Source organism: Mesorhizobium sp. LNHC221B00, assembly GCF_000502935.1.
GTDB classification, from domain to species: Bacteria; Pseudomonadota; Alphaproteobacteria; order Rhizobiales; family Rhizobiaceae; genus Mesorhizobium; species Mesorhizobium opportunistum.
Window position 1 is genome coordinate 277,485 of the sequence record NZ_AYWR01000002.1, and the last position, 90,794, is coordinate 368,278.

Below are 90,794 nucleotides of genomic sequence, written 5' to 3' on the forward strand. Positions count from 1 at the left end.
ACACGGCCCGACTTGTAGACATTGTCGCTGGCTTCCTCGAGCTCGGAGACATCGGTCTTCTGCACTCCGGCAAGGATTTCCTGCTCGCGCAGCGGAATGCCGAGTTTCTCGTAGACCTTCAGGAGTTCGGGATCGACGTCGCTGAGCGACGACGGGCCGGGCGTGCTCTTGGGCGCCGCGTAGTAGTAGATGTCCTGGAAATCGATCTTGGGATAGTTGACGCGCGCCCAGGTCGGCTCTTCCAGCGTCAGCCAGCGCCGATAGGCTTCCAGGCGCCACTCCAGCATCCAGGACGGTTCGTCCTTCTTGGCCGAAATGAAACGGATAATGTCTTCGCTCAGCCCCTTGGGAGCCTTGTCGACAGCGATCTCGGTCTGGAATCCATATTTGTATTGGTCGACGTCGATCTTTCGGACCCGATCGATCGTGTCCTGCACAGCAGGCATATGCGTTCTCCATCCACGCCGGGGTCAAGGCCCGACAGTTTTCAAACTATGGCACCGCCGAAATGAACGCCAAAGAAGCGCTCGCGGCAGCGTAAGTTCCATATAGTGCGTCTCGACCGGAAATTCACCCGGCCAGCATGAAACGCACGGCTCTACCAGGTCAAAAAGACCCAAAAACATTTTAGTCAAGCATCGGATTTTCCCGAAAACCGCTACGCACTTTTCGGTCCGATGCTCCCAACCGCTACGCGGCTTCTTCCCTGTCCGCCTTTTCCCTGGCGGCCTGCCTTGCAGCGATGCCCGCCAGAGCGGTCCTGAACAGCTCGATATCCTCGGCGGCCGTCGCCGAACCGATCGACACGCGCAAGGCGCCAAGACCGTCACCATAACCCATGGCTTTCAGCACATGGCTCGGCCCGACCTTGCCCGACGAACAGGCGGAGCCCGCCGACAGCGCCACGCCGGCAAGATCGAAGGCGATCTGCGCGGTTTCGGCCTTGATGCCGGGAATAGCGAAGAATGTCGTGTTGGCAAGCCTTGGCGCGCCGGTTCCAAAAATTTCCGCCTCGGGCACCAGGGTTTTCACAATGGCCTCGATCTCGTCGCGGCGCTTGCGCACCGTATCGATCGCCTGCAGCCCGTTCAGGGCCTCACGCGCGGCAACGCCAAAACCGGCAATGGCGGCGAGGTTCTCCGTGCCGCCGCGATGGCCCTTTTCCTGGCCGCCGCCATTGACCAGGGGCTTGGGCATCATCAGGTCCGCGGCGGCGACAATGGCGCCGACACCCTTGGGGCCGCCGAGCTTGTGCGAAGACAGAATCAAATAATCGGCGTAACCCGCTGACATATCGATCGAAACGCGGCCCGCGGCCTGGACCGCGTCAACCACCAGGACGCCTCCCGCCGCCTTGACGATTTCGGCGATGCGATCGATCGGCTGGATGACGCCGGTCTCGTTGTTGGCGGCATGGATCGCGACCAGCGGCAGGCCATCGGCCTTGTCGTGACCGCCAAGCGCCGTGGCCAGCGCGCCGAGATCGGCAATGCCGTTGGCCTCGACGCCGATGCGCGTCACCTGCGCCGCGGGAAAGCGCCCGCCATTCAAAAGGCAGGGATGGTCCGCCTCGGAGACGTAGAGCCGGCTCATGCGCACGCTGCCGCGTCCCATCTGCCACTCAGCCGAAAGCAGCGTCGAGGCGGCTTCGGTCGCACCGGAGGTGAACACGACATGTTCGGGCCTGGCATTCACCAGCGCCGCCACCTCACGCCTCNTCGGTCGCACCGGAGGTGAACACGACATGTTCGGGCCTGGCATTCACCAGCGCCGCCACCTCACGCCTCGCGCTCTCGATCAGGCGCCGTGCGGCGCGGCCCTCCGCGTGGACAGATGACGGGTTGGCGGCAACATCAAGTGCCGCGACCATGGCTTCGCGCGCCGCGGCAAGCAGCGGCGCACTGGCATTATAGTCGAGATAGGCGCGTTTTGCGGCCATTTTCGTCCAGTTGGTCCCGTCAGAAGCCATTCGGTTGTCGTATGGCGTTATTTCCTTGAAATTCCAAGGCGAGCCGTCCTATTTACGCGGCTTGCGGCGCGGGTGGCCGGGCTCGACGTCTGGCCACTCAGTTTTGAACAGTTCTAAACTAGCTTCTAGGAAGACGCTCGCCCTGCGTCAAGGCCAGAGGAAGGTTCGTTCCGGGCGCCGCGCATTCGTATTACAAGTGGAGTATTTCATGCCTGAGGTCATTTTCACCGGTCCGGCCGGCCGTCTGGAGGGGCGCTACCAGCCCTCCAAGGAAAAGAGCGCGCCGATTGCCATCGTGTTGCACCCGCATCCGCAGTTCGGCGGCACGATGAACAACAAGATCGTCTACGACCTCTTCTACATGTTCCAGAAGCGCGATTTCACCACGCTGCGCTTCAACTTCCGCGGCATCGGCCGCAGCCAGGGCGAATTCGACCACGGTACCGGCGAGTTGTCGGACGCGGCGGCTGCGCTCGACTGGGTGCAGTCGCTGCATCCGGATTCCAAGAGCTGCTGGGTCGCCGGTTATTCGTTCGGCTCGTGGATCGGCATGCAGCTCCTGATGCGCCGGCCCGAGATCGAAGGCTTCATCTCGATCGCGCCGCAGCCGAACACTTATGACTTCTCGTTCCTGGCGCCCTGCCCGTCATCGGGCCTGATCATCCATGGCGACGCCGACAAGGTGGCGCCGCCGAAGGATGTGCAGGGCCTGGTCGACAAGCTGCACACCCAGAAGGGCATCACCATCACGCAGAAGACCTTGCCCGGCGCCAACCATTTCTTCGCCAACGACGCCGATCTGCTGATCGAGGAATGCTCCGACTATCTCGACCGCCGGCTGGCTGGAGAATTGTCGGATCCGCGGCCGAAGCGGCTGAGATAAGCAGAAGGAAGGCACGAGCGCGGATGTATGAGCCTCCCCAGTTCCAGGAAACGCGGCGCGATGTCCTGCACGGACTGATCCGGGCGCATCCGCTCGGCATGCTGATCTCGAACGGGCCGGACGGCCCGATCGCCAACGCCATTCCGTTCCTGCTCGATGCCCCCTCTGAGCTTAGTGAAAGCCTGCCGCCGAACGGAAGGCTGCGCGCGCATCTGGCCAGGGCCAACCCGCAATGGCGCCTCATCGCAGACAATCCGGCGTCGCCCGTGCTGATCGTCTTCCAGGGCACCGATGCCTATGTGACGCCGTCCTGGTACGAGACCAAGCGCGAGACCGGCAAGGTGGTGCCGACCTGGAACTACGCCATCGTGCAGGTGCGCGGCACCGTCAAGGTGATGGATGACCAGGACTGGCTGGCACGGCAGATCGCCGATCTGACCGCCTCCCAGGAAGGCGTTCGCGAGGCGCCCTGGGCGGTGACGGACGCGCCGGCGCCTTTCATCCAGTCGCAGATCAAAGGCATCATTGGGCTGGAGATCGAGATCGGCGAGATCCACGGCAAGTGGAAGGTCAGCCAGAACCGTCCCGTCGCCGATCGCGTCGGCGTCGCACAGGGACTTGAAAGCGAAGTGGCCAACGCAGCCGACATGGCTCGCTTGGTGCGGTCCTACGGCGGCCTGGACGGCAATTAGTCGCGACTTAGTTCCTCGGAGCAATCAGCCGGAATGACGCTTTACGGACTGGCAAACCGGAGGCTGCCGGGCGGAAAATGAAACCCAGCCTGGCAAAGACCAGCCCGCATGCGAGCGCGAAGGCGCAGCCGAGGCCGAAGCCGGCAACGGTGTCGCTCGGATAGTGCGCGCCGACGAAGACCCTGGTCGAGGCGATGCAGGCCGTGACCACAAGGGCGACGGTCCAGCGTCGTGGAAACAAGAGCAGAAGGACGCCGAACACGGCGCCCATGGTCGTGGCATGGCCGGATGGAAAACCGGCGAAGCGCGCATCGAAGGCAAAAGGATGCAGGGCCAGGACACCAAAATCCTGGAAGTAGAGTGGGCGGGCGCGGCCGATCGCATATTTCAGGACATTGACCAGCAAGCCGGAAAGGCCAACCGAACTCAGCACCAGGAACGACAAGCAGGTCCAGTTGTAGACAAGCATCAACGATCGCCGTGAAAGGCTTCGCCAATCGATCAGATTGGCCGCCACGAGCAAGAGCGCCGATGGGATCAGGTACCAGCCGCCGAGAGCGAACTGGGTCATGAAGTCGGCAAACCTTGCCCCCGACCATTGGCCATGAGCCATCCCTGCCGGTGTGTCGAGGCGAACAAAGGCGGCCGCCGTCAGCAACATCCAAACCACGACCCAAACCGGCCATGCGATGTTGGGGTAACGTGCTGGACGAACGGCAAAGCGCCTTCTCACGATCCGCAACGTGTCGCGAAAATTGTCGAGGGAGCGGCGTCTCATCGCAACAAGCCTGGCGAAAACGGAAGGGCGCGGTTTCACGAGCATTGGGAATTCGACCCTGTCATGGACCAGCCGTCATGGCGCCACACGATAGAGGCCGAGCGACAGTTTGTCTCCCGACGAATAGTTGAGGCCATCGACCTCGGCGACGCGGTTCACGGATTTGCCTTGCACCGACAGCATGCCGTTCAGTTTCTGCTCGTCCTCGGTCGGCGCCAGTCCCAACGCGCAGGCGGGATCGGCCAGCAAATGTTCCGCCACGCCGCCGACATCGGTCAGCACCGTTTTGGTGCCCACCAGGAACACCAGGCTCGGTTCCTGATACCGCGCCGAAGCCAGCACTGTGGTGTCGCAAGGCTTGTTGGCGCTGACCGCCGCCTCGATGGCCGGGCTCAGCCAGATCGGCTTGAGCGACGGCGCGATGACGCCAAACAGCAAGCCATAGGTGATGCCCGCACAGGCGGCGATGGCACCGATGCGGGGCAGCGGCACCTGCAACTGTCGCGAAAAAGCGAGGTAGCCGGCGCCGAGCGCCGCCGCCGCGGCCGGGATGCTCCACCATGAGAATGTGTGCGTGAGGTAGATCGGCGCGCCCACGCAGACCGCCGCCAGGCCGAGGCTGACCACGACCAGGCCAAATGCCGTCGACCACCATAACCAGGTCTGCCAGCGCTTGAGCGGCGCATTGGCATCCTCGGGCTGCAAGGTCAAAAGCCAGCCGATCAGCAGCGCCATGCCAGGATAGGCCGGCAGGACATAGTGCGGCAGCTTGGTCGGGATCAGCTCGAAGACCAGCCAGAACGGGATGTACCAGGCAAGGCAGAAGCGCAGCCTGGGGTCGTCGCGCAATCGATTGAGGGCTTGCAGGCCGGCGCCGACCGCGATCAGGCCGAACGGCCACATGAACAGCGAATAGGTCAGCATATAGAAGCCCGGCGGCAGGCCGTGCGATTCCTCGCCCGACGCAACCTTGCCGAGCATGTCCTTGCCGACGGCCTGCTGCAGGAAGGCGCCATGGCTTTTCCAGGTGATCGCGGTGAGCCAGGGCAGCGCAATCACCACGACAAGCAGCAGGCCGCGTCCGATCCTGAGCTTCGACAGCCAGCGCCCATCGCGCTCGAAGGCAAACAGCACCGCGATGGTCAGCGCCGAAAGCAGCGGCGCGATCGGCCCCTTGATGAGGATCGCAACCCCTTGCGCGATCCAGAAAATCCACCAGAGATGGCCGGCGACCGGTTCGTTGCGGCGCGATGCCAGGTAGATCTGCGCCAGCGCGCCTTGCGCGGCCACGCAGCAGGCCAAAAGCATCGCGTCGGTCTTCGCATCGCGCCCCTCGAAGGCGGTGGCGAAGATCGCGGCCATCACCAGGCCGGCGACGACACCGGCATTCGCTCCGAAAAGATTGGTTCCCGTCCAGGCGATCGCCAGCACCGCAATGGCGATGCCGAGCGTCGACACCGTGCGGTAAACCCAGATCGGGGCTTCAGCGCCCTTGCCGCTCAGCGTCACGGCTGCCGATTGCAGCCAGTAGATGCCGACCGGCTTCTGGTAGCGCGACGCCTCCTGGAAGCGGATGTCGACATAGTCGCCGCTTTCCGCCATCTGCTTGGTCGCCTGGACGAAGCGCGACTCGTCGCGGTCGATCGGCGGCAGTGATGCCAGCCCCGAGGCCGTCATCATCAGGCTGAACAGGAAGAGAAGGATGTAGTTCCTGTTCAATGCCATTTTTGAGCCTCTCCGATCATGTTCTTCACGTATACGGGCTGCTCAATCGACCTTGGTCATCGCCGCCTTGCGCTCATTGGCGATCAGCCAGAGATTTCTGATGTAGATGAACATGCCCATGGCCTGGCCGGCGATGAACACCGGATCCTGGCGCTGGATGGCATAGATCAGAAGCAGGCCGCCGCCGAACAGCGAGAAGAACCAGAACGCCACCGGCACGACGCTGCGCTTGGCTTTTTCCGAGGCGAGCCACTGCACGACGAAGCGCATGGTGAAGAAGAACTGCGCGACGAAGCCGAGCAGGATCCACGCATCGAATTGCTTGATGAAGACCTGGTGAAGCCAGGTCCCCAATTCCTGAAGCACGTTAAACACGCTTGATTTCCTCTACCTTTGGCATTCTGCGGCGCCGGCGGCGCAGCCACCAGACGCCACCAAGATCGAGCGCGCCCTGCAGGCCGCGATCGAAAATGCCGTAATTCGACTTGCCGTGCCGGCGCGAACGGTCGACCACGTCGCAGTGCACGACACGGTACCCCTCCTGGATGACCAGGGCCGGCACGAAGCGATGCGTGCCGTCGAAGAACGGCAGTTTGCGCAGGATGTCGGTATGAACAGCCTTCAGGCCACAGCCGGTATCGCGCGTCTCGTCATGCAGGATGGCGTTCCTCAGCCAATTGGCGAAACGTGACGCCAATTGCTTGACCTTGCTGTCGCGGCGCTTGAGGCGCTGCCCCTGTGCGGCGCCGAAATCGGGGCCGGCCTGCAGCAAGGCGTCGACCAGCACGGGAATGTATTGCGGATCGTTCTGGCCATCGCCATCGATCGTGGCGACGATGCCTCCGCGCGCCGCCCAGGCGCCCGAACGCACCGAAAGGCTCTGGCCGGCGGATTTCCGGTGCCGCAATTCCCGCACCGGGAACGGGCGAAGAGCTGCCTGTTCGGCAAGAACAGCCGCGGTGTCGTCGGTCGAGCCATCATTGACGATGATCAGTTCGAAGTCGCGTCCTACCATCGCCGCCTCGATCTCGTCGATCAGCAACGGCAGGTTTGCCGCCTCGTTCCGGCAGGGAATGACAATGGATATCAATGCGTCCGGCATGTCGCGTCGGGGCTCTGTCGTCGGATATGGCATGTTTTGAATGCCGTACGGTGCCGCTCGAGGTCGTGGGCTGCAAGAACCTTGTGGCGCGGCGCCTCATTACGCCAGCCGAAACGATGAAGCAAGCATGACGGACATCATCCATGCGTGCCACAAAACCGCATCCACCCCCTGCTGATCGCACCCCTTTGGTTGGCGGGCAATCCGACGCAAGATCGGAAACCACTTTTGCTGATCGCGCTTGGATGCTAAACGCGCCCGTTCACATACGGCCGCGCCGGACGGGCGGACGCTTTCGGGAAAGAAACCATGCCTGCCTTCAAATCCGACTTCCTGCGCACGATGAGCGAGCGCGGTTTCATCCATCAGACTTCGGATGATGCCGGCCTCGACAATCTCTTCGCCACGGAAACGGTGACGGCCTATATCGGCTTCGACGCCACCGCCAAGAGCCTTCACGCCGGCTCGCTGATCCAGATCATGATGCTGCACTGGCTGCAGCAGACCGGCCATCGGCCGATCGCGCTGATGGGCGGCGGCACCTCGATGATCGGCGATCCTTCCTTCAAGGACGAGGCGCGCAAGCTTCTGACCCCGCAGGACATCGACGACAATCTCGTCGGCATCCGTCGCAATTTCATGCCTTACCTCAAATTCGGCAGTGGCCCGAATGACGCCATCATGGTCAACAACGCCGACTGGCTGATGGAGATCAACTACGTCAATTTCCTGCGCGATGTCGGTCGTCACTTTTCGGTCAATCGCATGCTGGCGTTCGATTCCGTCAAGCTGCGGCTCGACCGCGAGCAGTCATTGTCCTTCCTCGAATTCAACTACATGATCCTGCAGGCCTACGACTTCGTCGAACTTTACAAGCGGCTCGGCTGCCGGCTGCAGATGGGCGGATCCGACCAGTGGGGCAACATCATCAACGGCATCGATCTCGGTCGTCGCATGGAGGACGCGCAGCTTTATGCGCTGACCACGCCGCTGCTCACCACCTCGTCGGGCGCCAAGATGGGCAAATCCGCCTCGGGCGCGGTCTGGCTCGATGCCAGCATGCTCTCGCCTTACGAGTTCTGGCAGTATTGGCGCAACACCGAGGACGCCGATGTCGGCCGGTTCCTGAAACTCTACACGACGCTGCCGTTGGACGAGGTCGCGCGCCTCGAGCGGCTCGGCGGATCCGAGATCAACGACGCCAAGAAGGTGCTCGCCACGGAGATCACCGCATTGCTACATGGTCGCGCTGCCGCGGAACAGGCCAGCGACACGGCACGCAAGACGTTCGAGGAAGGCGCGCTCGCCGAATCGCTGCCGACCGTCGAGGTTAAGAACGCCAAGCTCGAAGCCGGCGTCGGTATCCTGTCGCTGCTGGTGACCGCCGGGCTGGCGGCGTCGAACGGCGAAGCGCGGCGGCATGTGCAAGGCGGCGCGGTGCGGTTGAACGACCAGCCTGTCAGCGACGAGCGCCGGCTGGTGACGCTTCAGGATCTGAGTCCGGAAAACGTCGTAAAGCTTTCACTCGGCAGGAAAAAACATATTCTGGTGCGGCCTATCTAAGGCCGCTTCACCGGTATTCGAAGATCGACCTGAATATCCCCGGCGCGATCACCGAGAGCGGATTGACGTCGAGCACCGGCTTGTTGGCATTGCCCCTGAGCCTGTAGGTCACGCCAATGAGGCCCCTGTCGCGGCCATTGCCGAGAAGCGCACCGACGATCGGCAGCTCGCCGAAGATGCGGTTGAGGCCGTAGACCGGCATGAAGGTGCCGGTCATGTCCATGTTGTTGTTCTGGTCGTAGAGGATGCCCTGGAAGGTCGTGCCGATGCGCGGCCCCCGCAGCACGCCGTTGGCCAGCTTCAGATAGCCGCTGCCTTTCTCGATCTCGGCATAGCCGCGCTCGAACTTGACCCGCGACGTGTCGAGCTTGCCCTTGACCGCCTGGTCGAGGCTACGGCTGTCGCCGGCCGGGGTGGTCGAGACGATGGAGGCGAGCTTCGGTTCGTTGACGACGAAGAAATTGCTGGTGTCGACCTTGCCCTTCATCGGCCCGTCGCTGGCTCCCGACAGGGCCAGCATGATCGACCCGCCTTCCATGTGCTCGTAGACGTTCAGGAACCTCAATATGGCGCCGGCGTCCGCGGACTGCACGTTGAGCGCGCGCTGGCCGCCACCGGTGGTGTTGCTGATGGTGATGGCGGCGCCAGAACTTGCCGTCGCAGTGACCTTCAGGCCGTTCACCCGCGAGCCGGCCGCGCTGTAGTCGAGCTTCAGGTTGGACAGTTGCTCGTCGTGGAAACCGGTGAGCCGATCGACGTCGGCGCTCACCGAAATGGCGTCGGCGCCAGTGGTCTTGGTGGCGGTGTCGACGTCCGAGGTGAACTGCTTGATCAGCGAGCGGGCATCCAGGGCGTTGCCGCTGACGTTGACAGCATAGCCCTTGCCCGATCGCCTGACGGACACCGCCACGTCGTCGCCCCGATTCAAGGTGACCTTGCTGAACTTTGCCGACGACAGGGCGCCGTTGAGCAGGACAACGTTACCGTCGATGGAGAAGGTCTTGCCGTCGAGCTCAAAGTCGGACAGCGTCGTGGTCTCGCCCGACTTTGTCATGACGAATGTGGCGGTGGCGGGAACCCCTGCCCCCTTACTCCAGCCGGCCCAGGGAATGTCCAGCCTGGCATTGGTCAGGTCGGCCGAGACGTTCTGATTGCCGCTGCCGCTCTTGTCGATCGCGACCTTCACCGTGCCGGCAAGCAGCGGCGTCAGGCCGGGCATGGCGGCGGCACGGATCTTGTCGTCGAGCACCAGGGCGACCTTGCGGCTGCGCGCCGGCCCATCATCGGCCAGCGGCTCGACGAGGTCGAGTTCGGCCGGAATACCGTTCAGCGATGCCTTGGCCGAGATCACCGCCTTTTCGGGATCGACCGTGATCGAGCCGTCGGCATCCGTCACGGTCTGCCCTTCGAACGGCTTGGCCAATGAAAGGCCGGTGTAGTCGAGCGATACGAGCCAGTCGAGTTTGGAGCTGTCGATGCCGGACTGCAGCGGGATATCGGCCTTGACATGGCCGGTGACGCTGCCGGACAGGTCATCCGGCAGAAAGCCGACATGGCGCATGGCATTGATCGGTTCGTAGGAGGCCAGTTCGGCGACGGCCGCCGCGTCGCCGGCAACGTCAATATCGAGCGCGCCGATGACCGGCGGGCGGTTCGCCGCCTTTACTGCCAGCGTGCCGTTGATGGCCGCCACGGTGCGGCCGCTGGGCATGAAGACGGTGCCCGAGGACAGGGCGACGTCGACGTCATTGCCATGGAAGGCGACGACACCGACCGCATCACGTATCGGCGGAATGCGGCCGGCCGTGTCGAAACGCGTCCCTTCGATCTGGAAGCGGCCGAACACTTCGTCGGCGGAAAGCGGCACACCGTTGCCGAGGCGATCGGGCACCACATGGAACTGGAGATTGCCGTCGACGACGCGGCCTCCGAACAGATTGCTCAGCACCCAGAGCCGCGCATTGCGCGCTGAAAACCACGGCCAGAGCTGCTTGACGTGGGAGACCAGCATGTTGTGAATGTTGAAGGCGAGGTTGATCCCGGGCGCCTTGCCTTCGACGAACTCGACGGCGGCGGTCCCCAGCACTTCGCCACTGGTATCGGAACGAAGCGCGATCTGCTCGGCCACCAATTTGTGGCTTTTGGTCTGGTACACGCCGGCTATTCGCGCAAGGAAGCTCAATGCGGGCTCGGGTGACTCCGATGGCGCCAGCGACGAACCGTCGCTGGTCAGATCGTAGCGGTAGGCGGGTTCCTCGCCGGCCGCTCCCGACGCCGGCTTCGGCCCGATGGAGCCGGCGAAATCGAATGTCGACCGGCCGGTCTTGAACAGCATCCTGTCCACCTGGATCTTGTTGCTGCCGGCGACAATCGTCGCATCGACCGCGACGTCCGCCGGCAGCAATCCACGCGCGCCGAGATCGAGCACCGACCCGGTCGACGACACCGCGGCCGTCAGTTGCGACGCATTCGTGCCGGCTCCTTCCGATCCCTTCAGCTTCAACGCGACGGCGCCCAGCTTCCCGGCGCCGGCCGTGGTGTCGGCTGCAGCCGCCAGATCGATGCTCGCGTCCAGCGCCGTCACGCGATGCGCCGCAACATCGCGTGTGGCGGAAGCGGCAACCTTGATCGTCCTGCCGTCGACATCGGCCTGTGACGAAAATTCCATGCCGCCCGGCCCCGACTGAACGACGGTGGCGTCGGCGATCTTGACCAGTTTGATCGATCCGGTATCGGGCAGCACGAATTCGACATTGCTGAGATCGATCCGGCGCATCGAATCTTCCCGCACGGCGTCGAGGGCGCGATGGATGTTGCCGAACACCGCGTCCGACAGTTTCTCGGGATCGACGAGGCCGTCCTCATTGCGCAGCGCGGCGGTCCAGTCGCCGCCGGAGGGCATCGCCGCCATGACGATGCGTGCATCGGAAATCCTGGCGCTGGTCAGCCGCACCTCACCCCACAGCAGCGGCACAAGGCGGACGCCGAAGCGCACACGCCCGGCATCGGCCATGGGTTTGCCGTCGTTCGTCTTCAGGCTGACTTCGCTGACCTGGAGCGCAACGAAACTCGAACTGTCGAGCGTGATGCGAGCGGGTCCGACCGCGACATGGACATCGACGCCGGCGAGTTTCTCGATAGCGGTTTCCGCCTCGACGCGCAGCCGGTCCGCCCCAATGCCGGAAAGACCGACGAGATAGACAGCCGTCGCGACCAGCAGCATGAGCGCGACCATGCCGGCGAACACGCGCGAAAGGATGCGAAAGCCACGTCCAATCCGGGCCTGGCCAAGCGGCGGCACCCGGCACGCGGACGGCAAGGTCCCCAGGTCGGCGATCTCATCCCGCCTGAACCTTATCTTCTCGTGCTGCGGTTGCTCCTGATCCACGCAATCTTCCGTTGTACAAACTCGCTCGTGGACGAATCCCCGGTCGACACTATATCGGTGTGGCTTCGCGCGTAACCTCAAACAAGGGCATCGGTATGGCTGACCTCGTCGTGGGCGATCTTGCGCCGCAATTCGACCTGCCGCGAGACGGCGGCGGCTCGATCAGCCTTGCCGCATCCCTCGGCAAGCCCGTGGTGCTCTATTTCTATCCGCAGGACGACACAACAAGCTGCACGCAAGAGGCGATCAGCTTTTCACAGCTCAAGCCGGAATTCGAGAAGGCCGGAGCGGTGGTGATCGGCCTGTCACCCGACCCCGTCAAGAAACACGACAAGTTCAAGTCGAAATACAGCCTCACCATCGACCTCGCCGCCGACGAGGAGCGCAAGGTGATCGATGCCTACCATCTGTGGGTCGAGAAATCGATGTATGGCCGCAAGTACATGGGCGTCGAACGCGCCACGTTGCTGATTGGCCGCGATGGCCGGATCGCCAGGATTTGGCGCAAGGTCCGGGTGAAGGGCCATGCCGAGGAAGTTCTTGAGGCCGTCCGCGCGCTCTGAGCGCCACGAATGCCGACGGCGACATAGCCTTCATGTCGGCGCACGAAAATCCGGCTGATGCCGAAATCGAGCGTGCTTATTCCTCGGATGTTTCCACCTTCGGCTGCTGTCGCGCCCGCCAGGATTTCGAAACATGGTTCAGATGATCGGCCAGCGCGGCGAGGCGACCGCGCAAGCCGCGCGCGCCGATCACCGATGACAGCCTGACCGATTGCGTGGCGAAGCGCCGCTTGAAATCCTCGCCGCCGCAGAGGAAATCAATTTTGCCAAGGCCACGGTCGCGCGACCATTGGATATAGTCCACCATCAGCACCATACCCGGCGAGGCGCGTTCGTATTCGGGATCGTAAGTGGTGACGAAAGCCATCATGGTGCCGTGCTGTTCGAAATTGATCGAGACGGCGACGATCGTATCGTCGAGCTCCAAGACGAAAATGCGCAACAGCCCGAGCTCGGCCAGCACCGACACAAGCGCGGCGAGAACCGGCGAGCCTTCATCGAACAGGTCCGAGACGCGGCCGTGCCGCACCAGCCACAGCCGCTTCAGCGCCGCGACCCGAGCGAGCACCGGCTCGAGCGGTTCGCCGACATCCATCAGGCGAAAACGCAAAGCCCCGCCTTCTTCCATGAACTTGCGGCCGCGACGGTAGTTCTGCCGGGCCTTTTTGGACAGCGTCTCGAACCAGTCCGCGCCACGCGGCCAGGAACCCTCGACACGGTAGCTGATTTCGCAGCGGTGGTTGCGCCGAAGCGCCTTGCCGTGGCGCGAGGCCGGATCCAGCAGGGCACGGAAACCGGCATCCGGCAGCAGACGATTGAGATAGATGAGGTCGAAGCCGCCCTGGTCGAGAACATACTGCCAGAGCCGGGAGAGTTGTTGCGGGTCGCCGCCGGGGGCAAACAGCGCGTCGCCGTAGTCGCTGTGATCCTTCGCCGCCCATTCGAGAATGCGGATGCCGGAGCGCTTGAAGGTGGCGAGCGCTATCACGCCTTCGAGCCGGTCGCCGTTCCAGGCCAGCCCGATCCTGAGCGTGCGCCGCTCCTGATGGGGGGTGGTGCGCCACCAGGCCGCGATCCAGGCCGGATGCTGGAAGACAAGCCCGCCGGCTCGCTGCCAAAGCGCAGTCCAGGCCGGGGCGATCTCGTCCAAACGCGCCGCCGATGTCACGACTTCGAAGACGAAGCTCCGCGGGATCGTAGGTGCCATGGGAGCGTTCACGGCTGAGCCCTTTGCGATGCCCGCGTTGCCTCCGGCTGTCCGGGACGGACGCGCCGCGCGATATGCCTCCACATTCGCTTCAGCGGCATGACATAGAGGCCGGCAAGCGACTGGTAGTCGCGCACATCCCGATCGACCAGGCCGAACTTGAAATCCTCGTCGGGCTTCGGCACGCACAATGTTCCGAAGAGCCGATCCCAGAACGAGAAGAGCAGCCCGAAATTCTTGTCGTAGTGGCGCGGGTCGGTGCTGTGATGCAGCTGGTGCCAATGAGGACACAGGATCAAATTGTTGAGCGGGCCGAACGAGATCTTGAAATGCGTATGCCTGACGAAATCCATCATCAGGATGTTGCGCATGACGTAGACGTTGACGCCAAAGACCGTCAGTTCGACAAGGTTCAGCGAAATCAGCGACCAGATGCCGAAGCAGATGCCCACCACGATGCCGTCCCAGGCGCGGTTCATCAGTTCGTCGAGCGGGTGGACCCGATCCTTGGTGATACCGACCATCACTTCGGCCGAGTGATGCACTTTGTGCAGTTCCCAGAGCACCGGATAGCGATGCTGGGCGACGTGATAGAGATAATAGGAAATGTCGTAGGCGAGCAGCATGGTGATGGTGAAGATCAGCACCGTTACCGGGCCCGCCGGCCCCTCGATCAGCGGCGGCTGGAACTGGAACAGTGTCGAGAACAGCCAGTTGGTCCCGTAGCCCACCGCCGTGACGAAGACAATTCCGGCGGGCAGCATCAGGAAGGGCATCAGGGCCTTCTTCGTCACCCAGAACAGCAGGTCGGCTCTCGCCGAGGGATGGGTGATGACCTCATGCGGGATGGCGAACTCGAAAAACTCCTTCCAGCTCTTCTCCTCCACCGTGCGCCAATAGGCCACGAGCGCGCTGACCAAAGCGGTCAGCAGCAAAAGCCCGGTCGCCAGCAGACTGGTGCCGGAGAGCTTGTCGAGGACCTTGCCAACCAGATCGCTCAGCATCCCTTGGACCGCCATCTTCAATAGATTCCCAAACCCATCACGCCTTTAGCCGGAAACCGTCAAGTAAATGCAATCAAAGAGAGTTAAGGATTCTTGACCTTAATCGGCGACCGACCCGCTCTTCTGGTTGAAACATGGTGCGCGGCACGGCGCACGATGGCCGCTCCCTTGCAGTTTTGATGCAACCCACTGCCCTCGCCGCGTGTATTCGTTGCCGTGCGATCGATCCGGCAAGCCTTTGTTAACCCTAATAATGTGTAATCAAGCCGTCGTGGTGTCGTAAACGAAAGCTTGGTCCCGTGAACGCAACCGGTCAGTCCGCAGTCTTCGGCAGGCGCAAGGAACCCCACACCGTCATCATTGCCCGGGGTAACGAGATCAGGCACTTCACGATCCGACCCTGGCTCGCGGCATTCATCGGTTCAGCACTCGCCGCCATTGCCGTCGGCTACCTGCTGGCCACGTCCTATCTGGTGCTGCGCGATGACCTGATCGGCGCCACCACCGCGCGCCAGGCGCGCATGCAGCAGGCTTACGAGGACCGTATTTCGGCCCTGCGCGCCCAGGTCGACCGCATCACCAGCCGCCAGCTGCTCGATCAGCAATTGATGGAGACCAAGGTCAGCGAATTGCTTGACCGGCAGACGCAGCTCAGCCAGCGTCATGGCCGCCTCGGCCCGTTGCTCGAACGCGCCGAGAATGACGTCGGAACAGCGCCAGTCGAGGCCCCGGCAGCAGCCGCGAAGCCTGACAAACCCGCCGAGGTGACCGGCAGCATCAGCCAGCCGGCGCCGAATTACGCGGTCGCCAGCCTGAGCGCGGACCTTGGGGCCGCAGACACCAGGCCGTTCTCCTTGTGGTCGACCCGCTCCGATCCGTTGCCAAACGATTCAGCCGCCGATCGCGCCGACAAATTGTTCGTCTCGATCAACCAGTCGCTGAAATCGATCGAGACCGAACAGCTCACCCGCATCAGCGCGCTCGCCGACAATGCCTACAAGAGCGCCGACGCGATCACCCAGGCGCTGCAAGCAGCCGGACTGCCGGTCGACAGCGATTTCGGCAAGGACCAGAGCGATGTTGGCGGACCGCTGATCCCGCTCGACAGCTCGATGATGTTCGACAGCAAGGTCAAGGAACTGGACGAAGCCCTGGATGCGCTCGACCATCTCAAGAAGGAAGCGCGCCAGCTGCCGCTGTCCAACCCCGCACCCGGCCACTCCGTCACCAGCCCGTTCGGCATTCGCACCGACCCCCTCCTCGGCACCGCCGCGCTGCATTCCGGCATGGATTTCAGGGCGCCGATCGGCATGGCGGCAAAGGTCACGGCGCCCGGCGTCGTCACAAAGGCCGGCTGGAACGGCGGCTATGGCCGCATGGTGGAAGTCGACCACGGCAACGGGTTTGCGACCCGCTACGGGCATCTCAGCGAAATCGACGTGACCGTCGGCGAGAAGGTCGATGCCGGCGCCGTCCTCGGCAAGACCGGCAGCAGCGGCCGCTCGACCGGCCCGCATCTGCACTACGAAGTGCGCCACAATGGCGAAGCGATCGATCCGCTACGCTTTCTCACCGTCGGCAAGAAGGTCGCCCAGTTTCTCTGAGGTGCCAGTCCTCGGAGTGAAACCTTATCATCAGTTGATGACAAGCGCGGCCCGCTGCTCTTCGAACGCTGCCCAGGTGTATCGGTCTGGATCCAACACCTCGTTCAGCGCCTTGTACTCTCCAAATCGCCATCCTGGGTAGCAGAGCAGTTCGTCAAACAGGATGACACTGCCCCTGACAAGCCTGTCCTTGCAGAGCGTGAGAATGGCTTTGCAGGGCGTGTAGGTGTCCGTGTCAATATGAATGAAAGCAATTGGACCTTGGTGCTGCTTAAGAAACGTTGGAAGCGTATCTTCAATCCAGCCCTTTATCAGGTTCACATTTTGCCGAACCTTCGGCACAACGCCGTCCCTGTTGAATTGCCGGCCTCTGGCCTGGAAGCCAGTTCCAGTCCAGTTTTCCTGAAGACCTAGGAAAGCATCAAATCCAAAGATTGACCGCGTGTCGCCAGATGACGAAAGTCTACCTGCGAAATGGTTGATGCTTGTCCCGTCAAAAACACCAAATTCCAGCAGAAACCCGGATTTCGCGACTTTCTCGATTGCATAATTTCGTATTTGCTGATGGTCGTCGAAAAGCAGCGCATTTTCCATGTGCGGCGCCGCAAAATCGGCACCCTCGATAACGCAGCGCTCGTGCAATATTTGTGTCATACGCCGTTCTGGAAGCACAACAGCTGATGGCCGGCGCTTTCGCTTGAGACCGTGGCCCTCCAGAAAACTTGTAAGTTTTGACACTATTCGCGCTCCCCCGAATGCGCCCTTTTGAGTGAAGTGGGATGAAAAATCAAGCGGCCATGGACTTGCCTGCTTGGCCCATACTGCACCGGCCCGCCAACATCTGAAGCCTGGATTGCAGCGCCTTCGACAACAACAGGCATGACCAACACCGCCGGAAATCGCGCCACCGTCGGCCATGACCGATCCCTCAGGCGCCTATCGGCGGGCTGATACGCCAGAACCGGTCAGGCAACCGCCGTCCCCGGCTCCTCATTTCTTTTTCGGATCCTCGTCATCGTTGCGGGCTTTCCCCTTGTGGGGCGAACGTAGGTTTTCGAAGCCCATATAGTGGTCGGTATCCGACGTGTTCCATCGGCCGCCCAGATAGATGATTGCAATGGCCGCCGCGAAGACCAGCAAGGCATAGATCGTATTCATATCTTCTATTTAGTGCGCAGGGGACCGGCCGGACACCGGTCGACTTTCTGTCCACGAGTCCCTGTGACAGGCGGCTTGCCCGTTGACAGCACGCCAGTTGTAGGATGATATGTATAACCATACGCACCGCACCCAGACCGGCCGGACAATGACCTTCCACGGCATCTCGCCTGACATTCTCGCTGCCCTGGAGCGTGTCCTGGGGCAAAGCGGCGTGGCTGCCGATCCTGCCAGCATGGCAAAATACCTCGCGGACTGGTCCGGCGATCATCACGGCAGCGCGCTTGCGGTGTTGAAGCCAGCCTCGGTCGCCGAGGTTCAAGCTGCCGTGCGGCTATGCGGCACGCTCGGTCTGGCGATGATCCCGCAGGGCGGCAACACCGGGCTTGTCGCTGGTGCGATCGACATCGGCACGACGCCCGGCGCTGTGGTCATCAGCCTGGAGCGGCTGAACAGGATCCGCTCTGTCGATGCCGACAATTTCACCCTGCAGGCCGACGCCGGCTGCATCCTGCAGCACATCAAGGACGCGGCGGATGACCAGGACTGCCTGTTTCCCCTGGCGCTTGGCGCCCAGGGAAGCTGCCAGATCGGCGGCAATGCCGCCAGCAATGCCGGTGGCGTCAACGTGTTGCGCTACGGAATGGCCCGCGATCTCATCGTCGGCCTGGAAGTGGTGCTGCCGGACGGCGACTTGTGGAGCGGCTTTTCCGGCCTACGCAAGGACAATCGCGGCTACGACCTGAAGCAGCTTTTCATCGGCGCGGAGGGAACGCTCGGCATCATCACCGGCGTCGAGGTCAAGCTTTTTCCAAAACCGGGCCAGACCGAAACGGCATATCTCGGCCTTCCCTCGTTCGAATCGGCGATCGCCCTGTTCAGGCAGGCCCGGCGCGACTGCTCGGACCTGATATCAGCCTTCGAGATCATCGGCTCGGAATGCATGGAGCTTGCGCGCCTGGCCGACCCGACCATCGTCGCGCCGGTAGATGCCCCTGTTCATGTGCTGATCGAGCTGTCGTCGGGCGCTGCCGTCGAACTCCGCTCGCTGCTGGTCGATTTCCTCGCCGGCGTCATGGAAAGGCATCTCGTCGCCGACGCCGTGCTGGCCGAGAGCGGCGCACAGGCCAAGGCATTCTGGGCCATTCGCGAAGGGCTGGTCGAAGGCCAGGCCAGGCGCGGCTATCACGTACGCACCGACCTCTCGGTGCGCATCTCCGACATCCCCACGCTGATCGCCCAGGCCCGCGGGTTTGTGGCGCTGGAGCATCCGGGCTGGATTTCACAGGCCTATGGCCATGCCGGCGACGGCAACATCCATTTCAACGTCCTGCCGCCGCTTGATCTTGCCGAGGCCGACGCCCGCGCCAGGGGCGTCGCCATCACCGCCCGGCTGTACGACATCGTCACCGCACTTGGCGGCTCGGTCAGCGCCGAGCATGGCATCGGGCGCACCCGCCAACGCGTCTACTGGACCGGCATGTCTCCCGTCCATCGCCGTCTGGTCAGCACGCTGAAAAATGCCATCGATCCGGCCGGACTGATGAATCCCGGCTGCCTCTTCCCTGTGACGGAGACCTGTTCATGAAACAACGACTGGCCGCCATCGGCACCGTCGAGGCGCTACCGCGCCGGGTCGCTGCGTTCCTCAGCCGCGAGATCGAGTCCGGCGAACTCAATCCGGGCGCCCTGCTGCCGACGGAGCAGCAGCTTTCCGAAAAATTCGGCGTCAGCCGAAATGTGGTGCGCGAGGCGATCGCGCAATTGCGCGCCGACGGCATGGTGGAGGCACGGCAAGGCATAGGCTCCTTCGTCCTGGCGCCGGAGCAGCGGGCGGCGATCCGCATTGACCGCGAGACGCTGAAGGAGGGGCAGAACATGGAGCGGCTCTTCGAGCTGCGCTGCATCCTCGAGGCCGAATCGGCAGCGCTTGCCGCCGAGCGGCGCGACCAGGAGCATCTCGACGCCATCAAGGCGGCGCTCGACCGCATGAGCGGCGAGGAGCGGTGGGAGGACGGCAGCATCGACGCCGACCTTCTGTTTCATCGCGAAATCGCCCGGGCGACGGGCAACAGCTACATCCACAGCTTCATCTCCTTCGTCTGCGAACAGATCCGGCGCTCGATCTATTACGCACGCCAGACCAACCCCTTACACGATCTGGTGGAAGTCAACGTCGGCGAGCATGTGCGCATCTACGAGGCGCTGGTCGCCGGCGACGCGGCAAAAGCCGAGGCCGCGATGCGCGCGCACATCATCGGCGCGGCCAACCGTGTCGGCGTCAATCTGCCGCTCGTGCGCGGCGAACGTACGGGCGGAGGGAGATGAGCATGGCCGTCGCAAGCATCAGCCGGATTTCCGACGTCTGCCTTCTGGTCGAGGACATCGAGCGGACGGTGACGTTCTATGTCGACAAGCTCGGCTTCCGCCTGCGCCGCCGCGCCGAGGGTTTCGCCGACTTCCATGGCGAGGGCGTGACACTGGCAGCCTGGGAGATCGACCATATCGGCCAGCATGCCGGCGTTTCGAAACTGAGATCGCCACGCCACGCGCACAAGGTCTGCGTCGCCGTCCGGCTCGATACGCCAGACGAGATCGACCGGCTGCATGCCGAGCTGACGGCCAAGGGCGTGCCGTTTTACGGGCCACCCGAAAACTATGTCTGGAATGCGCGCTGCGCCTATTTCACCGACCCGGACGACACGCTCTGGGAACTCTACGCCTGGCTCGACGGCGGCCCGGGCGACTACCACGACGAACAGCCGTAGACGACACCGCGCCAAAGGGAACGGCGCGTAATGAAGAGACGAGACAGTCTTGCAACAGGAGCGAAAAATGAATGGGAACAGACATTACGACATGAACCGCCGCAGCTTCATGAAATCCAGCGTGGCGGCTGTCGCCGCCGCATCGGCCGGGATGCAGCTGGCGCTGACGCCGGGAGCGAAGGCCGCCGCAAAGGTCGTCATCCAGTACGACTGGCTGATGTCCAACGGACAGATCGGCGACATCGCCGCCGTCGCCAACGGCTACTTCAAGGATGCCGGGCTCGAGGTGGAATTCAGCCCAGGCGGCCCGAACGCCTCGACCGTGCCGCCGGTGATATCGGGCGCAGCACAGCTCGGCCAGTTCTCCGAAACGCCGCAGCTGTTTGCAGCGCGCGCCAGCGGCGTGCCGGTGAAGATCATCGCCTGCGGTTTCCGCACCGGCCCCTATGCCTTCACGTCGAAGGCGGCAAACCCGATCCGTGGCATTGCCGACCTCAAGGGCAAGAAGATCGGCATCCAACCGACGGCGCGTTTCGTCATCGACGAGATCCTGGCCAAGAACGGCATGAGCGCGTCCGATGTCACCGTCATCAATGTCGGCTTCGACAAGGGACCGCTGGTGCGCGGCGATGTCGATGCCATCGGCGGCTGGATCACCAACACACAGGCGCTCAGCGTCGTCGGCGACGACCGCATCGATCTTCTGGTGCGCGACCTCGGCCTGAATTCCTACGCCGATGTCTATTTCGCCACCGACGCCGCGATCGAAAAAGATTCGGACACGCTGGCCAAGTTCATCGGCGCGGTCGCCAAGGGCTGGGGCTGGGTGCACGCCAACCCACAGGAGGCAGTGAAGAAAATGGTTGCCGCCTATCCCGAAATGGACCTCGGCTGGGAAGAAAAGACCGTCAACCTCGTGCTGAAGCTCTCCTTCGATGGCGCAACAGCCAAGGACGGCTGGGGCACCTTCGACCCGGCGTCAATCGAGGAGCAATTGGCGCTGCTCGACAAGGTCGGCCAGTTCCCGAATGGCCGGCCCGCGGCCGCCGACGTCCACACCACCAAGATCCTCGAACTTTCGGCTGCCGAGCGGCCGAAGCTCGACGCGCCCGCCGCCTGATGGCGAACGCGATCGAAACCAGCAGGCTGGATGTCGGCTATGGCAGCCGCCAGGCGGCCGTCGAAGTGCTTTCCGGCCTCGACCTCACCGTCGAGGCCGGCTCCTTCCTGTCGATCCTCGGACCGTCCGGCTGCGGCAAGTCGACCTTGCTTCGCGTGGTCGCCGACCTGCTCGATCCGCTCGGCGGCAAGATCAGCGTGCTCGGCGACACGCCGCACGCGGTGCGCTCGCGCCGCGATGTCGGTTTCGTCTTTCAGGATTCGACGCTTCTGCCGTGGCGTACCGTGCGCGAGAATGTGCGTCTGCCGCTTGGCGTCGGGCAAGGCAGCCTGACGCGCAAGATAGAAGACCGCAGCGACGAATTGCTGGAGCTCATGGGGCTTGCCGGCTTCGGTGAGCGTCTGCCGCACCAGCTGTCCGGCGGCCAGCGCCAGCGCGTGGCAATCGCACGCGCCTTGCTTGGTCAGCCCAAGCTGCTGCTGATGGACGAGCCGTTCGGCGCGCTCGACGAGATCACCCGCGACCGCCTCAACGACGAGCTTCTCAATCTGTGGCGGCGCACCGGCACGACGATCCTGTTCGTCACCCATTCGATCGCCGAAGCCGCCTATCTTGGTGAACGGGTGATCGTTCTCGCCGCCAATCCGGGACGGCTGGTCAAGGACCTGGACATGCGGCCGATCAAGCAGGACGGCAACCGCTGCTCGCGCGAAGACCCGGCGATCGTCGCCGCCATGGCCGAACTGCGCACCGCATTGGAGCGCGCATCGTGAGGCCGGCGCCACTCTCTCCGCAATTGGCGATGGCCCTGCCCGTCCTCGGCGCGGCCTCGCTGCTGGTTGCCTGGCAGTATCTTCTGCCCTTCCTCGGCGTTCCGACCTATATCGTGCCGACCCCGACGGCGATCTTCGGAACCTTCCAGAAGAATTTCGCTCTGCTCATGGACAATCTGAGGCCGACGCTGATCGAGGCGCTGGCCGGCTTCGTCATCGGCAACCTCGCCGCCGTGCTGCTCGCCGTCGTTTTCGTGCACAGCCGCATCCTGCAGGCCGCCTATTTCCCGATCGTGCTGTTCTTCAACACCATTCCGATCCTGGCGCTGTCGCCGATCATCATCCTGATCTTCGGGCTCGGCATGACGCCGAAGATCGTCATCGCGGCAGTGATCTGCTTCTTCCCGACGCTGGTGAACATGATTCGCGGCCTGGATTCACCCAGCGACAACGAGCACGAGCTGTTTCGGGTGCTGTCGGCGACGCGCTGGGAGATTTTTTGGGACCTGCGCCTGCCCCGCGCGCTGCCGATGTTGTTTTCCTCGCTCAGGATTGCTTCGGCGACANCGACAGCCGTGATCGGCGCCATCGTCGGCGAATGGATCGGCTCGGACAAGGGCCTCGGCGCGCTCATCATCCAGGCGAGCTTCAACTATCAGTCGGACCGGCTTTACGCGGCAATTGTGTTGTCGTCGTGCCTGTCGATCGCGGTGTTTTGCGTCGTGGTGATGGTCGAGCGCCGCGTCATCAAATACTGAAAAGGCGACCGTTTTGCCGGCTCGTGCAATCCGCACGAGCCGGTCCTTAGACCGCTTCCGTTAGTCTGCATTTTCCGGTTGCTTCGACAGAAAACGGGTCGCCGCCGAAACCAGGGTGGCCGCGCCAACCTTCAAGGCGGCCTCGTCGACGCGGAACCTGGCGTGGTGCAGCGGAAAGACAGATCCGGCTTCCTCGTTGCGGATTCCGAGCCGGAAGTAGACCGAAGGACGTTTCTCGCTGTAGTAGCCAAAGTCGTCCGCAACGGTCCATCCAGGCGTGTTGAGGACGTTGTCGGCGCCGATGCAGGCCTTGCCGCTGGCGACAATCAACTCGGCCATCTCGACATCGTTGACGACGCCCGGTTCACCCCTGTGGATATCGACCTCGACATGCGCCCCATGGCTTGCCGCCATCCCTTCGGCTATCGCGCGGACGCGGCGCCAGACCCGCTCGCGGGTTGCATCGCTGCCGCTGCGGATGGTGCCTTTCAGTGCGACCTTGCCGGCGGACACGTTGTAGGCGTTGCCGCCATTGATGGCCGTCACGGAAATCACCAGGGGGTCGTACGGATCGATCTCGCGCGAGACGATCTTCTGCAATTCCGTCACCAGGGAGCAGGCCACGGCCAGCGCATCGACAGTATGGACCCGCGCCGGTGCCGACGATGTCGACCGCAAGGCCAAAGCCCGCGACGTCACGAATGTCGGCAATTCCCTGCCCGGCCAGTATTTGCCTGAGATAAAGCTGCGTGTTCGCCTCGTGGTTGGACAGCTCCGGATTGCGGTGCAGATGGCGGCGGATCTCGATCATCCGATCGAGCATGCCGGCGTCGATTTCGACCGCGCCGGAAATCGCGCCACCGTCGGCCATGACCGATCCCTCAGGCTTTGACATGGATCTCCCGCGGGAACCTGGTCAGCGTCTCATGGCCGGTTTCGGTGACCAGGATGGTCTCGCTGATCTCGATACCCCAGCCGTCCATCCACATGCCGAGGATGGAATGAACGACGTTGCCGGGCTGAAGCACCGTCTTGTCACCCGGGCGGAGGCTGATCGTGTGTTCGCCCCAATCCGGCGGATAGGCGACGCCGATGGAATAGCCGATGCGCGACTCCTTCTTCAGCCCGTGGCGCTGGATGACCTTGCGCCATGCACCTTCGACCGCTTCGGCCGATGTTCCTGGCCGGACCGCATCGAGCACCGCGTCCATGCCCTCGATCACCGCCCTTGCCGTGTCCGCGACACGCGTCGGCGTCTTGCCAAGCTGCATCGTTCTCGCCAACCCGGCGGCATAGCGGCGGCAGACGCCGGCGAGTTCCAGGGCAATGGTCTCGTTGTCTCCGAACCGCCGGTCGCTCCACATGATGTGCGGGGCCGAGGCGTTCTCGCCGCCGAGGATTGTCGGCGGAAGGGCCGTGATGTCGCCGGCGAAATCCGGGCTGCCGGCGATCTGCGCCGCCTGGATGGAGGCAATCGCATCGCACTCGCGCACACCCGGCGCGATCACCTCGAAGGCCCGCGCCACCGCCGCTTCGGCCAGGGTCGACGCTTTGCGCAAATAGGCGATCTCGGGCGCCGATTTGACCGCACGGATCCAGTTCACCAGGAGATCGGCATCGTGCCATTTTGCATTGGGAAGACCGGCGACGAGCCGTGCATGCGCTTTCGGGGAGAAATAATAGGCTTCGAGTTCGATGCCGATATGCCTGATGCCCCAGCCCTTTGCCACGATCCAGCTGGCGATCCAGTCCATCGGATGGCGATCGACACGCTGGACATGATCTTCCGGGAAGCCGACCACGTTCTCGGGTTTCATCCAGGCCGTGAGAAGACCGCCGGCGGCATCCATGGCGCGCCCGATCCAGACCGGCTCGACGTCTTCCACGGGAACCAGCACCACCTGCGGCGTGTAGAACGACCAACCGTCATAGCCGGTGACATAGTGCTGGTTGGCAACGTCGTTGACGATCAGGAGCTCGAGACCGCGCTTGGCCATCTCGGCGCGGATCTTGCGAAGCCGCTGCTGGTACTCTTCGCGGGCAAACGGCAATTCGATCATCTTTGCTCCATGCTGTGTTGCGTCGCGGTTGCTTGGCCACCATTGAAGCGGTTCTCGCGATTGCGGCAATCGGCCAAGGGCGGCACCTGAACAGGTCCTAAACCCAGCAACGTCCATTCCAGCCCCTTTTTGCCCCCGGACTTTTTGCTGATTTATTTTTGAATTCCATTTGACTGAATAAATCTTTGATGCAAACTTGCGTCCATTGGGAGTGCAAGGCATGGCGTTGCGGGGGACCAATCAGGAATTCGGGCGGCCGTACAACCGGCGCATCGTGCTCGAGTCGATCCGCCGTAACGGCCCCATCGCCCGCGGCGATATCGCCCGGCATGTCGGGCTCACCGTGCAGACCGTATCGACCATCGTCCGCGAGTTGGAGGAACAGGGCTACATCTTGTCCCTGCGAGAGGAACCCAAGGGGCGCGGCCTGCCTCCGGCGACGCTGCGCATCAATCCAGAGGGCGGCTATGCGGTCGGCATCCATTTGACGCCGCTCGGGATAGATGCAGCACTAATCAATCTCAGCGGCGACGTGATCGAGAGTTCGCACCGCGAAGCGGCCAACGCGGCGCCCGATCATGCGTTCGATGAGATCGGCGGCATGGTCCGCGACCTGACGGGGAAGCGGGCCGGCGGCCGTGTCATCGGCATCGGCATGGCGCTTCCCGGACCGTTTGGCGTGGAGGCCATGAGCTTCGTCGGGCCGACGACGATGGCTGGCTGGAAGGACGTGGCGCTGCGCGAGCGGCTGACGGCCGCGACGGGACTGCCGGCGTTCTTCGAAAGCGACATGGCCGCCGCCGCGATGGGCGAACGCCTCTACGGCATCGGGGTCCACCATTCCGAATACTACTATCTCTATTTCGGCGTCGGGCTGGGAAGCGCCATGATGCATGACGGCAGCGTGATGCGCGGCGCCTGGGGAAATGCCGGCGAAATCGGCCACATTCCCGTCGTTCCCGGCGGCGAGCCCTGTCCTTGCGGCAACCGGGGCTGCCTCGAACGCTATCTTTCGCTCGAAGCACGGGGGCGCTGGGCCGGCAACGACGCCGATTGGGTGGCTGAGGTCGGACCGATCTTCCGCAATGCCATCGCCATCATCGAGAACNATCGTGCTCGGCGGGCTGGCGGAGCCGGACTTGCTGCAACGCCTGGCGGGCGCGGCAACGCCGCTGCTCAATTCGGTCTCGGCCCGCGGCGACCGCAAGGCGCCCCGCGTGGTCGTCGCGGGCGGCGGCCAGCAATCCGTGCTGCGCGGCGCCGCCGCCCTTGCCGTTTCAGGGGTGTTGTCGCCGCGCTTCGGGCAGATGTTCACGGCAGAGCGCGAGCGTGGCCGCGATCTCCTGGCGGCCAAGGAGATTGCCGCATGAGTGAACCTCTGCTGGTGCTCGACAACGTCACCAAGAACTATGGCGCGATCGAAGCGCTGAAGGGGATCAGCTTCTCGATCGGCAAGGGCGAGGTCGTGGCCCTGCTCGGCGACAACGGCGCCGGCAAATCGACACTGGTCAAGATCATAGCGGGCGGACTGGAGCCAACCTCGGGCCGCATGCTGTTCGAGGGCAAGGAGTTTCTCGCCAAATCGCCCGCCGAAGCCAAGGCCGCCGGCATCGAGACCGTCTACCAGGACCTGTCGCTGTGCACCAATGTCGACGTGGTGGCCAATTTCTTCATGGGCCGCGAGATCACCCGGAAGGTTCTCGGCATTCCCGTGCTCGACGAGCGCGCCATGGAGGCCGTCGTTGGGAAGGCCCTGGCGAGCGCCGGCACCCGCATTCCGTCTCTGCGCACCAATGTCGAGCACCTATCGGGCGGCCAGAGGCAAGCCATCGAGCTCAACCGGTTCGTGCACTGGGGTGGCAAGCTGGTGCTTCTGGACGAACCGTTCGCCGCCCTTGGCGTCGAGCAGACGCGGCGCGGCCTCGACATGATCCGCCAGGTGGCGAGCCAGGGCATCGGCGTCGTCATCATCACCCACATCATGCAGCAGGCCTTTCAGGTCGCCGACCGGATCGTAGTGATCCGGCAAGGTGTCGTGGCGGACGATGTCGCACGCAACAAAACAAGTCCCGATGCGGTGATCAACATGATCACCGGCGAGACGCTTGCCGGTGCCGGACCGGCGGGCTGAGGGACAAAGAGGGGTCCGGCTTAACAGGGAGCCAACAACATGAAGCGAGTACTTCTTGCTGTCTTCGGTATCCTGGCACTGGCCTTTGCCACGCTCACGCCGGCATTCGCCCAGTCCAAGGGGACCGTCTATTACATGGTGCCGACACTGCTCGACGAGTTCCAGACCGGCTCGGTGAGCGCGCTGGAGCTGTTCCTCAAGCAGGTCGGCTATGAAGTGAAAACGCTGAACGCCGACAACAAGACCGACGCGCAGCAATCGCAGATGAACGATGTCATCGCGCTGAAGCCGGCGGCCATCATCCTGGCCGCGGTCGACTTCAACGCATTGAAACCGTCCATCGAGGCGGCGCGTGCGGCCGGCATCCCGGTGGTCGAGTTCGACCGCCAGATCACCTCGACGCCTTCCGACTTCACATCGGTCGCCGGAACCGTCGAAATCGGCCATGTCGCGGCCGACCAGGCTGAAAAACTGCTGAAAGCCAAGAACGGCTCGGTGAAGGGCAAGGTGCTGCAGGTGCTGGGCGACCCCGGCGATCCCTATACGCTCGATATCCAGAAGGGCTTCGAGGAGAAGATGAAGGCGTTTCCGGACGTCAAGATCATCTCGCTTCCAGCCATGCAGTGGGAGGCCAGCAACGCCGGCACAATCGTCGCCGACCAGATGCTGGCCAACCCCGACATCGACCTGATCTTCAGCCATGCCGCGCACCTGTCGGTCGCCGCCGTCGCCTCGCTCGAGGCCGCCGGCAAGAAACCGGGCGACGTCATGCTGATGAGCTCGAACGGCGCTCCGGTCGGCCTCGACCTGATCCGCAAGGGCTGGCTCAACGTCGAAGTCGAGCAGCCGCTCTACGCACAGGCCGCGGCGGTTGCCATGTTCATGGACAAGGTGGTCAAGAAGGAGGAGATCAAGCCTGGCGACTATGACGTGCTTGGCCTGAAATCGGTCGTCACCAAGGAAAGCTGGGGCCCGAACATCAAGATCCCGGGTGCGGCCATCACCAAGGAAAACGTCGACAACCCGGCCTTCTGGGGCAACCAGAAGCCGCCGACGGACACGGTCAAATCAGTCGAATAGGCATCTCGCCTGAAACGCTCCGGGCCCTCTCGGCCCGGAGCCAATCCTTCGCAATTCCAATCCGCGCGTCGTCCGAAAATCGAACTGATTTTCGGAGGCATGCGCCAGCCGGATCAGCCCATGAACCCCCGCACCCGCCATGCCTTGGAGTTCGTCCTCGACAACCTCGTCTGGTTCATGCTGCTGTTCGTGCTGGTGGTGTTCTCCATCTTCATCCCGAACTATTTCCAGCTCGGCATCTTCGCCAACATCATCGAGGCTTCGAGCGTGCTCGGGGTCATGTCGATCGGCCTGGCGCTGGTCATCATCGCCGGCCACATGGACCTGTCGGTCGAATCCGTCGCCGCGCTCAGCGCCATGGCGGTCGGTATCCTGTTCTGCTCGTCAGGCATTGGCATGGGCGTGCAACTGCATCCGGAATGGCTGATGGTGCCGGTGTCGCTGCTGCTGGCGCTGGCCGTCGGCGGCCTCATCGGCGCCTTCAACGGTTATCTGGTGGTCAAGGTGAAGATGAGCGCCTTCATCATCACGCTGGCGTCCTACATCTGGGTGCGCGGCCTGGTGCTGGTCATTTCGGGCGGCCGCTCGGCGCAGGACCTGGCGCCGGCCATTCGCTGGTTCGGCATCCAACGGCTGGCCGGCCTGCCGCTCACCGCCTGGATCGCCATCGCCTGTTTCGTCGTCTTCTCGCTGATCATGGCCAAGACGCCGTTCGGCCGACACCTGGTGATGATCGGCGGCAACGAGACGGCGACCTTCCGCGCCGGCATCCGGGTCAACCGCAACCTGGTCATCGCCTTCGTGCTCGCCGGCGCCATAGCCGGCCTTGCCGGCTGGCTGCTGGCGATCCGCACCTCGGGCGCCACCGCCAATCTCGGCGTCGGCCTGCTGTTCAACGCCTTTGCCGCGGTTGTCATCGGCGGTGTCAGCCTGAAGGGCGGCGTCGGCACCCTGCCCGGCGTCTATGCCGGCGTGCTTCTGCTCTCGGCCATCAACACGGCGATCAATTTGATGGGGCTGCCCGCCAATTTCACCCAGGTCATCCATGGCCTGCTGGTGTTGGCTGCCGTGCTGCTCGACGCCTTCAAGCAAACCATTCGCCAAAGACTCGCATGACAGGACGATTCGCATGACAGGAAGGCGGGCATGACCGGACGACTGAAAGACAAGGTGGCGCTGATCATCGGCAGCGCGCGCGGCATCGGCAAGGGGATCGCGCAGCGTTTCGCCGAGGAAGGCGCAAGGCTGGTGCTCGCCGATACCGAGGCGGCGGCCGGCCAAGCGACCGCCAGCGAACTCGGCGTGCCCTTCATCCGCACCGATATCTCGCGGATGAGCGACGCCGAGGCCGCGGTGGCTCTGGCGCTGAAGCAGCACGGCCGCCTTGACATCATCGTGCAGAATGCCGGCATCTATCCCTGGCAATTGATCGAGAACACGAGCGCCGACGACTGGGACCGCGTCATGGCCGTCAATCTGCGCGGCACCTTCAATGCCAGCCGCGCCGCACTGGTGCCGATGAAGGCGCAGCATTTTGGCCGCATGCTCTACACCTCCTCCATAACAGGTCCGCACGTGACCAGCCCCGGCCACGGCCACTATTCGGCCAGCAAGGCCGGCATCAACGGCTTCATCCGGGCGGCGGCGCTGGAATTCTCCGGCTACGGCATCACCGTCAACGGCGTCGAGCCCGGCAACATCCTGACCGAAGCCATCCAGCAGCATCGCGGCGCCGCCTACATCAAGAACATGGAGGATTCCATCCCGCTCGGCCGGCTCGGCAGCCCGCGCGACGTCGCCAACGCCTTCCTGTTCCTGGCTTCGGACGACGCCAGCTATATCACCGGCACGACCATCGTCGTCGATGGCGGGCAATTGCTGCCCGAGGGCAATGATTTTCGGATGGTGCCGCCGTGACCCCTCAGGTGCGAAATCGCGCCGACGAGGCGTGAGGAAGCTCGCACCGGTGGCCCGCAACCCCCTGATCGATGAAAAACCCGCCACGGGAGCGACCCGTGACGGGTTTTTGGAGTGGCTACATCCCGGAGGAATCGACCGCTTGTAGGTGTATTGTGAACTGCCTGATCGTATTAGCCTATGGTGCGATCGCGGAAGACAATGGTGCCGCACGCTGCTGTGTGTGAACAGGAGGCCGACATGAGAATTAGGACAACGACCCATAACCATCCCGGCGAAGCTGGCGTCATCCTGCTCAACCAGCTGTCCAAAACCTGATCGTGGCGACTGATATTCGCGACGGCACCACGACGCTGTTCGGGACGGCTACCCTGCAAGTGAACTATGCCGGCTCGTACGATATCCGGGTCGAACTCACGCCAGCGGAACTCACGCAAGTCTACCAGATATTGGTCAAAAACCTGCTTGAGGAAATCCAGGACCTGAAAAGCGCTCAAAATCCTTGACGCTGGCGACCGACCCTCCAGCGGACATATATGCCGGTCAATCTCGTTGCAGTTCGCGCTGCTGACATCGACGCAGCGGTGAAGGGACTATGTGACCGGAATGGTGGGCGATGACGGGCTCGAACCGCCGACATCTTCGGTGTAAACGAAGCGCTCTACCAACTGAGCTAATCGCCCGCTCCGGGCCGGACCTTTAAGCGGTCGGGACCGGCTTCGCAAGGCCAAATGAAAAGGCGATGCCCTGTTCGCGGGCCGGATTTGCCAACAAAACGCCGGCTGTCAAAAAACCTTCTCCAGTTTGCTGTTATGATGGTTTGGTGCGCTTGACACCCGGTGGCGAACCCCTTATCCAGCGCCCCAACGACGAACACGGCTGACACGTGCTCGTCAATGCGCGGGTGTAGCTCAGTTGGTTAGAGTGCCGGCCTGTCACGCCGGAGGTCGCGGGTTCGAGCCCCGTCACTCGCGCCATTTCTCTCAAGGGTTTCAAACTCTTGGCACAGGGAAATGCCGACATGAATTGTCAAGGTCCACTTTCAGAAATGAAGTGTCGAGGCGCGGTCAGTGATCGCTCCCCGTACCAATCGTACACGGCCGACGGTCTTCACAGCCGGCTTCAAAAAACGAACATGCATACGCGACGGTGTGGCAAACGGGAGGCCACTCCAAAATGCTGAAAAGCAGCTCTTGAAACCGTAGAGCCGTGTTTGGTCTTGCGGATCCCGCTTGCGGATTTGCACACTCCATTCATTTCGCAGTCAGCGGAGCTGCACAGATATGCTGCCGAAACGGCATGGAGGACTTACAGTGTCAATCGCACGAAACATTCCTATACGCACGATATTCACGCTCATTTACCTGGGTGCCGTAACGATGGCCGCCACCGCCCTTTTCCCAGCGACCGCGTCGGCCGACCGGCTGCAGCAGTGCGCGCGCGAGGGCGGCATCTGCCGTCTGCCGTACCCTGCCGAGGTGGTGTACGGCGCCCGGGGCCGCACGACCTCGCGTTATATCGAGCGAAACGCAGTGCCCTGTTCAAATCGCGTTTTTGGCGACCCAGCACCAGGCAGGCCAAAGTCGTGTTTCATCGTCATGCGCGACCGGGACCAGTCGGATGACGATTACGACGCGCCGCGCCGCGAGAGCTGGGCGGTCTGTGCCGATGAAGGTGAGTTCTGCGACTTCGATGGCCGCAAAGTGGTCAGGTACGGAGCGCGCGGCCGATTCACGCAGGACGTGTTCCGCAACGGTGTCCAATGCGACAACGATGCATTCGGCGATCCCGCGCCTGATCAGAGAAAGCGCTGCTACATCAAGCAGTAACTGGTCAGACGATCGCCCACGAGACATCCAAGGCGCATCGCGTTGAAGCGGGTTCGTGCGATGCGCTTTGGGTCCTTAGTTTCTATGCATGCCGTTCTACCAAAACCGAGGTCCCAAAACCGAGGTCATTGTTTGGGCATGCATTAGGCAGGAACAGCCTGATGGTTCGGTCGGCCCGCGAACCTCAATTATCTCAACCCTTCGCCAGCAGCGCCTCGACCTCCTGCAGCGTCGGCATCGATGGCGCCGTGCCTGGACGCGTAACGGAAATGCCGGCGACGGCGCAGGCGAAGCGCACAGCCTCCAGCGGCTCCACGCCTCGCGACAGGGCCGCGGCGAAGCCGCCATTGAAGGCGTCCCCTGCTCCCGTGGTTTCGACCACCGGGCCTGCGCTGATGACGGGAACATGCTCCGAGCGATCTTTCGCGTGCAGCAGCGCGCCCTTGTCGCCGAGCGTGACGATGACCGTGCCGACGCCCTTTTCGAGCAATCTGTCCGCGGCGGCCCGCGCTTCATCGACCGAAGAGACCTTCATGCCGGTTAATTCCTCCGTCTCGGTCTCATTGGGCGTGAGATAGTCGCAGAGCGTGTAGATGCGGTCGGGAAGCTTGGCCGCCGGAGCCGGGTTGAGGATGGTCGTCACCCCTGCCCCGCGCGCGATCTCCAATGCCCGCATCGCCGCATCGATCGGCTGTTCGAGCTGGGTGACGAAGACGCCGGCGGCGCGGATCAGGTCCGCGCTGGCCTCGATGTCCGCCGGCGAGATCAGCATGGCGGCGCCCGGGCTGACGATAATGGCGTTGTTGCCGCTTCCCTCCTCGACGAAGATGTAGGCGGCGCCCGTATAGCTGTCCGGCGTGTCGATGACGGCGCTTTTCACACCTGCCTGCGCCCAGGTCTGCTTCGCCATGTCAGCGAAAGGATCAACGCCAAGGCGGCTCAGAAACGTGACGTCGGCGCCGAGCTTACCGGCGGCCACCGCCTGGTTGGACCCCTTGCCGCCAGGTCCGAGCTTGAACGAATTGCCGAGAATCGTCTCGCCCATGCGCGGCTGGCGATCGGCGCGATAGGCGGTGTCGGCAACGAAGACCCCCAATATGACCACAGGCTTCATGACGACCGGCTTGCCCGAGGCCATGCCGCTACTCCGCGTCCGGCGGCACGACGCCCTTGCGGAAGGCAAAGCAGCCATAGAAGCGGCGCTCGCCCGTCTGGATGACGCAATAAGCCTGCTTGGCGCGCTCATAGAAGGCATAGCGCTCGACGGAGATCATCGGCCAGGCCTTGCCCTCGGCTTTGTCGATCTCCTTTTGCACTTCCGTCTGCACCGGCGGGATCTCGTCGGGCTTGCCGACGATTTCCATGCGCGCGGCCGAGTCGTCGACGAACGTATCGAGCGGGTAAAGCGACAGCACCGCCTTGACCACCTCTGCGGCCGGCGCGTCGATGCGCAGGGGCTTGCCATGCACGGTCTGCTTCGCCACCGAAGCGGCCGGAAAATTGGTGTCGGCGATGATCAGGTCATCGCCATGTCCCATCGCCCGCAACGCCTGGAGCACGTCGGCATTGAGCAACGGATGGATCCCTTTGAGCATGATGGTCCTCGTGAAGTCCGTTTGAGATCAGAGACGCCGAGATTTAGAGACGCTTGCCTGTCTCGGCGTCGAACAGGTGGACATGGTCGAGCCTTGGCCGCAGCTTGAGCGTGTCGCCGGGTTTGAAGTCGTGGCGCTCGCGAAACAGCGCCACCATCTCGCCATCGCCGAAGCGCAGGAAAACCAGCGTCTCCGAGCCGGTCGGCTCGACCACCGAAATCTTCGCCGGCACGCCATCGGGATGGATTTCGAGATGTTCCGGTCGTACGCCGTAAACGACGGCCTGACCGTCCTGTACGGCATTGTTGGGGGCGATCGGGAACAGCGTTCCGGCTATGTCGACGCCGCCCTTGCGCACGACCCCCTTGAGCAGGTTCATCGAAGGCGAGCCGATGAAGCCGGCAACGAAGAGGTTCGCCGGCCGGTCGAACAATTCCAGCGGCGCGCCGACCTGCTCGATGCGGCCGTCGCGCATGACGACGATCTTGTCGGCCATGGTCATGGCCTCGATCTGGTCGTGGGTGACGTAGATGGTGGTGGTCTTCAGCCGCTGGTGCAGTTCCTTGATCTCGGTGCGCATCTGCACGCGCAGCTTGGCGTCGAGGTTCGAGAGCGGCTCGTCGAACAGGAACACCTGCGGATTGCGCACGATGGCGCGGCCCATGGCCACGCGCTGGCGCTGCCCGCCCGAGAGCTGCCGTGGGTAGCGTTTCAGATAAGGGTTGAGGTCGAGGATGTCGGCGGCGCGCTTGACCCGCTCGGCGACCACGGCCGGGTCGGTCTTCCGCAGCTTCAAGGCAAAGGCCATGTTCTGCTCCACCGTCTTGTGCGGATAGAGCGCGTAGTTCTGGAACACCATGGCGATGTCGCGCTTGGCCGGCGGCAGGTGATTAACGACGCGGTCGCCGATGGCGATCGTGCCGCCCGAGACGGTCTCCAGCCCGGCCACCATCCTGAGCAGCGTCGACTTGCCGCAACCCGAAGGGCCGACCAGCACCACGAATTGGCCATCGGCGATATCGACGCTGACTTCGTGCAGAACCTTGACGGTTCCGAAGGCCTTGGCCACTTTGCTGATTGCGACTTGAGCCATGTCTCCCCCATCGGCTCCACCAGCCGTAGGCGCAGAAGCTAACCAACGCGACCTGTCAGGGCAAGTCGGTCCCTTATAGATAAAAACCCGATCTCGTTGACACGCCATCGCGTTGCGAGAATAGTGATGGTCGCCAATTCCGAATGCCGGACCTTTGACCCGGAAGACGGAGCTCCAGGCGGACACTGGGTGGGGTCTCAGGTCCCTGTTTTATCGAGGAGAACCGTCGACGTTCCGGCGTCCGAGAGAAGTTGGCATTTCAATCACGGCTGTTGTTCTGGGAGGAATGGTACATGAGAGTCGATCTTTACGAAAAACTGACCCGTGCCGGCGCTACAAGGCGCGACATATTGAAGGGCGCGGCCAGCATGGCGGCTATCGCGGCGGCATCCGGCGCGGGGCTCGGCGCCCTGACGCGCCCTGCTTCCGCGGCAAGCGAGCTGCGCAAGCAAATCCTGCAGATTCCCGGCGTTGGCAAAGGCCAGCCGACCGATGCCGACTTCCAGAAGGTCGGCGAGCTCTGCCTCGAAGCGACCAAGGCCAATGTCAAGGAAGGTGAGTTCGCCGGCGTCGAGCTGACCTTCATGGGCCTCAACAACCAGAACCTGCACAATGTGCTGTTCCGCGGCTTCCTGAAGCCGTGGGAGGCCTATACCGGCGCCAAGATCAGCTGGATCGACCTGGCGCAGGCCGACTACAATGCCCGGCTGCAGCAGTCGATCGCCACCGGCACCGTCGACTTCGACATCATCGAGATGGGCGCGCCGTTCGAAGGCGATGTGTGCGGCAAGGGCCTGACCTCCGAGATGCCCGACTGGGTCAAGACGCAGATCGATTTCGACGATCTCGTCAACTATCTGAAGCCGCCGGTCGGCACCTGGAACGGCAAGCAGTACCGCGTGACCGTCGACGGCGACGCGCACAACTTCAACTACCGCACCGACGTGTTCGCCGATGCCGATCTCGCCAAGGCCTGGAAGGATGGCGGCGGCGAAGGCGAATGGGGCGTGCCGAAGACCTGGCAGCAGGTGCAGGCCGTGACCAAGTTCCTCAAGGGCAAGAAGCTCAAGGACCAGGACGTCTACGGCTATCTCGACGCGCCAAAGCCGTGGGGCGGCTTCGGCTTCTACTTCCTCGGCAGCCGCGCCACCGCCTATGCCAAGCATCCCGACGACAAGGCCTGGCTGTTCGACGCCGACACGATGAAGCCGCGCGTCAACAACCCGGCCTGGGTGCGCGCCATCCAGGACGTCATCGACGCGCTGCCGTCCGAACCCGCCGACCAGATCAACGCCGATCCCAACACCACAGCCTTCCAGCAGTTCCTGGCGGGTACCGGGTCGATGGTCACCTGGTGGGGCGACGTCGGCTCCAACGTCAAGACCAACGATTCCTCGGTCATCGGCGACGTCACCGGCTTCTCGATCTTGCCGGGCTCGGACGACGTCTACAATTCGAAGACCGGCAAGTGGGACAAGCTCGCCAGCGGGCCGAACTACGCGCCGAACTGCGCCTATCTCGGCTGGGGCGTCTATGTCATGGCCCGCGTTGATGCCGACGAGAAGAAGAAGAAGGCGGCATGGTCCGCGGCCGCCCATCTCGGCGGCAAGGACCTGTCGATCTGGACGGCCATGTACCCGTCGGGCTTCCAGCCTTACCGCAACTCGCATTTCGACATTCCCGAGTGGGTGGCGGCCGGCTATGACGAGGCCTTCATCACCTCGTATCTCAAGTCGGAGGGCGACAGCTACAACCACCCGAATGCGGCGATCGAGCCGCGTATCCCCGGCATCTTCCAGTACTATTCCGCCGCCGAGGATATTTTGGCCAACACCTTCGCCGGCAAGATAAAGGCGCAGGAAGGCGCGGACGCCATTGCAGCGGCCTGGGAGAAGCTGACCGACCAGATCGGCCGCGACAACCAGATCAAGCTCTACAAGGCCTCGCTCGGCATGTAGGCTAGCCTATGAACCGTGGTCCGGCGGCAACGCCGGATCACTTTAGACCGGGCTCCGGCTCATCCAGGGGCCTTCCAAACGGGCGAGATTTGTGACCGACCAGACTTCGACCGCAAACCAGTGGCCGGCAGATGCCGGCGCTTACGATCTGATTTCCCCGGCCCGCAAACGGCTTGGCTGGGCGCTGATGGCTGCGGCGACGCTAGGCCTGCTGGCGATCATCGTGCTCGAGATCCTGTACAAGACCGAGGCCGGCACCGTCGGCTTCGAGACCTGGCGCCCGGTCGTCTATGCCTATGTGCTGTGGGGCGTGGCGCTCGGCGTCGGCCAGGTGCTGACGCGCGGCGAGGACGGCCAGCGCGCGCTGTTCCTGCTGCCGGCGCTGCTGTTCACCATCGCCATGGTGATCTTCCCGACGCTGTTCGGTTTCTACATCGCGCTGACGGACTGGAACCTGAGTTCGTTCTCGGGCCGCAAGTTCAACGGGCTCGACAATTTCTGGCAGATGCTGGGCGATCCCTACTACCGCAACGCGCTGTTCAACATGGTGCTCTACGTGCTGGCGGTGCTGGTCGAATATGTCATTGCCTTCGGGCTCGCCCTTCTGCTCAACGCACAGATCCGGGCGCGAAAATTCTTCCGCGTCGTCTTCCTGATGCCGCTGATGCTATCGCCGGTCGCCGTCTCCTGGATGATCGGCAAATCGCTGATGGAGTACCGGTTCGGCCCGGCGGCGACGCTGGCGCGCCATCTCGGCTGGGAAAATCCCGCCTTCTTTTCCGACCCGATCATCGCGCGCATCTCGATCATGCTGCTCGATGCCTGGACCTTCATTCCGTTCATGATGATCATGCTGCTGGCCGGACTGCAGGCCATGTCGCGCGAGGTGCTGGAGGCGGCCCGCGTCGACGGCGCCAATGCGTGGCAGACCTTCTGGCAGGTCACCTTCCCGCTCATGCTGCCGGTTTCGGTGACCGCCGTCATCCTGCGCATCATCTTCAAGCTGAAGCTTGCCGACATCATCATCACCGTGACGTCCGGAGGCCCGGGCGGCGCGACCGATTCCGTCTCCAGCTTCATCTACCGCGAATACCGCGACCGCTCGAATGTCGGCTACGGCACCATGCTGGCGATGGCCTATCTCGTGATCATCGTAGTATTCGTGACCTGGCTGTTGAAGATCGCCAACCGCTTCGTGCGCAACGTGAACTAGAGCGGCCGGATCATGAGCGTTCAGACAACCGAATACACCGTTTCCGAAATCCGCTCTCCGGCGAGCTTCATCACCAGCCGTGTCTTCATCTACGGCGCGCTTGTCTTCTGGGCCTTCATCTGCCTGTTCCCGATCTACTGGACGATAACGACCTCGTTCAAATCGGCGGTCGACGTCACGCAGGGACATCTGATCCCCTTCGTCGATTTCTGGCCGGACTGGAAGGGCTGGCGATCGCTCGGCCTGTCGCCGGATTCGATCTTCCAGACCTCCACCGTGCGCGACGAGTTCTTCAAGCGCTTCATGAACTCGGTCATCACCTCGGTCGGCGCGTCGAGCCTCGCCATTGTCATCGGCAGCCTCGCCGCCTACGGCCTGACGCGCTACCGCTACAAATTCGCCTGGTTCAAGAACGAGGACATCTCCTTCTTCTTCCTGTCGCAGCTGATCCTGCCGCCGGTGGTGCTCGCCCTGCCCTTCCTGGTGCTCTACCGGGAAGTCGGCATGCTCGACACCCGCATCGGGCTGATCCTGCTCTACACGCTGATGGTGCTGCCCATCGTCATCTGGATCATGCGCGACCAGTTCAATTCCATTCCCGTCGAGCTCGAGGAAGCAGCGCTCGTCGACGGGCTGTCGATCTGGGGCGCTTTTTTCCGTATCGTCATGCCGATCGCGCTGCCGGGCATGGTCGCCGCCTTCATCCTGGCGATGGTGCTGTGCTGGAACGAGTATTTCTTCGCCGCGCTTTTGACCTCGACCGATGCCAAGACCATTCCCGTCATGGTGGCGAGCCAGACCGGCTCGCAAGGCATCAACTGGTGGTCGATGGCAGCGCTTGCCACCGCGGCGATTGCGCCGCTGGCGGTCATCGGGATTGCGCTCGAACGCTATCTGATCATGGGCATGACCGCGGGGGCCGTGAAGTAGTGGTTCCCTTCTCCCCTTGCGGGAGAAGGTGGATCGGCGCGCAGCGCCGAGACGGATGAGGGGTGTTCCAGCGGAGTGAGACGTTGNGAAGGTGGATCGGCGCGCAGCGCCGAGACGGATGAGGGGTGTTCCAGCGGAGTGAGACGTTGGTGTTCCCTGGAGCACCCCTCATCCGACCGAGCTTCGCTCGGCCACCTTCTCCCGCAAGGGGAGAAGGAAAGAGCCGCCTAAGCCGACAATATTGCCCGCAGGTGGTCCATAATCATCGCGACACCCGTCTGCCCCAGTTCAGCCGAGGCTTCGGGCGCGCTTGCCGTGTACCAGCCGGTATTGTCGGCGAAATGGGCGGCATCGACAGCTTCCGGACATAAGGCCAGCATCAGCGATGTCTCGCCGATGCCGGCGTGGTCGAACGGGTACTTGCCGTTCATGGCCGCCGGCATCAGCGGATGCACCTGCACCCAGTTGAAGAAGTTTTCACCCTCGGCGTGTCCAGCATAGTAGTCAGCCATCGCTGGAGAGCCCCACCAGCCCTCGCCGCGCTGCTTTTCGAGGAAACGGAAGATCGCCTGACGGCCGGCGGTCTTGAAGGCGAGATCGGTCGGCATGCCGGCGGCGAAATTCTCCGTCTGGTGGTGGACGATGGCGTGGATGTTGCGGAAGCCGATGCGCAGCAGGCCGTAGAACAGCTCTTCCGCGAACGGCGCCAGTCGATTGCCGCCGACCTGCACCGAGCCGGTGCCTTCCGGCGGCGCCACCGCGTAGCTCGCGGCGCCGTAATAGAAGGGCGGCAGGATGACGACCTCCCTCTCCTTCTCGAACAGTTCCAGTGTCTTGACGACGGCCAGCGTGTCCATGCCTACAGCCATGTGCTCGCCATGGTATTCGAGCACGCCAAGCGGCAGCGCGACCGGCCAATTCTCAGCGATCGCCGTGCGGATCTGGTGCGGCAGCATCAGTTCATAGCGCATGATCTATTCCATGTTGGTGTGGCGGGCGCGCATGGCTTCAGGCGACGCACCGGTCAGGGATTTGAGCTTCAGCACCATCACTTCGAACAGCAGGAACAGCGCTCCTTCGAACACCGAGCCCATTGGCAGCACCGATGTCTTCTGCGCGCCCTGATCGTTGGCCATGGTCTGTGCGGGAATGAGCAGCGTGAAATCGGCGCGCTTTGCAGCGCTGCTTTCGGCCTGGGCAGTCAGCAGAAGGTTGGTCGCGCCGGCGGCGTGCGCAACCTGCATCAAAGTCAGCACGGTCGTGGTTTCTCCGGGCCCGGAGCTGGCCAGGAAGACGTCGCCCGGCCCCAGAGGCGGCGTGTTCATGTCGCCGACCACGGAAACCGGCAGGCCGAGATGATAGAGCCGCATGGCAAAGCCCTTGACCTGCAAGGCCTCGCGGCCGCAGCCGTAGACGACGATCTGCCCGGCATCAGCCAGCATCTCGCAGGCGGCATCGATCCGGCTCTCGTCGACGCGCTCCAGCACGCCGCCGAGTTCGGCAAGCGCGGTCTTGAACAGGTTTTCGTTCCGGTCGCTCACGGCAAACCCGCCCTCGAAATCATCCTGCGATTTTCCCACGAACAGCTTGATTTCGTTCATGCTAGCAACCGCGAAAATGCGTGTCCAACGCCGCGCGGCGCTTTTGCCTGATCACAGGCATGATAATGTCATGTCAGACAAATCAACTCACAAATCAATCCGGGACACTGCAGGACATGAAGACACGGCATTTCGACCGCATCGGCAATGGCGGCATCACTTTTACCGAGCTCGGCTTCGGCACCGCGCCGCTCGGCAATCTCTACCGCGCCGTTTCGGACGAGGATGCCAATGCCACGCTCGAAGCGGCCTGGGGGACCGGCTGCCGCTACTACGACACCGCGCCGCTCTACGGGCTTGGCCTGTCGGAAACACGCCTCAACCCGTTCCTGCGCGGCAGGAAGCGCGACGACTATGTGCTGTCGAGCAAGGTCGGCCGCATCATGCGCGCCTGCCCGCCGGAGCAACGCACGGGCATCGGCAAGTTCTTCGATACGCCGTCGCGGCGCGAGGTGTATGATTACAGTTATGACGGCGTCATGCGCTCGTTCGAGGCCTCGCTGGAGCGTCTCGGCGTCGACCGTATCGATATCCTCTTCGTGCACGATGTCGACATCTTCACCCATGGCAGCAAGGAAGCGTCCGACCAGCGCATCGAGGAGTTCATGCGCTCGGGCTATTACGGGCTGCTGTCATTGCGTGACCAAGGCGTGATCAAGGCGTTCGGCGGCGGCATCAATGAATGGCAGGTTGCCCAGACGCTGGCCGAGCGCGGCGATTTCGACCTGTTCCTGCTTGCCGGGCGCTACACGCTGCTGGAACAGGAGGCGCTGACGTCTTTCCTGCCGCTCTGCCAGAAGCGCGGCATCGGCATCGTTCTCGGCGGCCCCTACAATTCCGGCATCTTGGCAACCGGGCCGAAGCCGGGCGCCTACTACAATTACTCCGAGGCCCCCAAGGACATCCTTGAGCGGGTCGCGGGCATCGAGAGCGTCTGCAAGCGCCATGGCGTCAGGCTGATCGAGGCGGCGCTGCAGTTCCCGCTGCTGCATCCGTCGGTCGTCTCGGTGATCCCCGGCGGCCAGCGGCCGAGCGAAGTGGAGAGCAACCGGTCGCTGCTCGACGCCAAGCTGCCCGCGGCCCTGTGGGCCGACCTCAAGAAGGAAGGCCTGATGCGCACCGAGGCGCCGACCGCATAGGCCGGGGCGGCCCTCGCGGTCGACCGCACAAAAACGAAAAGCCGGGCGGGCCCGGCTTTTCTGGTCTCTGAAAAAGAAAAAACGCTTAGTTGACTGCGTCCTTGAGGCCCTTGCCGGCCGAGAACTTCGGCACGGTGCGTGCCGGGATCTTCACTTCGGCGCCGGTCTGAGGGTTGCGGCCGGTCGAAGCCGCACGCTTTGACACGGTGAAATTGCCAAAGCCGACAAGCCGGACATCGCCGCCCTTCTTCAGTTCGCCGGTGATCACGGAAAATACCGCATCGACCGCCGACTGCGCGTCACCCTTCGAAATGCTCGCGGCGTCGGCAACAGCGGACACTAGTTCGTTCTTGTTCATAAAAATTCCCTTCCATGAGAACACCGGAACTAACGACTCATCCGGCAGGAAACGGACTTTAGAAAGAAGCGCTTCCGCAACCAAGTCGAAAAGGCAGGGAAAAACCGAAAAAAGCCCGGAATTCCGGGGTTTTTCACATGAAAAAGCCGGGCGCGAGGCCCGGCTCTTCTGTTTGTGCGCTGCAACTTTAGCAATTACTAATGTGCAAGCGACTTTCCGGCATCGTCGGTGGTGTCCGTCGTTGCCGGCGGATTGACCGGTTCGACCCACTCGATCGGCTCCGGCATACGCACCAGCGCATGGCGCAACACCTCGCCGACCCGCGAGACCGGAATGATTTCCATGCCGTTCTTCACGTTGTCCGGTATATCCGCCAGATCCTTGGCGTTGTCTTCCGGGATCAGCACCTTCTTGATGCCGCCGCGCAGTGCGGCGAGCAGCTTCTCCTTGAGGCCGCCGATCGGCAAGATGCGGCCGCGAAGCGTTATCTCGCCAGTCATCGCCACATCAGCCCGGACCGGAATACCCGTCAGCACCGACACAATGGCAGTCGCCATCGCAGCACCCGCGGACGGGCCGTCCTTCGGCGTGGCGCCTTCCGGCAAGTGGACGTGGATGTCGCGCTTGTCGAACAGCGGCGGCTCGATGCCGAAATCGAGCGCGCGCGAGCGGACATAGGAGGCCGCCGCCGAGATCGATTCCTTCATCACGTCGCGCAGATTGCCGGTCACCGTCATGCGGCCCTTGCCGGGCATCATGACGCCTTCGACCGTCAGCAGCTCGCCGCCGACTTCCGTCCAGGCAAGCCCGGTAACGACGCCGACCTGATCGTCAGCCTCGACCTGGCCGAAGCGGAAGCGCTGGACACCAAGGTAATCGGCGAGGTTCGCCGCCGTAATGGTCACCGTCTTCTTCTTCGTCTTCAGGATCTCGGTCACCGCCTTGCGCCCGAGCTTCATCAGCTCGCGCTCCAGGCTCCTGACGCCCGCTTCGCGGGTGTAGGTCTGGATGATGGCGCGGATCGCGTCCTCGCCGACGGAGAACTCCTTCGGCTGCAGCGCATGATCGCGCACCACCTTCGGCATCAGGTGCCGCTTGGCGATCTCGATCTTCTCGTCCTCGGTATAGCCGGCGATACGGATGATCTCCATGCGGTCCATCAAGGGCGCAGGGATGTTCAGCGTATTGGCCGTCGTCACGAACATCACGCTCGACAGGTCGTACTCGACCTCGAGGTAATGGTCCATAAACGTCGAGTTCTGCTCGGGATCGAGCACCTCGAGCAGCGCCGACGACGGATCGCCCCGGAAGTCCTGGCCCATCTTGTCGATCTCGTCGAGCAGGAAGAGCGGGTTGGACTTCTTCGCCTTCTTCATCGACTGGATGACCTTGCCGGGCATCGAGCCGATATAGGTGCGCCGGTGGCCACGGATCTCGGCTTCGTCACGCACGCCGCCCAGCGCCATGCGGATGAATTCGCGACCGGTCGCCTTGGCGATCGACTTGCCGAGCGAGGTCTTGCCGACGCCGGGAGGGCCGACGAGGCACAGGATCGGCCCCTTCAGCTTCTTTTGGCGGCTTTGCACGGCAAGGTACTCGACGATGCGGTCCTTCACCTTGTCGAGGCCGAAGTGATCGGTATCAAGCACGTTCTGCGCGTAAGCCAAATCCTGCTTGACCTTGGAGTTCTTGCCCCACGGGATCGACAGCAGCCAATCGAGATAGTTGCGCACGACGGTGGATTCCGCCGACATCGGCGACATCGTCCGCAGCTTCTTCAATTCGGCTTCCGCCTTCTCGCGGGCCTCCTTGGAGAGCTTGGTCTTCTTGATGCGCGCCTCGATTTCGGCGGCCTCGTCGCGGCCGTCCTCGCCTTCGCCGAGCTCCTTCTGGATCGCCTTCATCTGCTCGTTGAGGTAGTATTCGCGCTGCGTCTTCTCCATCTGGCGCTTGACGCGCGAGCGGATGCGCTTCTCCACCTGCAGGACGGAGATTTCGGCTTCCATGAAGCCCATCGCCTTTTCCAGCCGCTCCTTGACCGAGAGCGTGGCCAGCATTTCCTGCTTCTCGGGGATCTTGATGGCGAGATGCGAGGCAACGGTGTCGGCGAGCTTGGAATAGTCGTCGATCTGGCTGGCAGCGCCCACCACTTCAGGCGAGATCTTCTTGTTCAGCTTGACGTAGTTCTCGAAGTCGGTGACGACCGAACGCGCCAGCGCCTCGACCTCGACCTCTTCCTCTTCCGGCTCGACCAGCGCCGTGGCGCGGGCCTCGTGGAAGTCGGGACGGTCGGTGAAGGAGACGATTTTCGCGCGCGAGGCGCCCTCGACCAGAACCTTGACGGTGCCGTCGGGCAGCTTCAGCAATTGCAGCACATTGGCGAGCGTGCCGATATCGAAGATGGCATCGGGCTCGGGATCGTCATCGGCGGCATTCATCTGGGTGGCAAGCAGGATCTGCTTTTCCTGCCCCATCACCTCTTCCAGCGCCTTGATCGATTTCTCACGCCCGACAAAGAGCGGAACGATCATGTGCGGGAACACCACGATGTCGCGCAGTGGCAGGACTGCGAAGACGCCGTCGCTGGGAGCCTTGGATATTTTGGCCATTGTCCAACCTTTCATGTCGCGGCCGCTAATTGAGCCAACCGCGAATCTTATATTAACGACCGGGGATCGTTCCGCCTACCACCGTTTGTGACGGGAGTTTTACAGCACAGAAATCGGGCACCTCGGCCTTCTCGTGTTAGGTGGATGCAAGCGGGGCAAAGATCAAGAGTTAACATCGTCCGCAATCCATTCCATTGCAACGGTCGTAGGCCCGTCATAGCAAAACGGCGCCGCAAGGGCGCCGTTCCACAAAAATATGGGCTGAAGTGCCATATCAGGCACTGACATTGCCCTTCTTTTCCTTCTGCTCGGAGTAGATGTAGAGCGGCCGGGCGCTGCCGGTCACCACTTCCTCCGAAATCACCACTTCGCGCACGCCTTCGAGCGCGGGCAGTTCGAACATCGTATCGAGCAGGATCGCTTCCATGATCGAGCGCAGGCCGCGCGCACCGGTCTTGCGCTCGATGGCGCGCTTGGCGATCGCCGACAAGGCGTTCTCGTGGAAGGTCAGGTCGACATTTTCCATCTCGAAAAGCCGCTGATACTGCTTGACCAGAGCGTTCTTCGGCTCGGTCAGGATCTGGATCAGCGCCGGCTCGTCGAGGTCCTCCAGCGTCGCCAGGACCGGCAGGCGGCCGACGAATTCCGGGATCAGGCCGAACTTCAACAGATCCTCCGGCTCGACCAGGCGGAAGACATCGCCGGTGCGCCGATCTTCCGGCGAAGCGACGACGGCGCCGAAGCCGATCGAGGTCTTGCGGCCGCGATCCGAGATGATCTTGTCCAGTCCGGCGAAGGCGCCGCCGCAGATGAACAGGATGTTGGCGGTGTCGACCTGCAGGAATTCCTGCTGCGGGTGCTTCCTGCCGCCCTGCGGCGGCACGGAGGCGACCGTGCCTTCCATGATCTTCAGAAGTGCCTGCTGCACGCCCTCGCCCGACACGTCGCGGGTGATCGAGGGATTGTCGGACTTGCGCGAAATCTTGTCGATCTCGTCGATGTAGACGATACCGCGCTGGGCGCGCTCGACATTGTAGTCGGCCGACTGCAGCAGCTTCAGGATGATGTTCTCGACGTCCTCGCCGACGTAGCCGGCTTCGGTCAGCGTCGTGGCGTCCGCCATGGTGAACGGCACGTCGATGATGCGGGCCAGCGTCTGCGCGAGCAGCGTCTTGCCGCAACCGGTCGGGCCGATCAGCAGGATGTTGGACTTCGCCAGTTCGACATCGTTGTTCTTGCCGGCATGCGCGAGGCGCTTGTAGTGGTTGTGGACTGCCACCGACAGCACGCGCTTGGCGTAGGGCTGGCCGATGACATAATCGTCGAGAACCTTGAGTATCTCCTGCGGTGTCGGCACGCCCTCGCGCGACTTCACCATCGAGGTCTTGTTCTCCTCGCGGATGATGTCCATGCAGAGCTCGACGCATTCATCGCAGATGAAGACCGTCGGGCCAGCAATCAGCTTGCGCACCTCGTGCTGGCTCTTGCCGCAAAACGAGCAATAGAGCGTGTTCTTGGAATCACCGCTGTTGTTGCCGACCTTGCTCATTTTCATGTCCTTTCATGGCCGCCCGCCGATGGTCTGGCTGAAAGGGCGCAACTTCAATCTATCGCGGGAATCCGCCGCCGCCAGTGTCCCGGCTCCCGCAACGTATTCCGTACGAAACACAAATCAGAAAACGTGGCAATGATTCGCAGCTCCCCACGCAAAGCTAAGCCGTCGAAAATCAACATAGCCTTAACGTAGGCAATCCTGACCGTCGAGGGAACAGCCAATTGTGGCCGAAATGACGCAAGACGCGCCAAAAGCGCGTAATGGTGCCATCCAACTGCCAACAAGCCCTTATGCCAGCGCTCCCTCGGCCGCCTCGCGCGACGAAATGACCTTGTCGATGAGGCCGAAGTCCCTGGCCTCGTCGGCGGTCATGAAATGGTCGCGGTCGAGCGTCTTCTCGATCTCTTCGTAGCTCTTGCCGGTGTGCTTGACGTAAACCTCGTTGAGGCGGCGCTTCAGCTTGATGATGTCCTGGGCATGACGCTCGATGTCGGACGCCTGGCCCTGGAAACCGCCGGAGGGCTGGTGAACCATGATGCGGGCGTTCGGCGTGGCGAAGCGCATGTCCTTGTGGCCCGCGGTCAGGAGCAGCGAGCCCATCGAGGCCGCCTGGCCGATGCAGAGCGTCGACACCGCCGGCTTGATGAATTGCATGGTGTCGTAGATCGCCATGCCCGAGGTGACGACACCGCCCGGCGAATTGATATAGAGGTTGATTTCCTTCTTCGGGTTCTCGGCTTCGAGGAACAGGAGCTGCGCGCAGACCAGCGTCGCCATGCCGTCCTCGACCGGACCGGTGATGAAAATGATACGCTCCTTGAGGAGGCGCGAGAAAATGTCGTAGGCGCGCTCGCCGCGATTGGTCTGCTCGACCACCATCGGAACGAGGTTCATGTAGGTTTCGACGGGGTTCTTCATTCGTTGTCTCTTATCTCGCGGTGGGATTCCGGCTCCGGGAAGCTTGGCAAGTGGGCTGGCAAGTCGGGCAGAATCGGTTCTGGATCGTTATTCTGTAAATAGGATGCCGGCTCATCCTTGTGCAAGGCCGACCCGTCCTAGCCATCTGGGTAAGTCGAATCAAGGTTTCCAGCCAAGGATTCGCAGCGGCCGACGCTTCTGCCGCTCTATAACGCACACCCCGGGTCAGCCGGGTAGCAGTTTCTTAACCGCGTCACTTAACGAAATGCGCCGAAACCGCTTTCCTCCGAAGCCGCTTCCCCTACAATCCAACGTTGAACTGTCATTGCGCCGTTCAGCAGGGGGAGTGCCATGCCTGGGAAAATCGCGTGCTTCACCATTGCCGGGCTGACCGTGCTCGGCACGATTTCGCCGACCGCGGCCGGTGGCCGCGCCGTCGAATGCTATGAGCCGGTCCGTTCGCCTGCCGTCTACGACACGGTCTACGAGGACGTGATGGTCAGCCCGCCAGGCCAGCATGTAGACTACGACCCGCCCATCTACGGCACGCGCGAACGCGTGGTGATGACCGTTCCGGCCCAGGTGAGCTACGAGGTCGTGCCCGCCGTCACCCGCACCGTCTACCATACGGTCCAGGTCGATGATGGCGGATATTCCTGGGAATGGCGCGTCATCCATGGCCGCAGGGTGCTGTGCAAGGTCTGGCACAAGGCGCGCTACGAACGCGTCGCCGAGACCGTGGTGGTCCAGCCGGAGCGCACACGGCGCATCGTCATTGCGGCGCAGTATGACCGGATCGCCGAGGAAGTGCTGGTTCGGCCCGAGCAAAGGCGCGTCGTCGATATTCCCGCCTCTTACCAGACCGTCGCAAGGCGCGTTCTGGTGCGCGAAGGGTCGTCAGGCTGGCGGCGCGTGCATATACCAAGGCATTGCCAGGACTAGCGACATAGACGACCCCACGACGGTTGTTGGATTTCAACCGGAAGTGTAGCCTGCGCGCAACGGAAACCTGTTTTGGGCCGAGCAATGCGCGACCTGGAAATTTCCAACCAGGAACTGTCGGATATTGCGGAAGAAGCCTTGGGGCTGGCCAAAAGCTATTGGGCGTCTCTCGAAGGGCGTCGGGCATATCCCTCGACCACCGGCGAGGACACGGCCGAGCTGTTCTCGCGGCCGTGGCTGGAGAACGGTCGTGGTCGGGAAATCCTGCAGGATTTCAAGTCGATAGCGGAGCATGCGCGCCCCGGCACCGGCAGGTTCTTCGGTTACGTCGTTGGCTCGGGCGAACCGATCGGCGCGCTGGGGGAATTGCTGGCCGCCGTGCTCAATCAAAACGTTACGTCATGGCGGTCGGCGCCGGCGGCGACATCGATCGAACGCGCCGTCGTCGGATGGTTGGCCGAGGCCGTCGGCTGCGCCGGATTTACAGGCAGCCTGTGCGGCGGCGGCTCGATGGCTAACCTCATGGCGCTGGCGATGGCGCGGGAAGCGAAGCTGCCCGCCAACGAAACGGGCGTACAGCCATGCGTGGTCTATGCTTCCGAGCAAGTGCACATGTCGATACCAAAAGCCGTCGCATTGCTGGGCATCGGCAGAAAAATCTGCGCCTGATCCCCGTCGACGACAAATTCAAGATGCGGACGGATGCCCTCCAGGCAGCCATAGCCGCCGACCGCGAGGCCGGAAACGTGCCTATCGCCATCGTGGCCACGGTCGGCACCATCGTTTCCGGCGCTATCGATCCCCTCCTTGAAATCGCGGACGTTGCCCGCAGGGAGGCGCTGTGGATGCATGTCGATGGTGCCTATGGCGGGATGGCGGCTCTGGCGGCGCCGGAAAAGTTCCAAGGTCTGTCCTTTGCGGATTCGCTGTCGCTCGACGCGCACAAATGGCTGTATCAACCACTCGATTGCGGCTGCCTGCTCAACCGTCATCCAGACGTCGCGCGCACGACTTTCTCGCATAGCGACGACTATGTCAGGATATTGAGCGAAGATCCCACCGAAGCATTTGCGTTCTTTGAGGAGTCGATCGAGCTGTCCCGACGCTTCCGCGCGCTGAAACTCTGGATGTCGCTCCAGTTTCACGGACGCGGTGCCTATCGCGAAGCCATCAGGCGCGATCTCGACCATGCGCAAATATTGGCGCAAACAATCGCGCTGCACCCAGAGCTGGAGCGGCTTGCGCCCGTGTCGCTGAGTGCGGTCTGTTTCCGTCACCGCTCGAAGGACAATGAAGCAATCCTCCGACGCGTGATCGCGCGCGGCCGGGTGTATCTGTCGAATGCGACGATCAATGGTCAGTTCGTGCTGCGGGCTTGTTTCGTCAATCACCGGACGACTCCGGATGACGTACGGGCCATTGTATCGGAAGTCATTGCCGCCGCCGAAGAGCTCAATCGCTGAGCCGCCGAGACCTTCCGCAGTCGCGCCGGCTGGCTCAACTCATAGGCTATCGGGCGCCAACATACGGTCTGGAATGAGGCTGGCAAGCCGGGCTATGGGTCTGCATGACCAAATCGACGCTACCCTATCTGGCCTTTGATCCAGTCACCCGCCACCTGCGGCTCGACCCGCACGAGCCAGCTTTCTTCCTCAACCCCTACGAGGCCTATGCACACCTACACGGCCTATCGAATGCGTTTTTCTGGGAGGAGTTCGGTTTCTGGTGCTTTGGCGGCTTCGACGACGTCGACCGGCTGCTGCGCGACCGCCGCTTCGGCCGCCAGAGCCCGGCTGGCATTCCCGACAGTCGGGGCGTCGGCCAAGACAGAAGCCATCTCAAGGCTTTCGACGGCATCGAAGCGAACTCCATGCTGGAGCTGGAACCGCCGGTGCACACCCGGCTGCGAACGCTGGTCAATCGCGCCTTCGTCTCGCGCCAGGTCGAACGGCTACGGCCGCGTGTCGAAGCGCTCGCCAATGAGCTGATCGACCGTTTCGATCCGGCCGGCCCGGTCGACCTCTTGCCCGCCTTCGCAGCGCCTTTGCCGATCACCATCATCGCCGAAATGCTCGGCGTGCCTGTCGAGATGGGGCCGCAACTGCTCGACTGGTCACATCAAATGGTCGCCATGTACATCCATGGCCGCACCCGCGAGACCGAGGAAACGGCCAACCGCGCCGCGGGCGAATTTGCCGATTTCCTGCGCGGCTATATCACCGAACGGCGCAAGAACCCGGGTGACGACCTGCTGTCGCTGCTGATCTCGGCGCAGGAAGACGGCCAAAAACTGTCGGAGGACGAGATGGTGTCGTCGGCCATCCTGTTGCTCAACGCCGGCCATGAAGCGACCGTGCATCAGACCGGCAATGCGGTGCGCTCGATCCTGGCGCAACAGGGCGATCCGCGCCGCTTCTTCACCTCTCTGGAAGCAACTGCGGCAACAGTCGAGGAATGCCTGCGCCTCGACGCACCGCTGCACATGTTCACCCGATACGCCTATCAGGAGATCGAAGTGGCGCCAGGCATCGTCGTGCAGCCGGGCCAGACGATCGGGCTCTTGCTCGGCATGGCCAATCACGACCCGCGCGCCTTTGCCGACCCGCAGGACTTCCGGCCGGACCGGGCAGACCAGAAGAACGTGTCCTTCGGCGCCGGCATCCATTTCTGCATCGGCGCGCCGCTCGCCCGGCTCGAATTGCAGGTGTCGCTGAAGACGCTGTTCGACCGCCAACCAAAGCTCCATCTTGCCGAAAGCCCGCGCTTCCGCGACACTTACCACTTCCATGGGCTGGAAACGCTCGCCGTCGGCTTTTGAACGGTCGCGGGCCTGGGGCTGCGCGATGAGACTGTTTTCCAAACTGGCGACGGCGTTCGCATCGGCATTGCTATGCGCATGCCTGGCGCACGCCCAAGCGCAGCAGCCGGAAAACATCCCGCAGGAAAACAGCGATACCATCGCCAGGGCGATGGCGGTTGGCCTACTGCAGCGCCAGACGGGCGCGGCCGTGCCCGCGGATAAGTTCTGGGCCTATGAAGTCGACTTTAATCTCGACGGTCTGTCCGAAATCTACGCCTACGTCGCGGATCCCGCTTGCGATGGCGCCAAATGCGGGCTTTTCCTGTTCGTGCTGGAAGGCGATGGCTACCGAGAGGTTCTCGGCGACATCCCCGGTGCGAGGCTGACGCCTCCAGACAGGGTCGCGCTCGGCGCTTTCAAGCGCAACGGCTTCATCGACCTGCAACTCGACCAGAAGCTGTTTGGCTGGACCGGCGACCGCTACGCTGAAGTCTCGACCTTCCCCGCCACGTCGCTCGACGGCGCCGTCTTCATCGCCGCCTGCCAAAAAAGCAAATCCAGCGAACAGCCGGAAGAAGTTGAGGCCGAGCGGGTTGCCGGTGAATGCCAGTGCCAGTTCAATCGGCTCAAGGCGATCGGTTTCACCCAGGCCGACCTTGACCAATATGCCGCCTCGCTGGGCGAGAATTTCGAGTATCCCAGCGGCGACAAGGAGAAAGCCTGGCAAGCCGTCAGCACGCAGGCAAGCGACACCGCAACCGGCTGCGACGTCGTCAGCGGCAAGAGCCAGTGGCAGCCGGCCTACTTCAACCATGGCGACCAGCCGCAACAGAGGCTCGATTTCAACGACTTCATCGCCGCCTGCCCGGCCCAGGAGTTCATCCTGACCAACCGCAAGGTCGGCTCGCCGGACCGCGCACTCAGCCTCTGCGGCTGTCTGGCGCGGGAAATGCCGACCCAGGGTGTCGCCCAGGAAGGGCTGGACCTGTTGACGCAATATTATCGCGACGAGATTGCCGACGCCGATCTCGAAGCCCAGGACGCCAATTTGCTGACCGCCCACGACAAGGCCTCGGAAGCCTGCCTCGGCCAGTTTCCGGCGAAGTGATCACAGCTTGATCACATACTCCTTGCGTGTCGTTTCAAGCACTTCCCAGCTGCCCTTGAAGCCCGGCCTCAGCACGAAACTGTCGCCTGCCCTGACCGTGCGCGCCTCGCCGCCCTCTTCCGCGATTATCGAGACCCCGGACAGGATGTGGCAGAATTCCCATTCGTCATAGACGATGCGCCACTTGCCGGGGGTGGATTCCCAGACGCCGGCGTAGAGGCCGTCATCCCGCTCCTCGACATTCCAGGTGCGGAATTTTGGATCGCCCGAGATCAGCCGATCCGGCGCCGGTGCGCCGGATTCGGGTTCGACGCTGTCGGTCGATACTGTAAGGTAATGCGCGGACAAGACTTGCCTCCCACAGTGAGTCAGTAGTCAGTAGTGATTAGTGAGTGGTGAGTGGTGAGTGGTGAGTGGTGAGTGGTGAGTGGAAGCGTTCCCGTCGACGCTCGGGTGGCTAGTCACTACTAACTACTGACTACTAACTACTGACTACTGACTACTCACTACTTCAAAAATCAGACCTTGGCGAGCGCCTGTTCCAGGTCGGCGACGATGTCGGTGACATCCTCGATGCCGATGGAAAGCCGCACGGTATCCGGACCGGCACCGGCCTTGACCTTCTGCTCGTCGGAAAGCTGGCGGTGCGTGGTCGACGCCGGGTGGATGACCAGCGACTTGGTGTCGCCGACATTGGCCAGATGCGAGAACAGTTCGAGCGCCTCGACGAACTTGACGCCGGCCTCATAGCCACCCTTGAGACCGAAGGTGAACACGGCGCCGGCGCCAAGCGGCGAATATTTCTTCTGCAGCGCATTGTTCTTGTCGCTGGGAAGACCGGGATAGTTCACCCAGGCGACCTTGGGATGGTTGGACAGCCAGCCGGCGACGGTGACCGCGTTGTCGCAATGGCGCTGCATGCGCAGCGGCAAGGTTTCGAGGCCGGTCAGGATGAGGAACGCGTTGAACGGCGAGATCGCCGGGCCGAGATCGCGCAGGCCGAGCACGCGCGCGGCAATGGCGAAAGCGAAATTGCCGAAGGTCTCGTGCAGCACGAGGCCGCCATATTCGGGGCGCGGTTCCGACAGCATCGGATATTTGCCCGACTTCGACCAGTCGAAGGTGCCGCCATCGACGATGACGCCGCCGATCGAATTGCCATGGCCGCCGATGAACTTGGTCAGCGAATGGACGACGATGTCGGCGCCGTGCTCGATCGGCCGGATCAAGTAGGGCGAGGCCAGCGTGTTGTCGACGATCAGCGGCAGGCCGTGCTTGCGGGCGATTTCGCCGATCTTCTCGATGTCGACGAAGGTGCCGCCAGGATTGGCCAGGCTCTCGATGAAGATCGCCTTGGTCCTGTCGTCGATCTGGCTTTCGAAGGTCGAGACATCATTGGCTTCGGCCCAATGCACCTCCCAGCCAAAATTCTTGAAGGCATGGCCGAACTGGTTGATCGATCCGCCATAGAGCTTATTGGCGGCAACGAAATTGTCGCCCGGCTGCATCAGATTGTGGAACACGATCACCTGCGAGGCGTGGCCGGATGCCACCGCAAGGGCAGCCGTGCCGCCTTCGAGTGCGGCGACGCGCTCTTCGAGCACGGCCTGCGTGGGGTTCATGATGCGGGTGTAGATGTTGCCGAAGGCCTTCAGGCCGAAGAGAGAGGCGGCATGGTCGGCGTCGTCGAAGACGAAGGACGTGGTCTGGTAGATCGGCGTGGCGCGCGCGCCGGTGGCCGGATCGGGCTTGGCGCCGGCATGGACGGCGAGCGTATTGAAACCGGGCGTACGGGTCACGGAAACCTCCCTAAAAAAACCTTCTGAAAATCGCCGGGCATTCTTGGCGAAGCCCGGCACGGAATGCAAAGAAGAAAATACCCTTCGGCGTGGGACCTTCGACCAAGCCGCAGGAAAATGCAGCATTTTCCGGAATAATTTTGCGCCTTAGCCCATAGCCTATTTCTGGCGCACGCCAAAACTCTGGAAGCCCTGGCGCATCAGCGGCTTCTTCGACGACAGGACGCCGGAATTGACCCCGGTCCAGCCGATCTCACCGGAGAGCTTGCCGTACTCGATCTTGGGGCAGCGGTTCATCACCACCTTGATGCCGGCGGCCTCGGCGCGCGCGGCTGCTTCGTCATGGCGCACGCCAAGCTGCATCCAGATCACTTTCGGCAGCGGATCGAGCAGCAACACCTGGTCGACGATGCCGGGCACCGCCGCCGGGGCGCGAAAGATGTCGACCATATCGATCGGCTCCGGAATGTCGGCCAGCCTGGCATAGGTCATGCGGCCAAGGATTTCCTTGCCGGCCTGGCCAGGATTGATCGGAAACACCGAAAACCCCTTGGCCAGCAGGTATTTCAGCACGAAATAGCTTGGCCTGACGTCATTGGCCGAGGCGCCGACCATGGCGATGGTCTTCACCGAATTGAGGATGCCGCCGATGTAGGTGTTGTCGTAGCTATCGTGATTCATGCCTCGTCCTCATACAACGCCTCGGTGAGAAAACCATCCGGGTCATTGCTGAAATCGCGCAGCATGCGGAAATGGTCCGTGTCGCGAAAGTCGGCGAGCTCGAGCCCGAACCGGCTGATGCGGAACAGCCGCGCGCCGGGACAGGCCATCAGCAGCGGCGAGTGGGTCGCCATGATCACTTGCGCGGTGCCCGACTGGTCCATGCGCCGCAGCATCTTGAGCAGTTCGATCTGGCGCGACGGGGAGAGCGCGCTTTCGGGCTCGTCGAGGATATAGATGCCTTGCCTGCGGCAGCGTTCCTCGAAAAAGCGGATGAACCCCTCGCCATGCGACCATGACAGGAAATCCGGCGGCGCCTCGCCCGAATCCAGCGCTGCCTGATCCAGATAGCGGGCGACGGAATAGAAGGATTCGGCGCGGAAGAACCAGCCGGCGGTGACCTTCGGCAGCCAATGGCCACGGAACGTGTTCGCCAGCGCGGCGCCACTCTTGTCGATGGCGCCGGAATGGTCGACCGGCCTGTAGCCCTTGCCACCGCCGGCCTCGTCGTAACCGGCCAGCGCGCCGATCGCCTCGAGCAAGGTGGATTTACCGGTGCCGTTCTCGCCGACGATGATGGTGATCGGCGTGGTGAATTCGAGCTCGAAGGCGCGGCCGCGAAACAGCGGCAGGTTCCACGGGTATTTTTCCCAATCGTTCACGCGCTCGGGATCGAGCAGGACGCGTTTGAGATAGGGGGCCTTGAGCCGCGTCAGCTGCTTGCGGTGGGCCATCAATTGGTCAGCATCGCTGGGGCTGCATCATTCGGGCAGCGAAATCGTGCCGTCTTCCGCGATCGGAAAGGCCGGATTGTGCGCCACTTCCCAGACATGGCCGTCGGCGTCGGCAAAATAGCCGTACCAGCCGCCCCAGAAAGCACTTCCGGCCGGCTTGACGATGCGGCCGCCGGCTTTTTCCGCCATGGCGAGCACTTCGTCGACCTCGGCATCAGAGCGGGTGTTGTAGGCGAGATAGACGGCGGACGGCGCCCCGGTGAAGGAGACGCCGGAATCCTGCTCGGCGCTTTCGCGCGGGAACAGGCCGAGAATGACGCCCCCCATCTGGAAGAAGGCGACGCCTTCGGTGATGCCGGCATGCCGTTTCAAGCCCATCGCCTCGTAAAAGCGCACCGCGCGATCAAGATCGTCGGTCGCGATGGTGATGATGGAGATGCGCGGTTCCATGAGTGCGTCTCCCTTACTCGTCCGTCCATTCCGGCTTGCGCTTGCCGATGAAGGCGCCGATGCCCTCCTGCGCGTCGCGCGCCAGCATGTTCTCGACCATCACGCGGCCGGTATAGGCATAGGCGTCCGCCAGTCCCATCTCGGCCTGTGCGTAAAAGGCTTCCTTGCCCGTCTTCACCACCAAAGATGATTTGGAAGCAATGGTTTGTGCGTATTTGGTGACAATCTGATTCAGGTACTCGCGCGGCACGACGCGGTTGACCAGGCCGAAGTCCTTGGCGGTGGCAGCATCGATCGTCTCACCGGTCAAGAGCATCTCCATCGCCTGCTTGCGCGAGACATTGCGCGACAACGCCACCATCGGCGTCGAGCAGAACAGGCCGATATTGACGCCCGGCGTGCAGAAGGTCGCTTCGTGCGAGGCGATCGCCAGGTCGCAACTGGCGACCAGTTGCAGCCCGGCGGCCGTCGCCAGGCCGTCGACCTCGGCGATGACAGGCAGTGGATGCCGCACGATCGTCTGCATCAACGTAGCGCAAGCGGCAAACGTCTCTTCGAAGAAGGCCTTGCCGCGATCGGCGTCGGCACGCCGCGCGGTCATCTCCTTGAGGTCATGGCCGGCGCAGAACACCTTGCCTGCCGCCGATAGAACGATGACGCGCACGGCCTTGTCGGCCTTGGCGCGTTCGAGTTCCGCCGTCAGCGCCGCCATCACCGCCAGCGACAGGGCGTTGGCGGGCGGGTTGGCCAGCATGAGGCGTAGCACGCCCTTGTCCAGCCGGGTCGCGACCGGCCCCTCGACAGCGGCAGGCTTGATGGCAAGGATTTCGGCCATGGTTGAGGTCTCCGCGATTCCGCTCGGGCTGCCTGAGTATCAGGTACCGGACTATCTAATATCGGATCGGGTTTCGTCCAACACCGATTGCTTGCGCCAGAGGGACGGAGGTGTTGCAAGAAATACCGTCCTGCGCCCATACAGGCTTGGCACAGAACGAGAGCCCGACATGCCCGCCCAGACCAAACTCGAGCCGGTGCTGACCGCAGCACAAGTCAATACGCTGATGGAAACCGAGTTTCCGCAGCTTAACGAAAGAGTCGCGGCCTATGAGGCGATCGACGTTTTCCCGGGCGGCTGCATCGTGCGGCTCAATGCCGGCGAACAGCATTTGCGTCCCGGCGGCACCGTGTCGGGCCCTGCCCTGTTCACGCTGGCCGACATAGGCGGCTATGTCTGCGTGCTCAGCCATGCCGGGCCGGATGCGCTCTCCGTCACCACCAACCTCAACATCAACTTCGTCCGCAAGGCCGGGACAGGACCGATCGATGGCCACTGCCGCATCCTGAAGCTGGGAAAGAGCCTGATGGTGTTCGACATCGACATCGTCGCCGGCGAGGGCGGACACACGATCGCGCACGCGACGGGGACCTATTCGATCCCGCCGAAGCGATCCTGACGATTGAATTCCATTCAATGTGTATATATATGCGCATAGGTGATTTTTGCTCGAGCGAGACAGTCGTAAAATCGTGAAGCGCCTCAAGGAGGAAGGGTTCGAGCTCATTTCACGCGGCTCGCACAACAAATTTCGGAAAGGCGAGATCGTGTTGATTGTTCCGCACCCTGAGAAGGATCTGCCGACAGGTACAGCTCGCGCCATAGCCAAGCAGGCTGGTTGGATCAGGTAAGGGGATCGCAATGAAGAACTATTTCGCACTGGTCGACAAAGATCCGGACAGTGCCTTCGGCATACGCTTCCCTGACATTCCCGGCTGTTTTTCCGCCGCGGATGCAGCGGAAGACATCGTACCCAACGCCGTCGAAGCCTTGCAGTTATGGGCGGAGGACATGCCTGTTCCAGAACCGTCCAGCCACGAAGCGATTGTCGCCCTTCCCAATATCCGCAATGCGCTTGCCGAAGGCGGTTATCTGGTCTCGGTCCCCCTCATCGACAATGATAGCGCAGTCGTCAGGGCGAACGTGACTTTCGAGCGCGGCGTTTTGCGGGCGATCGACGCCGCGGCACGCGAGCGTGGCATTACGCGATCGGCGTTCCTTTCAAGCGCCGCTCGCCGGGAAATCGAAGCAAAGCATTGAGATCGTCCGGGAATCGATCGCAAATCGATGTGGTAAAATAATACCTTTTACACAAGCGCCTGTTTTTGCTTAATTTTTCTTGATATTCGGCTTTTCGATCGCCTTGACGCGCTCCCCACCCTCGCCTATAAGCCGTCACGAAGCAGCGGCCCGCAAAGGCCGCCGTTTTGTTATTGGCGGCGGGCAAGTGCTCATCGCCAATCCAAGCAACAAGAAACGCCTTCTCTATTGTTTTGGGGAAGGTCCAAACCGAGAGCAGAAAACATGACAACCTTTTCGCAGAAGCCTGCGGATGTGGTGAAGAAGTGGATCCTGATCGACGCCGAGGGTCTCGTCGTCGGCCGTCTCGCCACTGTCATCGCCAATCATCTTCGCGGCAAGCACAAGCCGACCTTCACCCCGCATGTCGACGACGGCGACAACGTCATCGTCATCAATGCCGACAAGGTGGTGTTCACCGGCAAGAAGTTCACCGACAAGGTTTATTACTGGCACACCGGCCACCCCGGCGGCATAAAGGAGCGCACCGCGCGCCAGCTGCTCGAGGGCCGTTTCCCCGAGCGTGTCGTCGAGAAGGCCGTTGAGCGCATGGTGCCGCGTGGCCCGCTTGGCCGTCGCCAGATGAAGAACCTGCGCGTTTATGCAGGTGCCGAGCATCCGCATGTCGCCCAGCAGCCAGAAGTCCTCGACGTGGCCAAGCTGAATTCCAAGAACAAGAAGGTCGCATAAGATGGCTGAGCTTTCCTCGCTCGCAGAACTGGGCGCCGCCACCGGCAACACCAATACGCAGGCCGCGGCACCCGTCCACGTCCAGAAGCTCGACAAGTCGGGCCGCGCCTATGCCACCGGCAAGCGCAAGAACGCCATCGCGCGCGTCTGGGTGAAGCCGGGTTCCGGCAAGATCGTCGTCAACGACAAAGAATTCGCGACCTATTTCGCGCGTCCGGTCCTGCAGATGATCCTCAACCAGCCGATCATCGCTTCGAACCGTGCGGGCCAGTACGACATCGTCGCCACTGTCGTCGGCGGCGGCCTCTCCGGCCAGGCCGGTGCTGTGCGTCACGGCATCTCCAAGGCGCTGACCTACTATGAGCCTGCGCTGCGCGCCGTGCTCAAGAAGGGCGGCTTCCTGACCCGCGACAGCCGCGTCGTCGAGCGCAAGAAGTACGGCAAGGCGAAGGCCCGCCGCTCCTTCCAGTTCTCGAAGCGCTAAGCGCTCCGCAGTTTGGACAATCGAAAAGGCCGCCTCCGGGTGGCCTTTTTGTTTGCGGCTCGGCAGTCACCCCACCCGCGCCTGCGGCGCGACCTCCCCATCAAGGGGAGGTAGAAGAGCGCGTGTCGGGATTCGTGACCGTCCAAAAACCTGGCGCCCTACCTCCCCTTGATGGGGAGGTCGGCGCAGAGCGCCGGGTGGGGTGATGGCGCCAGCGTCGGATTTCCTGGTTTTCCTAGTTGATGCTGGCGGTGCTGGCGGCCTCAACCGGCCGTACCTCATCGGAATAAGGCACGCGGTAGCCGTTCGCCGCCAGCCAGCCGATTGCCGCCTTCGGTTCGTCGGTCTGGATGATGGTGGCGCCGCGGTCGGCCCAAAAACCCCAGGCTTCACGCGGCAGGCTGGCCTGCACCGCCAGTTCGTCGCCACGGCCGCCGGCCAGGAAGCCGCCCGGCTTGCCAACGATGGCATAGGTGTCGGCCCAGATGTGCCAGTTGCCGCGCACCGCCGCCGCCCGCATGCGCGTGCTGAACAGCGGCCCGCCGGTCTCGGTAAGGGTCTGCGCGCCTGCCCGCCAGTTGATCAGCTCGATCGCGCGCGGCGCAAAAGCGTGGTCGACCGTCTCGGCGAAACCGGCATCATGCACCGCGTCATCGGCGATGATCGGCATGAACTGGACGCCGCCGATCGCAGCCATGGCGGCCTTTACCGCGGTGATCCTGCCCTGGTTCCACAGGTTCTCCTTGACGATGACCTGATCCGCCATGCCGAGATCGCGGGCCACCGCGATCATGCCCGGCAGGTCGCCGATCTCGAGCTTGTTGTCGAGGTTGATGAGGATCCTGTCCCTGGTCGCCATCAGCATTTCGCGCAGCGTCGAGACCGTCTCGCTGGTGACAGTGCCGGTGCCCTCGACCACCAGCCGGCAGGCCTTCAGTTCGGCCAGCGTGTAGTTGACCACCTCGCCCCTGCAGGTCGTGGTGCGGTCGAGCCAACTGTCATGCATCACGACGAACTCGCCGTCCTTCGAGCGCCTGATGTCGACCTCGACGATCTCGGCGCCCATGGCGATCGAGCCTTCGACAGCCGCGAGTGAATTTTCCGCATAGAGCGTCTTGCCGGCCTGCATGCTGCCGGCGCGATGCGCGGCCACCAGGACGTGGTCGCGCCACTGATTGGCGTGTTCGAAGCGGTCGAGGCTCGCCGGCCAAGGCCTGTCCGCAGGCGGCCGCGAGTGCCGTGGAAAACAGAACGCTCAGCCAGATGGTCCGCATCGAGAATCGCTCCTTGCCGGATCGAGATCCGGATAAGCGATGCCCGTGACATCCAGGTGAACGAAGCCGGCTAGCGGAATGCGTGCTGGCCGGTGCGTCAGAGGCGTTTCGCTCGCCGGCGAAACCATGCCATCGCCGGCATCTCGACGAAGCGCCAGGTGATCCAGGATAGCGCGATGGTGGCAGCGAGCATGAGAACGATCGCGGCTATCCCGACCCAACCGGCACCGAAACCGGTCGCAGGTTGGCCGCGCAGCACGATGTCGCCGACAAGGCCGAGGCCGAGCTTGCGCTCGACGAGCCCGGCGACATTGATCAGCCGCGCCTGGACGAAGATATGGACCATGTAGATCGAGTAGGACAGCGCGCCGAGCGTCAGCATGAACGGCGCCCTCAGCAGAGTTGAAATCCAACCGCCTTCGTGGGCGAACAGAAACAGCGCCAGCGCGAACACCAGTGGTGCCGCGATGCCAAAATCATTGCTGCCCGCCAGCGAGACAAAAAGAACGATGACCGCCACCATGACGATTTCGGCAAGGGTCCAGCTCATCCGTGGGCCGCTGCTGACGAGAACCTGTCGCGCCCCTGCAATGGAATCATGCTGAAACCAGGCCAGCACGGCGCCGAGCGAGAAGCCGTAGAAGCAGCGGATGAAGCCGAAATCATAGGACACATCCATATGATGCGTGGAGAAGCCGAGCAGGAACAGGGGCGCGGTGACGGCCGCGGCAACGAACCATATCCAGGCACGCGCGCCGGCGACGAAGACGACGCCAGCGAACAGGAGATAGGTGAAGAACTCCGCCGAAATGCTCCAGCTTGGTGCATTCCAGGTCAGTCGATCCTCGAAGCCGACACCTTGCAGCAGGAGAAGATTGGCAAGCAGGCTTTTCAGGTCGAACCCGCCGGTGAACGGAGCAGCGCCGGCGCCATGCAGTTGCGGCAGCATCAGCCGCAGCAGTTCGAACCCGGCAAAGGCCGCGAGCATGATGAAATGCAGGGGATAGATGCGGCCGAAACGCACCAGCGCGAAGCGAGCGACCTCATCCGGCTGGCTCAGGCGGTCGGCGTAGCTGCTGGCGATGACGAAGCCGGAAAGGACGAAGAAGAAGTCGACAAAAAGATAGGACGAACCGATGAAACGGCTCTGCGAGATCACCGAAGCGGTCGGGAAGTGAAACAGCGCCACCAGCAGGGCGCAGATGCCACGCCACGAATCGAGAACCAAGAAGCGTTCGCCGGCGATCGTGCCGGCGTGGGTCGACACCACGGCACGGGACGGATTAAGAAACGCTGTTTGCGTCATGATGGTACAAATCCTGTCTTGCCGTGGCACCCGGGTGGCGCCGTTTCGTCTCCCCAAGCTGTGACTGGCATCTTCCGTGCCGGTTCTGTAGTTGTTGCACCCCGATGAAAACCGAGGACCAGTAATGGCGACCAAGACCATCGACCATGCCTTCACAGCCCGCTCCAAAACGGGCGCTGCGTTCGAGCCGACCTATTCCGGCGCGCTGTCGTTCATGCGGCGCAAATACACGAAGAACGTGAAGGGCGCGGACGCGGTCGTGTGGGGCATTCCGTTCGACGCCGCCGTCACCAACCGGCCAGGCGCGCGCTTCGGGCCGCAGGCTATACGCCGTGCCTCGGCGATCCTCGACAACGATCCCCAATACCCGTTTTCGCGCGACCTGTTCGAGCACCTCGCGGTGATCGATTATGGCGATTGCCTGCTCGATTCAGGCAACCACCAGAAGACGCCGGGCACGATCGAGCGCGAAGCGGCCAAGATCCTGAAGTCCGGCGCCTTCTTGCTGACGCTAGGCGGCGACCATTTCGTCACCTGGCCGCTGCTCAAGGCGCATGCCGCAATCCACGGGCCGCTCGCCCTGGTGCAGTTCGACGCGCATCAGGACACCTGGGAGGACGACGGCAAGCGCATCGACCACGGCTCCTTCGTCGGCCGCGCGGTCAAGGAAGGCATCATCGATCCCGACCGGTCGATCCAGATCGGCATCCGCACCCATGCCCCCGACACGTTCGGGATCAAGATTCTCCATGGCCATGAAATCGAGGAGATGCGCGCGTCCGACATCGCCTACGCCATCGTCGACCGCACCGGCGGCAAGAAGACATATCTGACATTCGACATCGACTGCCTTGATCCGGCCTATGCGCCCGGCACCGGCACACCGGTTGCAGGCGGGCCGTCCTCGGCGAAGATCCTATCGACGCTGCGGCAGCTCAACCAGGTCGATATTGTCGGTGCCGATGTCGTGGAGGTTGCGCCGGCCTACGATCACGCCGATATAACGGCGATTGCCGGCTCGATGGTGGCCATGCAGTATCTCGGCCTGCTGGCGGAGCGAAAGGCCCGGCTCGAAGAGCTGAACAACGGCAACCACAACGGTGCCGCGGTGAATCATGGTAACGGCATATAGTCTTGAGATTTCAGGGAATTTGATCAGGCAATGAAACCGAAAATCTTCATCGACGGCGAGCACGGCACCACCGGCCTGCAGATCCGGGCGCTGCTTGCCGAGCGCGGCGACCTCGAGATCATTTCCATTCCCGCCGAGCGCCGCAAGGAAACGGCCGCACGCGCCGAATTCCTCAATGCCGCCGATATCGCGATCCTGTGCCTGCCGGACGACGCGGCGAAGGAAAGTGTCTCGCTGATCATCAATGACACCACCAAGGTCATCGATGCGTCGACCGCGCATCGCGTGGCCGAAGGCTGGGCGTATGGTTTTGCTGAAATGGACAGGGATCAGGCGAAGACGATCGCTTCGGCCAAGCGTATCGCCAACCCCGGCTGCTGGCCGCAGGGACCGATCGCGACGCTGCGGCCGCTGGTCACCGCCGGCCTGCTGCCGGCGGATTTCCCGGTCACCGTTAACGGCATTTCGGGCTATTCGGGCGGCGGGCGTCCGATGATCGAGGATTATGTCACCAAGGGCGAGGATGCTTCGGAGTTCCTGCCCTACGGCCTCACCCTGCAGCACAAGCACGTGCCGGAATTGCGGGCCTATGCGAAGCTGTCGCATGACCCGATCATGCAGCCGGCGGTGGGCAATTTCGCCCAAGGCATGATCACCGTGGTGCCGCTGCAGCTCGGCGGCCTCGACCACGTGCCGAGCGGTGCCGAGCTGCATGCCGCGATTGCCGACCATTTCGCCGCGATCAAGGGTGGCGTGGTCGAGGTGGCGCCTTACGCGCATCTGGAGCGCATGCCGGAAATCGATCCGGAGATTTACAACAGCACCAACCGCATGAAGGTCTACGTCTTTGCCAACGACAAACGCGCGCAGGCACTGCTGCTGGCGGTCTACGACAATCTCGGCAAGGGCGCGTCGGGTGCTGCCGTCCAGAACATGGACCTGATGCTCGGGCTCTAAAGCGCGTCTATGCATGTCGTTCTCTCAAAACCGGGCCACTTTTGAGCGACATGCATTAATGGACGCACCAGCCATCCCGGCGCGCTGGAAGGTCAGCGCGCCAGAACTCATCGCCGAGACGCTTTCGAGCCGCATCTGGAAGGTGCGGCGCGAGGACGGCTCGCCGGCCGTCGTCAAGGCGCTCAAGCCTTTCGACGACGTCGCCGACGAGTTGCGCGGCGAGCACTTCCTTGCCTGGCGGCGCGACGAAGGCGCGGTGCGCCTGCTTGGCCGCGACGGTCACAGCATGCTGCTCGAATTTGCCGGCGAAACACTGCTTTCCAAGGTTCTCGATGAGCAAGGCGACGAAATCGCCACCGAAATCGCCGCCGAGGTGATGGCAAGGCTGCTCTCGCCATCGAAGCACTCCTTCCCGTCCGAGCTTCAGCCGCTCAGGGAGCGGTTCGCCAGCCTTTTCAAGAAAGCCGCAACCGATCGCGCCAACGGCCACGGCAGCCTGTATGTCGAGGCTGGCGAAATTGCCGAACGGCTGTTGTCCAACCCTCACGATGTCAGGCCGCTCCACGGCGACCTGCACCACGAGAACATGCTGCATGGCCCGCGCGGCTGGCTGGCTATCGATCCGAAGGGCGTGCTCGGCGACCCCGGCTTCGACGCCGCCAACATGTTCTACAATCCGCTCGATCGTGATGCACTCTGCCTCGATCCGGAGCGGATCGCGCATATGGCCGAAGTCTTTGCCATGACGCTGAAGCAGACACCCGCAGCGATGCTGGACCACGCCATCGCCTATGGCTGCCTGTCCGCGGCCTGGCATCACGAGGACGACAATGCGGTCGAGGAGAACCGCGAACTGTCGATAGCCGCGGCGATCCGGACGGTGCGAGCCACCTTCTAAGTCCGCGGACGGTAGCGCTAATCGCCTGCCGACGCCGATAAGGCTGCCAAGGCAGCCCCAGAGCCAGTCCACCCCGTCCGCCGCATGCGCCAGGCGGAATTCGACGGCGAGAAGACCTCGCGGTCCAACGAATTCTGGATGTGATCGACCGATCGGCTCGAGATCAGGTCCGGAGCGCAACCTGGTGCGGCAGGGGGTAAGCACCCTTGGTGCCGCGCCAATGCGCGGCGGCAAAGCCCAGCACGATCAGCGCCAAACCCTGGTGCGTCAGCGCCATATGCAGCGGCACCTGCATCAGCAGCGTACCGATGCCGATCGAGGCCTGCACCAATACCAGCACAAACAGCAGCGTCGCGCGGCGCGCATGGGTTGAGCCCGGCAGCCGCCGACGCGTCGCGATCATGTGCCAGAGAGCGACGGCGAAGACCGTGTAGGCACCGAGCCGGTGGACGAACTGCACCGTCTTCGGGCTCTCGAAGAAATTGCGCCATGCCGGCTCGAGGATCAGCAGATCGCCCGGGATTATCCTGCCGTCCATCAGCGGCCAGGTGTTGTAGCTCATGCCGGCGTCGAGGCCGGCGACCAGGCCGCCGAGATAGATCTGGATCAGCGCCAACAGCACGAGGAAGCCGGCCAGGCGCTGCGTCGAGCGATCGGCGGCGGGTTCGGAATGCGGCGCCAATCCACGCGCCACGACCATGGTGGCGGTGAAGATCAGCGCCGCCAGCGTCAGGTGCGTCGCCAGCCTGTACTGGCTCACCGACACGCGGTCGACCAGGCCCGAGGCCACCATCCACCAGCCGATCGCCCCCTGCAAACCACCGAGGAGCAGAATGCCGACCAGCTTAGGCCCGAGGCCGCGCTCGATGCGGCGCGTCGCCCAGAGGGCCAGCAGCGGCACGGCAAAGACCAGGCCGACGCTGCGTGCCAGCAGGCGATGTGCCCATTCCCACCAGAAGATCGACTTGAACGCCTCGATGCTCATCCCCTTGTTGAGCTCGGTGTATTGCGGGATCTGCTGGTAGCGCTGGAATTCCTCTTGCCACTCGGCGTCGTTGAGCGGCGGGATGACGCCATGGATCGGCTGCCATTGCGTGATCGACAGGCCGGACTCGGTAAGGCGGGTGGCGCCGCCGACCAGCACCAGCGCGAACAGAACCAGAAGCACGACATAAAGCCAGCCGCGCAGCAGTGCGCGGTTGTGCAGGTCGCGGTCGCGGGCCACGTACGGCGCGGCGGCTGAAATGGCAGCCATGATCTATTCCCGGCAGGTTGAGGTCGCGGATTGGTGGACCATCGCACCCGTGCTGGCAAGACCGTCCGGCGCGGCACGCCGTCGCGCCATCCGCCGCGGGTTGCGCGTGCCCCGCGTTCGGCTTAAGCGAGTGCAATCAACGAGGCCAAGCCATGCCCATTCGCCTGAAAAAGCTGATCGGAATGTTCCTGCTGGTGGCACTGGTCATCATCTATGCGCTGGTCGCATCGATCTTCGCGGTCGCCCGGCTGTCGGAGTCCGGTGCGCTGGTGCAGTTCCTGTTCTTCCTGCTCAGCGGCCTGCTCTGGGTGCTGCCGGCGATGGGCATCATCAAATGGCTGATGCTGGAGCCGCGGGCCAAGCGCTGAGCTTTGGCCTGGGCTTAGCCAGGCAAACCGTCAGATCGTCACAACCATCTTGCCGGCATTGGCGAGCGGCGTCGTCACGCCCGACAGCATGGTGCGGATGTGGGCGAGGCTCTGGTAGCGGCCGTTGACCGAGAGGCGCGGTAAGGCATGCGGGAAGCCAGCGTGCTCGGCGCGCAGCACGCCGTGGCGGGTCGTCACCGCGGAGGCATAGCCGGCATCACGGGCAAAGCCCACTTCGCGGCAGCCGGCGGCACTGGCATAGCCATAGGGGTAGGCGAAATGACGGGGCTCGGCGCCAAGCTCAGCCCCCAACATGTCCTTCACAGCGCCGATCTCGTGCCGTGCGCCGGCCTCGGAAAGCCGCTTCAGATTGCTGTGATTGATGGTGTGGGCACCGATCGTCACCAGCGGGTGCGCCGCGATGGTGCGGATCTCATCCCAGTTCATCAACGTGCGCCGGCGCGACGCATCCACGTCGATGCCATTTGCACTGGCCAGTTCGCGCAGCACGGTCCGCAAGTCTTCCTCGCGAACTTCGGTGGTGAAGTAGGTGTGCAGCCGGGCGATGGCCTGGTGTTTCCTGGCGGGGGTCTTGCAAGCGATCAGCACCGGGCCGTTCGAGGTCGCCAAGGTCAGGCTGTCGGACGCGTTGACGATGTCCTCGACCACGTCCCACCACAGATCGGCGGTGCCGTCGATCAGCCCCGGCGCGACATAGATGGTGATCGGCGCGCCGTGCTTTTCCAGCACCGGCAGAGCCTCGGTCAAATTGTCCCGGTAGGCGTCGTCGGCGGTGATGGTGGCGAACCGGCCACCCTTGCCGCCTGCCTTGATGCGCTCGATCGCCTCGTCCATCGAAACGAAGGCATAGCCGCCCGCCTTCATGTCGGCGATCATGGCGTCGAGGAAGTTGGGCGAGATGTTGAGGTGCCGGTTGACGCTATCGGGCTTTTCGGGCGTCGCCGTCACGCGGTGCAGCATCAGGATGGCGCCGATGCCGCCGACAAACGGCCTGGCTAGTGGTGCAAGGCCGGTATAGCGGGCGACGTTGAGCGCCAGTTTCCGGATTGCCTCCCCGCCGTCGATCATTCATTCACCTTTTGCGCCTAGGCTGATCCAAGCACAGAATACGCCTGAGCGAACCCCAAATCGGGATCAATACGCCCTAAGGATTGAGGTATGGTTGACGCATCGGCGTCATTTGACGGCAATCGGCTCACGGCGACCGAAGCCTCGCCACGGGCCCTGCCGAAAGATGCCGCGGGGCTGTCGGTCTGGGTTGCCGGCGCCGAAGCGCTCGCGGCCTATGCGGGGTTCTGCCGCTCTGCGCTCTGCGCTCCGGCACAGGGCGCGATATGGATCCTGAACTGGGCCGCGCAGGTCAGGCCCGATCCGATCGTCGCGACGCTCGCTCTCGAAGGCAAACCGGTCCTGGCGCTGGCGCTGGAGGTGACCCGCCGCGGCCCGTGCCGGGTCGCCCGCTTCATGGGCGGCAGGCACGCCAACGGCAATTTTGCCGCCGCCGACCCGCAATGGCTGGCCAGGGCGGATGTCGCGGCCATCCGGACGTTGCTTGCCGCCATTGCCAGGGCGCGCCCCGACATCGATCTCATCGCGCTGGAACGACTGCTGCCCGATCTCGACGGCGTCGCCAATCCATTGGCATCGCTCGATCATTTTGCCAGCCCCAACCTTGCGCTGGCCGTCGATCTCGACGGCGGCTTCGACGCGTTGCTGGCGCGTGCGAGCGGCAAGCGCAAACGCAAGAAGCATCGCTCGCAGACACGCAAGTTCGAGGCCGTCGGCAGCCATCGGCGCATCACGGCCGCCACGCCGGACGAGGTGGACAGGCTGCTCGACGCCTTCTTCGAAATGAAGGAATCCCGCTTCCGCAAGATGGGCATTGCCAACGTCTTCGGCGACGACCACACGCGCGCTTTCTTCCGGGCATTGTTCGGCCAAGCCCTGGCCGAACAAAAACCCTCCTTCGTGCTGCACGGGCTGGAGGTTGCCGGCAGGCTGCGCGCCGTCACCGGATCGAGCTTTTTGGGCAAACGCGTGATCTGTGAGTTCGGAGCGATCTCCGAGGACGATCTCGCTCACACCAGTCCCGGCGACTTCCTGTTCTTCGACAACATCCAGGAAGCCTGCGAGACCGGCTTTGAGGTCTATGATTTCTCCGTCGGCGACGAGCCCTACAAGCGGCTGTGGTGCGATATCGAAACGCGGCATTTCGAGGTGCTGGTCCCGCTGACGCTGAAGGGCCGCGCGCTGGCACAGGGGCTTCGCCAGGGCACGCGACTGAAGGCTTTCGTCAAGAACAGCCCGGTGGTCTGGAAGCTGACCAAGATGCTGCGCCGCAAGGCCGCTGGACAGCCGGCGCCCGCCGCCGTCGAAGACGACAGCTAGGCTTGCCGCGGCTTGCTTCGGAGGGCCTCGACCTCGAAGCATGACGCCGATGCAAGCGACTGGCCAAGACCGGTCATCTCTGCTGAAATCCTTCGACCACAACCTCGCTGCGAAATGAGCATCATGAAGCCGACCATCCGCGCGCTGTCGCTTCAAGAACTGGCGGTCCTCGTCGACTGGGCGGCTGCCGAGGGCTGGAATCCCGGCCTTGAAGATGCCGCGATGTTCAAGGCAGCGGATCCAGAGGGCTTCATCGGTGCCTTTGTCGGAAACGAAATGGCCGCTGCGATCTCGGCTGTGGCCTATGGGCACGATTTCGGTTTCATCGGTCTCTATATCTGCCGTCCGGACATGCGCGGCAAGGGTTACGGCAAGATGGTGTGGACCGCGGGCATGGACCGGCTGGCCGGGCGCACCATCGGGCTCGATGGCGTCGAGGAGCAGCAGGCCAACTACCAGAGCAAGGGATTCACGCCGGTCTACGAAACCATCCGCTACAGCGGGCGCCCCACAGCCGCGTCCATCGGCGCCGAGCGGCCTCGCATGGTGACGGCGCAACTGATGCCCGACATCATCGCCTATGACGCACTTTGCTTTCCCGCATCCCGGAGTTCCTTCCTGCGGCGATGGGTGCAGCCGCCGCACCATGCGCTGGCGGCGATCACACCGGGGGGAATGGCGGGCTACGCGGTGGCGCGATCCTGCCGCAGCGGCTTCAAGATCGGCCCGCTTTTCGCCGACGACATGCAGACCGCGGTCGGATTGCTCGAGGAACTGGCGAGCATATGCGAGGATGGCGACCTGAACATCGACGTACCGGCCACCCAGGTGGATTTCATCGCGGCACTCGGCGCGGCGGGTTTCTCACCGACCTTCACCACCGCTCGCATGTACAAGGGCCCGCCGCCGAAGCTCGACGCCAACAGGATATTCGGCGTGACGACGCTTGAACTCGGATAGTCCGAAGCCTGCCTCCGGACAGCGGTTCCTTCAGGCGGCGGAACGGCGTCCCGGGGTACCCGGCGGTTCGTGGCCGATCGGCGTCACCAGCGTCACATCCGGGTAGCCGTTCTCGATCAGCTTGACCGCGGCCTGCGCCACCTCGTCGTCGGGCTCGAGCATGGACAGGAACACCTCGGTGGCATCGCCGCCCAGACGGCTGATGCCTTGTGCGTCGGCCGGTCCGCATTCGACCACCACCAGATCATAGGCCGTGGTCAGCGACTGCATGATGATCGGCAGCCGGTCGGCGGCGCGCATGGCGCGGACCGGATCGGCGGTGCCGACCGGAATGACGTGGCAGTCGGAATAGAGATCGGCATGGATCACGTCGCTGAACTGCGCCTGCGAAGCGAGCAGATCGGTGATGCCGGGGAAAAGCCCGCTGTCCAGCATTGGCCGCGAGGCGGCGCCCGAGGCGGTGAGGTCTAGCAGCAGGACGCGCAGGCCGGCGTCGGAAACCTCGCGCGCCACCAGGATCGCCGATGCGGCCGCCTCGTCGCCTTCGGGCGAAACGAATATGGCGCGCGCGGCCCCGCTCGCGATCAGCTTTTCAGCCGCCTTCTCGATGTCGATCTCGCCGAGCACCGAGCGCGGCCGCGCCGCCACAACAGGCTCGGGCTCTGGCACGGATTCAGTCTCGGCGACAGGCTCGGCAGCTGGCCGCGCCTCCGGATCCGAGATCGTTTCGGGGGGCCATGGCGTCTCGGCGGCACGGTTGGCGGGCTCGCTGGGGATCAGCGGTTCCAGGCGGCCGGATGGCTCGGAGCGAGCTGTCGCCGGCATCGCCACCTCATCGATCGGCTCGAAACGGGCGCCACTGGCCGGGCGCATGGCGCGGCCCGAAAAGAGTTCCTGCAACAGCGTGAGCACCGCCATCAGCAGCAGCGAGGCCGCGAAGGCCGCGCCGACGATCGGCCCGATCTTGGGGAAATAGGCTTCCGAAGGCACCGAGGCCTTCGAGACGATCCTGGCGTCGACCGGCAGATATTTGCGATCCTGGCGCGAAGCCGCCTCGCGGTAGTTGGTGAGATAAAGTTCGAGCTGCTGGCGCTTGGCCGCCGCATCGCGCTGCAATGCGTCGAGATCGACCTGCTGTTCACCGGCCTGGGCCGACGCCGCCTTCAACGTGTTGACGTCGGCGACAAGCTGGTTCTCACGGGCCTTGGCGGTCTCGGCCTGCATCAACAGGCCCTTCATCACCTTCTGGGCCTCGCTGCGGATCTGTGCGTCGAGATCGGACAGCTGCGATTTCAGCGCGCGAATGCGCGGATGATTGTCGAGCAGCGTCGTCGACAGATCGGCGATGTTGGTGCGCAGTTCGACCTGACGCTCGCGCAGACGCTGGATCAGGTCGGATGACAGAACTTCCGGCACCGCGTCCAGCGAGCCGCCATTCTGCAGCGCCTTGCGCACACCGTCGGCTGTCGCTTCGGCCGCGGCGCGATTGGCGCGCACTTTCGACAGTTCGCTCGACAATTCCGAAAGCTGCTGGGTGGCGAGCACCGAATTGTTGCCGCCCATCAGAAGATCGGACTGCGCGCGATAGGACGCGACCTTCGCCTCGGCATCCTTGACCTGCCGCTGCAGGTCGGCGATCTCCGGCGCCAGGAAGTCGGCGGCGGCGTTGTTCGATTCGAGCTTTGCCGCGCCTTGGCCGGCAATATAGGCGGCGGCAATGTCGTCGGGTATGGCGGCCGCGAGCTTCGAATCCTCCGATGAGAACTCGATGGCGATGATGCGGGTCTTCTCGACGCCATAGACGTTGAGCTTTTCGTGCATTTTCTTGAGCACGCGCTCTTCCGTCGGAATTTCCATCGGATCGCTTTTCAGTCCGACCAGGACCAAAAGGCGGCTCAGCGGCGACATGTCGAGCGCATCGTTGAACTCGGGCAGTTTCTCCAGGCCAAGCTTCTGCGCGACCTGCTTGAGGATTTCGTTGGAGGAAATGATCTGGACTTGGGTGGCGACGCCCTGTTCATCGAGAATCGGCTTGTCGGTGTCGCTGTTGTTGCTGGCCGGCCGCGTGTATACGGATTCGCGCGGCACGATCTCCACCTGCGTCTCCGCCTTATAGTGCCGGGTTGCCAGCGACGCCAAGGCGAAGGCCAGCCCCGTCACCACCAGAACGACAAGCACTGTGCGCAGCCAACGCCTCGCCAGGCTGGCGAAGAGCTGCTTGAGGTCAACATCGACATCTGCGGCCGCGGACTGAACGGACATGCATCCCTACTCCGAAACTGGGTCAGGATGCACCGTAAACAACTATGGTAACTCAGCCGTTAAGACCAAGGTAAGCTCTCGTTAGGACTTGCTGGCGAGCGGCAAGAAAAAAACGATAAAATATCAAAATCCTTGCCGGCGCGGACGGTATCGGCCGGCTCCTTTACCGGCCATTAACCCTAACAGGATGATAACGAGCCTCGATATCAGATGTTTGCTGCGACGCCGCAGCGGCCAGTCGAAGGTACGTGTCCGGTCATGAAAAGCACTGCTTCCCTCTTTCGCGCGCTGCTTGCCGTATCGATGCTTGCCGGCTGCTCCAGCTACCGGCCGACGCCGGCGGCCTTCCATGAGGTCCTCGACCAACCCTATCGTCTCGGCGCCGGCGACCGCGTCCGCGTCACGGTGTTCGAACAGGACGGGCTGACCAACACCTACAGCGTCGACCAGTCCGGCTATCTCTCTTTCCCGCTTGTCGGCGCCATACCTGCCCGTGGCCACACCGCGCAGCAGATGGAAAAGGAGATCGCCGACAAGTTGCGGCAAGGCTATCTTCGCGATCCCGATGTCTCCGTCGAGATCGATCGTTACCGGCCGATCTTCGTCATGGGCGAAGTGGGCGCCGCTGGCCAGTATTCCTACGTGCCCGGCCTGACCGTGCAGAAGGCCATCGCCATTGCCGGAGGCTTCACACCGCGCGCCAACCAGGAGAGCGTCGACATCACCCGCGACATCAACGGCAAGGTGATGACCGGCCGCGTGGTCACCTCGGATCCACTGCTGCCCGGAGATACCGTCTACGTCCGCGAACGACTGTTCTGACTGGCACCACGTGGCGGACAAGCTCAGGATCGTCCACTGCTTTCGTTCACCCGTTGGAGGAATTTTCCGGCATGTGCGCGACCTGACCGAAGCCCAGGTCGCCGCCGGCCATATGGTCGGCATCGTCTGCGATTCGACCACCGGCGGCGAATTCGAGGAGCGCCTGTTCGAGCAGATGAAGGACGTGCTGGCGCTCGGCATCCATCGCACGCCGATGCAGCGCCATGTCGGCCTGGGCGACCTCGCCTCGGCCCGGCGCACCTACAGGATCATCAAGGAATTGAAGCCGAACGTTCTGCACGGGCATGGCGCCAAGGGTGGTGCCTATGCCCGTCTGTTCGGCTCATTGTTGCGGGTATCAAGGTCTCGCGTAGCCCGCCTCTATTCGCCGCATGGCGGCTCTCTCCACTATGACGAGAGCACCGTCACCGGAAAGCTGTTCTTCGCGCTCGAGCGCATCATGGCGCGCTTCACCGATTGCCTGTTGTTCGTCTCCGACTACGAGCGGCTGACCTATCGCAGGAAGGTCGGCGAGCCGCCGATCCCGAACACGCTGGCCTACAATGGACTTCGCGCCACCGAATTCGAACCGGTTGTCCCCAGCGCCGACGCGGCGGACCTGCTCTACATCGGCATGATGCGGGACCTCAAGGGACCCGACATCTTCATCGATGCCCTCGCCCTCGCCGGACCCCGGCTCGGCCGCGCGCTGAGCGCGGTGATGGTGGGCGACGGCGACGACCTGCCGCGCTACCACGCACAGGTGAAGCGTCTCGGTCTTGAAGGCCATGTCCGCTTCCTGCCGCCGATGCCGGCCCGGGAGGCGTTTGTGCTGGCGGCGCTCGTCGTGGTTCCCTCGCGCGCCGAAGCCATGCCCTACATCGTGCTGGAAACGCTTGCCGCGGCAAGACCCATGATCGCTACCTCCGTCGGCGGCATACCGGAGATTTTCGGGTCAAACTCCCCTGCCCTGATCCGACCCGACCCGACCGAACTCGCCGACAAGATGAGCCAGGCGCTGACCGATCTTGCCGCCTACAGCAAGCTGATGCCCGACGATGCCAGCCTCAGGTCGCGCTTCGGAGCCGACGTCATGGCCGCCGAAATCGAGAAGGCCTACTTCGCCGCGCTCGACAAGTAGGCTCAGGCCCTTCCAAAGCCATGCGTTGTTTCAAGGGTTTCTTAGCTCTCTTTTGCTAATCACCCTGGGGAAGCTTGCGGACTGTTCCATGAATGAGATCGACCCCGCGCGCCGCTTTTCACCAGAAGCAGTGCGTAAACTCGACATCCCGGCCGATGGCAATGTGCCCGGCGGCATGAACGACGTTGCCCGGCAGGTCGCCTCGCAGTACCGGCGGGACACGATGTCGCCGATCATGGTCAGCGGTGTCCTGCGCATGGTCGAATTCGGGGTGCTTCTGGTTTCGGGGCTCTGCGTCTATTTCCACTATGTCGGGTTCTTCAACTATCTCGCCTGGCAATATCCGCTGACGATCGCCGCCGCGTCATTCCTGGCCGTGGTGCTGCTCGACGTCACCGACTGCTACCAGGTCGTGTCCCTGATGCGGCCCATCGCCAATTTCGGCCGCATCCTGCTGGTCTGGGCCGGCGCCTTCGCGCTGATGGCCTTGACGGCCTTCGCCATGAAGATGTCGCAGGACTATTCGCGCCTGCTGTTCGGCACGTGGTTCGTCGTCGGCTTCGTCTGCCTCTTCAGCCTCAGGCTGGTGATGTCGCGGCTGATCCGGCGCTGGGCACGCGATGGCCGCATGGAGCGGCGCGCCGTCATCGTCGGTGGCGGCAAGGCGGCGGAAGTCCTGATCCGCTCGGTCGAGAAGCAGCCCTACAACGACATCCGCATCTGCGGCATCTTCGATGACCGCAACGACAAGCGCTCGCCGCCGCTCGTCGCCGGTTATCCCAAACTCGGCACCATTTCCGAGCTGATCGAATTCGCCCGCATCGCGCGCATCGATATGCTGATCGTGTCGCTGCCGCTGACCGCCGAATCGCGCGTGCTGCAGCTTTTGAAGAAACTGTGGGTGCTGCCGGTCGATATCCGCCTGTCCGCGCATTCCAACGCGCTGCAGTTTCGCCCGCGCGCCTACTCCTACATCGGCTCGGTGCCGATGCTCGACATCTTCGACAAGCCGATCAACGACTGGGATTCGGTCGCCAAGCGCGCCTTCGACATCATCTTCAGCCTGATCGGCATCGTCGTGTTCTCGCCCGTGATGCTGGCCACCGCCATCGCCATCAAACTCGACAGCAAGGGGCCGGTGCTGTTTCGTCAGAAGCGGCATGGTTTCAACAACGAGATCATCGAGGTCTACAAGTTCCGCTCGATGTACACGGACCGGTCGGACCCGACCGCCAAGCAGACGGTGACCCGCAACGACCCGCGCGTCACCCGTGTTGGCCGCTTCATCCGCAAGACCTCGATCGACGAATTGCCGCAGTTCTTCAACTCGCTTTTGGGCTCGCTGTCGCTGGTCGGTCCGCGCCCGCATGCGATCGCCGCGCAGTCGCACAACCTTCTCTACAACGAAGTGGTCGACGGCTATTTCGCCCGCCACAAGGTCAAGCCCGGCGTCACCGGCTGGGCGCAGATCAATGGCTGGCGCGGCGAGATGGACACCAACGAGAAGATCCGCATGCGGACCGAATACGACCTTTACTACATCGAGAACTGGTCGCTGCTGTTCGATCTCAGGATCCTTTTCCTTACACCGATCCGCTTGCTCAACACGGAAAACGCCTATTGAGCGCGACCTCCTTCGAGCTGCCGCAGGCCGCCGTCAACGCCAAGCTGATCGCGATGATCTCTTCGGGGGCGGTCGTGCTGGGCATCCTGCTGTCCGGTTTCGTCATCAGCGAACCGGCGCCCTATGAACTCTACATGGCCGGGCTGATCGCCATCTGGGCTCTTTTCGGCCTCAGGATTTCCCGTGCGGCCCTGCCGCTGCTGGTGCTGCTGGTGACGATGAACATCGGCGGCATGATTTCGATGACGCAGATGGCGGATCTCGCCAACACGCCGCTCTACCTTGCCGTGTCCCTGTTCCTCGCCTTCAGCGCGGTGTTCTTCGCCTCGGTGACAGCCACGCAGCCAGGCCTCTATCGGCCGATCTTCATTGCCTATGTGATCTCCGCTGTGATGACCTCGCTGCTCGGCATAGCAGGCTATTTCCATGCCTTCCCCGGCGCCGAGATGTTCACCAAATACGACCGCGCCGCCGGCGCCTTCCAGGACCCGAACGTATTCGGGCCATTCCTGGTGCTGCCCGGCATCTACCTGCTCTATTTGATCCTGACCGGCTCGGTTTCGCGCATGCCGCTGCTGGCGGTGCCGCTGCTGATCATCACCGCCGGCATCTTCTTCTCGTTCTCGCGCGGCGCCTGGGGCATGTTCGCGGTTTCGGCGGTGCTGCTCACCGGCTGCCTGTTCCTGCAGAGCGCCAGCGGCATGTTCCGGCTGCGCGTGGTGATCATGACCGTCGCCGCGCTGTCGCTGCTGACGATCGCCATCATCGTCATCCTGCAGCTGCCCGGGGTGTCGGAAATGTTCTCCAACCGCGCGCACCTCGAACAGAGCTACGACACCGCCCGCCTCGGCCGCTTCGCCCGCTACGCGATCGGTTTCCAGATGGCGATGGAGCATCCGTTCGGCATCGGGCCGCTGGTCTTCGGCACGATCTTCGGCGAGGACACGCACGACATCTGGCTGAAGATGCTGATGGACTATGGCTGGCTCGGCTTCGTGTCGTTCCTGACGCTCGTCCTGTGGACGATCGCCGCCGGGTTCCGCATCCTGCTGCGCGACCGGCCGTGGCAGCCCTATCTCTTGTGCGCCTATGTCGCCTTCATCGGCAATGTCGGGCTTGGCACCTTCATCGACATCGACCACTGGCGCCATATGTACCTGCTGCTCGGCCTGATCTGGGGCGCCATCGCGCTCGAATACCGCCATCAGCGGTTGTTGCGGCCGGTATTGCGCGGCTCACCGACACCTGCGATCGCGGCAACATAATAAACGCCGAATTTCGGTTGACCCGAGCGGGGTTATCACGATACATCGCGACCGGTCCGGAGTGTAGCGCAGCCCGGTAGCGCACTTGACTGGGGGTCAAGGGGTCGTCGGTTCGAATCCGGCCACTCCGACCATTATTTCCTTGCAATCCCTAGTTTTTGTCGAAGGTGCCGGAAGGCGCCTTTCTCCAAACCGACCGATATCGCTTAGCGGAGCCAGACAATGGCTGATGGACAATGCGCCGTATTAGCTAATGCCACCACTCGTCGTTACCCGCCGCAGCTATGCAGTATTGCGAGTGCGACGGAAGCGATAATAGGTAAAAGCTTAAACACCTCTTCACGAGAGAGGTACCACCATGGCCGGCTCGGCTTTTTGGAAGGGCGCACATAAATCTCCATTGAAAAAAATTCATGAAGATCATTCCGGTGCGATTTCTTATGTGTCGCGATTCTCACCCCCCCTTGCAAGAGCACGTCTAACGGATTATTTAGGAATCTGGTTCGTGCGACTTGAAATATTTGCTAAGCAATTGATTTTTCTTAATTAACAACTGATTTTCATCACCCGCTATTCACAGGCTGATGCGGGTTGGATTCAGATTCGTACTAGCCGCTTGTCGAGCACCTACCGTAAACCTTGGAAACGCTACGCAAAAATTGCTTGGCGATCGCACTCCATGGCCATGCATCGAACCGATGGAGGCCTTAAGCATCGCTTGTTTCAGAATTGAATTCGGCGCCTATCCCTGGCAGACATCGACCCACTCGGCACCTGTAAGCTCAACCATCCTCCGCGGCGCAATCCGCACGGCGGCGTTGGTGGCGCCTGCTGCAGGCACAACCTCTTCGAATTCGCGCAGCGACACGTCGCAATAGACCGGCAGCGGCGCCGGCAGGCCGAACGGGCAGACACCGCCGACCGGATGGCTCGTGGCGGCGACGACTTCCTCCGCGTCCAGCATGCGCGGCTTGCCGGCGAACTGATCCTTGAATTTGCGGTTGTCCAGCCTTGCGATGCCGCTGGTCACAACCAGCATGGTGCGGTCGCCGACTCGAAGGCAGATCGTCTTGGCGATCTGCGCCGGCAAGACGCCATGCGCCTGCGCCGCCAGCGTCACGGTCGCCGAACTCGCTTCGGTGACGATGACCTCGATGTCAGGCGCATGAGCGGCGAAGAACGCACGGACGGATTCCAGGCTCATATCGAAAACCCCAGGGTTCAAGGATGCCGCGCACATAAACACGTGCGATTTGCAAGTCGGCAAGCCCGGCCGGCAGTAAAACCCCAACAAGAAACCCGCCAAGGGGCCTTGGCGGGTTTCTCGGGCATGCCTAGCACTGGTTTATGCCAAGGGTCGACCTTGTGCGGCCGGAGTGGTGGCTGCCGAAGCAATGAGAGTGTCCTGAGGAAGCCGAAGCGCGGACGCAATACGACGCAGCTTCGCCGGATCGGCTGCCCTGCCGTTCTCGATGTCCTCGATTTCGTCGACCGACAGGCCGCACGTCAAGGAAAGCTCTTCCAAACTGTATCCGCGGGTTTCCCGCATGGCCTTGAGGGCACTGTAGTCTTGCCCGATCTCACTGGCTAACGGTTCGGAGAGGGCATGGCTTTTTGCATTTTTGGGCATTGGCAACTCCGTTGGCTGAAAGAGTTTGATCAAAATGGGATGTTGCCTGAGACGATGGGAAGATGCCCGCTCGGCGGCGATTTGCCAAGTCCCAAAAAGACCGTCACGCTATCGTGAAGCAGGGGGTCCGCGCGGCGCCCCGGCCACCTCGTCCCGATCAAGTTGCTTTGAACGCCGAAGCGCCTTTTGCTCGGCATTTTGGCCACGCCCATTCGTTGTCCTGGCGTTGCTGGCATGAAAGCCGATCGGCTCCGCCAGCCTTTTCCTGGCCAGTCTTTTCCTGGCCAGCCTTTTTTCCTAGAAGGACATACGCAAATGAAGCTCAAGACATCCCTCCTCGTGCTCGGCACGATTTCCATGCTTTCCGGCGCCGGCGTGGCTGCCGCCCAGGCGGCGGATGCGCTGCGCGTGCGCGGCACGGTCGTCAGTTTCGAGCCGTCGCTGCTCACGGTGAAAACCCGCCAGGGTGAAACCTCGGCGATCAAGCTCAATGCCGGCTGGAAGGTTTCAGGCGTCGCCAGCGCCTCCATGAAGGACATCAAGCAGGGCGACTTCCTCGGCATCGCCTCCGTCTCGAAGGCGGATGGCGGCAGCGGCGCGCTGGAAGTGGTGGTCTTTCCGGCAGCTCTGAAGGGCACCGGCGAGGGTGATCGGCCATGGGACCTGCAGCCGAACAGCCGCATGACCAACGGCACCGTCGCCGACGTCACCGACATCAACGGACGAGCCGTCACGCTGACCTACGACAACGGGCAGACCAAGAAGATCTCGATACCCGACAGCACGCCTGTAGTGACCTTCGCTCCGGCCACGCCGACCGATCTCAAGCCAGGCGCAACGGTCTTCGTCACCGCGCAGCGCGAGGCCAACGGCACACTGAGCTCCAGCCGCGTCGTGGTGGGAAACAAAGGCGTGGTACCGCCGATGTAGTGGAAACCCGCGGCAAAACGCGGCTTTTGGCCTGCGCGGTGAAGACGGTGAAAGCCTGGATTCCCGGAAATAGTCCAGAAACAAGATTCTACAATCGGGAAATACTGACGAAAAAATCAGGGAGCGTAATCGCCATCGCGGCGGTCGGGTTGTCGGCCCGTTTCATACCTGTCCGCGAAAAGAAGGAAACGATCCATGAAGAAGTCCCTCCTCTCCGCCCTCGGGCTTGCAGTCGCACTTGCTTTCACGGTGCCGGTAATCGGTGCAACAAGCGCTGATGCGGCCCCGATGGCAAAGCATCATCGTCACCACCATCATCATCGCCACCACCATCGCTATCACCGTCACCACCACCATCATCACCACCACATGAAGAAGATGGGCAACAAGGCCTAAGTACCGGGATTGCCAATGAGAAGACCGGCCTTGGCTTCCCTGTTCAAGGCTGGTCTTCTCCTGATTCAAGAGGCTCGATTGCGGGCCGTATCGATCCGGCGTTCGCCGGCGACATCGGCGGCTCTGGCGGTTCGACCGATCCGCGTTCCTGCGGCGGCGCCACAAAGGTGCCGTGGCCGACGCACTTCGCGCTCGGCTCGCATGGACGCGCCTCAGCGCCGGCTGAACAGCAGGCTGGCAACCAGGCCGAGCACCACAAGACCGACCGCCGCGGCCGCCGCCGGATGGTCACGGGCCGATTTTTCGATCACCCTGCCCTGCTTGCGGATCGCCGGCATGGCATCGCGCAGGCGTCCGGCCAGATCTGAATAGGTGTCGAGCGCGGCGTCACGACCGTCTTCGTAGTAAGCGCCGCTCCGTTGGGAGACGGCCTTTTTCAACGCCGCCAATTCCCTGGAGAGGGCCGCGACCTGCCTGTCGAGGTCAATGTCCGAGAGGGTCGAGAACGATGCCATGACGTGCTTCCTTCATTTGCAGAAGGAAACGTAACGCCTCACCCGCAGGCGGGTTCCGGTTTGCCCACCGGAGCCTTCGTGCGCCGGTCAGCGCACCTGGTCGAGCAGGCGCTTGCATTCCAGAAGGTCGAACAGCGCCTCCTGCAGCAGCGCGCGGTTGTCGCGCGAGAGTTTCGACGCGTCCGGCTGGACCGGACCTTCCTCATCGCCCTTGCCGAGGCCGAAGAAGCGCCGGCTGGGCTTGACCCTTGGCTGGCCAACCAGTTCATCGTCCCCGCCGCGTGGCTGCGCCGCCGGAGTCAACGGCACCTGGTCCGCCTGCTTGCGTTGCGAGATCGCCTCGACGGCGGCCATGTCGCCATTGCCGATGGCGACCAGGAAATGATTGCCGTTTTCGCGCAGCAGCTTCTGCACGCCTTTGATCGTGTAGCCCTGGTCATAGAGCATGTGACGGATGCCCTTGATCAGTTCGACGTCCTGCGGGCGGTAGTAGCGGCGGCCGCCGCCACGCTTCATCGGCTTGATCTGGTTGAAGCGCGTCTCCCAGAAACGCAGCACATGCTGTGGCAGGTCGAGATCTTCGGCGACCTCGCTGATGGTACGGAAGGCGTCAGGGCTCTTGTCCATGGGCGAAATCCTCACGCTGGAGCGTGATCCGGAACGGTCTTCAGACGGGATCACGCTCAACCAAGAGAAAGCTCATTCCGTTTGCGCGGAATGGATCTTACGCAGAACACCAATCCGGCCATGCTGCCGAATCAGTTCTTATTTCAGCGGTTTGTGAAACAATATTCAAGCCCGGTGTCATGGCGGGGCCGGTTTTCAACCGTACAATGGACGCACCTTGGGAGGCTACTTGCCGCCCTTGGCCTTGCTGTTCTGGTGAGAACGCAGGATGCGGTTCTTCAGCACGTTCGACGACTTGAAGGTCATTACCCGGCGCGGCAGGATCGGCACCTCTTCACCCGTCTTGGGATTGCGCCCGATACGCTCGTTCTTGGAGCGGACATGGAATGTCGCGAATGACGATAATTTCACCGTCTCGCCACGAACGATGGCTTCGCAGATTTCATCCAGCACCGCTTCGACAAGCTCCGCGGATTCAGTCCGCGACAGACCGACCTTTCGGTAGACGGCCTCGGCAAGGTCGGCGCGCGTAAGTGTCTTTCCCCCCATGCGACCGTCCCATCAGTTCAAACATAAAATCGGCACAACAGCCGCAGAGCCTAAGTAATTGATCCGGCAAGGTCAAGGACCGAAACCGGACCGTTTGGCAACTTACCAACGAACCAGAACAGCGCCCCAGGTGAAGCCGCCGCCCATCGCTTCCAGGAGCACGAGGTCACCCTTCTTGATGCGGCCATCGGCAACGGCCACCGACAACGCCAGCGGTACGGAAGCAGCCGAGGTGTTACCGTGCAAATCGACGGTAACCACCACTTTTTGGTCATCTATCCCGAGCTTCCTGGCGGAAGCGTCAATAATTCGTTTATTGGCCTGATGCGGCACGAACCAATCCAGGTCGGCGGCCGTGATGCCGGCGTCCGAGAAGGTCGCCTCGATGACGTCGGTGATCATGCCGACCGCATGCTTGAAGACTTCGCGGCCTTCCATGCGGAGGTGGCCGACCGTTCCCGTGGTCGATGGGCCGCCATCGACAAAAAGCTTGTCCTTGTGCGCCCCGTCGGAGCGCAGGCTGGCCGCCAGAACGCCACGGTCGGCGATCGTGCCGCTGCCCTCCCCGGCTTCCAGAACCAGGGCGCCGGCGCCGTCGCCGAACAGCACGCAGGTTGAGCGATCGCTCCAGTCGAGAATGCGTGAAAAAGTCTCCGAGCCGATCACCAGCACGCGCTTGGCCAGGCCGCCACGGATGTAGAGATCGGCCGTCGTCACCGCATAGACAAAGCCGGAGCACACCGCCTGCATGTCGAAGGCAAAGCCGTGATGCATGCCAAGCCGGTTCTGGATGTCGACCGCGGTGGCAGGGAACGTGTTGTTGGGCGTCGAGGTCGCCAGCACGATCAGGTCGATGTCGTCCGGCGTCAGCCCGGCATCGGCTAGTGCCGCGCGCGCCGCGGCCTCACCCAGGGAAGCCGTCGTCTCGTCGTCGGCCGCGATGTGGCGCTGGCGGATGCCGGTGCGCTGGGCAATCCACTCGTCCGAGGTTTCGACCATGCCTTCGAAATCGGCATTCTTCATGATGCGGTGGGGCAGCGCGGCACCGGTGCCGCGCACGACTGATCTGATCAAAGTTCTTTCCTATTCCTTCGCGTCGATAACGACGTCGGATTTCCTAGATGTCAGGGCATGCGGGTTGCGCGCATGAAACAGGTCCAGGTCGGCCTCGATGCGGTCGAGCAGATTGTTGCGGACCATGTCATAGCCGAGTTCGATCGCGGCGGCGAACCCGTCCGAATCAGCACCGCCATGGCTTTTGACGACGATGCCGTTCAAGCCCAGGAAAACGCCGCCGTTGGAGCGGCCGACATCCATCTTTTCGCGCAGTCGATCGAAGGCGCCCTTGGCGAAGACGTAGCCGATCTTGGCCATCAGGGTACGGCTCATGGCGGCGCGAAGATAGCCTGCAATCTGGCGCGCGGTGCCCTCCGCCGTCTTCAGCGCGATATTGCCGGCGAAGCCTTCCGTCACCACCACGTCGACCGTACCTTTGCCGATATCGTCGCCTTCGACGAAGCCATGATAGTTCATCGAGGCCATGTTGGCCTCGCGCAGCATGCGCCCCGCTTCCTTGACCTCTTCCTGGCCCTTGATCTCTTCCACGCCGACATTGAGCAGGCCAACCGTCGGCCGAGCGATGCCGAAAACGGAGCGCGCCATGCCGGTGCCCAGAATGGCAAAATCAATGAGCTGGTGCGCATCGGCGCCGATGGTGGCGCCAACGTCCAGAACCACGCTCTCGCCGCGCAATGTCGGCCACAATGCCGCGATCGCCGGGCGATCGATAGTGGCCATGGTGCGCAAGCAGAATTTCGACATCGCCATCAGCGCACCGGTGTTGCCGGCGGAGATGCAGGCGTCCGCGGCGCCCGACTTGACCGCTTCGACCGCCTTCCACATCGACGATTTCCAGCGGCCATGGCGCAACGCCTGGCTCGGCTTGTCGTCCATCCTGACCGCGATTTCGCAGTGGATGAACTCGCTGACCTCGGCCAGTTTGGGAAATTTGGCCAGTTCGGCACGCACCAACTCCTCACGCCCGTAGATGACGAAACGGATGTCGGGACGGCGGGTCGCGACCGTCATGAGCGCCGGAATGACCACGGCTGGTCCGTGATCGCCGCCCATGGCATCGATGGAAATCCTGATCACGCGTTATTCATCTCACGGTTATCCGGCAGGTCGCTTTAGTGGTCGCAAAGGTTCGGCGAAAATAGCGGTTTTGGGCTTTCACACAACCGACTTTTCCGTCGCCGTCGCGGTTTTCAGGATTTTCCCAGCAAGGATCGCAGTTTTTGCTGAAATTCGTTCTCCGCCGGTTCGGTATCGCCGCCGGCATCCAGCGCCGCGCCCGACTTGCGCGGATAGGGGTCGATCGCCAGGCCGAAGAACTGTTCGGCGAGAGCCCCGATATCGATGGTGTCGCCGGAAAACGTTTCGGGACTGTCGGGTCCGTCCGCATCGAGCAGTATTTCGCCGCCGCCTTCGAATCCCTGCCGTCCAAGCTTGGAGTCCTCGGGCAGCAACAGTGCCTCGACCGGCTCATCGATATGGGCCTCGACGGGCTCGAGCGTGACGATGCAGGCCTGGGTGATGTCGGCCTCGACGCGGCCGCTGACCTTCACGCCATTGCGCTTCCAGGAGACGACCAGTAGCTCGGCTCGATAGGCTTGGACGGATAGCAGCCCATGCTCCTCGGCGAGCGCGGCGCGCTGCGCCGCGTCGGCCTCTATCACCACGGGCAGCCCCTTATGCGGCAGACGGGCGACATTTGCGAAAAAGGAAACCGGGCTTTGCGGATCGGCATGTTTCATCGATCAACCTCCCTTGCGAGCGGAAAAGCCACCGTGCCGGAAACGATTGATTCGGACGGCTGCGCGGCCAGCTGCCGACGGACATCGGCGACATAGTTGGCCAGTTGCGATGCCCGCGGCCACGTGCCGGCATCGGGCCGGATATTGCGGGCAAGTGCCGCGGTCAGCCCGTCGTGATCGTTTCTCTCCAGCGCATCGTCATAGGCAGCGGTGCGGCCATAATACATCTTGGCCAGTTTCTTCATGCGTTTGGGCACACCGACATCGCCAATGCCCAGTTCGCGCAGCGAATGATCGACGTCGAGGAAGAACTCGTCGATCAGCACCTGCGCGACCTCTTGCGCCGCGCCGCCCTCGCCGCGCAGCCGATGCTGGAACAGGAACATGTGCAGCGAAAGCATCTCGAACCGGCCGAGAGGCGTGTCCGGCACATTCCACTCGGAATAAAATGCAGTCTGCCGCGCCGCCGCCACGATTTGTGCGTAAAGCGCGTCGGTGATGGCGCGGTTGGCGTGGCGTTCGCGGCCAAAAAGGCGCTGGAACATGGGGATGGTCTCCGGGGACCGTTTGTTGAATGGCCTTGTTGCAACGGCAAGCAAGCTGGTTTACCGGTTTTGCGGCCCAGCGCAAGTTGCGGCGATGTAATGGAGAATTGTTGTTGCGCGCGCTGAATTTCAAGTCGACCTTCACTTCCGGGCCCGCCGGCGCGATCTCGCTGCTGCTTGTCGTTTCGGCATTGTCGGCATGCCACACCAACAAGATGATTGGCGATCTCAGTCCGAGCGAGACGCTGACGCAAGGATATGTCTACGACCAGCAGGCGGTCGATTCGGTGCCCGTCGGGTCCAGCCGCGAGCAGGTGCTTCTGGCGCTTGGCACGCCGTCGACCACGGCCACTTTCGACAATGAGGCGTTTTACTACATCTCGCAAACCCGCAAACGCTATGTCGCCTTCGACAAGCCGAGACTGATCGACCAGAAAGTGCTGGCGGTCTATTTCGGCGATGACGGCCGCGTCACCCAGATCGCCAATTACGGCTTGAAGGACGGCAAGGTTTTCGACTTCATCTCCCGCACGACGCCGACTGGCGGCAAGGACCAGAACTTCCTCAGCCAGATCATCAACGGCGCCAGCAAGCTGGCGCCCGGCATTCCCGGCGGCGGTACTCCCTGATCTTCAGATCCTGCCTTTCCTTTTGGGGAGGGCAGCACCATCTCAGGCGACCAAAAGCCCGCGGGAGCGATCCTGCGGGTTTTTGTTTTGGTCAGGAACGGTCTGCCAACAACCGGGCAAGCACCAGACGGCTGGATGGCCCACCCGCACACCCGATCGGCAAACCGTGACACCCGACAGGCTCTCCCAATAAAAATCCGCGGGGATCGCTCCCCGCGGATCTTCTTTTCAAAACGCTGGCCGCTCAGCCGTGCGCGAGCACGGCCAGCAGCAAGAGGGCGACGATGTTGGTGATCTTGATCGCCGGATTGACCGCCGGGCCGGCGGTGTCCTTGTAGGGATCGCCGACGGTATCGCCGGTCACCGAGGCCTTGTGCGCCTCGGAGCCCTTCAGGTGCTTGACGCCGTTCTTGTCGGTGAAACCGTCCTCGAACGACTTCTTGGCGTTGTCCCAGGCGCCGCCGCCTGAAGTCATCGAGATGGCCACGAACAGGCCATTGACGATGACGCCGAGCAGCGAAGCGCCGAGAGCTGCGAAGGCGGACGCCTTCGAACCCGAGATCAGCAGCACGCCGAAATAGACGACGAGCGGCGCCAGCACCGGCAGCAGCGACGGGATGATCATTTCCCGGATCGCCGCCTTGGTCAGGAGATCGACCGCGCGTGCGTAGTTCGGCTTGGAGGTGCCGGCCATGATGCCCGGATCCTCGCGGAACTGCTTGCGCACCTCCTCGACGATGGCGCCCGCCGCGCGGCCGACGGCCGTCATGGCGATGCCGCCGAACAGATACGGGATCAGGCCGCCGAAGATGAGGCCCGCAACCACGTAGGGGTTGGAGAGGTCGAAGGAGATTTCGCCCATGCCCTGGAAGTAAGGATATTTGTCGCCATTGGCGGCAAAGAACTTCAGGTCGTTCGAGTACGCGGCGAACAGCACCAGCGCGCCGAGGCCGGCCGAACCGATGGCATAGCCCTTGGTCACGGCCTTGGTGGTGTTGCCGACCGCGTCGAGCGCGTCGGTGGAGTGGCGCACTTCCTTGGGCAGGCCAGCCATTTCGGCAATGCCGCCGGCATTGTCGGTGACCGGGCCGAAGGCGTCGAGCGCGACGATCATGCCGGCGAGGCCAAGCATGGTGGTGACGGCGATCGCGGTGCCGTAGAGGCCGGCGAGCTGGTAGGTCGAGATGATGCCGCCGACGATGACGATGGCCGGCAGCGCCGTCGATTCCAGCGAGACCGCGAGGCCCTGGATGACGTTGGTACCATGGCCGGTCACCGACGCCTGGGCGATCGAGTTGACCGGGCGCTTGTTGGTGCCGGTGTAGTACTCGGTGATCACCACGATAAGGCCGGTCACCACGAGGCCGATCAGGCCGCAGATGAACAGGTTCTTGCCGGTGATGGTCATGCCGGCGACGGTGCCGACCTCGCCCCAGCCGAGCGTTGCCGAGGTGGCGACGGCGAGGCCGACGATCGACAGCAGGCCGGTGACGATCAGGCCCTTGTAGAGCGCGCCCATGATCGAGCCGTTGGAGCCGAGCTTGACGAAGAAGGTGCCGACGATCGAGGTCAGGATGCAGGCGCCGCAAATGGCGAGCGGATAGAGCATCGCGGCACCCAGGATGGCGGTGCCGCCGAAGAAGATGGCGCCGAGGACCATGGTGGCGACGACCGTCACCGCGTAGGTTTCGAACAGGTCGGCGGCCATGCCGGCGCAGTCGCCGACATTGTCGCCGACATTGTCGGCGATGGTGGCCGGGTTGCGCGGATCATCCTCGGGAATACCGGCTTCGACCTTGCCGACCAGATCGCCGCCGACGTCGGCGCCCTTGGTGAAGATGCCGCCGCCGAGACGGGCGAAGATCGAGATCAGCGACGCGCCGAAACCGAGCGAGACCAGCGAGTCGATGACGATACGGTCGTTGGGCTCAAGGCCCATGAAGTGGGTCAGGATGAGATAGTAGATCGAGACGCCGAGCAGGGCGAGGCCCGCAACCAGCATGCCGGTGATGGCGCCCGACTTGAAAGCGATGTCGAGGCCGGCGGCGAGGCTGTTGGATGCCGCCTGCGCGGTCCGCACATTGGCCCGCACCGAAACGTGCATGCCGATGAAGCCGGCGGCGCCCGACAGCACGGCGCCGATCAGGAAGCCGATCGCGGCGGTGATGGAAAGCAGCCACCAGGCGAGCACGAGCACGACCACGCCGACGATGGCGATGGTTGTGTACTGGCGTGCCAGATAGGCTTGCGCGCCTTCGCGGATGGCGGCGGAGATTTCCTGCATGCGTGCATTGCCCTGATCGGACGCGAGAACCGAACGTGTCGCCCAGATGGCGTAAAGGACAGAAAGCAGACCGCAGGCGATGACGGCGGAAATAATTGTCATTGCCGGATTTTCCTCGATTGATGGCCCAAAAGAACCCCTCCCTGGGCCGTTGAGACAAAGACCGGATCCGCGAACGGAATCCGCCTCTTCGCAGCGGTGTATGCGAAACAGGGTCGCGAACGTCAAGATATTGTTCGTTTTTTGCCCGGCTTTCGCCCAAAAGACAAAAGCCGCGACGGTCCTGCCCGTGCGGTCTTTCATTTAGATCGATTGAAATGACGCAAGGGAATCATTCCGACGAGCCCGCCAGCGCCCACAAGAGCTACTCCGCCTCGCGTCCCATGCGCCGCGCCGCGTAGTGCTCGACGGCCGACAGGCCGTCATAGATCAGCACGGCCAGTGCGGCCACGATCAGGCCGCCCTGCAGGATGAAGGCCAGGTTGTTCGACAACAGGCCGGCAATGATGACCTCCCCCAGCGTCCTGGCGGCCACGGTCGAACCGATGGTGGCCGTGGCCAGGCTGATCACCACCGACAGCCTGATGCCGCCAAGGATGATCGGCGCGCTGAGCGGCAGTTCGACCTTGGTCAGCCGCTGCCAACCAGTCATGCCGGCGCCGCGCGCCGCCTCGACGACGTTGGCTGGGAGCGTTGTCAGCCCGGTGAGCGCATTCTCGAAGATCGGCAGCAACCCGTAGAGAAACAGCGCGATCAGGGTCGGCTTCTCGCCGAAGCCGACCGCCGGCACGGCGAGCGCCAGCACCGCCACCGGGGGAAAGGTCTGGCCGATGTTGACCAGGCTGCGCGACAAGGGCAGGAATTCGGCGCCGGCCGGCCTGGTGACGAGAATAGCCAGGGCCACCGCGACGATGGTCGCCGCGACGGTGGCGATCAGCACGGTGCGCAGATGCAAAAGCGTCAGCGTCAGCAGGCTGCCCTGGTTGTAGATTGCGGGAGCATTGTTTTCGGTCAACGGTTTCAGCAGCGGCTCGAACCAGCCTGGATTGGTAACGAAGGCAACGAGCAGCACCACCAGCGCAAGCCTGAGCAGCAAAGGCAGCCAGGCCTTCATGCCGGCCTCGCCGCGCGCTTGACCAGCCCGTCCACCGTGACGCGGCCGAGCGGCTTGCCGTCGGCGCCTTTCACCGGCAGCGCCGGCCGGCCCGACCAGAGGAGTTCAGCCAGCGCATCGCGCTGGCTGGCATCTCCGGGGATCGCCTCGCCATCGGCGGCGCCCTTCTCGACAGCGTCGCGCACCCGCCCGAGCGACAACAGCCTGAATGGCCGTTCGCTGGCGCCGACCAGGGTCTCGACGAAGCTGCTGGCCGGGTTTGCCAAGATCTCGGCGGGTTTGGCGTATTGCACGAGCTTGCCGGCATCCATGACGGCGATCTTGTCACCCATATGCACGGCCTCCTCCATGTCATGGGTGACAAGGATGATGGTGGTGCCGAAGCGTTTCTGGATGGCCAGCAGGTCTTCCTGCGCCTTGGTGCGGATGATCGGGTCGAGCGCGCCGAACGGCTCGTCCATCAGCAGCACGTTGGGTTCGGCGGCGAGCGCGCGGGCAACGCCGACGCGCTGCTGCTGTCCGCCGGACAATTCGTGCGGGTAGCGCGGCCCGAATTCCCGCGGATCGAGCTGGTAGAGCGTCATCAACTCGTCCACACGTGCATCGATACGGGACTTGTCCCAGCCGAGCAGCACCGGCACGGTGGCGATGTTCTGTGCCACGGTTCGATGCGGAAACAGGCCATGGCCCTGGATGGCATAACCGATGCTGCGGCGCAGTTCGTAACCGGGCACCGAGCGATTGTCGGCGCCGTCGAGCTTGATGATGCCGGCGGTCGGTTCGACCAGCCGGTTGATCATGCGCAGCAGCGTCGTCTTGCCGGAGCCCGAGGTGCCGACAATGACCGCGATGGTGCGTGGTTCGATGACCATCGACACGTCGTCGACCACCGTTGTCGCATCGTAGCGCTTGGTAATGCCTTCGATCTCGATCATGCCGTTTCAACCCTGCGCTTGGTGGCGGTCATTTCGATCACCGCATCGAGGACGATGGCGGCGGCGAAGGCGAGCGCCACGGTCGGCACCGCGCCGAGCAGCACAAGGTCCATCGCCGTCTGGCCGACGCCCTGGAAGACGAACACGCCAAAGCCGCCGCCGCCGATCAGTGCCGCGATGGTGGCGAGGCCGATGTTCTGCACCAGCACGATGCGGATGCCGGTCAGGATCACCGGAAAGGCCAGTGGAAACTCGACGCCGAACAGGCGCTGGCGTTCGGTCATGCCCATGCCGCGCGCCGCATCGTTGGCGGCACGCGGCACCCCGGCGAGGCCGACCACGGTGTTGGCCACCACCGGCAGCAGCGAATAGAGGAACAGGGCGACGAAGGCAGGCGCGGTGCCGATGCCGCGGATGCCGAGCGCGGCGGCTCCCGGCACATGCGTGGCGACCCAACTGAGCGGCGCGATCAGCAGACCGAACAGCGCGATCGAGGGAATGGTCTGAATGATGTTGAGCACGTTGAGCACGGCGGCCCGCAGTCTTTCGACGCGATGGCAGAGGATGCCGAGCGGCAGGCCGACGACCACCGCGGCAAGCAGGGAGCCGAGCGCCAGGGTCACATGCTTGGAGCCTTCGGCCCGGAAACTGTCGGCGCGGTTGGCGTATTCCTTGAGGATGGAAAGGTCGTTCCAGGCCCCCGACACCAAAAGCAGGCCAATGGCCGCGGCGGCGGCGACCAGCACGCCGACACGGGCCGAGGGCGACAGCTTCAGGCGCGTCAACACGTCCGCCAGCAAAAGCGTGAAGGCGAAGATGAGTATCCAGAAACCGGAGGCCGGCGACACCCTGGCAAACGTGTTGCCGGCCGGCGTGAGAAACGTGCCGGCAACGCCGACAAGCACCGCGAGCGCGGCCAGCGCCACCACGCTGGCGGCAAGACGCAGCACGAGTGGCGTCCTGAACAGTGCGACGAGCGCTGCCGCGACCACGATTGCCAAAAGCAATGGCCCGGTGATTGCTGGCAGCGCCTCGAGAATCGAGCGCGCCTGGCCGGGGACGATGCGGTTGGCGCGGAACGTGGCAAGGGGGGCAAGGAACGCCGCGTAGGCCGCGATCGCGGCAATGACCACGCCGAGCTTGTCGAAGCGCAGGGTCATGGTACGCGGCCGTGCAGAGCGGCGGCCCCTTTGCGCGAGGCGCCCCCCTCTGGCCTGCCGGCCATCTCCCCCTCAAGGGGGGAGATCGG

At 63.0% G+C, this 90,794-nt stretch carries 89 protein-coding genes, 3 tRNA genes and 3 pseudogenes (1 of these 95 only partly in view); 48 read left to right on the forward strand and 47 right to left on the reverse strand.

What is annotated here, in order from left to right; all coding sequences use genetic code 11:
• Both sufB and X741_RS01000000166185 read right to left on the reverse strand, forming a co-directional pair.
• A protein-coding gene (gene sufB / locus X741_RS162390; RefSeq protein WP_023776296.1) for a Fe-S cluster assembly protein SufB crosses the window boundary here: on the reverse strand, positions 1–446 show its 5' end (the start). 1,072 nt of this gene lie to the left of the window's left edge; the window shows 446 of its 1,518 coding nt (coding positions 1–446); it begins with the start codon at positions 444–446; its stop codon lies off the left edge, out of view.
• A 244-nt stretch (positions 447–690) separates the two neighbouring features.
• Positions 691–1,939 (reverse strand): annotated as a pseudogene (locus tag X741_RS01000000166185) (cysteine desulfurase family protein).
• A gap of 238 nt (positions 1,940–2,177) precedes the next feature.
• Here X741_RS01000000166185 and X741_RS162385 point away from each other — a divergent pair.
• Both X741_RS162385 and X741_RS162380 read left to right on the forward strand, forming a co-directional pair.
• Complete coding sequence (locus tag X741_RS162385; RefSeq protein ID WP_013895905.1) at positions 2,178–2,852, forward strand: alpha/beta hydrolase; 675 nt, start codon at positions 2,178–2,180, stop codon at positions 2,850–2,852.
• A gap of 23 nt (positions 2,853–2,875) precedes the next feature.
• A complete protein-coding gene (locus X741_RS162380) occupies positions 2,876–3,544 on the forward strand; it encodes an FMN-binding negative transcriptional regulator (RefSeq protein WP_023776297.1) in 669 nt (222 codons plus the stop codon).
• A gap of 7 nt (positions 3,545–3,551) precedes the next feature.
• On the opposite strand, the gene X741_RS162375 is transcribed toward X741_RS162380, so the two are convergent.
• From X741_RS162375 to X741_RS162360, 4 genes are all read right to left on the reverse strand, one after another.
• The gene (locus X741_RS162375; RefSeq protein ID WP_245272642.1) at positions 3,552–4,322 is read right to left on the reverse strand and encodes a phosphatase PAP2 family protein; all 771 of its coding nucleotides are present in this window, start codon (positions 4,320–4,322) and stop codon (positions 3,552–3,554) included.
• Between the two features lie 75 nt (positions 4,323–4,397).
• Positions 4,398–6,047, reverse strand: a complete 1,650-nt coding sequence (locus X741_RS162370) for a glycosyltransferase family 39 protein (protein WP_031249734.1) — start codon at positions 6,045–6,047, stop codon at positions 4,398–4,400.
• A 42-nt stretch (positions 6,048–6,089) separates the two neighbouring features.
• A complete protein-coding gene (locus X741_RS162365) occupies positions 6,090–6,422 on the reverse strand; it encodes a lipid-A-disaccharide synthase N-terminal domain-containing protein (protein WP_010909058.1) in 333 nt (110 codons plus the stop codon).
• Positions 6,415–7,149, reverse strand: coding sequence for a glycosyltransferase family 2 protein (locus X741_RS162360; RefSeq protein WP_031249737.1), 735 nt, complete (start codon positions 7,147–7,149; stop codon positions 6,415–6,417). The genes X741_RS162365 and X741_RS162360 overlap by 8 nt, the downstream gene beginning before the upstream one ends.
• A 309-nt stretch (positions 7,150–7,458) precedes the next feature.
• On the opposite strand from X741_RS162360, the gene tyrS reads away from it, so the two are divergent.
• Positions 7,459–8,712: a tyrosine--tRNA ligase gene (gene tyrS, locus X741_RS162355; protein WP_023776301.1), complete on the forward strand. Its 1,254-nt coding sequence runs from the start codon at positions 7,459–7,461 to the stop codon at positions 8,710–8,712.
• Between the two features lie 7 nt (positions 8,713–8,719).
• Here the strand turns inward: tyrS and X741_RS162350 are convergent, their stop codons facing one another.
• Complete coding sequence (locus X741_RS162350) at positions 8,720–12,100, reverse strand: DUF3971 domain-containing protein (RefSeq protein WP_023776302.1); 3,381 nt, start codon at positions 12,098–12,100, stop codon at positions 8,720–8,722.
• Between the two features lie 95 nt (positions 12,101–12,195).
• Between X741_RS162350 and X741_RS162345 the strand changes: the two genes are divergently transcribed.
• The gene (locus X741_RS162345) at positions 12,196–12,663 is read left to right on the forward strand and encodes a peroxiredoxin (RefSeq protein WP_023776303.1); all 468 of its coding nucleotides are present in this window, start codon (positions 12,196–12,198) and stop codon (positions 12,661–12,663) included.
• A 76-nt stretch (positions 12,664–12,739) separates the two neighbouring features.
• Here X741_RS162345 and X741_RS162340 read toward each other — a convergent pair whose 3' ends face one another.
• Positions 12,740–13,870, reverse strand: coding sequence for a GNAT family N-acetyltransferase (locus tag X741_RS162340; protein WP_031249738.1), 1,131 nt, complete (start codon positions 13,868–13,870; stop codon positions 12,740–12,742).
• A gap of 8 nt (positions 13,871–13,878) precedes the next feature.
• Positions 13,879–14,874, reverse strand: coding sequence for a sterol desaturase family protein (locus X741_RS162335; protein WP_023776305.1), 996 nt, complete (start codon positions 14,872–14,874; stop codon positions 13,879–13,881).
• A 299-nt stretch (positions 14,875–15,173) separates the two neighbouring features.
• On the opposite strand from X741_RS162335, the gene X741_RS162330 reads away from it, so the two are divergent.
• A complete protein-coding gene (locus tag X741_RS162330; RefSeq protein WP_023776306.1) occupies positions 15,174–16,478 on the forward strand; it encodes a M23 family metallopeptidase in 1,305 nt (434 codons plus the stop codon).
• Positions 16,479–16,508: 30 nt separating this feature from the next.
• On the opposite strand, the gene X741_RS162325 is transcribed toward X741_RS162330, so the two are convergent.
• A complete protein-coding gene (locus X741_RS162325) occupies positions 16,509–17,396 on the reverse strand; it encodes a class I SAM-dependent methyltransferase (RefSeq protein ID WP_084018275.1) in 888 nt (295 codons plus the stop codon).
• 72 nt (positions 17,397–17,468) lie between these two features.
• Entirely contained in the window at positions 17,469–17,636 is a 168-nt protein-coding gene (locus X741_RS1000000169495; protein ID WP_023776308.1) for a hypothetical protein, read from the reverse strand.
• 109 nt (positions 17,637–17,745) lie between these two features.
• Between X741_RS1000000169495 and X741_RS162320 the strand changes: the two genes are divergently transcribed.
• The 6 genes from X741_RS162320 (at position 17,746) to X741_RS162295 (ending at position 23,055) form a co-directional block, all read left to right on the forward strand.
• Complete coding sequence (locus tag X741_RS162320; RefSeq protein ID WP_245272643.1) at positions 17,746–19,224, forward strand: FAD-binding oxidoreductase; 1,479 nt, start codon at positions 17,746–17,748, stop codon at positions 19,222–19,224.
• A complete protein-coding gene (locus X741_RS162315; RefSeq protein WP_023764136.1) occupies positions 19,221–19,964 on the forward strand; it encodes a FadR/GntR family transcriptional regulator in 744 nt (247 codons plus the stop codon). Before X741_RS162320 ends, X741_RS162315 begins: the two co-directional genes overlap by 4 nt.
• Positions 19,961–20,404, forward strand: a complete 444-nt coding sequence (locus X741_RS162310) for a VOC family protein (RefSeq protein ID WP_032927439.1) — start codon at positions 19,961–19,963, stop codon at positions 20,402–20,404. Before X741_RS162315 ends, X741_RS162310 begins: the two co-directional genes overlap by 4 nt.
• Positions 20,405–20,495: 91 nt before the next feature.
• Positions 20,496–21,524 (forward strand): ABC transporter substrate-binding protein, encoded by a 1,029-nt coding sequence (locus X741_RS162305; protein WP_023776311.1) that lies wholly within the window; start codon positions 20,496–20,498, stop codon positions 21,522–21,524.
• Positions 21,524–22,297, forward strand: a complete 774-nt coding sequence (locus X741_RS162300; protein ID WP_023776312.1) for an ABC transporter ATP-binding protein — start codon at positions 21,524–21,526, stop codon at positions 22,295–22,297. The genes X741_RS162305 and X741_RS162300 overlap by 1 nt, the downstream gene beginning before the upstream one ends.
• On the forward strand, positions 22,294–23,055 hold the full coding sequence (locus X741_RS162295) for an ABC transporter permease (RefSeq protein WP_023776313.1): 762 nt from the start codon (positions 22,294–22,296) through the stop codon (positions 23,053–23,055). The genes X741_RS162300 and X741_RS162295 overlap by 4 nt, the downstream gene beginning before the upstream one ends.
• Before the next feature lie 60 nt (positions 23,056–23,115).
• Here the strand turns inward: X741_RS162295 and X741_RS1000000167370 are convergent, their stop codons facing one another.
• Positions 23,116–23,679: a M20/M25/M40 family metallo-hydrolase gene (locus X741_RS1000000167370; protein ID WP_348625668.1), complete on the reverse strand. Its 564-nt coding sequence runs from the start codon at positions 23,677–23,679 to the stop codon at positions 23,116–23,118.
• Between X741_RS1000000167370 and X741_RS1000000170730 the strand changes: the two genes are divergently transcribed.
• Complete coding sequence (locus X741_RS1000000170730) at positions 23,591–23,947, forward strand: hypothetical protein (protein WP_245272646.1); 357 nt, start codon at positions 23,591–23,593, stop codon at positions 23,945–23,947. The genes X741_RS1000000167370 and X741_RS1000000170730 overlap by 89 nt on opposite strands.
• Here X741_RS1000000170730 and X741_RS162290 read toward each other — a convergent pair.
• The gene (locus X741_RS162290; RefSeq protein WP_023776314.1) at positions 23,937–25,115 is read right to left on the reverse strand and encodes a M24 family metallopeptidase; all 1,179 of its coding nucleotides are present in this window, start codon (positions 25,113–25,115) and stop codon (positions 23,937–23,939) included. The genes X741_RS1000000170730 and X741_RS162290 overlap by 11 nt on opposite strands.
• 220 nt (positions 25,116–25,335) lie before the next feature.
• Here X741_RS162290 and X741_RS01000000166195 point away from each other — a divergent pair.
• The 6 genes and pseudogenes from X741_RS01000000166195 to X741_RS162265 all read left to right on the forward strand — a co-directional run bounded on the left by X741_RS01000000166195 (position 25,336) and on the right by X741_RS162265 (position 30,749).
• Positions 25,336–26,485: pseudogene (locus tag X741_RS01000000166195) on the forward strand (ROK family transcriptional regulator).
• Positions 26,482–27,246, forward strand: a complete 765-nt coding sequence (locus X741_RS162285) for an ATP-binding cassette domain-containing protein (protein WP_023776315.1) — start codon at positions 26,482–26,484, stop codon at positions 27,244–27,246. The pseudogene X741_RS01000000166195 and the gene X741_RS162285 overlap by 4 nt, the downstream one beginning before the upstream one ends.
• 39 nt (positions 27,247–27,285) lie before the next feature.
• A complete protein-coding gene (locus X741_RS162280; RefSeq protein WP_013895921.1) occupies positions 27,286–28,326 on the forward strand; it encodes a sugar ABC transporter substrate-binding protein in 1,041 nt (346 codons plus the stop codon).
• Positions 28,327–28,446: 120 nt separating this feature from the next.
• Positions 28,447–29,442: an ABC transporter permease gene (locus tag X741_RS162275; RefSeq protein ID WP_031249742.1), complete on the forward strand. Its 996-nt coding sequence runs from the start codon at positions 28,447–28,449 to the stop codon at positions 29,440–29,442.
• Positions 29,443–29,472: 30 nt separating this feature from the next.
• Positions 29,473–30,243, forward strand: a complete 771-nt coding sequence (locus tag X741_RS162270; RefSeq protein ID WP_023776317.1) for an SDR family oxidoreductase — start codon at positions 29,473–29,475, stop codon at positions 30,241–30,243.
• Between the two features lie 320 nt (positions 30,244–30,563).
• On the forward strand, positions 30,564–30,749 hold the full coding sequence (locus tag X741_RS162265) for a hypothetical protein (RefSeq protein ID WP_023776318.1): 186 nt from the start codon (positions 30,564–30,566) through the stop codon (positions 30,747–30,749).
• A gap of 101 nt (positions 30,750–30,850) precedes the next feature.
• On the opposite strand, the gene X741_RS162260 is transcribed toward X741_RS162265, so the two are convergent.
• Positions 30,851–30,926, reverse strand: a tRNA-Val gene (locus X741_RS162260).
• A gap of 217 nt (positions 30,927–31,143) precedes the next feature.
• Between X741_RS162260 and X741_RS162255 the strand changes: the two genes are divergently transcribed.
• A tRNA-Asp gene (locus X741_RS162255) sits at positions 31,144–31,220 on the forward strand.
• 306 nt (positions 31,221–31,526) lie between these two features.
• Entirely contained in the window at positions 31,527–32,072 is a 546-nt protein-coding gene (locus X741_RS162250) for a hypothetical protein (RefSeq protein ID WP_031249744.1), read from the forward strand.
• 193 nt (positions 32,073–32,265) lie between these two features.
• On the opposite strand, the gene rbsK is transcribed toward X741_RS162250, so the two are convergent.
• The 3 genes from rbsK to ugpC are packed head-to-tail and all read right to left on the reverse strand — an operon-like array spanning position 32,266 to position 34,760.
• Positions 32,266–33,210, reverse strand: a complete 945-nt coding sequence (gene rbsK, locus X741_RS162245) for a ribokinase (RefSeq protein WP_023776320.1) — start codon at positions 33,208–33,210, stop codon at positions 32,266–32,268.
• Between the two features lie 4 nt (positions 33,211–33,214).
• Complete coding sequence (locus X741_RS162240) at positions 33,215–33,667, reverse strand: RbsD/FucU family protein (RefSeq protein ID WP_023776321.1); 453 nt, start codon at positions 33,665–33,667, stop codon at positions 33,215–33,217.
• 43 nt (positions 33,668–33,710) lie between these two features.
• Positions 33,711–34,760 carry a sn-glycerol-3-phosphate ABC transporter ATP-binding protein UgpC gene (gene ugpC / locus X741_RS162235; protein ID WP_023776322.1) on the reverse strand — a complete coding sequence of 350 codons (1,050 nt, stop codon included), beginning with the start codon at positions 34,758–34,760 and terminating at the stop codon, positions 33,711–33,713.
• A gap of 293 nt (positions 34,761–35,053) precedes the next feature.
• Here ugpC and X741_RS162230 point away from each other — a divergent pair, with 293 nt between their 5' ends.
• The 3 genes from X741_RS162230 to X741_RS162220 all read left to right on the forward strand — a co-directional run bounded on the left by X741_RS162230 (position 35,054) and on the right by X741_RS162220 (position 38,861).
• On the forward strand, positions 35,054–36,718 hold the full coding sequence (locus X741_RS162230) for a sugar ABC transporter substrate-binding protein (protein ID WP_023776323.1): 1,665 nt from the start codon (positions 35,054–35,056) through the stop codon (positions 36,716–36,718).
• 91 nt (positions 36,719–36,809) lie between these two features.
• A complete protein-coding gene (locus tag X741_RS162225) occupies positions 36,810–37,931 on the forward strand; it encodes a sugar ABC transporter permease (protein ID WP_023764124.1) in 1,122 nt (373 codons plus the stop codon).
• Positions 37,932–37,943: 12 nt separating this feature from the next.
• Complete coding sequence (locus X741_RS162220; RefSeq protein WP_023776324.1) at positions 37,944–38,861, forward strand: carbohydrate ABC transporter permease; 918 nt, start codon at positions 37,944–37,946, stop codon at positions 38,859–38,861.
• A 227-nt stretch (positions 38,862–39,088) separates the two neighbouring features.
• Here the strand turns inward: X741_RS162220 and X741_RS162215 are convergent, their stop codons facing one another.
• On the reverse strand, positions 39,089–39,832 hold the full coding sequence (locus X741_RS162215) for a creatininase family protein (protein ID WP_023776325.1): 744 nt from the start codon (positions 39,830–39,832) through the stop codon (positions 39,089–39,091).
• A gap of 3 nt (positions 39,833–39,835) precedes the next feature.
• Entirely contained in the window at positions 39,836–40,462 is a 627-nt protein-coding gene (locus X741_RS162210; protein ID WP_245272644.1) for an SIS domain-containing protein, read from the reverse strand.
• 116 nt (positions 40,463–40,578) lie between these two features.
• Between X741_RS162210 and X741_RS162205 the strand changes: the two genes are divergently transcribed.
• The gene (locus X741_RS162205; protein WP_023764120.1) at positions 40,579–41,601 is read left to right on the forward strand and encodes an aldo/keto reductase; all 1,023 of its coding nucleotides are present in this window, start codon (positions 40,579–40,581) and stop codon (positions 41,599–41,601) included.
• An 85-nt stretch (positions 41,602–41,686) separates the two neighbouring features.
• On the opposite strand, the gene X741_RS162200 is transcribed toward X741_RS162205, so the two are convergent.
• From X741_RS162200 to clpP, 4 genes are all read right to left on the reverse strand, one after another.
• On the reverse strand, positions 41,687–41,959 hold the full coding sequence (locus X741_RS162200) for an HU family DNA-binding protein (RefSeq protein ID WP_006201846.1): 273 nt from the start codon (positions 41,957–41,959) through the stop codon (positions 41,687–41,689).
• Between the two features lie 197 nt (positions 41,960–42,156).
• Positions 42,157–44,568: an endopeptidase La gene (lon, locus tag X741_RS162195; protein ID WP_013895938.1), complete on the reverse strand. Its 2,412-nt coding sequence runs from the start codon at positions 44,566–44,568 to the stop codon at positions 42,157–42,159.
• Between the two features lie 274 nt (positions 44,569–44,842).
• The gene (gene clpX / locus X741_RS162190; RefSeq protein ID WP_013532190.1) at positions 44,843–46,117 is read right to left on the reverse strand and encodes an ATP-dependent Clp protease ATP-binding subunit ClpX; all 1,275 of its coding nucleotides are present in this window, start codon (positions 46,115–46,117) and stop codon (positions 44,843–44,845) included.
• A 294-nt stretch (positions 46,118–46,411) separates the two neighbouring features.
• Complete coding sequence (gene clpP, locus X741_RS162185) at positions 46,412–47,041, reverse strand: ATP-dependent Clp endopeptidase proteolytic subunit ClpP (protein WP_013895939.1); 630 nt, start codon at positions 47,039–47,041, stop codon at positions 46,412–46,414.
• A gap of 351 nt (positions 47,042–47,392) precedes the next feature.
• On the opposite strand from clpP, the gene X741_RS162180 reads away from it, so the two are divergent.
• The 5 genes from X741_RS162180 (at position 47,393) to X741_RS162170 (ending at position 51,891) form a co-directional block, all read left to right on the forward strand.
• Positions 47,393–47,983 carry a hypothetical protein gene (locus X741_RS162180; RefSeq protein WP_023776327.1) on the forward strand — a complete coding sequence of 197 codons (591 nt, stop codon included), beginning with the start codon at positions 47,393–47,395 and terminating at the stop codon, positions 47,981–47,983.
• 84 nt (positions 47,984–48,067) lie between these two features.
• Positions 48,068–48,652 (forward strand): pyridoxal-dependent decarboxylase, encoded by a 585-nt coding sequence (locus X741_RS1000000171395; protein WP_280940326.1) that lies wholly within the window; start codon positions 48,068–48,070, stop codon positions 48,650–48,652.
• Positions 48,565–49,446 (forward strand): pyridoxal-dependent decarboxylase, encoded by an 882-nt coding sequence (locus X741_RS1000000171400; RefSeq protein ID WP_280940327.1) that lies wholly within the window; start codon positions 48,565–48,567, stop codon positions 49,444–49,446. Before X741_RS1000000171395 ends, X741_RS1000000171400 begins: the two co-directional genes overlap by 88 nt.
• A 104-nt stretch (positions 49,447–49,550) precedes the next feature.
• The gene (locus X741_RS162175) at positions 49,551–50,801 is read left to right on the forward strand and encodes a cytochrome P450 (protein ID WP_023776328.1); all 1,251 of its coding nucleotides are present in this window, start codon (positions 49,551–49,553) and stop codon (positions 50,799–50,801) included.
• 25 nt (positions 50,802–50,826) lie between these two features.
• Positions 50,827–51,891, forward strand: a complete 1,065-nt coding sequence (locus X741_RS162170; protein ID WP_023776329.1) for a hypothetical protein — start codon at positions 50,827–50,829, stop codon at positions 51,889–51,891.
• Here the strand turns inward: X741_RS162170 and X741_RS162165 are convergent, their stop codons facing one another.
• From X741_RS162165 to X741_RS162140, 6 genes are all read right to left on the reverse strand, one after another.
• Positions 51,892–52,239 carry a cupin domain-containing protein gene (locus X741_RS162165; RefSeq protein WP_023776330.1) on the reverse strand — a complete coding sequence of 116 codons (348 nt, stop codon included), beginning with the start codon at positions 52,237–52,239 and terminating at the stop codon, positions 51,892–51,894. It abuts the gene before it with no gap.
• 170 nt (positions 52,240–52,409) lie between these two features.
• Positions 52,410–53,690 (reverse strand): O-acetylhomoserine aminocarboxypropyltransferase, encoded by a 1,281-nt coding sequence (locus X741_RS162160; RefSeq protein ID WP_023776331.1) that lies wholly within the window; start codon positions 53,688–53,690, stop codon positions 52,410–52,412.
• A 159-nt stretch (positions 53,691–53,849) separates the two neighbouring features.
• The gene (locus X741_RS162155; protein WP_023776332.1) at positions 53,850–54,371 is read right to left on the reverse strand and encodes a CoA-binding protein; all 522 of its coding nucleotides are present in this window, start codon (positions 54,369–54,371) and stop codon (positions 53,850–53,852) included.
• Positions 54,368–55,144, reverse strand: coding sequence for an AAA family ATPase (locus X741_RS162150; RefSeq protein WP_023776333.1), 777 nt, complete (start codon positions 55,142–55,144; stop codon positions 54,368–54,370). Before X741_RS162150 ends, X741_RS162155 begins: the two co-directional genes overlap by 4 nt.
• A gap of 27 nt (positions 55,145–55,171) precedes the next feature.
• Positions 55,172–55,594, reverse strand: a complete 423-nt coding sequence (locus X741_RS162145) for a VOC family protein (RefSeq protein WP_023776334.1) — start codon at positions 55,592–55,594, stop codon at positions 55,172–55,174.
• 13 nt (positions 55,595–55,607) lie between these two features.
• Positions 55,608–56,429: an enoyl-CoA hydratase gene (locus X741_RS162140; RefSeq protein WP_023776335.1), complete on the reverse strand. Its 822-nt coding sequence runs from the start codon at positions 56,427–56,429 to the stop codon at positions 55,608–55,610.
• Positions 56,430–56,598: 169 nt separating this feature from the next.
• Here X741_RS162140 and X741_RS162135 point away from each other — a divergent pair, with 169 nt between their 5' ends.
• The 5 genes from X741_RS162135 to rpsI all read left to right on the forward strand — a co-directional run bounded on the left by X741_RS162135 (position 56,599) and on the right by rpsI (position 58,902).
• Positions 56,599–57,048, forward strand: a complete 450-nt coding sequence (locus X741_RS162135; protein ID WP_023776336.1) for a PaaI family thioesterase — start codon at positions 56,599–56,601, stop codon at positions 57,046–57,048.
• 46 nt (positions 57,049–57,094) lie between these two features.
• The gene (locus X741_RS162130) at positions 57,095–57,280 is read left to right on the forward strand and encodes a type II toxin-antitoxin system HicA family toxin (protein ID WP_023776337.1); all 186 of its coding nucleotides are present in this window, start codon (positions 57,095–57,097) and stop codon (positions 57,278–57,280) included.
• Between the two features lie 10 nt (positions 57,281–57,290).
• Complete coding sequence (locus tag X741_RS162125; protein WP_023764106.1) at positions 57,291–57,689, forward strand: type II toxin-antitoxin system HicB family antitoxin; 399 nt, start codon at positions 57,291–57,293, stop codon at positions 57,687–57,689.
• 264 nt (positions 57,690–57,953) lie between these two features.
• Complete coding sequence (gene rplM / locus X741_RS162120; RefSeq protein WP_010915638.1) at positions 57,954–58,418, forward strand: 50S ribosomal protein L13; 465 nt, start codon at positions 57,954–57,956, stop codon at positions 58,416–58,418.
• A 1-nt stretch (position 58,419) separates the two neighbouring features.
• Positions 58,420–58,902 carry a 30S ribosomal protein S9 gene (gene rpsI, locus X741_RS162115; RefSeq protein WP_013895952.1) on the forward strand — a complete coding sequence of 161 codons (483 nt, stop codon included), beginning with the start codon at positions 58,420–58,422 and terminating at the stop codon, positions 58,900–58,902.
• Positions 58,903–59,137: 235 nt separating this feature from the next.
• Here the strand turns inward: rpsI and X741_RS01000000166205 are convergent.
• Together X741_RS01000000166205 and X741_RS162110 are read right to left on the reverse strand one after the other, a co-directional pair.
• A pseudogene (locus tag X741_RS01000000166205) lies at positions 59,138–60,176 on the reverse strand (glycerophosphodiester phosphodiesterase family protein).
• 97 nt (positions 60,177–60,273) lie between these two features.
• The gene (locus X741_RS162110) at positions 60,274–61,482 is read right to left on the reverse strand and encodes an acyltransferase (RefSeq protein ID WP_023776338.1); all 1,209 of its coding nucleotides are present in this window, start codon (positions 61,480–61,482) and stop codon (positions 60,274–60,276) included.
• A 124-nt stretch (positions 61,483–61,606) separates the two neighbouring features.
• Here X741_RS162110 and speB point away from each other — a divergent pair, with 124 nt between their 5' ends.
• Genes speB through X741_RS162095 form a run of 3 tightly spaced genes read left to right on the forward strand, consistent with a single transcriptional unit; the run spans position 61,607 to position 64,469 of the window.
• Positions 61,607–62,614 carry an agmatinase gene (gene speB, locus X741_RS162105; protein WP_023776339.1) on the forward strand — a complete coding sequence of 336 codons (1,008 nt, stop codon included), beginning with the start codon at positions 61,607–61,609 and terminating at the stop codon, positions 62,612–62,614.
• 30 nt (positions 62,615–62,644) lie between these two features.
• Complete coding sequence (argC, locus tag X741_RS162100; RefSeq protein WP_023776340.1) at positions 62,645–63,571, forward strand: N-acetyl-gamma-glutamyl-phosphate reductase; 927 nt, start codon at positions 62,645–62,647, stop codon at positions 63,569–63,571.
• Positions 63,572–63,629: 58 nt separating this feature from the next.
• Positions 63,630–64,469 (forward strand): aminoglycoside phosphotransferase family protein, encoded by an 840-nt coding sequence (locus X741_RS162095; RefSeq protein WP_023776341.1) that lies wholly within the window; start codon positions 63,630–63,632, stop codon positions 64,467–64,469.
• A 163-nt stretch (positions 64,470–64,632) separates the two neighbouring features.
• Here the strand turns inward: X741_RS162095 and X741_RS162090 are convergent, their stop codons facing one another.
• Complete coding sequence (locus tag X741_RS162090; RefSeq protein WP_023776342.1) at positions 64,633–65,724, reverse strand: COX15/CtaA family protein; 1,092 nt, start codon at positions 65,722–65,724, stop codon at positions 64,633–64,635.
• A gap of 152 nt (positions 65,725–65,876) precedes the next feature.
• On the opposite strand from X741_RS162090, the gene X741_RS162085 reads away from it, so the two are divergent.
• Positions 65,877–66,092 (forward strand): DUF2842 domain-containing protein, encoded by a 216-nt coding sequence (locus tag X741_RS162085; protein WP_013895959.1) that lies wholly within the window; start codon positions 65,877–65,879, stop codon positions 66,090–66,092.
• Between the two features lie 30 nt (positions 66,093–66,122).
• Here X741_RS162085 and X741_RS162080 read toward each other — a convergent pair whose 3' ends face one another.
• A complete protein-coding gene (locus tag X741_RS162080; RefSeq protein ID WP_023776343.1) occupies positions 66,123–67,181 on the reverse strand; it encodes a polysaccharide deacetylase family protein in 1,059 nt (352 codons plus the stop codon).
• 90 nt (positions 67,182–67,271) lie between these two features.
• On the opposite strand from X741_RS162080, the gene X741_RS162075 reads away from it, so the two are divergent.
• The gene (locus X741_RS162075; RefSeq protein WP_023776344.1) at positions 67,272–68,501 is read left to right on the forward strand and encodes a GNAT family N-acetyltransferase; all 1,230 of its coding nucleotides are present in this window, start codon (positions 67,272–67,274) and stop codon (positions 68,499–68,501) included.
• A gap of 123 nt (positions 68,502–68,624) precedes the next feature.
• Complete coding sequence (locus X741_RS162070; protein WP_023776345.1) at positions 68,625–69,461, forward strand: GNAT family N-acetyltransferase; 837 nt, start codon at positions 68,625–68,627, stop codon at positions 69,459–69,461.
• A 30-nt stretch (positions 69,462–69,491) separates the two neighbouring features.
• Here the strand turns inward: X741_RS162070 and X741_RS162065 are convergent, their stop codons facing one another.
• Complete coding sequence (locus X741_RS162065; protein ID WP_023776346.1) at positions 69,492–71,723, reverse strand: exopolysaccharide transport family protein; 2,232 nt, start codon at positions 71,721–71,723, stop codon at positions 69,492–69,494.
• Between the two features lie 258 nt (positions 71,724–71,981).
• Between X741_RS162065 and X741_RS162060 the strand changes: the two genes are divergently transcribed.
• The 5 genes from X741_RS162060 (at position 71,982) to X741_RS162040 (ending at position 76,709) form a co-directional block, all read left to right on the forward strand.
• Complete coding sequence (locus X741_RS162060) at positions 71,982–72,545, forward strand: polysaccharide biosynthesis/export family protein (RefSeq protein WP_013532220.1); 564 nt, start codon at positions 71,982–71,984, stop codon at positions 72,543–72,545.
• Between the two features lie 10 nt (positions 72,546–72,555).
• A complete protein-coding gene (locus X741_RS162055) occupies positions 72,556–73,686 on the forward strand; it encodes a glycosyltransferase (RefSeq protein ID WP_023776347.1) in 1,131 nt (376 codons plus the stop codon).
• An 88-nt stretch (positions 73,687–73,774) separates the two neighbouring features.
• Positions 73,775–75,310, forward strand: coding sequence for an undecaprenyl-phosphate glucose phosphotransferase (locus X741_RS162050; RefSeq protein WP_023764091.1), 1,536 nt, complete (start codon positions 73,775–73,777; stop codon positions 75,308–75,310).
• Complete coding sequence (locus X741_RS162045) at positions 75,307–76,575, forward strand: O-antigen ligase family protein (protein ID WP_023776348.1); 1,269 nt, start codon at positions 75,307–75,309, stop codon at positions 76,573–76,575. Before X741_RS162050 ends, X741_RS162045 begins: the two co-directional genes overlap by 4 nt.
• Positions 76,576–76,632: 57 nt before the next feature.
• Positions 76,633–76,709: transfer RNA gene (locus X741_RS162040), tRNA-Pro, on the forward strand.
• 608 nt (positions 76,710–77,317) lie between these two features.
• On the opposite strand, the gene X741_RS162035 is transcribed toward X741_RS162040, so the two are convergent.
• Together X741_RS162035 and X741_RS162030 are read right to left on the reverse strand one after the other, a co-directional pair.
• Positions 77,318–77,779: a YbaK/EbsC family protein gene (locus tag X741_RS162035; RefSeq protein WP_023776349.1), complete on the reverse strand. Its 462-nt coding sequence runs from the start codon at positions 77,777–77,779 to the stop codon at positions 77,318–77,320.
• Positions 77,780–77,920: 141 nt separating this feature from the next.
• Positions 77,921–78,205 (reverse strand): helix-turn-helix transcriptional regulator, encoded by a 285-nt coding sequence (locus tag X741_RS162030; protein WP_023764088.1) that lies wholly within the window; start codon positions 78,203–78,205, stop codon positions 77,921–77,923.
• Positions 78,206–78,520: 315 nt separating this feature from the next.
• Between X741_RS162030 and X741_RS162025 the strand changes: the two genes are divergently transcribed.
• Both X741_RS162025 and X741_RS1000000170270 read left to right on the forward strand, forming a co-directional pair.
• Positions 78,521–79,135 (forward strand): hypothetical protein, encoded by a 615-nt coding sequence (locus X741_RS162025; protein ID WP_023776350.1) that lies wholly within the window; start codon positions 78,521–78,523, stop codon positions 79,133–79,135.
• Between the two features lie 195 nt (positions 79,136–79,330).
• Positions 79,331–79,531, forward strand: a complete 201-nt coding sequence (locus X741_RS1000000170270) for a hypothetical protein (protein ID WP_084018278.1) — start codon at positions 79,331–79,333, stop codon at positions 79,529–79,531.
• A 212-nt stretch (positions 79,532–79,743) separates the two neighbouring features.
• On the opposite strand, the gene X741_RS162020 is transcribed toward X741_RS1000000170270, so the two are convergent.
• From X741_RS162020 to X741_RS161990, 7 genes are all read right to left on the reverse strand, one after another.
• Positions 79,744–80,046, reverse strand: a complete 303-nt coding sequence (locus tag X741_RS162020; RefSeq protein WP_013895973.1) for a hypothetical protein — start codon at positions 80,044–80,046, stop codon at positions 79,744–79,746.
• Between the two features lie 87 nt (positions 80,047–80,133).
• Entirely contained in the window at positions 80,134–80,673 is a 540-nt protein-coding gene (locus X741_RS162015) for a MerR family transcriptional regulator (RefSeq protein WP_013895974.1), read from the reverse strand.
• A gap of 225 nt (positions 80,674–80,898) precedes the next feature.
• Positions 80,899–81,222, reverse strand: coding sequence for an integration host factor subunit alpha (locus X741_RS162010; RefSeq protein ID WP_010915609.1), 324 nt, complete (start codon positions 81,220–81,222; stop codon positions 80,899–80,901).
• A gap of 102 nt (positions 81,223–81,324) precedes the next feature.
• The gene (locus X741_RS162005) at positions 81,325–82,296 is read right to left on the reverse strand and encodes a beta-ketoacyl-ACP synthase III (RefSeq protein ID WP_013895975.1); all 972 of its coding nucleotides are present in this window, start codon (positions 82,294–82,296) and stop codon (positions 81,325–81,327) included.
• 9 nt (positions 82,297–82,305) lie between these two features.
• Complete coding sequence (gene plsX / locus X741_RS162000; protein WP_023776352.1) at positions 82,306–83,376, reverse strand: phosphate acyltransferase PlsX; 1,071 nt, start codon at positions 83,374–83,376, stop codon at positions 82,306–82,308.
• Positions 83,377–83,489: 113 nt separating this feature from the next.
• Positions 83,490–84,038, reverse strand: a complete 549-nt coding sequence (locus X741_RS161995) for a DUF177 domain-containing protein (protein ID WP_023776353.1) — start codon at positions 84,036–84,038, stop codon at positions 83,490–83,492.
• A complete protein-coding gene (locus tag X741_RS161990; RefSeq protein ID WP_023776354.1) occupies positions 84,035–84,583 on the reverse strand; it encodes a ubiquinol-cytochrome C chaperone family protein in 549 nt (182 codons plus the stop codon). The genes X741_RS161995 and X741_RS161990 overlap by 4 nt, the downstream gene beginning before the upstream one ends.
• Before the next feature lie 113 nt (positions 84,584–84,696).
• On the opposite strand from X741_RS161990, the gene X741_RS161985 reads away from it, so the two are divergent.
• Complete coding sequence (locus tag X741_RS161985; protein ID WP_023764079.1) at positions 84,697–85,212, forward strand: outer membrane protein assembly factor BamE; 516 nt, start codon at positions 84,697–84,699, stop codon at positions 85,210–85,212.
• A 244-nt stretch (positions 85,213–85,456) separates the two neighbouring features.
• On the opposite strand, the gene X741_RS161980 is transcribed toward X741_RS161985, so the two are convergent.
• The 4 genes from X741_RS161980 to X741_RS161965 form a co-directional block, all read right to left on the reverse strand.
• A complete protein-coding gene (locus X741_RS161980; protein WP_013895982.1) occupies positions 85,457–87,598 on the reverse strand; it encodes a sodium-translocating pyrophosphatase in 2,142 nt (713 codons plus the stop codon).
• 262 nt (positions 87,599–87,860) lie between these two features.
• Positions 87,861–88,610, reverse strand: a complete 750-nt coding sequence (locus tag X741_RS161975; RefSeq protein ID WP_023776355.1) for an ABC transporter permease — start codon at positions 88,608–88,610, stop codon at positions 87,861–87,863.
• Positions 88,607–89,545, reverse strand: coding sequence for an ABC transporter ATP-binding protein (locus tag X741_RS161970; protein WP_023776356.1), 939 nt, complete (start codon positions 89,543–89,545; stop codon positions 88,607–88,609). The genes X741_RS161975 and X741_RS161970 overlap by 4 nt, the downstream gene beginning before the upstream one ends.
• Positions 89,542–90,705, reverse strand: a complete 1,164-nt coding sequence (locus X741_RS161965; RefSeq protein ID WP_023776357.1) for an ABC transporter permease — start codon at positions 90,703–90,705, stop codon at positions 89,542–89,544. The genes X741_RS161970 and X741_RS161965 overlap by 4 nt, the downstream gene beginning before the upstream one ends.
• Between the last annotated feature and the right edge of the window lie 89 nt (positions 90,706–90,794).

Excerpts from the sequence above, each read along its gene's own strand:
- lon (WP_013895938.1), bottom strand. The coding sequence starts at position 44,568 with ATGGCCAAAATATCCAAGGCTCCCAGCGACGGCGTCTTCGCAGTCCTG.
- X741_RS162125 (WP_023764106.1), top strand. The coding sequence starts at position 57,291 with ATGAAGAACTATTTCGCACTGGTCGACAAAGATCCGGACAGTGCCTTC.
- X741_RS162150 (WP_023776333.1), bottom strand. The coding sequence starts at position 55,144 with ATGGCCCACCGCAAGCAGCTGACGCGGCTCAAGGCCCCCTATCTCAAA.
- argC (WP_023776340.1), top strand. The coding sequence starts at position 62,645 with ATGAAACCGAAAATCTTCATCGACGGCGAGCACGGCACCACCGGCCTG.
- X741_RS162060 (WP_013532220.1), top strand. The coding sequence starts at position 71,982 with ATGAAAAGCACTGCTTCCCTCTTTCGCGCGCTGCTTGCCGTATCGATG.
- X741_RS162280 (WP_013895921.1), top strand. The coding sequence starts at position 27,286 with ATGAAGCGAGTACTTCTTGCTGTCTTCGGTATCCTGGCACTGGCCTTT.
- X741_RS162080 (WP_023776343.1), bottom strand. The coding sequence starts at position 67,181 with ATGATCGACGGCGGGGAGGCAATCCGGAAACTGGCGCTCAACGTCGCC.
- X741_RS162085 (WP_013895959.1), top strand. The coding sequence starts at position 65,877 with ATGCCCATTCGCCTGAAAAAGCTGATCGGAATGTTCCTGCTGGTGGCA.
- X741_RS162220 (WP_023776324.1), top strand. The coding sequence starts at position 37,944 with ATGAGCGTTCAGACAACCGAATACACCGTTTCCGAAATCCGCTCTCCG.
- X741_RS162370 (WP_031249734.1), bottom strand. The coding sequence starts at position 6,047 with ATGGCATTGAACAGGAACTACATCCTTCTCTTCCTGTTCAGCCTGATG.
- X741_RS162025 (WP_023776350.1), top strand. The coding sequence starts at position 78,521 with ATGAAGCTCAAGACATCCCTCCTCGTGCTCGGCACGATTTCCATGCTT.
- X741_RS162270 (WP_023776317.1), top strand. The coding sequence starts at position 29,473 with ATGACCGGACGACTGAAAGACAAGGTGGCGCTGATCATCGGCAGCGCG.
- X741_RS162215 (WP_023776325.1), bottom strand. The coding sequence starts at position 39,832 with ATGCGCTATGAACTGATGCTGCCGCACCAGATCCGCACGGCGATCGCT.
- X741_RS162240 (WP_023776321.1), bottom strand. The coding sequence starts at position 33,667 with ATGCTCAAAGGGATCCATCCGTTGCTCAATGCCGACGTGCTCCAGGCG.
- X741_RS162305 (WP_023776311.1), top strand. The coding sequence starts at position 20,496 with ATGAACCGCCGCAGCTTCATGAAATCCAGCGTGGCGGCTGTCGCCGCC.
- X741_RS162050 (WP_023764091.1), top strand. The coding sequence starts at position 73,775 with ATGAATGAGATCGACCCCGCGCGCCGCTTTTCACCAGAAGCAGTGCGT.
- X741_RS162325 (WP_084018275.1), bottom strand. The coding sequence starts at position 17,396 with ATGGCCGACGGTGGCGCGATTTCCGGCGGTGTTGGTCATGCCTGTTGT.
- X741_RS162380 (WP_023776297.1), top strand. The coding sequence starts at position 2,876 with ATGTATGAGCCTCCCCAGTTCCAGGAAACGCGGCGCGATGTCCTGCAC.
- X741_RS162010 (WP_010915609.1), bottom strand. The coding sequence starts at position 81,222 with ATGGGGGGAAAGACACTTACGCGCGCCGACCTTGCCGAGGCCGTCTAC.
- ugpC (WP_023776322.1), bottom strand. The coding sequence starts at position 34,760 with ATGGCTCAAGTCGCAATCAGCAAAGTGGCCAAGGCCTTCGGAACCGTC.
- X741_RS162075 (WP_023776344.1), top strand. The coding sequence starts at position 67,272 with ATGGTTGACGCATCGGCGTCATTTGACGGCAATCGGCTCACGGCGACC.
- clpP (WP_013895939.1), bottom strand. The coding sequence starts at position 47,041 with ATGAAGAACCCCGTCGAAACCTACATGAACCTCGTTCCGATGGTGGTC.
- X741_RS162315 (WP_023764136.1), top strand. The coding sequence starts at position 19,221 with ATGAAACAACGACTGGCCGCCATCGGCACCGTCGAGGCGCTACCGCGC.
- X741_RS162110 (WP_023776338.1), bottom strand. The coding sequence starts at position 61,482 with ATGACGCAAACAGCGTTTCTTAATCCGTCCCGTGCCGTGGTGTCGACC.
- X741_RS162155 (WP_023776332.1), bottom strand. The coding sequence starts at position 54,371 with ATGAATCACGATAGCTACGACAACACCTACATCGGCGGCATCCTCAAT.
- X741_RS162385 (WP_013895905.1), top strand. The coding sequence starts at position 2,178 with ATGCCTGAGGTCATTTTCACCGGTCCGGCCGGCCGTCTGGAGGGGCGC.
- X741_RS1000000171395 (WP_280940326.1), top strand. The coding sequence starts at position 48,068 with ATGCGCGACCTGGAAATTTCCAACCAGGAACTGTCGGATATTGCGGAA.
- X741_RS162340 (WP_031249738.1), bottom strand. The coding sequence starts at position 13,870 with ATGGCACCTACGATCCCGCGGAGCTTCGTCTTCGAAGTCGTGACATCG.
- X741_RS162345 (WP_023776303.1), top strand. The coding sequence starts at position 12,196 with ATGGCTGACCTCGTCGTGGGCGATCTTGCGCCGCAATTCGACCTGCCG.
- X741_RS162375 (WP_245272642.1), bottom strand. The coding sequence starts at position 4,322 with ATGAGACGCCGCTCCCTCGACAATTTTCGCGACACGTTGCGGATCGTG.
- X741_RS162175 (WP_023776328.1), top strand. The coding sequence starts at position 49,551 with ATGACCAAATCGACGCTACCCTATCTGGCCTTTGATCCAGTCACCCGC.
- speB (WP_023776339.1), top strand. The coding sequence starts at position 61,607 with ATGGCGACCAAGACCATCGACCATGCCTTCACAGCCCGCTCCAAAACG.
- X741_RS162205 (WP_023764120.1), top strand. The coding sequence starts at position 40,579 with ATGAAGACACGGCATTTCGACCGCATCGGCAATGGCGGCATCACTTTT.
- X741_RS161970 (WP_023776356.1), bottom strand. The coding sequence starts at position 89,545 with ATGATCGAGATCGAAGGCATTACCAAGCGCTACGATGCGACAACGGTG.
- X741_RS162285 (WP_023776315.1), top strand. The coding sequence starts at position 26,482 with ATGAGTGAACCTCTGCTGGTGCTCGACAACGTCACCAAGAACTATGGC.
- rbsK (WP_023776320.1), bottom strand. The coding sequence starts at position 33,210 with ATGGCCTCGGGCAAGCCGGTCGTCATGAAGCCTGTGGTCATATTGGGG.
- X741_RS162320 (WP_245272643.1), top strand. The coding sequence starts at position 17,746 with ATGTATAACCATACGCACCGCACCCAGACCGGCCGGACAATGACCTTC.
- X741_RS162180 (WP_023776327.1), top strand. The coding sequence starts at position 47,393 with ATGCCTGGGAAAATCGCGTGCTTCACCATTGCCGGGCTGACCGTGCTC.
- X741_RS162310 (WP_032927439.1), top strand. The coding sequence starts at position 19,961 with ATGAGCATGGCCGTCGCAAGCATCAGCCGGATTTCCGACGTCTGCCTT.
- X741_RS1000000170730 (WP_245272646.1), top strand. The coding sequence starts at position 23,591 with ATGGCCGTCACGGAAATCACCAGGGGGTCGTACGGATCGATCTCGCGC.
- X741_RS162230 (WP_023776323.1), top strand. The coding sequence starts at position 35,054 with ATGAGAGTCGATCTTTACGAAAAACTGACCCGTGCCGGCGCTACAAGG.
- X741_RS162275 (WP_031249742.1), top strand. The coding sequence starts at position 28,447 with ATGAACCCCCGCACCCGCCATGCCTTGGAGTTCGTCCTCGACAACCTC.
- X741_RS162035 (WP_023776349.1), bottom strand. The coding sequence starts at position 77,779 with ATGAGCCTGGAATCCGTCCGTGCGTTCTTCGCCGCTCATGCGCCTGAC.
- X741_RS1000000170270 (WP_084018278.1), top strand. The coding sequence starts at position 79,331 with ATGAAGAAGTCCCTCCTCTCCGCCCTCGGGCTTGCAGTCGCACTTGCT.
- X741_RS162335 (WP_023776305.1), bottom strand. The coding sequence starts at position 14,874 with ATGCTGAGCGATCTGGTTGGCAAGGTCCTCGACAAGCTCTCCGGCACC.
- X741_RS1000000169495 (WP_023776308.1), bottom strand. The coding sequence starts at position 17,636 with ATGAATACGATCTATGCCTTGCTGGTCTTCGCGGCGGCCATTGCAATC.
- X741_RS1000000171400 (WP_280940327.1), top strand. The coding sequence starts at position 48,565 with ATGCGTGGTCTATGCTTCCGAGCAAGTGCACATGTCGATACCAAAAGC.
- X741_RS162030 (WP_023764088.1), bottom strand. The coding sequence starts at position 78,205 with ATGCCCAAAAATGCAAAAAGCCATGCCCTCTCCGAACCGTTAGCCAGT.
- rpsI (WP_013895952.1), top strand. The coding sequence starts at position 58,420 with ATGGCTGAGCTTTCCTCGCTCGCAGAACTGGGCGCCGCCACCGGCAAC.
- X741_RS162145 (WP_023776334.1), bottom strand. The coding sequence starts at position 55,594 with ATGGAACCGCGCATCTCCATCATCACCATCGCGACCGACGATCTTGAT.
- X741_RS162210 (WP_245272644.1), bottom strand. The coding sequence starts at position 40,462 with ATGAACGAAATCAAGCTGTTCGTGGGAAAATCGCAGGATGATTTCGAG.
- X741_RS162170 (WP_023776329.1), top strand. The coding sequence starts at position 50,827 with ATGAGACTGTTTTCCAAACTGGCGACGGCGTTCGCATCGGCATTGCTA.
- X741_RS162290 (WP_023776314.1), bottom strand. The coding sequence starts at position 25,115 with ATGATCGAATTGCCGTTTGCCCGCGAAGAGTACCAGCAGCGGCTTCGC.
- X741_RS162090 (WP_023776342.1), bottom strand. The coding sequence starts at position 65,724 with ATGGCTGCCATTTCAGCCGCCGCGCCGTACGTGGCCCGCGACCGCGAC.
- X741_RS161975 (WP_023776355.1), bottom strand. The coding sequence starts at position 88,610 with ATGAAGGCCTGGCTGCCTTTGCTGCTCAGGCTTGCGCTGGTGGTGCTG.
- clpX (WP_013532190.1), bottom strand. The coding sequence starts at position 46,117 with ATGAGCAAGGTCGGCAACAACAGCGGTGATTCCAAGAACACGCTCTAT.
- X741_RS162360 (WP_031249737.1), bottom strand. The coding sequence starts at position 7,149 with ATGCCGGACGCATTGATATCCATTGTCATTCCCTGCCGGAACGAGGCG.
- X741_RS162140 (WP_023776335.1), bottom strand. The coding sequence starts at position 56,429 with ATGGCCGAAATCCTTGCCATCAAGCCTGCCGCTGTCGAGGGGCCGGTC.
- X741_RS162015 (WP_013895974.1), bottom strand. The coding sequence starts at position 80,673 with ATGGACAAGAGCCCTGACGCCTTCCGTACCATCAGCGAGGTCGCCGAA.
- X741_RS161995 (WP_023776353.1), bottom strand. The coding sequence starts at position 84,038 with ATGAAACATGCCGATCCGCAAAGCCCGGTTTCCTTTTTCGCAAATGTC.
- X741_RS162250 (WP_031249744.1), top strand. The coding sequence starts at position 31,527 with ATGCTGCCGAAACGGCATGGAGGACTTACAGTGTCAATCGCACGAAAC.
- tyrS (WP_023776301.1), top strand. The coding sequence starts at position 7,459 with ATGCCTGCCTTCAAATCCGACTTCCTGCGCACGATGAGCGAGCGCGGT.
- X741_RS162065 (WP_023776346.1), bottom strand. The coding sequence starts at position 71,723 with ATGTCCGTTCAGTCCGCGGCCGCAGATGTCGATGTTGACCTCAAGCAG.
- X741_RS162095 (WP_023776341.1), top strand. The coding sequence starts at position 63,630 with ATGGACGCACCAGCCATCCCGGCGCGCTGGAAGGTCAGCGCGCCAGAA.
- X741_RS162200 (WP_006201846.1), bottom strand. The coding sequence starts at position 41,959 with ATGAACAAGAACGAACTAGTGTCCGCTGTTGCCGACGCCGCGAGCATT.
- X741_RS161990 (WP_023776354.1), bottom strand. The coding sequence starts at position 84,583 with ATGTTCCAGCGCCTTTTTGGCCGCGAACGCCACGCCAACCGCGCCATC.
- X741_RS161980 (WP_013895982.1), bottom strand. The coding sequence starts at position 87,598 with ATGACAATTATTTCCGCCGTCATCGCCTGCGGTCTGCTTTCTGTCCTT.
- X741_RS162300 (WP_023776312.1), top strand. The coding sequence starts at position 21,524 with ATGGCGAACGCGATCGAAACCAGCAGGCTGGATGTCGGCTATGGCAGC.
- rplM (WP_010915638.1), top strand. The coding sequence starts at position 57,954 with ATGACAACCTTTTCGCAGAAGCCTGCGGATGTGGTGAAGAAGTGGATC.
- X741_RS162070 (WP_023776345.1), top strand. The coding sequence starts at position 68,625 with ATGAAGCCGACCATCCGCGCGCTGTCGCTTCAAGAACTGGCGGTCCTC.
- X741_RS162020 (WP_013895973.1), bottom strand. The coding sequence starts at position 80,046 with ATGGCATCGTTCTCGACCCTCTCGGACATTGACCTCGACAGGCAGGTC.
- X741_RS162135 (WP_023776336.1), top strand. The coding sequence starts at position 56,599 with ATGCCCGCCCAGACCAAACTCGAGCCGGTGCTGACCGCAGCACAAGTC.
- X741_RS161965 (WP_023776357.1), bottom strand. The coding sequence starts at position 90,705 with ATGACCCTGCGCTTCGACAAGCTCGGCGTGGTCATTGCCGCGATCGCG.